Here is a 113,529-nt window from a genome sequence, read left to right as displayed (position 1 = left end):
GGTGCAGACGATCGTCGTGCCAGATCCAGGCCCCGGAGAGGTGCTCGTCTCCGTACGGGCCTGCGGGGTCTGCCACACGGATCTGCACTACCGGGAAGGCGCGATCAACGACGACTTCCCGTTCCTGCTCGGTCACGAGGCGGCCGGGACGGTGGAGGCCGTCGGCGCGGACGTCGCCGGTCTCGTCCCGGGCGACTGCGTCGTGATCGCCTGGCGCGCGCCATGCGGAGGCTGCCGTTCCTGCCTGCGCGGCAGGCCCTGGTACTGCTTCGACTCGCGCAACGCCGCCCGGCCCATGACGCTCCTGGACGGCACGCCGCTGAGCGCCGCGCTCGGCATCGGTGCCTTCGCCGAGAAGACGCTGGTCGCCGCCGGGCAGGCCGTGAAGGTCGACCCGGCGGCCCGTCCCGAGGCGGTGGCCCTGATCGGTTGCGGTGTGATGGCCGGGTACGGGGCCGCGGTGAACACCGGCGGGGTGGGCCGCGGTGACACCGTCGCCGTCATCGGCTGCGGCGGCGTCGGCAACGCCGCCATCGCCGGGGCGTCCCTGGCCGGGGCCCGCCGGGTCATCGCCGTCGACATCGACGACGCGAAACTGGACGGAGCGACCCGGTTCGGCGCCACGCACACCGTCAACTCCCGCGGCACGGACGCGGTCGCGGCGGTGCGCGAGCTGACCGGCGGCCACGGCGTCGACGTCGCGATCGACGCGGTCGGCGTCCCTTCGACGTACACGCAGGCCTTCTACATGCGCGACCACGCGGGCGTGCTCGTCCAGGTCGGTGTGCCCGATCCGGAGACGGCCGTCGAGCTTCCGCTGATCGATCTGTTCTCGCGCGGCGGCGCCCTCAAGTCGTCCTGGTACGGCGACTGCCTGCCCACCCGGGACTTCCCGATCCTCGTCGACCAGTACCTCAGCCGCCGGCTCGACCTGGGCGGCTTCGTCTCCGAGACGATCGGGCCCGACGAGGTGGAGGAGGCGTTCGCCCGCATGCGCCGGGGCGAGGTCCTCCGGTCGGTGGTGGTCCTGTGAGCCCCGGCCGGCCCGAAGGGCCCCGTGTCGTCGTCATCGGGGCCGGCATAGTCGGCTGCTCGCTGGCCGACGAGCTGACCTCCCGCGGCTGGACCGACGTCACCGTCCTCGACCAGGGACCGCTGCCCGCGCCGGGCGGCTCCACCTCGCACGCGCCGGGCCTGGTCTTCCGGACGAGCCCCTCCCGGACGCTGACCGCGTTCGCCGCGTACACCGTGGAGAAGTTCCACGCCCTCCAGGCGGACGGCCTGCCCTGCTTCGACCCCGTGGGCGGCCTGGAGCTCGCCACCACCCCCGAGCGCTGGGCCGACCTGCACCGCAAGGCCGGTTTCGCCGCGTCCTGGGGCATCGACGCCGAACTCGTCGGACCGGCCCGCTGCAAGGAGCTGTGGCCGCTCGTCGACGAGAGCCGGGTGCACGGCGGTCTGTACACGCCCGACGACGGCCTGGCCCGTGCCGTGCCCGCCTGCCGGGCACAGCTGGAACGGGCACGCGCGCGTGGCGCACGATTTCTCGACCGGCACACCGTGACGGGCATCGAGCGCGCGGGCGGCCGCGTCACCGCCGTCGTCACCGACCGCGGCACCTTTCCCGCCGACCACGTCGTCTCGGCGGCCGGATTCTGGGGACCGGTGATCGGGCGGCTGGCCGGAGTCGACGTGCCCCTGCTGCCGCTGGCGCACCAGTACGTGAAGACAGCGCCGCTGCCCGAGCTCGCCGGACCGGGCGGCCCGCGTCCGGAAGCCTCCCTGCCGATCCTCCGCCACCAGGACCGCGACCTGTACTTTCGCGAGCACCACGACCGCATCGGCATCGGCTCGTACGCCCACCGCCCGCTGCCCGTCGACCCGTTCACCGTCCCCGCGTACGACGACGCCGAGGGCATGCCGTCCTCGTACCCCTTCACCGAGGAAAACTTCGCACCGAGCTGGGAGGACTGCCGGAAGCTGCTTCCGGCGCTGAGGAAGGCGGAGATCGCGGAAGGCTTCAACGGCGTCTTCTCCTTCACGCCCGACGGCATGCCGGTGCTCGGCGAAGCCCCTGGGCTGCGCGGCTTCTGGCTGGCCGAGGCCGTGTGGGTCACGCACTCCGCGGGCGTCGCCAAGGCGGTCGCCGAGTGGATGGTCGACGGGCGGCCCTCGCTCGACCCGCACGACTGCGAGCTGACGCGCTTCGAGGACGCGCAGCGCTCCCCCGCGTACGTGGCCGAGCGCGGCGCCCAGCAGTTCACCGAGGTCTACGACATCATCCACCCGCTCCAGTCGATGGACCGGCCGCGCCCCCTACGGGTCAGCCCCTTCCACGCCCGCCAGCAGGAGCTGGGCGCCGTCTTCCTCGAAGGCGGCGGCTGGGAATGCCCGCACTGGTACGAGGCCAACGCGCCGCTCGCCGAGGACGTCGAGGTGCCGGAGCGCGACGCCTGGTCGGCCCGCCACTGGTCCCCCGTCGCGGCGGCCGAGGCGCGCGCCACCCGCGAGCGGGTCGCCCTCTACGACATGACGCCGCTGCGCCGCCTTGAGGTCACAGGCCGCGGATCCCTCGCCTTCCTCCAGCGGATGACCTCCAACAACCTCGCGAAGAGGCCGGGTTCGGTCACGTACACCCTGCTCCTCGACGAGGCGGGCGGCATCCGTTCCGATCTGACCGTGGCGCGGCTCGCCCCCGACCGCTTCCAGGTGGGCGCCAACTCCCCCGCCGATCTCGACTGGCTGCTCCGCCATGCCCCCGACGACGTCCACCTCAGGGACATCACCTCGGGGACCTGCTGCATCGGCGTCTGGGGTCCGCTGGCCCGCGCGCTCGTGCAGCCGCTCGCCCACGACGACTTCTCGCACGAGGCGTTCGGCTACTTCAGGGCGAAGGAGACGTACATCGGGCATGTCCCGGTGACCGCCATGCGTCTGTCGTACGTCGGTGAACTGGGCTGGGAGCTGTACACCACCGCTGATCTGGGGATGCGCCTCTGGGACACGCTCTGGGCGGCCGGCCGGGAGCACGGCGTGATCGCGGCCGGGCGCTCCGCCTTCAACAGCCTGCGCCTGGAGAAGGGGTACCGCGCCTGGGGCCACGACATGACAACCGAACACCACCCCTACGAGGCGGGCCTCGGCTTCGCCGTCCGGATGGACAAGGGGGACTTCGTGGGGCGTCCGGCGCTCGAAGGGCTTGGGCGGCCTTCGCGCATGCTCACCGCGCTGCTCCTCGACGACCCGGCCGCCGTCGTCCTCGGCAAGGAGCCCGTCTACGTCGACGGCGCCCCGGCCGGGTACGTCACCAGCGCCTCGTACGGGTACACCCTGGGACGCTGCGTCGCGTACGCCTGGCTGCCGCCGCTGGCAGTGGGCACCGGCGTGCACATCGCGTACTTCGGGGAGAAGGTGCCCGCGACGGTCGCCGAGGAACCGCTCCTCGACCCGGAGATGACCCGCATCCGCCGCTAGCCGCCTGGAGGCACCGGTGTCCCCCACCTACGACGTGATCGTGATCGGCCTCGGCGGCATGGGCAGTGCCGCCGCCCACCACCTGTCCGCGCGCGGCGCCCGCGTCCTCGGCCTGGAGAAGTTCGGGCCGGTGCACAACCGCGGCTCCAGTCACGGCGGTTCACGCATCACCCGGCAGTCCTACTTCGAGGACCCCGCGTACGTACCGCTGCTGCTGCGCGCGTACGAGCTCTACGACCGCCTCGAACGCGACACCGGCCGCGACATCGCGACGCTGTGCGGCGGCGTGATGCTGGGCCGGCCCGACAGCCGCACGGTCGCCGGTTCGCGGCTCTCCGCCGAGCGCTGGGGCCTGCCCCACGAGATGCTCGACGCCAAGGAGATCCGCCGCCGCTTCCCCACCCTCACCCCGCGGGACGACGAGGTCGGCCTGTACGAGGCACGGGCCGGTCTCCTGCGCCCCGAGAACACGGTGGCCGCGCACCTCAAGCTGGCCACGCGGCGGGGCGCCGACCTGCACTTCCAGGAGCCGATGACGCGGTGGGGGCCGTACAGGGACGGCGTGCGCGTGCACACCGCCGAGGACACCTACACGGCCGGTCAGCTGGTGATCTGCCCCGGCGCGTGGGCGCCCGGACTCCTCACCGACCTGGGGGTGCCGTTCACGATCGAGCGGCAGGTCATGTACTGGTTCCGGCCGACCGGCGGCGAGGGCCCCTTCACCACGGAGAACCACCCGGTCTACATCTGGGAGGACGCGGAGGGTGTGCAGGTGTACGGCTTTCCCGCCATCGACGGGCCCGGCCTCGGCGCGAAGGTCGCCTTCTTCCGCAAGGGCACGCCCTGCACTCCGGAGACCATCGAACGGACCGTCGACGACCAGGAGGTCGCCGCGATGGCCGACCAGGTGGGGCGGCTGATCCCGGACCTCCCCGGCCGCTTCCTCAAGGCCGCCACCTGCATGTACTCCAACACCCCCGACGAGCACTTCCTCATCGCCCGCCATCCGGCGCACCCCGCGTCGGTCACCGTCGCCGCCGGCTTCTCCGGCCACGGCTTCAAGTTCGTACCCGTGGTCGGGGAAATCCTCGCCGACCTGGCGCTGAACGGCGCCACCAACCACCCCATCGGCCTCTTCGACCCCGCCCGCCTCGCCGCCGCGCCCGCTTGAGCCCCGCCCGCTTGAGGAGTACGAGAACGAGGAGTACGAGAACCGTGACGACGACCCCCTTGCCGCCCAGTCTCATCGCGACCCTCCCCGGCCACTACTACACCGACCCGGAGATCTTCCGGCAGGAGCAGGAACACGTCTTCGAAGCGCTCTGGTTCTGCGCGGTGCGCGCCACCGACCTCGACGTGCCGGGCGCCTTCCGCACCGTGCGGGTCGGCCGCGAAAGCGTCCTCGTCACCCGCTCGCGCGCCGGCGAGCTGCGGGCCTTCCTCAATGTCTGCCGCCACCGCGGCGCCCGCCTGTGCACCGAGGAGTCCGGCCGGGTGCGCCGCGCCCTCCAATGCCCGTATCACGCCTGGACGTACGACCTGGACGGCAGGCTGATCGCCGCGCCCGATCTGGCGAAGCTGCCGGATGTGGACCGCGAGGCGTACGGCCTGGTGAAGGTCGCTCTGCGGGAGTGGCTGGGCTACGCCTGGGCGTGCCTGGCCGACGAACCGCCCTCCTTCGAGGAGACCGTCATGGGCGCCGCGGTCGAACGGCTCGGCGACGCAGCGTCCATCGAGCGCTACGGCACCGAGCGGCTCGCGCTCGGCAGGCGCGTCAGCTACGACGTGCGCGCCAACTGGAAGCTGATCGTCGAGAACTTCATGGAGTGCTACCACTGCGCGACCATCCACCCCGAACTGACCGACGTGGTGCCGGAGTTCGCCGACGGCTTCGCCGCGCAGTACTACGTGGGGCACGGCGCCGCGTTCGGCGAGGAGGTCGGCGGCTTCACGGTCGACGGCAGCGCGGGCTTCGGGCGGCTTCCCGAGGTCGCCGAGGACCAGGACCGGCGCTACTACGCGATCACCGTGAAGCCGACGGTGTTCGTCAACCTCGTCCCCGACCACGTGATCCTGCACCGGATGTTCCCACTGGCCGAGGACCGCACGGTCGTCGAGTGCGACTGGCTGTACGCGCCCGACGTCGTCGCGTCCGGCGCCGACCTGACGCGTTCCGTGGAACTCTTCCACCGGGTCAACACGCAGGACTTCGCGGCCTGCGAGCGCACCCAGCCCGCGATGGCGTCACGCGCCTACCGCGCGGGCGGGGTGCTCGTGCCGACCGAGCACCACATCGGACTCTTCCACGACTGGCTGACCAAACGGCTCGCTACGCAGTGACCGGGTCTCCTTGGGGGGCGGGCCGCTTGTACATCCGGGTCGCGGTGATCTCCCCGTGCACCGTCTCGCCGTCGGGGTCCTCGGGGGCCCGCTGCGGCAGTCCCGGACGCAGGTGCTCCTCGACGCTGATGTACTTCAGGCCCGCCCGCAGGTCCGCGTCGTTCCGCAACCGGATGACCAGCGGGAACTCGGCGAGCGCCGTCGTGTCGAACAGCCCGGTCGTGTAGAGCAGCTGCACACCGAGCGCGTCCGAGACGGCCCGCTGGAGCTCCAGGAGGTACGTCGCGTTGGCGCGGCCGATGGGGTTGTCCAGGAAGAGTGTGCCGGCGTGCCGGTGCTTGTCGCGGCCCCGGTCGTTGCTGCGCAGCGCGGCCATCGTGCAGTACAGGGCGATCGCGGCGGTCAGGAGCTGGCCGCCGGAGAACACGTCGCCCATCTGTCCGACCGGGACGCGCTCGGCGCGCAGCACGGCGTCGGGCTTGAGGATCTCGACGGCGACACCGCGCGGCTCCAGGGCGGCCTGCACCCCGCGCAGCAGCAGGGACATGCCGTCGCGCCGCAGGTCGGAGTTCTTCTTCACGGCGGCGCGGGTGGCGTCGTCGATGACGTCGCCGAGCCGCTCGACGAGCGTGGCCTGGTCGGGCTCCTCGAAGCGGACGCGCAGGAACTCCTGGCCCGACCACTCGCCGAGGCCCTCGGGCAGACGGGAGAGGCGCTGGGCGGACCGCAGCGTCGCGAGCGCGGACTCGACGAGGCCGCGCAGGCGGTCCACGATGCTGTCGCGGTTGCGCTCCAGCTGCTCCAGCTCGTCGGTGAGCACGCGGAGCCGGGGGGCGAAGGCGTCGGCCCACTTCTTGGCGTGGTCGGGCAGCGCGGACGCGGGGAGCTCGCGGATCTGCTGGCGGGCGGGGGTGCGCACCTGCTCGTACCGGGTCGAGTTCGCGTGGCGTACGAGGATGTCGCTCGCCTCACGCACCGCGGATTCGGCGGTCGAGAGGTCGGCGGCGCAGCCGCGCAGGGAGCGGCGGGCCTCGGCGGCGGAGTGGCGGGCCTCTTCGAGGGAGCCGGGGTAGGCCTCGGGGCTCTCCTCGGACTCGTCCTCCTGGTGCTCGCGCAGGAGGTCCCGCAGCAGGGCCGCGGTCTCGTCGAAGCCGCCTGCCGCGTCCTCGGTCACCCGGTGGGTGTGCAGCAGGGCGGCGTGGGCCTCCTTGGCGCGGCTGAGCGCCTCGGTGCGCGCGGCCAGTTCGCCGGTGGCGGTGCGCAGGAGCGTCTGGGCCTGCTCGACGTCGGCGGGGACGAGCTCCTCGGGGAGCTCGGTGTGGGCCTCGCCGTCCTCGGGGGCGTGCCGCTCGGCCTCGCCGCGCAGCCGGCCGAGCTGCTCGCTCGCGGTGGCGGCGCGCGCCTCGATGAGCTGGACCTGGGCCTCCGCGCGCGCGGCGGCGGCCTGCCGGGACGGGCCGTCGGAGCCTTCGGTGCCTTCGAGGAGCAGGGCCGCGCGGGTGCGGACCTTGTTGCTGAGCCGGTCCAGCTCGGCGAGGGCGGCGCTCTCGTCGCTCTCGGCGCGGGCCTGCTCGGCACGGAGGTCGGCGCCGACGCCCACCTTCTCGTAGAGCTGGGAGGCGGCGCGGTAGGCCTCGCGCAGGGCGGGCAGCGACGCCTTGGGGGTGTCGCTCTCCTCCGGTACGTCCTCGGGGGCGCCGGCGATCTCGGCGCGCTCGGCGCGCAGCGCGCGGGCGGTGCGGCGGGCGTCGTCGGCGGCGCGCTGGGCGGCGCGGCGGTCCTCGTCGGCGGCGCGGGCGCGGTCGAGGCAGGTCTGGGCGCGGGCCTCCGACTCGGCGGCGTCGTCGGCGAGTTCGCGCAGTTTGGCCTGCCAGCCGGCCCGCTCCCGCAGCCGGAAGGCGAGGCCTGCGAGGGCGTCGGCGGCACGGCGGGCGCGCTGGGCGGCCTCCTGGCGCTCGTCCCGCACGCGTGCGGCCTCGCTCGCCGCCTCGTCGGCCTCGGCGCGTGCGGTACGGGCCTCGGCGAGCTCGGCCTCGGCCTCCTCGGCGAAGGCGCGCGCCTCGTCGGCCGCGGCGGCGAGCTCGCCGAGGCGGCCGCTCGGGCAGCCGGTGCGCCAGGAGGCGAGGCGGGCGGCGAGCTCGCGGTCCTTGCCGAGCCGGGCGGCGAGCGCCCGGATCTCGTCGTCGCGCTGCGCGGCCCGCGCGCGCAGCGCCTGCCGCTCCTCGTCGGCGGCGTGCTCGTCGTGCATGGCCGGGTTCGGCGGTACGAGGAAGACGCCGCTGTCGGCGGCCTGCTCGCCCGGTGTGGGGGCGAGGAGGGCGGCGGCGGTGCCGACGGCCACGGCGGAGCGGGGCAGCAGGGCGGCGTCGGCGAGGGCTTCGCGGGCGCGTGCGTGCGTGGCCGGGTCGGTGATGACCACGCCGTCGACAAGCTCGGGGCGGGCGGCGAGCACGCGCGCGTGGTCGGCGGGGTCGACGGCCTGCGCGAGGTAGCGCCAGCCGGGCAGTGCGGGGATGCCGTGCTCGCCGAGGAACTCGACGGTGGCGAGGACGTCGGGGCCCGGCGGCAGGAGCCCGCCGTCGCCGAGGGCGCCGAGGATGCGGGAGTCGTCGGCGGCGGCGGTGCGCAGGTCGAACAGCTGTCGCTCGGCGGAGGCGACGCCCTCTTCGAGGAGGGCACGCAGGTCGTCCGCCGAGCGGTCGAGCTCGGCCACGGAGAGCGCGCCGTCCGCGCCGGCGGCCCCGGTGTCGCTGCGGGGCTTCGGCACTCCGCCGCTCGCGGTCGGCAGGCTGAGGAGCTCGGCGAGCCGCTCGTCCCGGGCGATGGCTTCGGCGGCGCGGCGCTCCGCGTCGTGGGCGGCCTCGGCGGCGGTCGCCGCGTCCGCGGCGCGGGCCGCGGTCAGCTCCGCGCGGGCCTCGGCGGCGGCCGTCTCCTTGGCGTGGTCGGCGGCCCGGCGTGCGGCCTCGCGGGCGGTGTCCCAGGCGGCGACGGTGGTCTTCTCGGCGTCGCTCGCGGCGAGGGCGGCGCGGGCCGGGTCGGCGTCGGGGGCGGTGTCGTCGAGCCAGCCCGCGCGGACCGCTTCCGCGGTCTCCTGCTCGACCTCGGTGAGGCGCTGCTTCAGGTGGCCGAGTTCGCTGCGGGCGCGCTGGGCCTCGGTGGCGGCGGCGGTGGCGTCGCGGTGCGCGGTCTCGCCGGTCTCCTGGAGGGCCGCGGAGCGCTCCTCCTCCTCGTTCGCGAGGTTCTCCGCGCCTTCGGCGGCGGTGTGCAGGGCGCGGACGAGATCGGCGGCGGCCTTGGCGCGGGCGGCGAGCGCGGGCGCCGCGTCGCGTTCGGCCTCGCGGATCGCGACGGCCACGCGCGCGGAGCGGTCGGCGGCGGCACGGTGCCGCAGGACGGCTTCGGCGGCCTGCCAGGCGGCGTGCAGGGTGCGCGCGTCGGCGAGCTCGCGGCGCTGTGCGGCGGCGGCCTTCTCGGCGACGGTGAGCGCCAGGGAGGCGTGCCGGTAGGCCAGTTCGGCGGAGATCAGGGCGCTTGTGCCGCGCGCCCGCTCGGCCTCGGTGACGGTGTGGGCCGCGGCGGTGACCTGCTCGGCCAATTCGGCGGCGCGACCGCGCTCCTCGACGGCGCGCGCGGAGAGCCTGCGCGCCAGGATCCGCGTGCGGCGCTCGGCTCCCGCGTGCACGTCACGCGCGCGTGCCCGGGTCCCGGCGGCCTCGACGATGCGTCCGAGGAGGTCGACGGAGCCCGCGGTGAAGTCCCGTTCGGCCATCAGCTCGGCGCGCCGGCCCAGCTTGTTGCCGAAGCCGTGGACGAGGTCGGCGAGGCCGTCCGTGTCGCGTGTGTCGGTGACGGCGCGCAGCAGCAGGTCGGTGAAGTCGGAGTCCTTCTTGACCGCGAAGAGGCCCGCGGCCTCGCCTTCATCGGCGTTCATCTCCCGCTGGTAGCGGAAGAGTTCGGGGTCGAGGCCGAGGTCGGTGAGGTGTTCGTTCCAGCGGTCGTGGATCTCTTCCCAGTGCACTTCGAGGTGGGGGTACGCCTTGACCGCTTCGGTCATGGCGTCGCGGAAGCCCTTCATGGTGCGCCGGCGCCCCTGCGCGCCCGACGCGCCCTCCGCCGAGGGCCGCACGGCGGTGGACTCGGCGACGGGCAGCGAGTCCAGGCTGAGGCCGGGTCCCGGCCGGAAGGAGTACCAGGCCTCGGCGAACTTCCGCGGGTCGTTGGAGACCTGCCTGCCCCGCCATTCGCTGACCTTGCCGACCACGACGCACTCGCCGGTCAGGGTGTGCTGCCACTCCAGGGCCACGTGGCCGCAGTCGTCGGCGAGCAGGAACTTGCGCAGCACGCCGGAGCTGGCGCCGCCGAGCGTGTTCCGGTGGCCGGGGAGCATCACCGAGAAGATCAGCTTGAGCAGGACGGACTTGCCGCCGCCGTTCTCCAGGAAGAGGACGCCCGCGGGCGCGGGGCGGCGCGGCGGGCCGACCGGCTCGTCCTCGAAGAACTCCGCCTGGGTGGGCGCGGGGTTGGGCACCTCCGCGCCGACGCCGCGCAGGTCGAGCACCGTGTCGGCGTAGCGCGCACCGGCCGGACCGATGGAGTAGAGGCGGACCCGGGACAGCTCGTACATGGCGGCGGACTCTCGTCGTAAGTCGTGCGGGACGGCGGGAAGGTGGCAGGGGTGGGGCGGGGCGGGTCAGGAGTGGAACGGCAGCCCCGCGTCGGCGGCCAGCTCCAGGTCGTCGGTGTCTTCGGGCGGCAGCAGTGTCGCCGAACCGTCCGTGACCGGTACGACGCCGAGCTCCAGGAGTTCCGCCATGGCCGCGCTGCCCGCCATGTCGCGGACCTGGAGCTGGTAGCGGGCCGTGGTGCGGTAGGTGCCTCCGGAGTCGTCGCCCGTCCGCTGCAGGAAGCCGGATTCGGTGAGGAAGGCGACGGCCTTGGCGACGATGCCGGTGGTGGAACCGGCGAGGCGGCGGGCGTCCTTGGTGGCGCCGGTCGAGCTGCGGCGCGCCCAGATCCGCCAGGCGGCTTCGAGGCCGGGGGCGTCGGTGGCCGGGTCGGTGTTCTCGCCCTGCTCCTCGGCGCGCTCCTCCAGGCGGTGGCAGGCCTGGCGCACGAACGCGTCGACGCCGTTGACCGTGACCCGGCCGATGTAGCCGTCGTCGGCGAGGTCCTCGGGACGCGGGAAGGCCATGGCGGCGACGGCGAGGTGGGCGAGGCCGTGCAGGAAGCGGTCGGTGGAGTCGGTCGCCGCGCGGCGGGCGTAGTCGCCCATGCGGACGGCGAAGACGGAGTCCTCCTCGGCGGTCACGGCCATCCCCGCGCGCGGGGACACCTCCAGGACGACGAGGCCGAGCCCGGTGGCGACGGCGTCGGCGAGCCGCGCGAAGGGCGGGTCCTCGCGGTAGCGGCGGAGCAGGTCGCCGTACTCCTGGTCGCGGGCGGGCTGGAGCTTGGGCTGCAGGCCGAAGGAGACGAGCCGGGCGGCGTCGGCGGCGTCGGCCGGGGTGACGGGCGCGGGGGCGGAGGGCGCCGCCGCGGAGTCCGGCTCGCCCCACGCGGCGTGCTCTGCGGGGTGGTCGGTCACGGCGTGTGCTCCTTGCGGCGGTGAACGGGTCGTACGTCGTGGTGAGCGGGTCGTATGTCGTGGTGGACTGGGCGTACGCGCTCGGGGGTGCCCGGCGGCGTGGCGTGCTCTGTCGTGGGCATCAGGCCGCCTCCGTCCGTCCTGCCGCCATGCCGGCGGCGTCCAGGAGGGCCGTGCCGACGACGAGGTCGGCGCCGCCGAACTCCTCGTCGTCGAGCTCGGTGCCGTCGTCCACGGCGAAGAGCAGCTTCTCCTCGCCCTGGCGGTAGGCGGTGCCGACCGGCGGGCTTGCCGCGTGGACGGCCAGCAGGGCGACCAGGTAGGGCAGTTCGGGGTCGCGGCGGCGGGCGTCGGCAAGGAGGCCGGAAAGCCTGCGGGGCGCGTCGGCGGGCAGGTCGAGCAGGTCCATGGCGCTCGCGAGCTGCTCCTCGCTGAAGCGGCTGTCGTCCGGGGTGGCGATGAGGTCGGGCTCGGGCATCTCGGCGCCGAGGTGCTCGCGCTCCACGGGCGGCGTGAGCAGTATGTCGACGAGGTCGCCCACGCGGACGGAGACCGGTGTGCGCAGCCCGGTCCCGCGCGCGAAGAAGGCGTCCGTCACACGGGTCGCCTGCTCGGCGGGGAGCGGCAGGAGGGGCGCGAGCAGCTGGCCGTACAGATCGAGGCCCGCGCGCGCGGTGGGGGCGGCGAAGGCCTGCCGGTCCTGCTCGGCGCGGAACAGCGGGCCCGCTTCGAGGAGTCGGGACTGCAGCTGCGTATGGCGGCGGATGCAGTCCTTGACGATGTCGACCAGCTCGGCGGCGCGGCGCTTGTGCTCGCCCGCCTTGGAGTCGGAGGCGGCCTCGGACTCGTCGCGCACCTTGCGGATGTTGGTCAGGATGGCGTTCTCGTGGCGGTAGCGGTCGGCGACGTGGTCGAGGGCTTCCGCGATCATGTCGGGGACGGCCTGGAGCCAGTCCACCGCGCGGACGTTGCGCCGGGTGGCGTCGAGGGCCTTGCGCAGGGATTCCGAGTACTGCACGGTCCGGTAGCGGGCCTGCTCGGCGGCGAGCTGGGCGTCGGCGAGCCGGCCGCGCCTGATCAGGACCTCCAGCTTCACCTCGGCGGCGATCTGGGCGCTGGTGACGTCGGTGTCCAGGGCTCCGACCAGGACGTTGACCGCTTCGTCGGTCGTGCGCAGGAAGACACCGCCGCCGTAGCCGGGGACCTCTTCGAGGAGCTTGAAGTCGTAGTCCCTGCGGACATAGGTGCCGTCGGGGGTGAACGTGCCGTACACGGCGCGGAAGCCGCGGTCGACGCTGCCGACGTTGATCAAGTTCTCCAGGACCCAGCGGGCCACCCGCTCGTGCTCGGCGGCCGGGCGGCGCGGGGCCTGGGCCGCGACGCGCGGCAGCAGCCTGGCGACGATCTGCTCGTGGTCGGCGCCGGTGTCGAAGTCCATGTTCAGCGTGACGAGGTCGATGGCGGCGAGGGCCACCTCCGCCATCGCGTACACCGAGTACTCGCCCGCGAGATTGGCCTTGCGCACGTCGAGGTCGTGCAGCGGAGCGGTGCAGGCGAGCGCGCGCAGGCGGCGCGCCAGGCCCTCGTCGGCGGCCGGGCCCTGAGCGGGCCGCGGCCCCGCGCTGAGCTGGGGCGGAGCAGTGTCCGTAACGGCAGGCGAAGTCACGGTGCACAGACTAGGTCCTCGGTCTGACAACGGTCGAAACGGCGCAGAAGCGACCGGCTCAGCCGGCCGCGCCGACCCGGCGCCCGTACACCTCGACGAGGCCTTCGAGGGAATCCTCCAGGTAGTCGGCGAGCAGTCGTTCGGCCCGTCCGGCGTCTCCCGTCAGCAGGGCGGCGAGGATCTGCTTGTTGCGTTCGAGGTAGGGCTCGTGGAGGCGGCGCGGGTCGTCCACGACGTGGAAGGCCAGGCGGAGTTCGGCCAGGACGCTGCGCATGAGCTCGTCGGTGCGGGCGCTGCCCGCGAGGGCGACGAGCTCCCGGTGGAAGTGGATGTTGGCGGTGGAGACGCTCCTCCACTCCTGTTCCGCCGCCGCGCGTACGCCGTCCGCGACGGCGCCCGCCACCGCGTCGAGGGCGTACGGGGGCTCGCCGAGGCCGCGGACGACCGCGCACTCGACGAGCCGGCGCATGCGGTAGATGTCTTTTACGTCCTCGATCGTGAGGACTCGCACGAAAACGCCCCGGTTGAGCTGGTGCTCAAGGAGCCGTTCGTGCGTGAGCAGCCGGAAGGCCTCCCGCAGGGTGTTGCGGGAGACGCCGAGCGCGCCGCCGATGCTGTCTTCGGAGAGGCGGGTCCCGGGCGGGAAGTAGCCCTCGGCGATGCGGGCCCTGAGGATGTCCGAGACCCGCTCCGCGGTGCTCGTGCGCCCCAGGAGCACACGGTCGTCGGCCAGTCCGCTCACGTCAGCCATCGCCTCAGCCATGCCCGGATTCAATCGCAGAGCGGAGAACGAAACAACACAGGTATTGAGGGATCGTTCAACGATCCTCTACGTTGTCGGGCACGGCTCGTTCCGACGGGCCGCGACCGCAGGCTCCAGCACCCTCCGTCCCCCTCTCCCGCGAGGTGCCCATGAGCACGACCCCACCGCCCCCACCCGCCCGCACCGCTCCGCCCGGGCTCCGCCCCGAGCAGGGTGAACTCCCCGACGACAGCGGCGCCTTCGGCTGGCTGCGCGCCCTCGGGCCGCGCGGTCGGCGCGCCTTCGCCGGCGCCTTCGGGGGCTACGCGCTCGACTCGTACGACTACTTCACACTGCCGCTGAGCATGGTGGCGCTCTCCGCCTACTTCGGCCTCGACAGCGGTCAGACGGGCCTGTTCACCACCGTCACGCTCGTCGTCTCCGCCGTGGGTGGCGCCATCGCGGGTGTGGTCGCCGACCGGATCGGCCGCGTCAAGGCGCTGATGATCACGGTCGTCACGTACGCGGTCTTCACCGTCGCCTGCGGTTTCGCGCCCAACTACGAGACGCTGCTGGTCTTCCGCGCCCTCCAGGGGCTCGGTTTCGGCGGCGAGTGGGCGGTCGGCGCGATCCTCGTCGCCGAGTACGCGACCGCCAGGAACCGCGGACGCACGCTGGGGGCGATCCAGAGCTCCTGGGCCGTGGGCTGGGGGCTCGCGGTGATCGTTTACACCCTGGTGTTCCAGTTCCTGGACGACGACGTCGCCTGGCGCGTGATGTTCTGGACCGGCGCGCTGCCCGCACTGCTCGTGATCTACGTGCGCCGCAACGTGCACGACGCCCCCGAGGCTGCCGAGGAGCGCCGCAAGAGTTCCCACAAGGGGTCGTTCACGGCCATCTTCAAGCCGGGACTGCTGCGCGTCACGTGCTTCGCGGTGCTGCTGTCCACGGGTGTGCAGGGCGGCTACTACACGCTGGCCACCTGGGTGCCCACGTATCTGAAGGAGGACCGGGGCCTGACCGTCGTCGGCACCGGCGGCTATCTGGCCTTCCTGATCTCGGGCGCCTTCATCGGCTATCTGACCGGCGGCTACCTCACCGACAGGCTCGGCCGCAAACGGAACATCACGCTCTTCGCGTTCCTCTCCGCGGCCAGCGTCCTCGCGTACACACACATCCCGGACGGGGCCAACGGCCTGCTCCTCGTGCTCGGTTTCCCGCTGGGCTTCTGCATGTCGGCGATCTTCAGCGGCTTCGGTTCGTTCCTCAGCGAGCTGTACCCGGCCGCCGTGCGCGGTACGGGACAGGGCTTCACGTACAACACGGGCCGCGCGGTCGGCGCCGTCTTCCCGACCATGGTCGGCTTCCTCGCCGACAGCTGGGGCGTCGGCGGGGCGCTGGTCTTCGGAGCGATCGGTTACGGCCTCGCCGTCGTCGCGCTGCTCGGCCTGCCCGAGACCCGGGGGAGGGAGCTCCTGTGACCACCGGGGCGGTCCACAGCGCCAAGGAGGCCCGCGCGGCGTTCCGCTCGGGCGAGACGGGCCCCACCGCGGGCTGGGCGGCGGGCTTCACCCAGGCCAACCTCATCTCCGTCCCCGCCGACTGGGCGTACGAGATGCTGCTCTTCTGCCAGCGCAACCCGAAGCCCTGCCCGGTCCTCGACGTCACGGACGCGGGCTCCTGGTCGACCCCGCTCGCCCCGGGCGCCGACCTCCGCACCGATCTGCCGCTCTACCGCGTCTGGGAGGACGGTGAACTTCTCGACGAGCCCACGGACGTCGTCGGCCGCTGGCGCGAGGACCTGGTGACCTTCCTCATCGGCTGCAGCTTCACCTTCGAGTGGGCGCTCGCCGAGGCCGGCGTCCCGCTGCGCCACATCGAACAGGGCCGCAACGTCCCGATGTACGTGACCGCGCGCCCGTGCCGCCCGGCGGGCCGCCTGCACGGCCCCCTGGTGGTGTCGATGCGTCCCGTGCCGCCCCGGTGTCTCTCCGACGCCATCAGGGAGAGCGCCCTGATGCCCGCGGTGCACGGCAGTCCGGTGCACTGCGGCGACCCCGCCGGGCTCGGCATCGACCATCTGGACCGCCCCGACTTCGGCGACGCGGTGGCCGTCGGCCCCGACGACATCCCGGTGTTCTGGGCGTGCGGCGTGACGCCGCAGGCCGCGGTGATGGCGTCGCGGCCACCGTTCGCGATCACGCACGCGCCGGGCAGGATGTTCCTCACCGACGCCCGCGACGAGCAGTACCGCGTGGTCTGACCACCGGGTCCGACCGTCGAGAACCCCCTGGAGACCTCCGCAGATGAGCACCACATCGATCGACCTCAACGCCGACCTCGGCGAGGGCTTCGGCCGCTGGCACCTGACCGACGACGAGGCGCTCCTGTCCGTCGTCACCAGCGCCAACGTGGCGTGCGGGTTCCACGCCGGGGACCCGGTGACCATGCGCAGGGTCTGCGACCGCGCCGCCGAACGCGGAGTGCGGATCGGCGCGCAGGTCTCCTACCGCGACCTGGCGGGCTTCGGGCGGCGCGCCATGGAGGTGCCGGCCGCGGAGCTGGCCGCCGAAGTGGCGTACCAGATCGGCGCCCTGGCGGTGTTCGCCCGCGCGGCGGGCACGCGCGTGTCGTACGTGAAGCCGCACGGCGCGCTCTACAACCGCGTCGTCCACGACGAGGAGCAGGCCCGCGCGGTCGTCGAAGGGGTGCTCCTCGCCGACGCGTCCCTGCCTCTCCTGGGGCTGCCCGGATCGCGCCTCCTGGCGACCGCGGGGAAGGCCGGGCTCCCGGTCGTCACCGAGGCGTTCGCGGACCGCGCCTACACCGACGAGGGCACTCTGGTGCCACGGTCCAGCGCGGGTGCGGTCGTCACGGACGCGGACGCCGTCGTCGCGCGGTCCGTCGGCATCGCCGGGGCCGGGGTCGTCACCTCCCACGGAGGCCACGAGATCGCGGTCCGCGCACGCTCGCTCTGCCTGCACGGCGACACCCCGGGCGCGGTGGATCTGGCCCGTCGGGTGCGGGCGGCGCTGGAGGGCGCGGGCGTGCGGGTGGAGGCCTTCGCATGAGGGTGCTGCCCGTCGGGGACCGGGCGCTCCTGGTCGAACTCGCCGACGGCACCGAGGCCCAGGCGCTCCACGCCGAGCTGCTGCGCCGCCGCGCGGCGGGCTCCCTGCGGGTAGGGGAGATCGTCCCTGCGGCCCGCACGGTGCTCCTCGACGGCCTCGACGAGCCCGGCCGCGTCGGGGCGGAGCTGCCCGGCTGGGAGATCCCGCCGCTGCCCGCGCGCGCGGGGGACGTCCTGGAACTCCCGGTGCGGTACGACGGGCCGGATCTCGCGGACGTGGCGGCGCACTGGGGCGTGCCCGCGGCCGAGGTGGCGCGGATCCACTCGGCGGCCGCGTTCCGCGTGGCCTTCTGCGGGTTCGCGCCCGGCTTCGGCTACCTGACCGGGCTGCCGGAGCGCTACGCGGTGCCGCGCCGGGCCACGCCCCGCACCTCCGTCCCCGCGGGCAGCGTCGCCCTGGCCGGTCCGTACACGGGCGTCTACCCCCGCGCCTCGCCCGGCGGCTGGCAGCTGATCGGCTCGACAGACGCCGTGCTGTGGGACCACGCGCGCGTGCCCGCCGCGCTCCTCTCCCCCGGCGTCCGCGTCCGCTTCGTACCGCAAGCCCCCTCGGACACACCCAGTACCGCACCGGAGGCTCGATGACCGGCCGTGCCTTCGCCGTCGTGCGGGCCGGGGCGCTGACCACCGTGCAGGACCTCGGGCGCCCCGGCCACGCCCATCTCGGGGTGCCGCGCTCGGGGGCTCTCGACCCGCCCACGGCCCGCCTGGTCAACCGCCTGGTCGGCAATCCGCCCGACGCCGCCGTCCTGGAGACCACTCTCGACGGCTGCGCCGTGCGCCCGCGCCGCCCCGTGACGGTCGCGGTCGGCGGCGCGCCCTGCCCGGTGAGCGTGAACGGCCGTCCCGCGCCCTGGGGGGCGCCGGTACGGGTACCCGCCGGAGCGCTCCTGGAGATCGGACCCGCCCTCTTCGGAGTGCGGTGCTACGTGGCCTTCGACGGCGGCGTGGCCGTGCGCCCTGTGCTCGGCAGCCGCTCCACGGACCTGCTGTCCGGGCTCGGCCCTCCGCCTCTCGCGGCCGGCGTGGTGCTGCCGCTGGGGGACCCGAGCGGCACGCACGCACGCGTGGACACCGTTCCGCAGCCCGCGCCGCCCCAGGAGCTGGTGCTGCGGGTGACGCTCGGGCCGCGGTCCGACTGGTTCACGCCGGCGGCTCTGCGGACGCTCACCACGCGCGCGTACCGGGTGTCCGCGGCGAGCAACCGCATCGGCCTGCGTACCGAGGGCCCCGCCCTGGAGCGGGCGTTCCAGGGCGAACTGCCGAGCGAGGGGATGGTTCTCGGCGCGGTCCAGGTGCCGCCGGACGGCAGGCCCGTCGTCTTCCTGGCCGATCACCCGACCACCGGGGGCTATCCGGTGGTGGCGGTGGTCCGGGAGACCGATCTGGCCGCGGCGGCCCAGGCACGCCCGGGCACGCCATTGCGTTTCGTCGGCACCGGGCGGCGCTGAGCGCCTGTGGCTGACCCCTCGCGCGCCCGACCGCGTCTACACGGCGGGCGCGTCCGGCCCGATCCTGCTGCGTACCGCCGTCTGTACGTCGTCCTCCTCGGCGGGGTCGGAGGCGAGCCTGCGGAGCCGGTTGACCACCCGGGCGTCACCGGTCTCGGCGTGCCGTGCGGCGACCTCGCGGGTGGACTCCTCGCAGTCCCACAGGCACTCGACGGCGAATCCGGCGGCGAACGAGGGGTCGGTGGCGGCCAGCGCGCGGGCGGCGCGGCCGCGGAGGTGGGAGGAAGCGGTCTCTCTGTAGACGTGCCGCAGCACGGGCGCGGCGCAGGCGATGCCGAGGCGTCCCGCGCCGTCGACGAGGGTCCACAGCGTCGGCGCGTCGGGGCCTTCGCCGCGGACGGCCTCACGGAGCGCGGCGAGCACGAGCTTGCTGTCCTGCGCGCCGCCCCGGCAGGCGAGCATCCGCCCGGCGGCGGCGCCCAGGGCGTCGGGGCGGTAGGCCCAGCGCCGGGCGCGCTCCACGGCGGCGACGCTCCGCATCCGCTCGAAGGCGTCGGTCGCGGCGTCGGTCACCGCTTGGGACGGGCCCTGTGCGGCGTACTCGATGAGGTCGAGGACGGCGGGGTCGTGGATGTCGGCGAGGTAGCGCAGGGCGGTGCCACGCGCCCCGTCCGAGCCCGACCGCGCGGCCTCGAGGATCTCGGGCCGGTCGTCGGGGCCCGCGACGGCGGACAGGCAGCGGGCCGCGGGCACGTACAGCACGGCGCCCCGTTCGAGGCCCTCCTGCGCCCAGTCGAAGACGGCCTGGACGCTCCATCCGGGGCGCGGTCCCGCGGGCCGCATCTGGCGCTGCCAGCGGTCGAAGGAGCCCTGTTCCCGCGCGGCGCGCACGCGGGCGCCGATATCGGCGCGGGGGTCCTCCTCCCAGAGGCGCCAGGGCCTCGGTTCGTAGGCGTCGCGGACGGCGGCGGCCAGTTCGGCCTCACCCTCGGCGTCGGGGGCGAACCTGGCGAGCACGGGGGCGGCGAGGGCGCGCAGGCCCCCGTCGTCGTCGCGCAGCGCCAGCTCGTCGAGGGCCCACGCCCAGTTGGAGCCGAACGCCGCGTACCTCCGCAGCAGTTCGAGGGCGTCCTGCCTGCCGTACGAGGCGAGGTGCCCGAGGACGGCCAGGGCGAGGCCGGTGCGCGAGTCGTCCGTGTTCAGGACGTCCTCGGCGGCGAAGAGGTGCCGCTCGATCTCACCGAGCCCGCCGTGCAGGTCGAGGTAGAGCCGGGCGTAGTACAGCGAGCGGTTCTCCACCTGCCAGTCGTGGCGGGGGTCGCTGAGCACGCACTGGTCGAGGGCGGCGAGCGCCTCGGAGCGTGGGGCGGTGAGCGCGTGCAGCGTGCCGTCGCCGCGGCCCCTCTGCAGCAGGCCGAGCAGCGTACCGCTGGGCGCTATGACCGGATCGAACATGGGAAACAGCCTCACATCAAGCGTCGACGCAACCGGGAATCACGCATTACCTGGCCGTGCGCCAACACGTCGGGCCGCCCGCCGTCTCTTGCTTGTCGAAGACCATCTTCCTCTGCCTCTCGTCCATGGCCCAGGGGTCCCGGACGGGAGGTCCGGGGGCGGGCCGCTCACGGTCCACGCGGCGCGGCACCAACCGCCCCGCCGTCGCGTCCGTGAATCACGTCGTCATGATGACCCGGCGGTCAGGTCCGCCGCGACCACATTTCCAGCGCCCCCGTTATTGCTGGTCAGCTACCCCGTTCAGGCAGCTCCGAACAGCTTGAGCAGCTCCGCCTTTTCGAACATGCGGGCGGTGTCGATCGCCGAGGGCGTCCCCGCGGCCGGATCCGCGCCGCCCTCCAGGAGGGCTCGGATCACCGCGTCCGCGCCCTTGAAGACCGCGCCGGCGAGCGGCGTCTGGCCCCGGTCGTTGGCGCGGTTGGTGTCCGCGCCGCGCTCCACCAGGGAGCGGACCGCGTCGGCGTGCCCGTGGTAGGCCGCAAGCATCACCAGCGAGTCCCCGCTGTCGTTGGTGAGGTTCGCGGGGACGCCCGCGTCGACGTAGGCGGCGAGCGCGGCGGCATCACCCTGACGTGCCAGATCGAAGATCTTGGTCGCCAGCTCCACGACCTCGGGGTCGGGGGCTTCGCTCATGGGGGCGTCCGCCTTTCTGGGTGTGCCGCCGGTGCAGCCGTACGAGTGAATCGACAGGGTACTGCCCTCGCGGGCACATGACGCGGCCCGCCCGCGGCAAAGATCACGCCTGGGGCGCGACCGGAGCGGCAGGCCGGCCGGACCCGCTCCCGCACAGCCGCCCGGACTCCGCCATTCAGGTGAAATGGCTGCTAATTAACCCTTTTGCACCTTTTGTCGTATGGATACATGCTGTGAATCTGGAAGAACTCATGGTGACTGTCCCCACCAACCAGGAGAACCGTCATGATTCTTTCCATTTCGGGTGTCGTGCTGCTCGGCATCATCGTCTTCCTCTTCTTCCGCAAGGACGGGCTCAAGGGGTCCCACGCGATGGTCTGCGCGCTCTTCGGCTTCTTCCTCGCGGGCACCGCCATCGCCCCGAGCATCAAGGCCGGCAGCGCGAGCCTGGCGAGCCTCCTCGGCGGGATCAAGTTCTGACGCTTTCGCCTCTCGTACGCACCTCCAGGAGACAGACGTGGCCAGGCGCCCCCTCCCCCGCATTCTGAGCAACGGCACCGCATCCATCGCCAGGAGCCGGGAGCTCGCCCGGTCCGCGGCCGACAGCGCCACCGACGTCCTCCACCCGCTGATCACGATCACGCGCGGGCTGCGCCGGCTGGCGGCCGCCGGCCGGCGCAGATGGACCGAGACCCCCAAGGACAAGCGCAGTCCCCTGCTGTTCCTGGTGGCCTCCGTGGTCCTGGTCGTGGCGCTCGTCCCCTTCGGACCGCTGCTCGCCGCCATCTGCCTGATGGCGGCCGCCGCGTGGACGGGCCGCGAGCGCACCGCTCCGGAGCCGGAGGGCCCGGACGACGCGCAGACACAGCGGCTGCAGTCCCTCTACGAAGCGCTCGTCCCGTACTTCTCGGTCCCCGAGGACCCCGCCCCGCTCTTCGCGCACGGCGGCGAATGGGACAAGGCCTTCACCGAGTACGACTTCGACGACACCGGGCGGATCTCCCGGCTCGTGGTGCGCTACCCCGCGTACTTCACGGACGGCGAGGCCGAGTCCCGCGCGCGGATCGAGCAGTTGCTGCACGCCAAGTCGGGACGCGGGCGCGAGTACCACTTCGCATGGGACGAGGAGGGCAACCAGCTGACCGTCTCGGTGCTCTCCCCGCTGCCCACCGACATCGCCGCCCAGCGCTTCGTCACCGCCCCCGGAGAGGCCGTGCTCGGCTTCACCGACGAGACCGGCGTCCAGCGCACCCTCCCGGTGACCGACGGCGAGGAGCACCGCGACGTGCCCCCCGTCGTGTGGCGCACCGGTTTCCGCTCCACCGAGCCGCACCTGCTCATCGCCGGGCAGCCGGGCAGCGGCACGACGACGCTGCTGCGCTCCATCGCCCTGCAGGCCCTGCAGTACGGCGACGTCCTCATCGTCGAGGGCAGCGGCACCGGCGACTACGCCTGCCTGACAGGGCGCGGCGGCGTCCTCGCCGTCGAGTGCGGGCTCACCGGCGCCCTCGCCAGCCTCGAATGGGCCGCCCATGAGACCGAGCGCCGCCTCATCTCGGCGAACCGCGCACGCCAGGCGGGCCACCCGCCGCCCGAGGACACCAAGCGTCCCCTGTGGATCCTCCTCGACCGCCCGAGCATCCTCGGCCACCTCGCCGCGGCCGACGGGCGCAGGGACCCCCAGTCGCTCCTTCAGGTGCCGTTGCGGCACGGCAGGGCGGCCAACGTGACGGTCGTGGTGGCCGATCAGCTGGACACCCTGGACGCGCTCAGCGAAGCCGTGCACCAGCACACACGCGCGCGCGTGCTGCTCGGGCCCGCCACCGTCGACCAGCTGGAGGAGGTTCTCGGGGCGCCGCCCCACACGACGCCCACGTCGGACGTGCCGCCCGGCCGTGGCTACGCCCGGCTCGGCAGGGGACCCGTGCACCGCCTCCAGGTGCCCGCGACGCCCGATCCCTACGACGACGCGACCAGCGAGGCACACCGCCGTGCGGTCATGGAGCTGCTCCCCGAGCCGATCGCCGAGCCGGACCCGGCGGACACCACCGCGACGGAGCCGCTCCCCGAGGCGGCGGAAGCGACGGAGACGGCCCCACAGACGCCGGAGACGGTCCCGGTCCCCGCACCCGTGGAAGCCGCTCCGGAGGCCGCGGGGGCGCGACCGGTACCCGCGGAGAGCTGACCCGCCGGGCGGGCGTCAGGCGACGAAGGGGTGGGCGGCCTGCGCACCCGCGCCGGCGCCCGTCTCCACGAGCCGGGCCGCCGCGGCCAGCCGCGCCGCCGCCTCCTCGGCCACCGCTCCCCCGACGGTGAAGGGCAGCCGCACATACCCCTCGAAGGCCCCGTCCACCCCAAAGCGCGGCCCCGACGGGACCCGTACGCCCACCCGCTCACCCACTTCGGCGAGCCGGGACCCCGAAAGGCCTCCGGTGCGCACCCACAGCGTCAGACCGCCCCGCGGCACGTCGAACTCCCAGTCGGGCAACTCGCGGCGGACGGCGGCGACCAGCGCGTCGCGGTTCTCCCTGGCCTGCTCCCTGCGCACGTCCACGGCGGCCTGCCAGCCCCCGGTGTTGAGGAGCCAGTTCACGGCGAGCTGCTCGAGGACGGGGGTGCCGAGGTCGGCGTAGGCGCGCGCCGCCACGAGGCTGCGGATCACGTCGGGGGCGGCCCGCACCCAGCCGATCCGCATGCCCGCCCAGAAGGCCTTGCTCGCCGAGCCGACGGTGACGACGGTCGAGCCCGCGGGGTCGAACCCGCAGACGGGCCGCGGCATGGCGAGGTCGGCGTCGAGTCCGAGTTCGCTCATCGTCTCGTCGACGACGAGGACTGTGCCCGCGGACCGGGCCGCCTCGACGAGCTGCCTGCGCTGGTCCTCGTCGGCGAGCGCGCCCGTCGGGTTGTGGAAGTCCGCGACGACGTACGCGAGCCGGGGCGCCGCGTCGCGCAGCACCTGGCGCCAGCGGTCCATGTCCCAGCCCCGCAGCCCCTCCGCCATGGCGACGGGGACGAGACGGGCGCCCGCCTCGCGCATCAGCTGCAGGATGTTGGCGTACGAGGGGGACTCCACGGCGATGCGTTCGCCGCGGCCCGCGAAGAGGTGACAGATGGCGTCGATGGCACCCATCGCGCCGGTGGTCACCATGATCTGTTCGGGCATGGTGGGGATCCCGCGCGCGGTGTAGCGCTCGGCGAGCATCTCGCGCAGCGCGGGCAGCCCCGCCGGGTAGTCGCCGTGCGTGTGGGCGTACGGCGGCAGCGCTTCGAGGGCGCCCTGGACGGAGCGGGTGAGCCAGGGCTCGGGCGCGGGCAGCGCGGCGCAGCCCAGGTCGATCATGGAGCCGAGCGCCTCGGGCGGCAGCGGTTCGAGCCCGCGCGCGGGGAGGGGGTTTCCGGCCGGGACGGCCGTCCAGCTGCCCGCACCCCTGCGGGACTCCAGGAAGCCCTCGGTGCGCAGCGCCTCGTAGGCGGCGGCCACGGTGGTACGGCTGACGGCGAGCGCGAGGGCGAGTTCGCGCTCGGCGGGCAGGCGCGCGGCGACCGGTACGCGGCCTTCGAGCACGAGGAGCCGGATGCCGTCGGCCAGGGCGCGGTAGGCGGGCGGGCGGCGGGTGCCGGTGCCCGCTGGGCGGTCCTGCTGGGAGGCCAGGAGACGGGCGAGCTGCGTCGAACCCATCGCTGAAGTCCACTGAGCCATGGTTCCCAGTCCACCTTCCTCGAATTGGCCATGGTTGGCCGCACCGTACAAGCCACAGAGTGACACGCACCAGGCCACTATCACTACAGCGGGGGGCATCACATGTCCGGGACGACACCGACGGCGGCACGGCGGCACCTGCCGCGAAGGCTGCTCCAGCTGTACGCGGGCCTCACCCTGTACGGCGTGAGCTCCGCGCTCCTCGTGGTGTCGGGTCTCGGCCTGGAGCCGTGGAACGTGCTGCACCAAGGGCTCGCGGAGCTCAGCGGCCTCTCGATCGGCGTCGTCTCCATCATCGTGGGCGCCGCCGTGCTGCTGCTGTGGATCCCGCTCAGGCAGCGTCCGGGACTCGGCACGGTCTCGAACGTCTTCGTCGTCGGTCTGGCGATGGACGCCGCGCTCTCGCTGCTCCCCGACGCGCACGGCCCGCTCACGCGTGGCCTCCTCATGGTGTCCGGGATCCTCCTGAACGGCGCGGCTACAGGTCTCTACATCGCGGCCGCGTTCGGCCCCGGCCCCCGCGACGGCCTGATGACGGGCCTGCACGGGCGCACCGGACGCTCCATCCGGCTGATGCGGACGCTCGTCGAGGTGGCGGTCGTCGCCACCGGTTTCGCGCTGGGCGGCACCGTGGGCGTCGGCACGGTCGTCTACGCCCTCGCCATCGGTCCGCTGGCCCAGTTCTTCCTGCGGCTCTTCGCCGTCCCCGCGCCCGCCACCGTGCAGACCGTGACCAGCGACGGCCCCTCGGAGCAGGCAATACTGCAGCGGTGACCACGCACGTACGCCACCCCTACCTCGATCATCCGGGGCCGCTCGCGCTCGCCCACCGCGGCGGCGCGGCGGACGGTCTGGAGAACACCGCGGCGGCCTTCCGACGCGCCGTCGACCTCGGCTACCGCTACATCGAGACCGATGTGCACGCCACGGCCGACGGCCGGCTCGTCGCCTTCCACGACACGACGCTGGACCGGGTGACGGACGCGGCGGGGCGCATCATCGACCTCCCCTGGCGGGAGGTGCGCCGGGCGCGCGTGGCGGGCAGCGAGCCGGTGCCCCTCTTCGAAGAGCTTCTGGAGGCGTTCCCCGAGGTGCGCTGGAACGTGGACGTCAAGGCGGAGTCCGCGCTCCTGCCGCTGCTCGAGCTGATGCGCCGCACCTCCTGCTGGGACCGCGTCTGCGTCGGGTCGTTCTCGGAGGCACGCGTGGCCAGGGCCCAGCGCCTGGCGGGCCCGCGCCTGGCCACCTCGCTCGGCACCCGGGGCGTGGCGGCGCTGCGCCTGCAGTCCTACGGCGTGCCCGCCGCCCTGCGCCGCTCCGCGGTCTGCGCCCAGGTGCCCGAGACGCACGGCGGGATCCGGGTGGTCGACCACCGCTTCGTAAAGGCAGCCCACGCGCGCGGGCTGCAGGTCCACGTGTGGACCGTCAACGACGCCGAGCGGATGACCGCCCTGCTCGACCTGGGCGTGGATGGCATAGTTTCCGATCACATCGAGACGCTGCGCGGGGTGCTCAAGGACCGGGGGACCTGGGTCTGACCGCCCGACGGCAGCGTCGCACCACGGGGAACAGCGAGGTCACGGGTGGGCACCGACACCGTGAAGGCACCGGCGCGCGACGCCGGAGCCGCGGCACGACGGCACGAACAGTGGGGCTGGTACTTCTACGACTGGGCGTGCTCGGTCTATTCGACGAGCGTCCTGACCGTGTTCCTCGGGCCCTATCTGACGGAGATCGCCAAGGCCGCCGCGGATCCGGCGGGTTACGTCCATCCGCTGGGCATCCCGGTGCGGGCAGGCTCCTTCTTCGCGTACACGGTGTCCGCGTCCGTGCTCGTGTCGGTGTTCGTGATGCCGCCGGCGGCCGCGGCCGCCGACCGCACCGGGCGCAAGAAGCCGCTCCTCGCCGTGGCCGCGTACCTGGGGGCGGCCGCCACTGCGGGCATGTTCTTCCTGGACGGCGACCGCTACCTGCTCGGCGGCTTCCTGCTGATCGTCGCCAATGCCTCGCTCGCCGTCTCGATGGTGCTCTACAACGCCTATCTGCCGCAGATCGCCCCTCCCGAGGAGCGCGACGCGGTCTCCTCGCGCGGCTGGGCCTTCGGCTACGCGTCGGGGGCGCTCGTCCTGGTGGCGAACCTCGTGCTGTTCCTGGGCCATGAGAGCTTCGGCGTCTCGGAGTCGGCCGCGGTGCGGATCTGCCTGGCGTCGGCGGGCGTGTGGTGGGGCGCCTTCACCCTCGTACCCCTGAAGCGGCTGCGGGACCGCGAGAGTCCGGCGGGCGCGGGCGGTACGGCTGCGCGCGGGGGCCTCGACCAGCTGCGGGAGACGGTGCGGGACATGCGCCGCCACCCCCACACCCTGGCGTTCCTGCTGGCGTACCTCGTCTACAACGACGGCGTGCAGACGGTGATCTCGCAGGCTTCCGTCTACGGGTCGCAGGAGCTCGGCCTCGACCAGTCCACGCTGATCGTCGCGGTGCTGCTCGTCCAGCTGCTCGCGGTCGCCGGTGCACTCGGCATGGGACGGCTCGCCCGTACGTACGGCGCGAAGCGCACCATTCTCGGCTCGCTCGCCGCCTGGACGGCCACGATCGGCGCCGGCTACTTCCTGCCCGCCGGCGCGCCCGGGTGGTTCTTCGTCCTGGCCGCGGGGATCGGCCTGGTCCTCGGCAGCACGCAGGCGCTGTCCCGCTCACTCTTCTCGCACCTGGTGCCGCGCGGGAAGGAGGCCGAGTACTTCTCCGCGTACGAGATCAGCGACCGGGGGATGGCCTGGCTCGGACCGTTGATCTTCGGCCTCACCTATCAGCTCACGGGGAGCTACCGGGACGCGATCGTCTCACTCGTGGCGTTCTTTTTGCTCGGTTTCGTCCTGCTCTCACGGGTACCCGTGCGGCGTGCGGTACGCGACGCGGGCAATCCCGTGCCGCCCCGGATTTAGCAACTGGAGCCAAAGGCCGGTAGTGTACGCGTTTGGCCTGCCAGGCGGACCGTTACTGCGAGCTGACAATTCAGAAACGCTGGGTGACATCTGCTGCCAGATGTGACAAACCGGGCACTGGTGGGTACAACAAGGGGCGGCATACGACGGCGACGCATGACCCTGAACGGGAATCTTTACCGCCGACCGGACGTTGACCGGATGACGACGACAGCGACACCTGTCCTGTGGGCGACAAGCCCGGGAGGCACGATTCATGAGTGAGCGAGCTCTTCGCGGCACGCGTCTCGTGGTGACAAGCTACGAGACCGACCGCGGCATCGACCTGGCTCCGCGCCAGGCCGTGGAGTACGCATGCCAGAACGGACATCGTTTCGAGATGCCGTTCTCGGTTGAGGCGGAGATCCCGCCGGAGTGGGAGTGCAAGGTCTGCGGGGCCCAGGCACTCCTCGTAGACGGCGACGGACCTGAGGAGAAGAAGGGCAAGCCGGCGCGTACGCACTGGGACATGCTCATGGAGCGCCGTACCCGAGAGGAACTCGAAGAGGTCCTGGAGGAGCGCCTCGCGGTCCTCCGGTCGGGCGCCATGAACATCGCGGTGCACCCGCGGGACAGCCGGAAGTCCGCCTGACGGCGGCCTTCCGCGCCTACCGCGCGCCGTAGTACAGCACAGAGGGACGGGGCCACTGCTCAGCAGTGGCCCCGTCCCTTTGCTGTCCGCTCCCGGTTCTTTCCGCCCCCCGAAGTCAGCGCGGCAGCTGCGGATCGTCCGGGTGCGCGCCCCGCGTCCGCGGCTCGTCGTCCCTGATGACCTCACCCTGGACGATGTTGCCGTCGGGGCGGTGCATGCGCGCCTGCTGGAAGGCGTCCCCGAGGCCGCCTGGCGTCGCCTCGCGCACCTTGCGCTCGAAGGTCCGCTCCGCATACCGCCCCAGCGCCTTCTGGACCGGCGGGATCAGCAGGACGAGCCCCAGGGCGTCCGAGATGAGCCCCGGCAGGATGATCAACAGGCCGCCCAGCATCGTCAGGGCGCCGCCGCCCCCGCTCTCCGCGGCGGGCGTCTCACCCCTCTCCTGCCGTTGCACCGCCTCGCTGAGCTTGCGGAACGCCCGGCGCCCCGCACGCTTGATCACCGCGGAGCCGAGCACGAGGCCGCCCACCAGGAGCAGGAAGACCACGAGCCCGTTCGTGGCGCCCGCCACGACGGTGAGCAGCCAGATCTCCAGGACCAGCCACGCGGCGATACCGAGCGGCAGGAACCTGAGGGGCCCGGAGCGCCGGGGCCGGGCGGGTCGGATGGGAGGCGGTGCGCCAGTCGTCATGCTCCCAGTGTGCCTGGCGGCGCCTCAGGCCGGGATAAGGGGATGATCAAGAAGACCGGTCCCCGCCGGTACCGGCCGCCCGGCCGGGGCAGGACACCGGCTCTCAGGACTGCTTGCGGCCCATGACCTTGCCGACGCGCTCCCCCACGCCCCAGGCGGTGACCCGCCACAGCGCCTCGACCACGATGTTCTGGCTCATCTTGCTGTCCCCGAGCTCACGCTCGACGAAAGTGATGGGCACCTCGACGACGTGGTAGCCCGCCTTGACGGCGCGGCGCGCGAGATCGACCTGGAAGCAGTAGCCCTGCGACTCGACCTCGCCGAGGCCGAGCCCTTCGAGGGTCTCGCGGCGGAAGGCGCGGTAGCCGCCCGTCACGTCGCGGATGGGCACGTCGAGCAGCAGACGCGAGTACGTGCTGCCGCCGCGCGAGATGAACTCGCGGTGCTTGGGCCAGTTGACGACCCGGCCGCCCGGCACCCAGCGCGAGCCGAGCACGAGGTCGGCGCCCTTCAGCGCGGTGAGCAGGCGGGGCAGCTCCTCCGGCTGGTGGGAGCCGTCGGCGTCCATCTCGACGAGCACGCCGTAGTCGTTGTCCAGGCCCCAGCGGAAGCCCGCGAGGTAGGCGGCGCCGAGCCCTTCCTTGCCCTTGCGGTGCAGCACGTGGATCCGGTCGTCGTCGGCCGCGAGCTCATCGGCGATCTTGCCGGTGCCGTCGGGGCTGTTGTCGTCGGCGACCAGGATGTGCGCGTCCGGTACGGCGGCGCGCACCCGGCCGACGATGGACTGGATGTTCTCCGCCTCGTTGTAGGTCGGAATGATCACCAAGGCCGTGCCGAGCGAGCCGAACTGCCTCCCCTGGTCCCCTGCTTCGGAGACCCGACCGCCGTCGTTCACTACTGCCCCTTCGTTCGTACGCAGAGGACCACCATAGTGGCCCCGGCCAGGGGCGCAGCGACGGCACGGAGGTCGGGGGCGCGTGCGCCCGCCGGGCGCACGGGACAAGAGCCGCCGAGAGAGGCGGGAAGTACTGCGGATCGGGGCCCGGCGCCCTTCGGGCCGGCCTGGGACCCGCTGGCTGCGGATCGACCGAAAGCCGTTGTCTACTGAGCGTCCGGGCCCCACCCGGGTCACACCTGCCGACCGGCTGATACGTTCCCTCGCCTCCGCGTCGCGGGCGCTGGACCTGGCTCCCAGTGGTGGTGCGCCGGTGCGGCACACCACCCGTGACCCAGCGGCGTTCGACACTTGCGTGAAGGTTCGCCGGTCGGACGTCCTGTGGTGGACCCGGCCGAACCTACCGGCCCACGACTGCTCTCTGTCAATACCCCGCTGATCTGCGGCGACTTCGAAGACCGCCAGGTCAGCGCCGAGGATTCCCAGGTCGTGCGACGGCGTGGCGGGGCGCGATCGGCGGCGCGCACCGCCGGTACATCACTCGTCCGGCCGCACGAACACCGGCTGACCGCCCACCACCGTGCGCAGGCAGACGGGGAGTTCGGCGCCCGGCGACAGGTCGGGCAGGCCGGGCGTGCCGGAGCGGGGGTCGGTCGACCAGCGGGCCACGCGGTCGTCGGGGGCCTGCACCACGAGGTCGTCGGCGCGCCACACGGCGTAGTCCGCGGGCGCGCCCGGCACCAGGACGCCCGCGTCGTCGCGGCCGACGGCCCGCCAGCCGCCCCGAGTGTGGGCGGTGAACGCGGCGCGCACCGAGACGCGGTGCTCGGGCGTCCGGTGGAAGGCGGCGGCGCGGACGGTGCCCCACGGGTCCAGTGGGGTGACGGGGCTGTCGGAGCCGAAGGCGAGGGGCACGCCGGCGCGCAGGAGGGCCGCGAACGGGTTGAGGGTGCGGGCCCGCTCCGCGCCCAGGCGCTGGACATACATGCCGTCCTCGCCGCCCCAGAGCGCGTCGAAGGCGGGCTGCACGGACGCGGTGAGGCCGAACTCGGCGAAGGCGGCGATCGTCTCGGGCGTGAGCATCTCGGCGTGCTCGACACGGTGGCGGGCGGCGCGGACACGGGCCGGGCCGACCTTCTCCGCGGCTGCGCGGATGCCGTCGACCACCGAGGCCACGGCGGCGTCCCCGATGGCGTGGAAGCCCGCCTGGAGGCCCATCTCGGTGCACGCCACGACGTGGGCGGCGACGGCCGCGGCGTCCAGGTAGGCGGTGCCCGTGCCGGCGCCGTGTGCGTCCGCGTACGGCTCGTGCAGGCAGGCGGTGTGCGAGCCGAGGGCGCCGTCGACGAAGAGGTCGCCCGCCGCGCCCGCCGCGCCCAGTTCGCGGGCCCGCCGGACGTCCTGGTCGGCCCAGTAGCCGACGACGCGCGGGCCCGGTTCCTCGGCGGCGAGCCGCAGCAGCCCGGTGAAGTCGTCCTCGTCGGAGATCTCGGGGCCCGCGCACTCGTGCACGGAGCCGATGCCGAGCGAGGCGGCGTGCGCGAGGGCGGCGCGCTGGGCCTGTGTGCGCTGCCGCGGGGTGACGGCGGCGAGGGCCGCGGCGCGCACCCCGTGGTGGGCGTCGCCGGTCAGCGGGGCGTCCGGGCGGTAGCCGGTCCGGTCGGTGACGCCGGGCACGAGGTCGAGCAGTGCGGTGGTGACCACCGCGGAGTGGACGTCGATGCGCGAGAGGTACAGGGGACGGCCGCCGGTCGCCTCGTCGAGTTCCGCGCGCGTGGGCGGCCGTCCGCCGGGCCAGCGCGCGGCGTCCCAGCCGTGGCCCAGGAGGACGGTGTCCTGCGGGTGTGCGGCGGCGTGTTCGCGCACGAGAACGAGTGCGTCGGCCAGCGAGCGGGCGCCCGTCAGGTCGAGGCCCGTCAGCGCGAGTCCGGTGGCGGTGGTGTGCACGTGGGCGTCCGTGAACGCCGGGGTGACCAGGGCCCCCGCCAGATCGACCACCTCGTCGACCCCGTCGACGAAGGCGTCCGCCGCGCCCTCGGAGCCGACCCAGGCGACATGGCCGCGCTCGACGACCATCGCGGTCGCGAACGGGTCGGCGGGGCTGTGGACGTCGCCGCCGCGCAGCAGCACGGTGCGGTGGTGCGAGGGATGCTGGGGATCCGGGAGGTCGTTCCCGGGGGCGGTGCTCTGGCTCATGGGGACCAGTCTCGCCCCTGCGGGCGGGCGGCCGGCGCGCGGGTCACACCTGGGGCGGGCGCGCCTCGTACGGGGTGGAGAGGACGACCGTCGTGCGGGTGGAGACACCGGCGAGCGCCCGCAGGCGGCTGAGCAGGTGCTCCAGCTCCAGCGGGGTGGCGACGCGGACCTTGAGGATGTAGTTCTCGTCGCCGGCGACGCTGTGGCACGCCTCGATCTCCGGGACGCCCGCGAGCCGTTCGGCGATGTCGTCGGGGGCGCTCGGGTCGAACGGCTTCACCGAGATGAACGCGGTGAGCGGCAGCCCGACCGCCTCGGGGTCGACGACCGCGGCGTAACCGCGGATGACGCCCCGCTGCTCCAGGCGGCGCACACGCTGGTGCACGGCCGACGTGGACAGGCCCGTGGCCTTGCCCAGGTCGGTGTAGCTCATCCGCCCGTCCTTGACGAGCAGCTGCACGATCTGTCGGTCCAGCTCCTCCATGCGCCGAACCTACAGGGCTCTTGATCCCCGCGGATACCTGAGCGGCTGAACGCGGCGCACATCGGTGAAGTCCGCGCGAGCGCGGGCCTCGGCGCGAGCGGCCCACTCGTCTCCCCGCGACCTGGCAACTCCACGCGGCATGTGACGAATGCCACAGCCCTGTGACCGTGTCCGCGAAGATGCAACGATTACCTCTACGACGGGACGGGAAGTGCTTGCTGTGGTCGAGGCCGCAGCGCCTTGTCGGCCCACCCGAGGGGGAGATTTCCATGCAGAATTTGAAGCGCCCCGGCCGGTCTGCCCGCGCCAAGCAGCAGCCGGCCGTCGAGCCCGAGCCGGAGGGCGTCGAACCGGCCGACGACTTCCTCGACTCCTACGACACCTTTGAGATGTACCGGGTGCACTGCCCCGACTGCGGGCAGCCCATCGCGCTCCTCGCGGACGAGGACGTGCTGCCCGAGCACGCGCTGTGCCCCACTCCGTGGAACCCGTTCGGCCTGACGGTCTGCGCCGGCACCGGCCGCGCGGCCACCGACGCGGCGCCGGCGGACGAGTCGATGGAGGTTCAGGAGCAGGACACCGCCCTGCTGTTGACGCTCCCTCAGGGGCTCGACTGGCGGACCCAGCCCTTCTCGCACGTGGACGGGCCGGGATCGCGCCCGATCCGGGTGCCGCGACAGGACCGGCCCGCCGCCTGATTCACCAGTAGCTGCCCTGCACCATGGCGGCGAGGCTGCCGTGGTGCAGGATCAGTCTGTCTGCGGCTTCCGCGCTCCCGGGCGCCGCGGCCTCGCCGAAGTGCACTTGGCGGTAGGCGATGCGCAGCATGACGATCGCGTGCCGCAGCGCCGCGTACAGCGTGTAGAAGTCCATGTCGCGCGGCGCGTGCCCGGTGAAGCGGGCGTACGCCTCCTCGACGCGGTCCCTGCGCAGGAACTCGGGCAGCCCCGGCTGGCCGAAACTCACCGTCAAGTCCTGGAAGAAGCGGTGCAGGTAGACGAGCCAGCCGAGGTCGACCTCCCGCGGCGCGAGGGCGGCCATCTCCCAGTCGAGGACGGCGACGGGCTCGAAGCCGTCGTAGATGATGTTCCCGATGCGCGCGTCACCCCAGTTGAGGACGGTCTCGCCGACGGTCCGCGGCCATATGTCCGCCAGCCGGTCGAAGGCACTCTCGATCACGGGTGAGCGCGGCAGACCTGCCACCACCCATTCGTAGTACGCGCGTTGGGCCGCGACATGCCGTCGCAGGGCGTCGCCCTCGCCCGGCAGCGCGAGGAACCGCGCGGCACTGGGCGGCACTTGGTCGTGCAGGCGGGCGACGACGCGGACCGATTCCTCTTCGAGGCGGGCGCGTTCGGCGTCGGTCGCCTCGTACAGCCAGTTGCCCTCGTACGTGTAGGGCATGACGTCCGGCGGGACGCGGCCGTCGACCCGCTCCATGACGAAGAAGGGGGCACCGAGCGGGCCGGGGTCCTCTTCCAGCCACATCACGCGCGGCACCGGCACGTCGGTACGCTCGGCGACGAGCCGCATCGTGCGGTACTGGCGCGGCATGTCGTAGACGGGGAAGACCGTGTACGCCGCCGGGTCGGCCGCCACCCGCAACGCACAGTGCCTGAACGGCGGTTCGGGGTGCTCGACGGTGAAGAGCAGTGTCTCGCTGGACATGCCGTTGGACTCGGGCACGCTCACGTCGACGGCCTCGGCGCCGGGCAGCCGGGCGCCGAGCCAGGCGGTGAGGCGGCGGGCGAGGTCTGCCGGTTCGCGGGTGGTGGTGCGGGGGCGGGGTGCCGTTGCCACGTGCGTCCTCCTTCCTGCAGGACGTGCCTCAGGGCGCCACGGAGTCGAAGCCCGTGAAGCCGCTCGGGTCGTGGCGGCCGAAGCTGCCGTGCTCGAAGATGCCGTATCCGGTACGCCCGTCGAGGGTGAAGCGCGCGGCGTGGTCGATGACTCCGTACGCGGCGAGCGGGTGGGCCGCGGGGTCCGACAGGTCGTAGGCGCGACGGTCGGTCCAGTCGCGGCCGCGCCAGGTGCCGTGCTGCCAGTCGTCGGCGGGCGGGTAGCCTGCGCCGACGGCCAGGGGCAGCGAGCCCAGGACCGTCACGCCGAGTTCCAGGGGCTTGCGGCCCTCGGGATCGGTGAGGTGGATGACGGCGCTCTCGGGGTGGCGGGTGCCGGAACGGTAGGCGATGTCGGCCTGGGGCCAGCCGAGTTGGCGGTCGCGCAGGCCGGGGCGGACGAGGGTGGCGTCGTTGAGGGTGCGGTAGCCGTCCGCGTCCTCCTGCGCGATGACCATGAGGAAGCGGTCGTCGAAGCGCACCGGGCACCAGATCCAGTGGAAGCCCTCGGTGGCGAACTCCTCCTCCAACAGGCCGCGTTCCTCGCCGGGAATGGGCCGCACGCCCCAGCTGCGGTCACGGGTCGCGGTCCACTCCCCCGCCGTCACGGCCGTCTCTTCGCCCCCCGCCCGGATCATCCCCGAGGGCCGCCCCGCCTGCACGAAGCGGCGCCCTTCGAGGGTGAGCCGGTCGCCGCGGCGCTGGATGTGGTGCGGCTCCCACAGGGCGGGGAAGTCGGCGGTCCAGGTGAGGTCGTAGGAGAGGGACGCGGGGTCGTCGGGGTCGGCGGCGCACTCCAGGCGGATGCGGCGCAGCGGCTCCTCGACGGTGATGCGCAGCGGGCCGACACGGAGGTTCATCCGGTCCTCGCCGAGCGCGTCGCTCGCGCGTACGGCGTGGAGGGTGTTCCCGGTACGCAGCGTGGCGTACGCGTCGATGACACCGGTGTTCGGATAGACGCCGAGGCCGAGGATGAGCAGGGCGCGGCCCTGATGGTCGAAGAGGTGGAAGATGCATCGGTCGTAGGCGTTGCGGTCTCCTGTCGCGACGTGCTTCATCGACAGGGGAACCTGGTGCACGGGGTATTCGTCGAGCGGGACCGGACGGTCGTCTGCCACGTCAGACCTCCCTGGTAGCACGGCAGTTCAGGGCGGCGGGAGCGGTGCGGACCGCCGACGCGGAGTTGACGGTACGTCAGTTCGCGGGACGGAGCCAGAGAGGCGGCAGGCCGTTCGCGGATCGCGCGGCGCGTCCCGCGCCGGGCGCGCGGCATGCCGTACGTGCGCCTCCCGCACCGCCACCGCGCCGCCCGGGCAGCCCATGCACAGACGCTCGATTCCCCGGGGCGGTGACTTCCGCCCGGCACCGGGCGTTGGCCGTGTATGACCCCCACGGACATGGGCACGGACACGGGCATCGACACGGGCCCGGCGCACCTCCCCAACGGCCGCCGGCGGCGCACTCTGGTGGCGTTGCCCGCCTCCGCAGAATCGGTTCCCCGGCGGTCGCAGGACCCGTCGGCGCACCAGGCGCAGTACCCGCCGCAGCACCAGGCACCACAGCAGTCGGCGCACCAGTCGGTGCGTCCGCCCCAGCCGCACCAGCACGTGCACCAGCACGTGCACCAGCAGCCGAACCCGAACCCGTACATGTACCAGCACCCGAGCCGGCCCTACCAGCAGGCGTATCAGCAGACATATCAGCAGCCGTACCAGCAGATGCAGCCGCAGCCACAGGCTCAGCAGGCTCAGCAGGCTCAGGCTCAGGATCCGCCGATCTACGGCGCGCTGGTCCGCCACTGGGCCGACCGCGGCCGGACGCTGCCGGGGCGCCACGACCCCGAGTGGGCGCGGCTCGTGGCTTCGCCGGTGCGCCTCGGCCAGTTCAGCGCCGCGAGTCGGGACCCGCGAGGTGACGCGCGATGACCATGCGCTGGATCTGATTGGTGCCCTCGACGATCTGCAGCACCTTGGCCTCGCGCATGAGGCGCTCCACGGGGAAGTCCGCGGTGTAGCCGTACCCCCCGAGGACCTGCACGGCGTCCGTGGTCACCTTCATCGCGGCGTCCGTGCACAGCAGCTTGGCCATGGCCGCCTGCTTGGCGAACGGCCGTCCCGCGTCCCGGAGCCTCGCCGCGGCCAGATAGAGCGCCCGGCCCGCCTCGATCTGGGTCGCCATGTCCGCGAGCATGAAGCGCAGGCCCTGGAAGTCGGCGATGGGCCGGCCGAACTGCTTGCGTTCGGTGGCGTAGGCGACGGCCTCGTCGAGCGCCGCCTGGGCCACGCCGATCGCGCAGGCCGCGATGCCGAGCCGCCCCGAGTCCAGCGCGGAGAGCGCGATGGCGAAGCCCTGCCCCTCGTCGCCGATGCGGCGTGAGTCGGGAACGCGGACGCCGTCGAAGTGGATCTGGGCGGTGGGCGAGCCCTTCATGCCCATCTTCTTCTCGGGCACCGCGGCGCTCAGGCCCTCGGCGTCGCCAGGGACCAGGAAGGCCGTGACGCCGCGCGGGCCGTCGACGCCGGTCCTGGCCATGACGGTGTAGAAGTCGGCGATGCCGCCGTGGGTGATCCACGCCTTGGTGCCGGTGACGGTCCAGTCGCCGTCGTCCGCGACGGCCTTCGTGCGCAGCGACGCGGCGTCGGATCCCGCCGCGGGCTCGGACAGGCAGTACGCCCCGAGGAGGCCGCCGCCGAGCATGTCCGGCAGGTGCTCGGCCTGCTGCTCCTTGGTGCCGTAACCGGCGAGCGCGTGGCAGGAGAGGGTGTGGACGCTGACGCCGAGACCGACGGTCAGGCGCGCGGCGGCGAGCTCCTCCAGAACCTGCAGATAGACCTCGTACGGCTGGTCGCCGCCGCCGAACTCCTCCGCGTACGGCAGTCCGAGGAGGCCGGATTCGGAGAGCAGCGTGAAGATCTCGCGGGGGAAGCGCCCGGCGTCCTCTTCCTCGGCCGCCTTCGGGGCGATCTCGCGCTGGGCGATGTCCCGGACCAGCGAGAGCAGATCCCTGGCCTCGTCCGTGGGCAGCTGACGCTCCACCGACGGCGCGATGTGGTCGGGCATGACGCTCTCCTCCCTGTGGGGCTGCGGCGGACGCCCGCGCTGGGTGGGGCGGCGCCGCCGGGAAACGTTGCCCAGCCAGGGTCTCCCTCCGGGTCACGGAAGCAGCTGACCAGCGGCTGTGGCGCGTTGAGTATGCCCGATCGATGGCGGCCAGTCACTAGTTAACGACCGCTTACTCGAAAGACAGCTGAAGATCGCCGTCGGCGGTCCGATTGGTACGAACCATTGACGCACTGGTCTAGTCCTCCTACTGTTCCCCCGAACGACTTAACGCGTTCATGCCAAGCCTTACCAGCAGGTCCACAGCACCACTTCCCCCTCCCTGGTTCCCCCCACAAGGAGACACGATGCTCAGACCGCACACCCCCCGCGCCTCCCTGCGGGCGCTCCTCGCCACCACCTGTTGCGCCGTTCTCGGCGCCGGTCTGCTGGCCGGCGCGGGCAGCGCCGCCGCCGAGCAGGACAAGGGCGCCCCGGCGAAGGCGACGGCCGATTCGAAGGTCTCCGCCGGCTCCAAGGTCGTCGGCTACTTCACCGAATGGGGCGTCTACGACCGGAATTACCACGTCAAGAACATCGAGACGTCCGGTTCGGCCAACAAGCTCACGCACATCAACTACTCCTTCGGCAACGTCCAGGGCGGCAAGTGCGCGATGGGCGACGCCTACGCGGCGACCGACAAGGCGTACACCGCCGACCAGTCCGTGGACGGCGTCGCCGACACCTGGGACCAGCCCCTGCGCGGCAACTTCAACCAGCTGCGCAAGCTGAAGAAGAAGCACCCCGACCTCAAGGTCCTCTGGTCCTTCGGGGGCTGGACCTGGTCGGGCGGCTTCACCGAGGCGGCGAAGAACCCCGCCGCCTTCGCCCAGTCCTGCTACGACCTGGTCGAGAACTCCAAGTGGGCCGATGTCTTCGACGGCATCGACATCGACTGGGAGTACCCCAACGCCTGCGGCCTGACGTGCGACACGAGCGGGCGCGCGGCGTACAAGAACCTGATGTCCGCGGTCCGTTCGAAATTCGGGAGCAAGAACCTGGTGACCGCGGCGATCCCCGCGGACGCCTCGGACGGCGGCAAGATCGACGCCGCCGACTACGCGGGCGCGGCCCAGTACGTCGACTGGTACAACCCGATGACGTACGACTTCTTCGGCGCCTGGGACGCGAAGGGCCCGACGGCCCCGCACTCGCCGCTCACCTCGTACAGCGGCATCCCCAAGGCGTCCTGGAACTCCGACGCGACGATCAAGAAGCTGAAGGCGCTCGGCATTCCGTCCCAGAAGCTGCTGCTCGGCATCGGCTTCTACGGCCGCGGCTGGACCGGCGTCACGCAGAAGGAGCCGGGCGGCACCGCGACGGGCCCGGCGGCGGGCAAGTACGAGCAGGGCATCGAGGACTACAAGATCCTCAAGACCAAGTGCCCGGCCAACGGCACGGTCGGCGGAACGGCGTACGCGTACTGCGGCAACAACTGGTGGAGCTACGACACCCCGGCGACCATCGCGGGAAAGATGGGCTACAAGAACCAGCAGGGCCTCGGCGGCACCTTCTTCTGGGAGCTGAGCGGGGACACGTCCAACGGTGAGCTGATCAAGGCGATCAACTGACGTCGCGTACACGCTGAACGGGGGGGGCGGGAGCCGGCGGGCTCCCGCCCTTCCGCTTGCGGTCGGGGCGTACTGCCGCTCGGATACGCCCCCTCAGGGCCGCGCCGGCGCCGGATACGACGGCTCGAAGTCCTCAATGACCCGCATCGTGTCGCCGAGCGTGCGCACCAGGAGTGCGCCGACGCTCTCTCGGGTGAGCCCCCTGCGGCCGATCCAGTCGAGCGTGATGCCCTCCACGCTGCACAGCCAGCCGAGCAGCGCGGTGCGGGCCAGCTGCGGTATGTCCGTGCGGCCGTACGCGCCCTCGGCGATCGCCGCGATCAGCGCCTCGCGCACGCCGTCGCGTATGGCGTGCACCTCGGCGTCGAAGCCGACGCCGCCGCTGATGATCGTGCGGTACGCAGCCTGGTGGTGCTCGGCGTAGCGCAGGTAGCCGTCGATGGTGCGCTGCACCCGCTCCACGGGCGGCAGGTTGTCGTGCCGCCCCGCACGCGCCACCAGTTCGGTCACGGACTCCTCGATGATCGCGAGGTAGTAGCCGCGCTTGGACTTGAAGTAGTAGTAGATCAGCCCTTTGGCGACGCCCGCCTGCTTCGCGATGTCGTCCATCGAGAGGGCGTCGTAGGACGTGTCGGCGAACAGCTTGCGGCCGATGGCGATGAGTTCGGCGCGGCGCGCCACGGAGCGGCCGGTACCGCGCTGTTGACTATTATTCAATTTCGGCCCTAGTCTCCAACTGCCTCGGGAAGTCCGCAGTATGGCAGACCGGCACCACCCGTCGGCCGCCTCCCGAAGGCGCTTCACGCACTCCCCTTACGCACGCTCGACGACGCGAAACGACGTACGGGAGGAAGAACAGTGGGCGCAGCACGCAGCGCGTTACGCGAGGGCAGGACTTCCTGGAAGAAGACGGCCGTGGTGGCCCTGCCCGCGGTCCTGGCCGTCGGCGTGATGGCCTCCGTGATGGCCGAGGGCGCGCTCGCCGCGTCCTTCGCGGTCTCGGGCACCAGCTTCCAGGTGTCGTCCGGCAAACTGACCAGTGAAGGGCTGTCCTCCTACGTCCAGACGGACCGGGACGCCGACGGCAAGGGGCACCCCGTGGCGCTCCTCGGGATCGGCGACGCGACCCTCACCGACATCTGCCAGGCCGCCGCGGTGAAGACACCGGTCGGGACCGTCGTGTTCAAGCTGACCGCGGGCGGCGACGCCGGCAATGTCACAGCCAGCAATCTCGTCATCGACGGCGAGGACCTGGTCGGCGACGCCCGCTTCGGCACCGCGGAGATCGGCCGGGACGCCTCCACGCTCGACGAGGTGTCCGGGGTCAAGGGTCCGAAGGGCAAGTTCGGGCTGCAGGCCGGGGACATCGAGGTCGCCGGGGTGAAGTCGCACGCCTGGTCGGCGACGGGCGGCAACTTCCGGCTCAAGGGCATGCGGGTGGACGTCAGCCTCGGCGGCAAGAAGTGCTTCTGACCGGCGGCGGCAGGGGCGGGGTCAGACCCTTCCGCGCGGACGGCGGCGGCTGGCTCGACCGCCGCCTCCCGTGGCCCGGCCCGCGCCGGATCATGCGCAGGTGGCGGCGGACCCGGCCGTTCTGGGGCGGCCTGCTGCTGATCCTCGGCGGCGCCGAGCTGATCCTGACCCCGCTCTCGCCGCTGAGCGTGCTCGTCAGCCTGGGGCTCGGCGGGATCGCGGCGCTCGGCATCGGGATCGCGCTGATCGTGGCGGGGCTCTTCCTCTGGCTGCTGCCGCACACGCACCACTATGTGAGCGTCAACGCCCTGATCCTTTCGGTGCTGTCGTTCGCGGCCACCAACCTGGGCGGGTTCCTGGTCGGCATGCTGCTGGGGATCGTGGGAAGCGCCATGGGGTTCGGCTGGACGCCGGTGCCCCAGGACGCCGAGGAGGATCCGGCGCGCCCCAGGGTGCGCGACGGACAGGGCACCCGGACGCTCGGCGTGCTGCTTCCGGTGGCGATCGTCGCCGGGCTCGTGGTGCACGGGAGTCCGGCGCGGGCGGCCCCGGGCGAGCCGGCCGCGGCCGAGGCGGTCGTGGCGACGCGCGTGCCGCCGACCATCACCACGACGCTCTTCGCCCCGCAGGGCTTCATCGTGGCGGGCGTCCGCGAGATCCCCACCGCGGACGGTCCTTTGAAGGTCATGGTGCTGCGGATGAAGGCGGCCTCGCTCACGGACTACGCGCTCACGACGCGCGACGGCGCCGGCGGTGAACTCGCCCTGGGCGCCGACACGTTGGACCTGAGCGGTTCGGTCACGCTCTATCTGACCAAGTTCAAGGGGTGCCTGGAGGGCATCCTCTGCCTCACCTTCACGCCCGACAGGCTGCCGGTGCCGCCCCTGGTGCCGCCGTTCGTCTTCATGACGGACGTGAGCGCCGAGCAGGCCCTGGTCACCTCGGACTCGATCGTGGCGGGCGGGCTCAGTCTCAAGGCCTCGGCGTGAGGGGCTCGGCGTGAGGGGCTCGGCGTGAGGGGCTCGGCATGAGGGGCTCGGCATGATCCAGATTCAGGCAGCGCTCTTCTGGGCGTACGCGATCGGCGCGACCTTCGCCCTCTCGGCCGGGCGGCAGCTCCAGGTGTGGGAGCGGATCAACGCGGGCGAGGGGCCGCGCACCCGCAGCCGGGCCGCCAACCCCTACCTGTCGCTCACCGCGCTCTTCGCCGCCGTCCTGCTGGTGCCCACCGGACTCTTCCAGCTCTGGCAGAACCCGTCCTGGGCGACCATGCACGTGGCCGGCGGCCACGAAGACGTGTGGGCGGGGTTCGTGCTGTTCTACGCGGGCGGGATCCCGGTGGCCGCGATCATCGGCTTCCTGGTGGCGCAGGCCCTGGTGCTCGTGGGCGCGGGCTACTGGGCGTACCTGAGTTGCGTCGGCGGGTACTTCCTGCTGTTCGGGACGTTGATCCACGGCTGGGACGGCAGCGGGTACGAGCGCTTCCTCTCCCCGGGCGCGCAGGATTTCGCCGACTGGCCGCGGGACAGCGTCGTCAATCACGTACTGGACTTCCTGACGTCCGGGACGTTCCTCGCGCTGCTGCTCTTCGGGGCCGCGGTGATCGGCACCATGCTGGTGACCGAGATCGGCTGGCTCATGGAGGGCTGGGCACTGCCGGGCGCCGACGAGGAGCGCAAGGTGCCGAGGCTGCTCGGCATCGCCATCGCGGGGGCCGGGATCTACGGGCTGCCGTTCGTGGGCGCACTCGTCGCGAGCGTCCTCGTGCGGCTCGTCGGCGGCCCGCTCGGCCTGCCGCTGTTCGCCGTGGTGGCGGGCGTGACGCTGCTGCACGGACGCTCACCGGTGCGGTGGCTGTACGGCCTCGTGGGCGTGCCGGGGCGGCACTGGCGGGCGGGCCTCGACGAGCCCGCGCCACCCACGGGCCACGGCGTCGGCGCCGACGGTCAGGAGAGCGACGTCACAGCAGACCGGCCTGGGTGACGAGCATCGCGAGGACCACGACGAGGGTCCAGCCCGCGAGGTGCTCAAGGATCCTCGAGCCGTCCTCCTCGGGGCCGCCGGTGCGGGCCTTCGCGGGGAGGACGGTGGCAGAGGTGGCAGTCATGGTGTTCTCGCTGACTTCGTGCGGCAGGTGACTTCCCCCAGGGCGGTCCCCTCGCGTCCGGGACGCGGGGCGGGACCGCTCTCCACCATGCCAGCCGATCGCGCTTTCGCGGGAGAGACCTTCATCACGCCACAACTACGACGCGGTGGCGCGCGTCTAACCACTCACGACGGGGCGACCTCCCCGCCCGTTCGCCCGCGCACCGCACGACCGAGAGGTTCCCGATGAGCACGAAACGGACGACGCCCCGCCCACGCCGCAGAGGGCGGCTCGTCCTCGCCGCCGCGGTCACCGCGGCGGCCGCCCTCACCGCACCGGTCTCGCAGGCCGCACCGGCCACCACCGAGAAGCCGTCGCCGGGCGCGCCCGGCCTCGGCGACCCGATGTTCCCGCTGGACGGGAACGGCGGGTACCGGGTGGACCACTACTACCTGGACTTCGACTGGCAGGCGCCGAAGACCCCGTTCGAGGCGACGACGACGATCAGGGCACACTCGACGCAGGCGCTCTCCCGCTTCAATCTCGATTTCGGCGGCAACACCCTGCACGCCGTCACCGTGAACGGCTCGGCGGCGGGCGCCGCACGCGAGGGCGACGAGCTGACGGTCACACCCAAGTCCCCCATAGCCAGGGGGAGTTCGTTCACGGTCAAGGTCACCTACACCGCCGACCCGACACAGACACGCCACCGCGACGACGCGATCGAGGACTACGGCTGGATCCCCACGCCCGACGGCACGGTGGTCTACCCGCAGCCGAACGGCGCCCGGCTGATCTTCCCGGCCGACGACCACCCGAGCCGGCGCGCGCCGATCACCTTCCGCATCACGACGCCCGCCGACCGCACGGCCGTCGCCAACGGCAGGCTGGTCTCGCGCGCCGAGCGCCCCGACGGCCGGGTCCGCTGGACGTACGACTCCGAACAGCCGCTCTCCACGCAGCTCGTGCAGCTGGCCGTCGGCAAGTTCCGGCTGATCGACGGCGAGGGCCCCGGCGGCCTCCCGCTGCGCGACGTCGTCCCGGACGCGCTGGTCGAACCGACGGCCGCGTACCGGGGACTCACCCCGGACCATCTGACGTGGCTGGAGAAGAAGCTCGGCCCCTACCCCTTCGACCGCTACGGCCTCCTGGTCGGCGACACGGACCTCGGCGTGGCCCTGGAGACGCAGACGCTGTCACTCGTCCCGAAGGCGGATCTGCTCGGCACGCGGGTCGACGCCGAGCGGAACATGGTGCACGAGCTGACCCACCAGTGGTTCGGCGACAGCGTGGCCCTCAAGAGCTGGTCCGACCTGTGGCTGAGCGAGGGGCACGCCCGCTTCTACGAGCGCGAGTACTCCGAGCAGCACGGCGGGGACAGCTTCGAGGCCGCCATGAAGACGGCCTATCAGGCCCACGACCAGTGGCGCAGGGACTACGGCGCCCCCGCCGAGCCGACCGAGCCGAACCTCTTCAAGCGCATGCGGTACGACGGCTCGGCCCTGGTCCTTTACGCGCTGCGCGAGCGGGTCGGCGACGCGGCGTTCCAGCGGATCGAGCGGGCCTGGCTGACCGGCTTCAAGGGCCGCGCGGCGGGCACGGAGGACTTCGTCGGTCTGGCGTCGAAGGTCGCGGGCGAGGACCTGGAGGGCTTCCTGCACCCCTGGCTGTACGGTTCCACGACCCCGCCGATGCCGGGGCACCCGGACTGGGTGGTGACCCCGCCCGTGTGATCCGCGGCGCCGCCGCGCCCGACATGCGCTCTTCGTGCACACCTCATAGCGTGGTGGCATCCCCGACCAGAGGAGCCGTCATGGGCGACAGCGCCATGGACAAGGCAAAAGGCAAGGCCAAAGAGATGATGGGCAAGGCCTCGGGCAACGACCGCATGGCCGCCGAGGGCAAGACCGACAAGACCAAGGGCAAGGCCAAGGGCGCCGCGGACGACATGCGCGACAAGGCCGAGGGCGTCCGCGACTCGCTCCGCGAGAACCGCGACGACCGCTGACCCGACGCGGGTGCCCGCTCTTCCGCAGGGAAGGGCGGGCACCCGTGTGCCCTCAGCGCCTGTCTTCGAACCCCTCACCGGCCGCCCGCGTCATCCCCGTGTCCCGGCGCGCGGGCAGACGACGTGGAGGCGGACCGTGGCACCACCCGCCGACGCGCCGTGGATGTCATGGGTGGTGTACGGCTGGCCCGGCAGGATGGCGCGGTCACAGCGGGCGCAGATCATCACGGGCCTCCCGCACCTGCTGCCGCAGCCGTCTGCCCTTGGGGCAGTACTTGAGACGCCGGCAGGGATCGCACCGGTCGAGATGGTCGAGAAGCTTTCCCTGCCTCTCGGCGACTGTCGCGAGCGTCATGCCCCGCCCCCCGCGGCACAGGACGGGCAGGCGCGGGGAAACACGTCGGCGCGGTGGTCGACGCCCGCGTCCGGGCGGCTGCCCAGGTCGACGGCGGTGGCATTGTCGAGCGTGACGCCGCACGAGACGCACGCGCGGCCTCGGCGCTGCAGTTCGCTCAGCGCCGACAGGGCAGGGGGGTGCTGCACATCCATAAGGTTCCCGCATTCCTCGATCAGGTATGACGTGACCGTAGAACGCGGCGCCGCCGGGTTGGGTGCGCGAAATGCGTGTGTTGCTCCCGGAAGGCGTACGAGTCGGAGCGCGGGGCCGCGGGCCGGGGCGGCCGTGCGCCCCGGCCCTCCCCTCCCCGCTCAGCGCACCCCGACCGCGGCCAGCGCGGACCGTTGCCGCGCGGACAGCCTGGTCGGGAAGTACAGGTAGCAGACGCCGCCGGTACCCGAGACGACCTTGCCCGCGGCGTTGTAGCGCTTCGTACGCAGCCACACGTTCTCGAACTCACGCCGCTTGTAGACGCGGCGCACCGCCGCATCGCTCGGCGACGCCGGATCGTTGGCGATCACATCGCCGTCCGCCGTGAAGCCGATGACGGTCATCAGGTGGCCCGCCGTGCCGTACCCCGCGCCCGTCAGCTCCCCTTTGAGGAAGGACTGGGACGTTATGGCCGGGATGCCCGCGGCGATCAGCGACTCCAGCTCCGTGAGCGAGGCGAGCCGGGTGACGACTCCCTGGAGGCCCTTGTACGTCGAGGCGTACGCGGCGTTGAAGGGCCAGTTGCCGCAGCCGTCGTACTGGTAGTCGAAGGTGAAGCGGGCCGCGTGGCACACCTGGGGGTCGGCGTACGAGGGATCGACCCAGGCCAGCTGCTCGGGCGTCGGCCTGCGTCCCCAGTACTCGATGATCATCTGCGAGGAGGTCGGGCTGCACCAGGCCTCGCCTCCGTTGTCGTACTCCGGGTACTGGCCCGCGTGGATCTCCTGCGAGTAGCGCGGGACCCTCAGCTCCTTGGCGAGGCCCGGCTTCGATGCGGGCACCGTGAAGCGGTCGGGAACCGCCGAGGCCATCGCGCCGAGCCGCCACACCGTGGGGGTCACGAAGGCACCGGGCCTGCGGTACAGCGTCAGGCGCAGCCGGTACGCGACGATCCGCGGGCCCGCGGCGGCGTCGTCCACGGAGAGCGTGTCGGTCCAGACCGTGGACCTGCCGTCGGTCTGGTCGTCGACGGAGGTCCGCCGGATGTCGGTCTCCTTGTCGTCGCCCGAGGTCCAGCGGCCCATTACGTACCAGGGGGTGTCCGTACCGTCGGCGTACGTGCCGAGCAGCTCGACCTGGAGCCAGGTGCCGGCCGGGGTGTCGGCGTTCCAGGACGCGATGAGCTCCGTCGCCGGGACGGTGGAGCGGTGCGTGGGCGAGGTCCAGCGGGCGTACTCCCAGGTGGCCTTCTTGCCGGTGTGCGGGTCGGTGTAGTCGGTGCTGCCCGCGGGCCGCTCGATCCGCAGGCCGGCGCGGGCTCCGGGGACGGGCACGGCGCCCTCGGCGGTGCCGGTGTGCCAGTCCTTGAGCGAGACCCAGAAGCGGTTGTCCACCGGGCGCTCCGCGCGCGGGGCCCGGCCCCGGTCAGCGGCGGCCCCGAGGGCCAGGGCGGGAGCGGCGGTCGCCGCGAGAGCGGTCACGGCGGCGGCCGTGGCGAGGACGGATCTGCGGGACATGCCGTCGGTGCGATCGGTGCGGTGGCCGCCGCCGGTGCTACAGGTGCTGTCGGTGCTGTCGGTGCTGTCGGTTCTGCCAGCTCGGTCCATGAGGGACCCCCAGTCGACGTGGTTTCCGGCAAGAGCCGGAAGGTCGGGTCAGGTGCACGGAAGTGGGCCAACTATGGCGGTTCCCGGCCGACTTCTGCCAGCGGTCCGGCCGCTGTCGCGCACACCAATATTGGCCTCAACCAATGGCATGACCTGCGACGGCGCGCGGAACACATCCTTCCGCGGTCGTACCCTTACCGATGATGACCGGACAGCGCCCGCCCACCCCGCTCCCCCGCCTCGCCGACACCCTGCGCCGACTGCCGCCCTCCTGCGGGCCCGTGCGGCTGCTCGCCGTGGACGGCCACGCGGGTTCGGGCAAGTCGACGTTCGCCCGGCGGCTGGCCGAGGCGTTCGGCGACGCGCCCGTCCTGCGGCTGGACGACATCGCGAGCCACGAGGAACTGTTCGACTGGACGGAGCGGCTGCGGCGGCAGGTCGTGGTGCCGCTCTCCCACGGCGAGAGCGCGCACTACGCGATGTACGACTGGACCGAGCGCCGCTTCGGCCCCGCCCGCACCCCGCTGCCGCCCGCGCCCGTGGTGATCGTCGAGGGGGTCGGCGCGGGCCGCCGGGCGCTGCGCCCGCACCTCGCCGCGGTGCTGTGGATGGACGTGCCGCGGGAGGAGGCGTGGCAGCGGGGACGCCGACGGGACGGGGCGGTCCAGAGTGACTTCTGGGACGGCTGGGAGCCGGCGGAGCTCCGGCATTTCACCCGCGACCCCTCCCGCCCCTTCGCCCACCTTCTGGTACGTCAGCGCCCAGAGGGATATGAGGTGTTTCCCGGGCCGGGTGGGGCACTCACGGGCGGCCAGAATGTCACACAGAGTGAAGGACCATCGGCGGTCCGCTGAACCTGCGGGAAACCGCTTCCGCGCGGCCCCACAAGTTTGCGCGAGTGCCCCAACTCCGCTTGACCCAGGGCCCTTACAGGACTTACGTTCTGATTGTGCGGTCGTTCGAGACCGCCCGCAGACGCGAAGCCCCCGGTTGTTCCCCCGTGATCGGGGGCTTCGTTCTGCCCTGCGCGTCCGATTTCCGACCGCTGCGAGCCGCCGTTCGCTCACAGTCGGTCACCATCGGACCGGCCCCCTGCCGGTGCTTTCCGGCCGATCTCCCGGTGCGGCACCCTACGGCCGACCGCTCCTTCGCAGGTACGATGCGTATCGGTGCGCCTTTTCGGACGGCTGCTCTGCGCATCGAGGCAACTCCCGTCCGCAGCACAGTGGTTCAGCGCAGTGGTTCAGCGCAGTCGCCGGCGGGCACCGGTCCGGCGGTACGCAAACGGGGGCACGGTTTGTGGGGGACCTGATGGACTTCGACGCGGTGGGTTCACCCGCCCCGGCCGACCTCGCCTGGCTGCGGGGCGTCGACGCCTACACCATGGGCGCCTATCCGCAGGCGGAGGACGAGTTCCGGACGGCGGTGCGGATGGATCCCGGGATGGCCGACGGCTGGCTCGGGCTGCACGCGCTGCGCATCGACACGACGACGGCGCTGCTGCGGATGTTCCAGCACCGGGACCGCTTCGGCGAGCAGCGCACCCGGCACGCGCGCGCCCTCAACTCCTGGTACTGGCTGGGCTGGTGGGTACAGCCCGTCCTGGAGAGCACCCGCGATCTGCTGCTCGCGCACGCCTCGCACTGGCTGGACGGCCGTCATGTCCCCGAGCTGGACCGGGCGTTGGCGGGCCTGCCGCCGGTCGACGCCGATCCGCAGGTGCGCTTCCTGCACGCCTGCCGCTCCTACCTGGTCAAGGACTGGGAGCAGTTGGTGCGGCACACGGACCCGCTGATCGACGATCCGATGCTGGGCATCGAGGCCGGGCTCTTCGGCGGCATGGCACGGGTGCGCCTGGAGACGTACGGCCAGGCCGAGCCGCTCCTGTCCGCCGCCCTGATGCGCTGCCGCAGCGAGCAGCCGCAGCGCAAGGAGCTGCGCTACTGGCTGGCCCGCGCGCACGAGGGCACAGGACGCTCGGCGGCGGCCCTGCCGCTGTACCGCGCGGTGCACCGGGTCGACGCCTCCTTCATGGACACCTCGGCGCGGCTCGCGGCCATCGCCGAGGGCGACGGGTACGACGAGGCGGCCGATCTCGCCGCCGCGATCAGTCTGACCGGGGCGGGCCAGGACATGCTGGAGGGGCCCGACGGCATCGACACGCTGTTCGGCACGGAGGGGCGCGACGTACGGGTCACCGGACCCGAAACGCCCTCCGCCGGCGGCCCTTCGGCGCCCGGCGGCCCCGGTGCTCCAGGTACCCCGGGGGCTCCCGGCGCCTCCGGCCCCTCCGAGACCGACGCCGTGCGCGAGAAGGCGATCATCCCGGTCAAGCCGGGCCCCGCGCAGCTGCCGCCGGGCCCCACCGATCCCGCGCTCCTTGAGGCCGCGCTCTCCGAGCTGGAGGGCATGGTGGGCATGGAGCCGGTGAAGCGCCAGGTCAAGGCGCTCTCCGCGCAGCTGAACATGGCGCGCCTGCGCGCCGCCCGGGGCCTTCCCGTGCAGCCGCCGAAACGACACTTCGTCTTCTCGGGCCCCTCGGGCACCGGCAAGACGACCGTGGCCCGCATCCTCGGCCGCGTCTTCTACGCGCTCGGCCTGCTCGGCGGCGACCACCTGGTCGAGGCGCAACGCGCCGATCTGGTCGGTGAGTACCTGGGCCAGACCGCCGTGAAGGCCAACGAGCTGATCGACTCGGCGATCGGCGGCGTCCTCTTCGTCGACGAGGCGTACTCGCTCTCCAACTCCGGCTACGGCAAGGGCGACGCGTACGGCGACGAGGCCCTGCAGGTCCTCCTCAAGCGCGCCGAGGACAACCGCGACCACCTCGTCGTGATCCTCGCGGGCTACCCCGAGGGCATGGACCGGCTGCTCGCCGCCAACCCCGGGCTCTCCTCGCGCTTCACGACCCGCGTCGACTTCCCCTCGTACCGCCCGCTCGAACTGACCGCCATCGGCGAGGTCCTGGCGGCCGACAACGGCGACGTGTGGGACGAGGAGGCCCTTGAGGAACTGCGCTCCATCAGCGGGCACGTCGTCGACCAGGCCTGGATCGACGAGCTCGGCAACGGCCGCTTCCTGCGCACGCTGTACGAGAAGAGCTGCGCCTACCGCGATCTGCGGCTCTCCGGCTACCCCGGCGAGCCGAGCCGCACCGATCTGTCGACGCTGCGGCTGCCCGACCTGATGCAGGCGTACGGGGAGGTGCTGTCGGGGCGGGGGCCGGACACCCCGGGCCTCTGACCCGTGCGGCCCGGCCTCCGACCCGCGCGGCGCCGCCCCGCACCCGACACACGTACCGCTCCCCGCTCAGGCTCTCAGAGCCTGTCTTCGAACCCCCGCCTGCGCCCCGACGCCCGGCACGCACGCTCGGCGCACGGAGCCCCAGGATAGGTGGCTCCGCCACATGACCTGGAACTCCGCACTCCGATCGCACGCTTCCCCAAGCTCTCGGCTCCGCTCGAGCAGGGGAGGCCCCAATCCACCGCTGCGCCCGCGCTTCGCGCGGACGACGGGGGTTCAAAGACAGGCTCTCAGCCCACCGGGCTGGCTGCCAGCGAGGCGCCCCGGCTCTCCTCCGGTGGGGTCCGCTGCACCGTGATCCGGTGCGCCGGGTCGCGGACCTCGCCGACCAGGAGCTCCAGGACGTCCTCCAGGGCGACCAGGCCGAGCACCCTGCCGGACGCGTCGGCGACCTGCGCCAGATGCGTCGCGGCGTGCCGCATCACGGTCAGGGCGTCGTCCAGCGGGAGCTCCGACCGCAGCGTGGTCATCGGCCGCCACACCTGCTGCGGCACGGCGCGGTCGGTGTCCTCCAGGTCCAGTACGTCCTTGACGTGGAGGTAGCCCATGAAGGCGCCGTTCTCCGCGCGGACCGGGAAGCGGGAGTAGCCGGTGCGGCCGGTGAGCTCGATGACGCGGGCCGGGGTCACCGAGGGACCCACGGTCACCAGGGACGCCCGGTCGAGCAGGACGTCGGTGACCGGGCGCGAGCCGAGCTCCAGGGCGTCCTCCAGGCGCTCCTGCTCGACGGGGTCGAGCAGTCCCGCCTGGCCGGAGTCCTCGACGAGGCGGCCCAGCTGCACGCTGGTGAACACCGCCTCGACCTCGTCCTTGGGCTCCACCTTGAAGAGCCGCAGGACGACCCGGGCGCACGCCCCGAGCGCCACGGTCACCGGACGGCACAGCCGCGCGAAGGCGACCAGGCCGGGGCTGAACCAGAGAGCGGTCTTCTCGGGGGCCGCCATCGCGAGGTTCTTCGGGACCATCTCGCCGATCACGAGGTGGAGGGAGACGACGACGGCGAGCGCGATCACGTAGCCGAGCGGGTGGATCATGCCCTCGGGCAGGCGGGCCGTCTCGAAGACCGGCTCCAGGAGATGGGCGACGGTCGGTTCGGCGACGGCGCCGAGCGTCAGCGAGCAGACGGTGATGCCGAACTGGGCCGCCGCCATCATCTGCGGCAGGTGCTCAAGACCGTAGAGGACCTGGCGGGCCCGCTTGGTCTCCAGGGGCTCGATCTGGCTGCGGCGCACGGAGACGAGCGCGAACTCCGCGCCCACGAAGAAGCCGTTGGCGAGCACCAGCAGGAGAGCGAAGAGGAGTTGCAGCAGGCTCATCGCACGGCCTCCGCGGCCGTCGCGCCCGCGGCCCGGACGGCACCGGCCTCCTGGACGCGTACGAGACGCACCCGCTCCGCGCGGTAGTGCCCGACCTGGCGCACCGAGAGCCGCCAGCCCGGGAGTTCGGCCCGGTCGCCGGGGGCCGGGATGCGGCCGAGCAGATCGGCGACGAGTCCCGCCACGGTCTCGTACGGGCCCTCGGGCACGTCGAGGCCGATGCGCTGGAGTGTGTCGACCCGGCAGCTGCCGTCGGCGTCCCACGCGGGGCCGCCGTCCTCGGCCGGCGCCGCGCAGAGCTCGGGCAGGTCGAAGCGGTCGTGCTCGTCGCGGACCTCGCCGACGAGTTCCTCGACGATGTCCTCCAGGGTGACGACGCCCGCCGTGCCGCCGTACTCGTCGACGACCACGGCTATCGGCTGCTCGCTGCGCAGCCGCTCCAGGAGAGGCTGCACGGGCAGCGTCTCGGGGACGAGCAGGGGGGAGCGCGCGATGCGGCGCACGGGCGTCCTGAGCCGCTCGTGGGCGGCCACCGCGAGGGCGTCCTTGAGGTGCACCATGCCGACGATTTCGTCGATCCGCTCGTTGTAGACCGGGAAGCGGGACAGGCCGGTGGCGCGGGTCAGGTTCACCACGTCCTCGGCGGTCGCCGAGGACTGCAGCGCGCTGACCTTCACGCGCGGCGTCATGACGTGCTGCGCGGTCAGCTCGCCCAGCGAGAGGGTGCGCACGAACAGGTCGGCGGTGTCCTGCTCCAGGGCGCCGGCCTGGGCCGAGTGCCGGGCAAGGGAGACCAGTTCGCCGGGGGTGCGGGCCGAGGCGAGCTCCTCCGCGGGTTCGACGCCGAGGGTGCGCACCAGCCGGTTGGCCACGGCGTTCAGGAGGGCGATCACGGGCCGGAAGAGCCGCGCGAAGGCGTGCTGCGGGCCCGCGACGAACCGCGCGACCTGCAGCGGCCTCGACACCGCCCAGTTCTTGGGCACGAGCTCGCCGATCACCATCTGCACGGCGGACGCGAGCAGCATGCCGACCACCACGGAGACACCGCCGACGCCGCCCTCGGGGACGCCGGCCGCCTCGAAGGGGCCCGCGAGCAGGCGCGCGAGGGCCGGTTCGGCGAGCATGCCGACGACGAGCGAGGTGATGGTGATGCCGAGCTGGGTGCCGGAGAGCTGGAAGGACAGCTCCTTGAGGGCGCTGACGACCGTACGGGCCCGTCGGTCGCCGTCGGCCGCGGCCTTCTCCGCCTCCGGCCGCTCGACGGTGACGAGACCGAACTCGGCCGCCACGAAGAAGCCGTTGGCGAGAATCAGCAGGAATGCCGCCCCGAGAAGCAGCAGGGGCACTGTCATGCCGCCGCCTCTCCGGTCGTGCCGGTCCCGGTGTGCCGGGAGGGGGCGGCGCAGGTACTACAGGACGATCCGTCCATCGCCGGAGGGAGTCACTCCTCGGGTAGCAGGAGCCCCGGGCCGGGCGGGCCCGTAGGGGGCGGGGCGGCGCACCGTGCGCGTCCCGCAACCAGATTAATCAAGACCGGCGGCGGAACGTCCAGGGCCTACTTCTCCTGGGCCGTACGGGCGTCGGCGAGCGCGCTCAGGGCGCGGGCGTCGGCGACGGCCTGCCGCTTGGCGATGCCGGGCTGGATGCCCATGGCGGGCAGGCTGGTGCCGTCGCTGAGGTTCAGGAACACCCAGGGGTCGCCGGGGCGGAGGTTGACCTGCACGATCTCGGCCCAGGCGAGGCGGCGGCTGGTCGCGATGTTGACGACGGTGACGCCGGACTCGTCGGCGACGACCTTGGGCCTGCTGAGCAGCACGAGGACGCCGAGGAGCAGCGCGCCGGTGAAGACGAAGCTGGACCGCTCCCCCGGGCTGAGCGCGGGCAGCAGGAACGCGATCGCCGTGATCACCACGAAGATCGCGACGCCCGCGGTGAGCAGGACGGCCCGGGTCCGCGTCGGCCGGAAGGTGACGGGCAGGGCGGGGAGAGCGGGAACGTCAGACATGAGGCGGGGGCTCCGGCCGGGTCAGAGGCGGCAGGCGTGGATGGCCGTGGTCAGGATGGCCCGCGCGCCGATGGCGTACAGGTCGTCCATGATCCGCTGGGCCTCCTTGGCGGGGACCATGGAGCGGACGGCGACCCAGCCCTCGTTGTGCAGCGGGGAGATCGTCGGCGACTCGAGGCCGGGGGTGAGGGCGACGGCCTGCTCCAGGTGCTCGGCGCGGCAGTCGTAGTCCATCATCACGTACGCCCTGGCGACCAGGACGCCCTGGAGGCGGCGCAGGAACTGCTGGACCTTCGGGTCGTCGCCGTCCGCGCCGGTGCGCCGGATGACGACCGCCTCGGAGCGCATGATCGGCTCGCCGAAGACTTCGAGACCGGCGTTGCGCAGGGAGGTGCCGGTCTCCACGACGTCCGCGATGACCTGGGCGACGCCCAGCTCGATGGCGGTCTCGACGGCGCCGTCCAGGTGCACGACGGCGGCGTCGACGCCCTTCTCGGCGAGGTGCTTGGCGACGATGCCCTCGTAGGAGGTGGCGACGGTCTTGCCCGACAGGTCCTCGATGCCGCTCGCCGTGCCCGGCTTCGCGGCGAAGCGGAAGGTGGAGCGGGCGAAGCCGAGCGGCAGGATCGTCTCGGCGTCGGCGCCGGAGTCGATCAGCAGGTCCTGGCCGGTGATGCCGATGTCGAGGCGGCCGGTCGCGACGTAGATCGCGATGTCCTTGGGCCGCAGGTAGAAGAACTCGACCTCGTTCACGGGGTCGACGAGGACGAGCTCCTTGGACTCCTTGCGCTGCTGGTATCCGGCCTCATGGAGCATCGCCGACGCAGGTCCGGACAGTGAACCCTTGTTGGGGACGGCGATGCGCAGCATGAGGTCAGCTTCCTTAACTGGTGGGTTACGGGGACGAGTCGAGCGTACGGCTCAGAGGTGGGCGTAGACGTCGTCGAGGGAGATGCCGCGGGCGACCATCATCACCTGCACGTGGTAGAGCAGCTGCGAGATCTCCTCGGCGGCGGCTTCCTTGCCCTCGTACTCGGCGGCCATCCAGACCTCGGCGGCCTCCTCGACGACCTTCTTGCCGATGGCATGGACGCCCTTGCCGACCAGCTCGGCGGTGCGGGAGGACGCGGGGTCGCCGTTGGCGGCCTTGTGCTGGAGCTCGGTGAAGAGCTCCTCGAAAGTCTTCTTGGACATGATGGTCGCCACTCTACGCGGCAGGACGGTCCCCCTCAGCGCCAGGGTTCGGAGACGGACCGCAGCGTGGTGGCGGTGGCCACGGCCGCGGTGACCGCCTCGTGGCCCTTGTCCTCGCGGGAGCCCTCGATGCCCGCGCGGTCCAGTGCCTGGTCCTCGGTGTCGCAGGTCAGCACGCCGAAGCCGATCGGGACCCCGGTGTCGACGGAGACCTGGGTGAGGCCCTGCGTGACGCCCTGGCACACGTACTCGAAGTGCGGGGTGCCGCCGCGGATGACGACGCCGAGCGCGACGATCGCGTCGTAGCCGCGGCCCGCGAGGACCTTGGCGACTACGGGCAGCTCGAAGCTGCCGGGCACGCGGAGCACGGTGGGCTCGCTGATGCCGAGTTCGGTCAGGGCGCGCAGGGCGCCGTCGACCAGGCCGTCCATGACCTTCTCGTGCCACTGTGCGGCGATCACCGCGACCCGCAGGTCGCCGCAGTTCTTCACGCTCAGTTCGGGTGCACCCTTGCCGCTCACGCGCTTCTCCTTCAGATCCTCTGGCCGTGTCGGTGTTACTGGTTGCCGCAGGCGGACACTTCGGTGGCGTCCAGCCAGGGCAGGTCGTGCCCCATCCGGTCCCGCTTGGTGCGCAGGTACCGGAGATTGTGTTCGCCGGCCTCGACGGGCATGGGCTCGCGCCCGGTGACCTTCAGGCCGTGCCGCAGGACCGCGTCGGTCTTGTCGGGGTTGTTGGTCATCAGCCGTACGCCGCGTACGCCGAGGTCGCGCAGGATCTGCGCGCCCGCGCCATAGTCCCGGGAGTCGGCGGGCAGGCCGAGCTCCAGGTTGGCGTCGAGGGTGTCGCTGCCGCGCTCCTGGAGTTCGTACGCGCGCAGCTTGGAGAGCAGGCCGATGCCGCGTCCCTCGTGGCCGCGCAGGTAGACCACGACGCCGCGCCCCTCGTCGGTGATGCGCCGCATGGACGCCTCCAGCTGCGGGCCGCAGTCGCAGCGCAGGGAGTGGAAGACGTCGCCGGTCAGGCATTCGGAGTGGAGGCGGGCGAGGACGTCCTCGCCGTCGCCGAGGTCGCCGTGGACGAGCGCGACGTGCTCGACGCCGTCGACGGTGGAGCGGTAGCCGTAGGCGGTGAAGTCGCCGAAGGCGGTCGGAAGGCGGACCTCCGCCTCGCGGCGGACGGTGGGCTCCGAGGAGCGGCGGTAGGCGATCAGGTCCTCGATGGAGATGATCGTCAGGCCGTGCTTGCGGGCGAAGGGGACCAGCTCGGGCAGGCGGAGCATCTTCCCGTCCTCGCCGGCGATCTCCACGATGGCACCGGCGGGGCGCAGGCCCGCGAGGCGGGCGAGGTCGACGGCGGCCTCGGTGTGGCCGTTGCGCGCAAGGACGCCGCCGGGCTTGGCGCGCAGCGGGAAGATGTGGCCGGGGCGCACGAAGTCGTCGGCTTCGGCGCCGCCCGAGGCGAGTAGCTGGAGGGTGGTGGCGCGGTCGGCGGCGGAGATGCCGGTGCTGACGCCGTGCGCGGCGGTCGCGTCGACGGAGACGGTGAAGGCGGTGCTCATCGACTCGGTGTTGTGCTCGACCATCTGCGGGAGGCGGAGCCGGTCGAGTTCGAGGGGCTCCATCGGCGCGCAGATCAGGCCGCGGCACTCGCTCATCATGAACGCGACGATCTCGGGGGTCGCCTTCTCGGCGGCGATGACGAGGTCGCCCTCGTTCTCGCGGTCCTCGTCGTCGACGACCACGACGGGGCGGCCTGCCGCGATGTCGCGGATGGCCAGCTCCACCGGGTCGAGGGAGAGGTCTTCGGTCGGGTCGGTGGTGTACCAGATCGGTGCCGCGCTCATGCCGGGGCTCCTTCCATGACGGGCCGCGAGGCCGCCGCGCGGGAGCGCAGCCACCAGTCGCGCATGCCCCAGAGGACGAGGGCGAGGTAGACGACGTACACGAGGCCGGAGAAGGCCAGGCCGCTGCTGAAGGCGAGCGGTACGCCCACCACGTCGACGAGCAGCCAGGCGAACCAGAACTCGACGAGCCCGCGGGCCTGGGCGACCATCGCGGCGAGCGTGCCGACGAAGATGTAGGCGTCCGGCCAGGGGTTCCAGGACAGGTCGGGGACGGCGCTGAACAGCGCGCCGACCGCGAGCGTGCCGACGGCGGTGCCCGCGAGCAGGACGCCCCGCTCCTTCCAGGTGGCGAAGCGGATGGCGATGGAGCCGTCCTGCGCCTGCTGCCTGCCGCGCGTCCACTGCCGCCAGCCCCACACCGCGACGCCGATGACGAGGAGCTGCTTGCCGACACCGCCGGACAGCTGGGCGGACGCGTACGCGGCGACGAGGATGACACCGGAGAGGAACTGGGCGGGCCAGGTCCATATCGAGCGCCGCCAGCCGAGCGCGAGGGCGATCAGGCCGACGGTGTTGCCGATCATGTCGGACCACAGGATGTGCTGGTCGAAGGCCGTGAAGGCTTCGGCGTTGAGCCAGTTCACTTGGCGGCCTCCTGAGCCGGGACCCGGTCGCCGAGCAGGCGCTCGACGTACTTGGCAATGATGTCGACCTCGAGGTTGACCGGGTCGCCGGGCTGCTTGATGCCGAGCGTGGTCAGCGCGAGGGTGGTGGGGATGAGGCTGATGGTGAAGTAGTCGGGGCCCGCGTCGACGACGGTGAGGCTGACGCCGTCGACGGTGATGGAACCCTTCTCGACGACGTAGCGGGACAGGTCGGCGGGGAGCGAGATCTTGACGATCTCCCAGTTCTCGGAAGGTTTGCGCTCGACGATCTCGCTCGTTCCGTCGACGTGGCCCTGCACGATGTGGCCGCCGAGGCGCGCGCCGACCGAGGTGGGTCGCTCCAGGTTGACGCGGGAGCCGACGGTGAGCGCGCCGAGGCTGGAGCGGTTCAGGGTCTCGGCCATCACGTCGGCGGTGAACTCCTCGCCCTCGTGCTCCACGACGGTCAGGCAGACGCCGTTGACGGCGATGGAGTCGCCGTGCCGCGCGCCCTCGGTGACGACGGGGCCGCGCAGCCGGAAGCGGGAGGCGTCGGGGAGGTTCTCGACGGCGGTGATCTCGCCCAGCTCTTCGACGATTCCGGTGAACACTTCAGTGCTCCTTCGTTGCGGGGGTCGCGGTGATGCGCAGGTCGGGGCCGAGGCGGACGGTGTCGCGCACGTCGAGCCGCAACGCTTCGGTGATGGTGGTGATTCCGCCGCCGGTCAGGGCGGCGGGGCCCGCGCCGAGCAGGACGGGGGCGAGGTAGCCGACGACGCGGTCGACGGCGCCCGCGGCGACGAAGGCCCCGGCGAGCGTCGGGCCGCCTTCGAGGAGGACGGAGCGCACGCCGCGCGCGTGGAGCGCGTCGAGGAGGGCCGGGATCGCCAACCCTCCCTCGGCGCGGGGCAGCCGGACGGTCTGCGCCTCTTCGTACGCGGGAGTGACGTCCTCGGCGACGGCGATCAGCGTGGGCGCCGCGTCGTCCAGGACGCGGGCGCCGGGCGCGACGGCCGTGCCGTTGGTGTCGACGACGACCCGCAGCGGCTGTACGGCGCCGTCGACGCCCCGCGCGGCGAGGTGCGGGTCGTCGGCGTGCTGGGTGCCGGAGCCGACGACGACGGCGTCGCACTCGGCGCGCAGCCGGTGCACGTCGGCGCGGGCCTCTGCGGAGGTGATCCAGCGGCTCGTGCCGTCGGCGGCGGCGGTGCGGCCGTCGAGCGTGGCGGCGTACTTCCAGGTGACGTGGGGACGGCCGAGCCGTACGGAGGTCAGCCAGGCGGCGTTCCCCTCGGCGGCCTCGGCCTCCAGGAGGCCCTGCTCCACGGAGATCCCGGCCGCCCGCAGGGTCTGCGCGCCGCCGGTCGCGGCGGGGTTCGGATCGGCGACGGCGTAGCGGACGCGGGCGATTCCGGCGTCGATGAGGGCCTGCGCGCAGGGACCGGTGCGGCCGGTGTGGTTGCAGGGTTCGAGGGTGACGAGTGCGGTGCCGCCGCGGGCCCGTTCGCCGGCCGCGCGCAGCGCGTTCACCTCGGCGTGCGGGCCGCCCGCGCGCTGGTGCCAGCCCTCGCCGACGGGTTCGCCCGCGGCGTCGAGGACGACACAGCCGACGACGGGGTTGGGGCTGGTGGAGCCGAGTCCGTGCGCGGCCAGCGTGATGGCACGCTGCATCGCGGCTGTTTCGGCTGCGGCGGTCGCCACCGGGTCCTCCTGCCTCTTCGGGCACGGACTCCGGGGCCTGTCGATGACGACAGAACGTACGGGCGACGACACCTGTGGCAACGCCGACGCCGAATGGACACGTGTCCCGGGAAAATCCGGGAACCGTTCCTGGCAACGCCAGGAACGAGCCAACTACGACGGCGTGCAAAGATGCCCGCCCGCCGCGCACTGCCTCCCATCCGGACTTTCACCGTCGGTCCAGGAATTTCACCTGGTCAACCGGCCGCTGGAGGCGGCCGGGTCGCGGACTGTAACCGCCGGTTCGGAATTACACCGACCCCGGAGTGCGCTGCTTCTGGTACGAGGCCAGTGTGCCATGGCCGGTAGCGGGCCATACGGGCGACCGCCTGTGGCCTGGATCACAGATCCATCATTCAACCAACTTGGTCCAGACCTATTGACGCACTGGTCTAGTCCTCTTAATCTCTGCGTCACCTCAGAGGGAGCCGGAGCCAACGGTGTGCGCACACCGGGCCCCGGAACGATTCACATCTTTGCCAGTTGTGTTGTTCCGCCCCGTTCGCACTCCGCACCGTCTCAGGAGGCCCCCTTGCCGTCCCCCAACCGCGCGAGACCCACGTTGCTCGCGTCCGGCGCCGCCGTCGCCGGGATGCTGCTCGGGCTGGTCTCCGGCGGCGCCTCGCCCGCCTCCGCCGCCGACGACGCGTCCTGCCGCCCCGACGGCCTCTACCGGACGCCCGGCGTGAACGTCCCCTACTGCTCCGTCTACGACGGCGAAGGACGCGAGAAGATGGGCGCCGACCACCAGCGGCGCGTCATCGGCTACTTCACCGGCTGGCGCACCGGCAAGAACGGCGAGCCCGCCTACCTCGCCTCCGACATCCCGTGGGACAAGGTCACCCACGTCAACTACGCCTTCGGCCACGTCGACAAGGACAACAAGCTCTCCGTCGGCTCCGACAGCGCCACGAACGCCGCCACCGGCATGACCTGGCCCGGCGTCGCGGGCGCCGAGATGGACCCGGCGCTGCCCTACAAGGGCCACTTCAACCTGCTCAACAAGTTCAAGAAGCAGCACCCGAACGTCAAGACGCTGATATCCGTGGGCGGCTGGGCCGAGACCGGCGGGTACTTCGGCGACGACGGCAAGCGGGTGAACTCCGGCGGCTTCTACTCGATGGCCACCAACGCCGACGGCTCGGTGAACCAGGCGGGCATCGACACCTTCGCCGACTCGGCGGTCTCCTTCATCAAGAAGTACGGCTTCAACGGCGTCGACATCGACTACGAGTACCCCACCTCGATGAAGGACGCGGGCAACCCGCTCGACTACTCCCTCTCCAACGCCCGCCGCGGTGGGCTCGTCAAGGGCTACGCGGCGCTCATGAAGTCCCTGCGCCAGAAGCTCGACAGCGCGGGCGCGGCCGACGGCAAGCACTACATGCTGACCGTCGCGGCCCCCTCGTCCGGCTATCTGCTGCGCGGCATGGAGACCTTCCAGGTCCAGAAGTATCTGGACTACGTCAACATCATGTCCTACGACCTGCACGGCGCCTGGAACGAGTACGTCGGCCCCAACGCCTCGCTCTTCGACGACGGCGAGGACGCCGAGCTCGCGGCCGCGAACGTGTACGGCTCCCAGCAGTACGGCGGCATCGGGTACCTCAACACCGACTGGGCGTACCACTACTTCCGCGGCTCGATGCCCGCGGGACGCATCAACATCGGCCTGCCGTACTACACCCGCGGCTTCAAGAACGTGCAGGGCGGTACCGACGGGCTGTGGGGCAAGGCCGCCGCGACGAGCTGTCCCGCGGGATCGGGCCTGACCAAGTGCGGTGACGGCGCGGTCGGCATCGACAACCTCTGGCACGACAAGGACGACAACGGCAAGGAGTCCCCGGCGGGCTCCAACCCGATGTGGCACGCCAAGAACCTGGAGAAGGGGATCGTCGGCGACTACGTCACCAAGTACGGCTTTCCCGCCGACACCAGGCTGACCGGCACCTACGCCCGCAAGTACAGCTCCTCGCTCGTCGCGCCCTGGCTGTGGAACGCCGACAAGAAGGTCTTCCTCTCCACGGAGGACGAGGAGTCGGTGGCGAAGAAGGCCGACTACGTCGTCGACCGGGGCATCGGCGGCACGATGGTCTGGGAGATGGCGGGCGACTACCGGTGGAACGCCGCCAAGGGCCAGTACGAGATGGGTGACACGCTCACCTCGCTGATGCACGACAAGTTCAAGGCCGCGAAGCCGTACGGCGCCAAGGTCTCGAACAAGGAACTGCCCACCAAGGCCGTCGACATCGGGGTGGAGTTCGGGGACTTCAAGCTGGGCGACTCCAACTACCCGATCACGCCCAAGGTGAAGATCACCAACAACACGAAGACCGCGCTGCCCGGCGGCACGGAGTTCCAGTTCGACTACTCCACCTCGGCCCCCGGCAACGCCTCCGACCAGTCGGGCTTCGGCACCAAGGTGATCAGCAGCGACCACACCGGCAGCAACGCGGGCGGGCTGAAGGGCGACTTCCACCGCGTCTCGCTGAAGCTGCCCGCCTGGCAGTCGCTGGCACCCGGCGCCTCCGTGGACCTCTCCTTCAACTACTACCTGCCGACGTCCACGCCGTGGAACTGGACGGTGAACATCAGCGGCACGACGTACGCGCTCGCCGGTGACCTGGCGCGCGGCACCACCCCCGTCGAGCCGGGCGGCACCGGTCCGACCGACCCGCCAGGGCCGACCGACCCGCCGGGTCCTGGCACGTGCACGGCCCCCGCGTGGAGTGCATCGGCCGAGTACGGCAGCGGGACCTCCGTCTCCCACAAGTCGCACACCTGGAAGGCGAAGTGGTGGACGAAGGGCGAGGAGCCCGGGGCCGGCGGCGCCTGGGGCGTCTGGCAGGATCTCGGCGCCTGCTGAGCCTCCTTGAGTCTCGTTGAGTGCTCACGCCGCGGGGATTTGGCACCCTGTGGGCGTGAGCACCGCAACGGCACTGGCCGAGGAGTTTGAATCCCACCGCCCCCGGATGTTCGGCCTCGCCTACCGGATACTCGGCTCCGCGCAGGAGGCGGAGGACGCCGTGCAGGACGCGTACCTGCGCTGGAACGGCGCGCGGCGCGCCGACATCGCGCAGCCGGCCGCCTGGCTCGCCAAGACCGTCACCAACCTCTGCCTGACCAGGCTCACCTCGGCCCGCGCCCGCCGCGAACAGTACGTGGGGACGTGGCTGCCCGAGCCGGTCGTCACCTCCGGCGGCACGCTCGGGCCGCTGGAGTCGGCGGAGCAGCGGGAGGCGGTGTCGATGGCGCTGCTCGTCCTCCTTGAGCGGCTCACGCCCAAGGAACGCGCCGTGTACGTGCTGCGGGAGGCGTTCGGGTACAGCCACCGGGAGATCGCGGACGTCCTGACGACGAGCGAGAGCAACTGCCGTCAGCTGTACCGCAGGGCGGCCCGTGCGGTCGCCGACGCGCGGTCCCGCTTCGAGCCGGGGCACGAGCTGCGGCAGAGATTCGTCGAGTCGTTCATCGCGGCGGCCCGCGAGGGGGATGTCGCGGGCCTGGAGCGGATACTGGCCCGCGACGTGACGTGGTGGGGCGACGGTGGCGGCAAGGCGGCCGCGGCCCGCACGCCGATCCTCGGGCGCGAGAACGTCCTGCGCTTCCTGGTCGGCGTGGTCGGGCGGATCGGCGCCGCCTCGGACATCTCGTACGCGGAGGTCAACGGCGCGCCCGCGCTGGTCATGCGTACGGCGGGGCGGATTACGGCCATCGCCGCGTTCGAAGGCGGCGACGGGGTGGTGACCGGAGTACGTTCGGTGGTCAATCCGGACAAGCTGGTGTTCGTGGAGCGCCAACTGGCCGCCGCGTAGCGCCCGCGGCGCCCGTACTGCGAAGGAGCTGTGAGATGACCACGATCCTGGTGACCGGCGGCACCGGCACCCTCGGCCGCCTCGTGACCGAGCGGTTGCGGACGGACGGCCACGAGGTGCGGGTGCTCAGCAGGAACACCCGGCCGTACGCCGTCGACCTGCGCGACGGCGCGGGTCTCGACGCGGCGGTGGCGGGCGTCGACGTCATCGTGCACTGCGCGACCACTCCGCGCGGCGGCGACGAGCAGGCCGCCCGGAACCTGCTCGCGGCGGCACGGAAGGCCGGTGTCGCGCATCTGGTCTACATCTCGATCGTCGGCATCGACCGGGTACCGCTCGGCTACTACAAGTCGAAGCTCGCGGTGGAGCGGCTGATCGAGGACTCCGGGCTCGGCTGGACGGTGCTGCGGACCACGCAGTTCCACGATCTGGTGCTGAGGATCATGGAGGTCTCGGCGAAGCTCCCCGTCATGCTGCTGCCCGCGGGGGTCAGCGACCAGCCGATCGAGGTCGCCGAAGTGGCGGCCCGCCTCGCGGAGCTGGCCGCGGCGCCGCCGGCCGGGCGGGTCGATGACATGGGAGGCCCCGAGGTCCGCACCTTCCCCGAGCTGGCCCGCGCCTATCTGCGGGCGAGCGGCAAGCGGCGCAGGCTGCTTCCGGTGCGGCTCGCGGGCGCGACGTACCGGGCGGCGCGGGCGGGCGGCCATCTGGCCCCGGACCGGGCCGTGGGCAAGGGCACGTTCGAGGAGTACCTGGCGGTGCGGTCGGGCGGGCGGCGGTAGTCCCGCCAGGAACTCCGCGTCCTCAGAGCGCTCGGCGCGCCCCTGGTCTCACCGCCCCGGGCGCGGTCCGAACAGGTCGTCCTGCGCCGCGTCCCGCGCGGCGAGCAGCGCGCCCCGCAGTACCGCGGCGCCGCCGAGCGTGCTCGCGCGCACCTCGGTGCGCAGGGGCGACATGGCGGTGACCCGGGCGCCCACGCGGGTGGCGAGCGCGGTGCCGCCCGCGCGGCCCAGCTCGCCGCCGAGGACGACGCAGCCGGGGTCGAGGATCGCGGCCACCGCGGCGGCGCCGACGGCGATGCGGTCGGCGACGGCGTCGAGGAAGCCGCCCTCATCGGTCTCCACCGCGTGCCGCAGCAGGTCGGCGGCGGACCTGCCGGGCGGGCACAGGCCGTGCTCCGCGCCGAGTTCGCGGAGCGCGGCGGCGCAGGCCAGCGAGTGGAACCCGCCCTCGCAGCCGGTGGCGGAGGGCAGCGAGCCGGTGCCGGGGACCGGCAGGAAGCCGATCTCGCCCGCGCCTCCGGAGGAGCCCCGGCGCAGCACGCCGTCGAGGACGACGGCCGCGCCGACGCCGTCGCCGAGCCAGAGCAGGACGAAGGTGTCCCGGTCGTGCGCGGCGCCGTCGCGCCGTTCGGCGCGGGCCGCGAGGTTGGTCTCGTTCTCCACGAGGACGCGGGCGCCGAGCCGTTCCGTGAGGGTTCCGGCGAGGCGGCGGTGCCAGGCCGGCAGGGCGGTGGTGTCGTGCAGGTCGCCGGTGGCGGGGTCGATGAGGCCCGGGGCGCCGATGCCGACGGTGTGCAGCCGCTGGACGCCGCCCTCGCGGGCCGTCCGCTCGACGAGGGTGACGGCGCGCTCGACGGCGGGGTCCGTGCCGGTGTCGTCACCGATGGGCGCGGAGGCCTCGGCCAGCACCGCGCCGAGCAGATCGGTCACGACGACGGCGACGCCGTCGGTGCGCACGTCGAGCGCGGCGAGGTGGGCGCGGTCGGCGACTATCCCGTACAGCCGGGCGTTCGGGCCGCGCCGCTGGGCACCCGCCTCCCCGACGACGGTGATGAGTCCGGAGCCCTGGAGGCGCTCGACGAGGTCGGCCACCGAGGGCCGCGAAAGGCCGGTGAGCTGCTTCAACTGGTTGGCCGTGAGGGGCCCTTCGCTCTGCAGGAGACCCAGCGCCAGCCGGTCGTTGATGGCCCGGGCGGTACTCGGTGAGGCAGGCGAGACAGACATGGCCGGATCCTCCCACAGAAACGTTCTATTTATCAGGCAGGGTTCCTGATAGTTTACGTCGCCGTATCGGGGCAGCACTCGCGAGGGGCGGAGCAGGATGAGTGAAGTGGTGTACGACAAGCACCGGTTGAGGCAGGCCAGGATCGCCGTGGCGGCCGTCTTCTGCGTGCACGGAGCGGTGACGGGCTCCTTCGCGACCCGGGTGCCCTGGATCCAGGAGCACGCCTCGGTCAGCGCGGGCATGCTCGGTCTCGCCCTCGCCTTCCCGGCGATCGGCGCCTCCCTCGCGATGCCGCTCGCGAGCCGGATCAGCCACCGCTTCGGCGCTCGCAACGCGCTGCGCGCTCTGCTCGCGATGTGGACGACGGCCCTGATCCTGCCCTCACTCGCGCCGAACCTGCTCACGCTCTGCCTGGCACTGTTCGTGTACGGGGCGACCTCGGGCATGTCGGACGTGACGATGAACGCGATCGGCGTCGAGACCGAGACACTGATGCGGAAGTCGATCATGTCGGGGCTGCACGGCATGTGGAGCGTCGGCGCCCTGATCGGCTCCGCGGCAGGCACCGTCGCCGCGCACCTGGGCTCCGACGCCCGCCTGCACCACGCGCTCGCCGCCCTGGCGCTCACCACGATCGGCTTCGTCGCCTGCCGGCGCGTCCTCGACCTCCAGGCGGAACCGGAGGCGGAGACGCCGCCGCGGTTCTCGCTGCCGCCGAAGTCGGCGCTGCTGATCGGCGCCGTCGGCTTCTGCGCGGTCTTCGCGGAGGGCGCGAGCCTGGACTGGTCGGCGGTCTACCTGCGGGACGTCCTGGATACGTCCGCCGGTGCCGCCGCCGCGTGCACCACCGGCTTCACGCTCACCATGGCCGTCGCGCGGCTCGCGGGCGACGCGGTCGTGAACCGGTTCGGCGCGGTGCGCACGGTGCGGGCGGGTGGGGTGCTCGCGGTACTCGGCGGCCTCCTCGTGGTCGTCGCGTCCCACCCGGCCATGGCGATGGGCGGCTTCGCGCTCCTCGGCCTCGGCATCGCGGTGGTGGTGCCGCTGGCCTTCGCCGCGGCCGGGCGCAGCGGTCCCAACCCGAGCCAGGCCATCGCGGGCGTGGCCACCATCACGTACACCTCCGGCCTGATCGCGCCGTCGGCGATCGGCACGCTCGCGGACGCGACGAGCCTGGTGGCCTCCTTCGGCCTGGTGACGCTGCTCGCCTGCGGCCTCACGGTCTTCGCGGGCGTCCTGCGCACGGACGGCCGCAAGGCGGCGCAGGCCGCCCCCGCGGACGCGGCGGCGCCCGGCCCGCGGACCTGACGCCGCGGGTGCGGGGGCGGCCGTCTCCGCGCCGGAACGAAGCAGCACTGATGTCGCACTAACATGGCGTCGATCATTTCGGGCCACATCACGGCCCTGCTCGGCCCGGCTCGGCGCACAGAAAGCGACACTCACCATGGATCTCGGCGTGCGCTGGAAACTCCACGGGGACGGCCGTACGCCCGCCCCCGGCGCGGTCGTCCGGCCCGACGAGCGGCTCTCGTGGCCGCGGACGTTCGGGCTCGGCGCCCAGCACGTGGTGGCGATGTTCGGGGCGTCCTTCGTCGCGCCCGTCCTCATGGGTCTCGACCCGAATCTGGCCATCATGATGTCGGGCGTCGCGACCGTCATCTTCCTGCTCGCCACGCGCGGCCGGGTGCCCAGCTACCTGGGCTGCTCGCTCTCCTTCGTGGGCGTCGCCGCCGTCATCAGGGCGCAGGGCGGCTCCAGCGCGACGGTGACCGGCGCGGTCCTCGTCGTCGGCGCCGCGCTGTTCGTGGTGGGGCTCGCGGTGCAGAGGTTCGGGGCGCGGATCATCCACGCCGCGATGCCGCCGATCGTGACCGGCGCGGTCGTCATGCTGATCGGGTTCAACCTGGCGCCGGTCACCGCCTCCACGTACTGGCCGCAGGACCAGTGGACCGCGCTGCTGGTCATGCTCTTCACCGGGCTGGCCGTGGTGTGCCTGCGCGGCTTCTTCTCGCGCATCGCGATCTTCCTCGGGCTGATCTTCGGCTACGGCATCTCCTGGGTCTTCGACCAGGTCTTCGGCAAAATCCACTCGGCGGACGGTTCCGGCAAGGTCGTCGACCACCTGCGCCTCGACCTGTCGGCCGTCGGCAAGGCCGACTGGGTCGGCCTGCCCTCCTTCCACGGGCCGAGCTTCGAGTGGTCGGCGATCCTCGTGGCGCTGCCCGTCGTCATCGCGCTGATCGCGGAGAACGCGGGGCACGTGAAGGCCGTGGGCGAGATGACCGGCGACAACCTCGACGACAAGCTCGGCACGGCGATCTCCGCCGACGGCGTGGCCTCCGTGCTGTCCACCGCGGTCGGCGGCCCGCCCAACACGACGTACTCCGAGAACATCGGCGTGATGGCGGCGACCCGCGTCTACTCCACGGCCGCCTACTGGGCGGCGGCGTGCTTCGCCCTGCTCTTCGGGCTCTGCCCCAAGTTCGGCGCGGTCGTCGCGGCGATCCCGGGCGGCGTGCTCGGCGGCATCACCGTCATCCTGTACGGCATGATCGGCCTGCTCGGCGCGCAGATCTGGATCAACGCCAAGGTGGACCTGCGCAACCCGCTGAACCTCGTACCGGCCGCCGCGGGCATCATCATCGGCGTCGGCGGCGTCTCGCTGAAGTTCACCGACACCTTCCAGCTGAGCGGCATCGCGCTCGGCACCATCGTCGTCATCACCGGCTACCACGTGCTGCGCGCCTTCGCCCCCGCGCACCTCAAGTCCCAGGAACCGCTGCTGGACTCGGGCACCTCCACGTACGACGAGGAGAGCGGTCCCGGCGCCAAGGTGTGAGGGCCGTACGGGCACACGGGCGCAACGGGCACACGGCCGGGTCGGGTCAGGACTGCGACCGCCGGGGCTCGCACCGCTGAATCGGCAGCCGCACGGACAGCGTCACCCTGGCGCCGCCGGGCCCCGCACAGACGGTGAGCTCGTCGGTGAGCAGTCCTGCGAGCCGCAGTCCGCGCCCGCCCGGCCTGCCGTCGAGTCCGGGAGCGGTCCCGGTGGCGGCGGGGGCGCTGAACCCGGGGCCCCGGTCGTGGATGTGGCAGGCCAGGTGCCCGGTGCCGCGCTCAAGGACCAGCGTGCCGCCGCCGCCCGCGTGCTCGACGGCGTTCACCGCCACGGCGTCCAGGGCGACGATGAAATCGCCTCGGCGCGGCTCGGGCAGCCCGTGGTGGTCGGCGTACTGCTCGACGAGCATCCGCAGGCGTGGCAGGTCGTCCCGGGTGAAAGGGGTTTCGAGCAGCGTGACGGGCGGGGCCTCGTGGGGCTCTGGTGCCGTCGTCATCGGTGGCCCACCTCACTGATCACCAGGTGCGGTACCTGATCGGCGCCTGCCCGGCGCAGTACGCGGGCCGCGGCCGGTGGACAGTGGACATGGACCGGGCCGCGGTCGTGCGCCAGGACCAGCTGCAACAGGTCCACCGCGCAGGACAGGCCGAGGAAGACGAGCCGGGACAGGTCCACGGTCGGGCGCGGGGCGGCCGCACCGCGTCTGAGTCCCTCGCGCACGGCGCCGATGAACTGCTCCCTGGTGGCCAGGTCCGCCTCGCCGACGAGCCGCACCGTCCCCGCGGCGTGTTCGACGTGCAGCACTCCGAGACCCGAGAGCAGTCGGCAGGGGTGGGCCCGGTGCATGGCGTCCAGCACGCCGGGGTCGAACCAGCGGCTGTCGTAGGCGCAGATCTCGGTGTACGGGCGGCCGGTGAACAGATGCTCTGCGTGGGACTCCCGGTGCATCATCACCTCGACATCGGCGTCCAGGTCGCCCACCCAGTGCATGTCGATGTAGGTGCGCAGTCCGCTGTACCCCTCGGCCAGGGCGCGGTCGGTCTCCTCCGTGATGCGCTGCCACTGCCGGTCGGGGGTGAATCCGGCCTGGGGGCGGATGAGGGCGCGCATGCTGCTGAGCACCAACTGGCCCTGTTCGCGGGCGGACCGCAGCAGCGCTCCCGGTCCCTCAAGCCGGTTCCAGACCTCGTCCTCGGCGAGCTGCGGAGCGGCGAAGACCATCACCTTCTCTTCTCGCACCAGCCCCGCCCACGCGAAGGCGGACACCACGTCCCGGCCCGCGTCGTCGTCGGCGTAGCTGACGAAAGCGTGGTCGCCCGCCCGGAGGTGCTGAACCGGAATCGTGCCGACCGACGCCGGTTCGGCAGCCGCCATCTCTCACCTCCAGGGTCGTGGGCCCGATGGGAACGGGTCGACGTCACGTGCGGGCCATACGCTAGCCGCCGATACCGCACGGTGCGGCGGCCCCGCGGAATGTGGCGGCGGATGGACACACCGACGCCTGATCACGACCGATCCTGCCGGAAAATGCCCGGTTCATAGCGGATCTCCTCCGCTCAAAGCGTTGGACGTGGTGCGTGTCCGCTGATTAGGGTGCGCACCATGTCGAGTCCCGAGTCCGACAGACTCCGGCCACCGGTGCTCCGGTGGCTTCCCGTGCTGTCGCCCTGACGTTCTCCGCCGCCTTCCGCGGCCGTGCGCGAGCGTCGCACCGCCCCGGAGCACCGCACCCGTGTCCTGATCATCCTTGATCCACACTGTGGTTGCGGAGTTTTCGCTGTGCCCTTCTCCCTCTACCTGCTCGGGCTCGCCGTGTTCGCCCAAGGCACCTCCGAGTTCATGCTGTCCGGCCTGGTCCCCGACATCGCGCGCGACCTGGCCGTACCGATTCCCGCCGCGGGCCATCTGACCTCGGCGTTCGCCCTGGGCATGGTCGTCGGCGCGCCGCTGATGGCCGCCGTGAGCCGTCGCTTCGACCGCCGGAGCGCGCTGCTCGTCCTGCTGACCGTCTTCCTGCTCGTCCATGTCGTCGGCGCGCTGACCACGAGCTTCGCGGTGCTGCTCGCGAGCCGGGTCGTCGGCGCCCTGGCCAACGCCGGGTTCCTCGCCGTCGCCCTGGTCACCGCCACGGGCATGGTCGGGCCCGACGCCAAGGGGCGTGCCACGTCGACGCTGCTCGGCGGCGTGACCGTCGCCTGTGTCGCGGGCGTGCCCGCGGGGGCGCTGCTCGGCGAGGTGTGGGGCTGGCGCTCGGCGTTCTGGGCCGTGGCCCTGGTCTCGCTGCCCGCCGTGTTCGCCATCGCGCGTGCGGTGCCCGCCGGTGGGCCGGACCCCGCAGGACCCGGTGTGCTCGGTGAGCTGCGGGCCTTGCGCGCTCCGCGGCTCCAGGTGACACTGCTGCTCGGCGCGTTGGTGAACGGCGCGACGTTCTGCACGTTCACCTACCTCGCGCCACTGGTCACCAACATCACGGGCCTCGGCCCCGGTTGGGTTCCGGTGGTGCTCGCCCTGTTCGGCATCGGCTCCTTCGCCGGCGTCACCGCGGGTGGCCGTATCGCCGACGTACGGCCCGTGCCGCTCCTGGTGTACGGGTCGCTCGCGCTGCTCGCGGGCTGGCTCCTGCTCGCGGCGACCGCGGCGCGGCCGGTGGCGGTGATCGCGCTGGTCCTGGTCCAGGGCGCACTGTCGTTCGGCGTCGGGTCCACGCTCATCTCGCAGGCGCTGTACGCGGCGGCCGACGCGCCCCACCTGGCGGGCGGCCTCGCCACGGCCGCCTTCAACGTGGGCGGCGCGGCCGGGCCCTACCTCGGCGGCCTGGCGATCTCCGCGGGGCTCGGCTACCGCTCGCCGCTCTGGCTCAGCGCGCTTCTGGTGGCGGCGGCCCTGGTCACCGGGGCGGTCGCGGCCGGCCTGCGCCGCGGGGCTCCCGCCGCCGGGCGTTCCCTCGTTTCGGGGAAGCGTCCGGTGCGCTGACGTCCGGGCCCGCCCGGGGCTGGCACCCTGCCCCCATGGCGCAGTTGGAACGGTTCGCGGAGTTCGGGGCCCCGTCGTACGGGGTCGAGGGCGTGGTGGCACGGATGCGTGCGCTCGGCGACGACTGGCCGCCGCGTGACGGCGTCGCCGTCTTCAACCGCGTCTACCTGTCGGTGACCGAGGAGGTGGCCCGGCACCTGGGCCGCGGAGTCTTCCCCGACACCCGCTCCGCGGCCACGCTGGACGTCTGCTTCGCCGAGCGCTATCTCGCGGCCGTCGACGCGGCGGCGGACGGGCGGCGGACGCCCGCCTGCTGGCGTCCGCTGTTCCAGTACCGCCGCCATCCGGGCGTACGGCCCCTGCAGTTCGCGCTCGCGGGCATCAACGCGCACATCGGGCACGATCTGGCGCGGGCCCTGGTGGACGCCTGCCGTCTGCTCGGCTGCGAACCGACCGACCTTGAGGACGAGTTCGAGCGGGTGGGCGATGTCCTCGTGGCGCTGGAGGAGCACATCCGCGAGGAGCTGATGCCCGGCCCCGACCTCCTCCAGGTCGGCGACCCGCTGACGCACCTGGCCGGTTCGTGGAGCCTGGAGCGCGCCAGGGACGGCGCGTGGGCGGCGGCGCGGGCGCTGTGGGCGCTGCGCGGTCTGCCGGGGCTCGCCGAGGAGTTCGGGGAGCGGCTCGACGGGGCGGTGGGCCTGGTGGGGCGGATCCTGCTGACGCCGCTGCCGGACTGAGAGGCCGGGCCCGGCCCCGGCCGCCGGGCCCACCGGCCCCTTCCAGCCACGCCCCACCCCTCTCCCCCACAACTCCCGCACGATCGCTGTACGTTGAAATGACCGTCCGCCTCCGACGCGAAGGAGCAGCACAATGGCCATCCGACTGGGACTGAGCCTGCCGCAGGGCGGGCAGTACGCCATCGGACGCGACGTCCCCGCGGTGGCCCGGGCCGCCGAGGGCATCGGTTACGAGAGCCTGTGGGTCTTCGAGCGCGTCCTGTACCCCGAGCCCGCCACCCAGGGGCTCTACGGAATCCCGGGCCGGCCCTGGCCCGACTCGTACCGCTCGGTCGCCGATCCCCTCGTCACCCTGACACTCGCCGCCGCGGCCACCGACCGCGCCCGCCTCGGCACCAGCGTGCTGGTCGCCCCGCTGCACGTGCCGTTCCAACTCGCGCGCTCACTGGCCTCGTTGGACGCGGCGAGCGGCGGCCGCGTCGTCGCGGGCCTCGGCACGGGCTGGTCCCACGACGAGTACGCCGCCGCGTCGGTCGCCCCCTTCGACAGGCGCGGCAAGGTCCTGGACGAGGTGATCGACGTCTGCCACGCGGTGTGGGGCCCGGACCCGGTGGCGTACGAAGGGGAACTGACGACGATCGCCCCCTCGGTCGTGGGCCCCAAGCCCGCGCACCCCATCCCGATCCTGCTGCCCGCCAACAGTCCGCGGGCCCTGCGCAGGCTGGTGGACCGCGCGGACGGCTGGATGCCGGTGGGCCTGGGCGCCCGGAAGCTGACCGAGCAGGCCCAGGCCCTGAAGGAACTGGCCGCCGGGCGGGGCCGCACCGAGCCGGTCCAGAGCGTCATGCGGGCCAACGCGAGCTACACGGCGAAGCCGTACGAGGGCGAGCGCCGCGCCCCCTTCCAGGGCAACGTCGCCCAGATCACCGAGGACCTCGCGGCGCATGCCGCGACGGGCGCGGTGCAGGAGATCCTCATCGAACTGGCAGGCAGTGCGAGGGACGCGGAGGAACTGAAGGACGTGGCGGCAGAGGTGTACGAGGCGGCACGGGCGGCCGGGGTATAGGACGGGCGCCCCGAAGGGGCGCAGTCCCAGGGGCGCGGGGAACTGCGCGACCAGCCACGGCCGACCGGCAGATCCCTGCGCACCCCGCCCGAATCGCGCTCAGTCCTCAGGCAGCTCGACGGGAGCAATCTCGTCGAACACATCCCCAGGCCCAGGATTGCTCGCATCGGTCGCCCCACCAAAGTGCCGCATCACGCCCCACACCGCGTTCAGAGCGGTCTGCACGGCACCCTCGGCCCACCCCGCCGTCCACGAGATGTCATCCCCCGCGAGGAAGATCCCCCGCTTGTCCGCCGGAAGGCGATCCTGCATGAAGTGGGTGAAGAGCCGCCGCTGATACCGGTAGTGCCCCGGCAGGTTCGCCTTGAAGGCGCCCATGAAGTAGGGCTCGTTCTCCCAGGACACGGTCACCGGGTTACCGATGATGTGCTTCCTGATGTCGACCTTCGGGTAGATCTCGCCGAGCGACTTGAGCATGACCTCCATCCGCTCGTTCGCCGACAGCGGCAGCCACTTCAGGCTGTCGTCGCACCAGGTGTAGGAGAGGCAGATGACGGCGGGCTTGTCCGGCCCGTCGTCGAGCAGGTAGGTGCCGCGCGTCATGCGGTCGGTGAGCGTCATCGACATGACGTCACGCCCGGTCGGGTTCCCCCTGTCGTCGACGGCCTTGTCGAGCCAGAACGGCCGGTCGACCGGCACGAAGAGCTTGGAGGACTCCATGTAGTGGGTCCGCTCCATCGCCGTCCAGTGGTCGATGGGGAAGAGCGAGTCGTCGCACTCGATCTTCGAGAGCAGCATCCACGACTGGGCGGTGAATATCGCGGCCTGGTACGTGCGGATGTCACCGGAGGCGTCGGTGACCGTGACACGGTTCCCCGCGGTCCGGTTGAGGCGCGTCACGGCGGGCTTCGGCACACCGCCCTCGTGCAGCGAGGACAGGGACGTCCCGGCCTCCCAGTGCACGATCTTCTGCGGCTCGCGGTCCCACAGGCGCAGCGGCAGCTGCTGGCTGCCGCCGACGATGCCGCGGTGGTGGTCGTCGGCCTCGGTGTAGACGACGCGCAGGATCTCCAGGATGGAGTTGGGGAAGTCGGTGTCCCAGCCGCCCGTGCCGAAGCCGACCTGGCCGAAGATCTCGCGGTGCCGGAAGGACTTGAACGCCTCGGACTCGCAGAGGAAGCCGTAGAAGGTCTGGTTGTCGAGCTTCTCGACGAGCCTGGACCAGATCTCGCGGATCTTCGGCACGTCGCGCTCGCGCAGGGCGCGGTTCATGTCGGAGAAGTCCGCGCCCTCGTCGAGGCAGTCGGCCCACGCCTTCGCGACGTCGCGGTAGACCTGCGGCAGGTCCTCCACCGTCTCGGCGTAGTGCGACTCGCCCTTGAGGTCCACGACCGTCGAGGGGGTCGCCTCGGCAAGCGGGTTGGGGAACGCGCGGGTCTTCAGGCCCACCAGGTCGATGTAGTGCTGCAGCGCCGTGGAGGACGGCGGGAAGCGCATCGCGCCCATCTCGGCGGTCAGGTCGGCGTCGCAGCCCTCGAAGCCGACGGTACGCAGCCGGCCGCCGATCTGGTCGGCCTCGTAGACGACGGGCTTGAGGCCCATCTTCATCAGTTCGTACGCGGCGATGATGCCGGAGAGGCCGCCGCCGATGACGGCGACCTCGGTGCCGTGCTCGGTCGCGGGTATCTGGCCGAGGCCCGCGGGGTGCGCGAGGAAATCGTCGTACGCGTAGGGGAAGTCCGGGCCGAACATGGTGATCGGGGGCTGCGCGTCGGTGTGCTGGACGGCGGTGGGCACCGTGGACGTCATGGGGTACGGACTCCTTGCACGGAACTGAAAGACAGGTGAGGGGGGCTTGGCGGGGTCAGCCGAGGGACGCGTACAGGCCGGGGCGGCGGTCGCGCAGGTACGGGTTGCGCTCGCGGGACGCGGCGAGGAACTCCGGGTCGACATCGCCGATGACCAGTTCCTCGCCGCGGCCCGCGCGGGCGCGCGCCACGCCGTCGGGGCCGGCCAGGGTGGAGAGCCCGACGAACTCGAACTCGCCCTCGGGGCCGACCCGGTTGACGTACGCGACGTACATCTGGTTCTCGAAGGCGCGCACCGGCACGACGGACTCGGCGACGAACTGGAAGGGGTGCATCTGCGCGGTGGGGACCACGAGCAGGTCGGTGCCAGCGAGGGCGTGGGCCCGGACGTTCTCCGGGAACTCCACGTCGTAGCAGATCATGAGGCCGATCCGGACGCCGCCCAGCTCGGCCTGGACGACGGTCTGTTCACCGGAGGTGAAGGAGTCGCGCTCGAAGCCGCCGAAGAGGTGGGTCTTGCGGTAGTTCGCGAGGCGGGCGCCGTCGGGTCCGATCAGCTGGACGGAGTTGTGGACGACGTCTCCCTCGCGCTCCGGATAGCCGTACGCCACGCCGACCCCGTGCCGCGAGGCGATCCCGGCGACGGCCTTCGCGGAGTCACCGTCGACGGTCTCGGCGAGCCGGGCGATGTCGTCGCCGATCGCGTACCCGGTGAGGTAGAGCTCGGGTGCGACGAGCAGCCCCGCGCCCGCGGCGGCGGCACGCTCGGCGGCATTGTCGAGCGCCGAGAGGTTCTCGGCGATGGATCCGAGCTGCCCGGAACTCTGGAGCAGGGCGGTGCGCAGCGCAGGCATGGCGGAACCTCGGGGCGTACGGAGGGGCAGGTGGGGTCCGTTAGACCGTACGGTCGGCTGCCCTGCGCGGACAAGGCACGAGCGTTGCGGGCAGCCGCTTGATCCGTTGCGCACTGAGGGGCCGGGGCGGCGATTCGTTGCGTGGTGGCGGTGGGACCGGGGTCGTAGTGGTGTCCACCGGTGGGCGCAGGGGGCGCGGGGGCGTTCTCCGCCGCGCGGCGGAGGCCGATTGCCGCCCGTGGCCGGACGTGCCGGTACCCCCTGCCGCGAGACGGTGATCTCGCCCGGAAGGACCGGGTGAACGGCACTTCGGACGGAGGCTCCCCGTGAGCCGCGACACAGACACCCGGATCGCTGACAGCCACTCGGCCGCCACTGGCAGCCGCCCGACCGGCACCCCCGACCGCCCGACCCGCACCCATCGGCGCGTGATCGCCGTCGGCGCCGCCCTGCTGCTCACCGCCGGGGCGGTGGGAGCGGCCGTGGCGGCGGACGGCGGCGGGCCCCGCGAGGCCGCGCCGAAGGCCGCCCACGCCCGGGAAGCCGCGGCCCTCACCGGCACCGCGAAGCTCTACCGCAAGACCACGGAAGACGTGACGTTCACCTTCGACGCCCATCTGGCCGAGCGCGACACCAGACGCCCGGACAGGGCGACCGGCACCTTCCGCTTCGTCCACCTCGACAAGCCGGGCGGCAGGGGCGGCTGGGCGAAGGGCCGTATCGACTGCCTGATGACGGGCGGCAAGGTCGCCACGGCCACCGGCATCATCACGGACTCGAACCTCAAGGGCATCAAGGGCGGCCGCGTCGGCTTCAGCGTCCACGACCGCAGCGGGCAGGACCGGGTGGGGTACAGCTGGGCGGCGGTGGGCCGCCCCGACGGGACGAAGAAGCTGACCAAGTGCACCAGCTCAGCCCCCTTCGAGAAGGTCAGGAAGGGCACCGGCGACTTCCGCGTCAAGCCCTGGCACGTCACGTACCCGACCGGGTGACGGCGGCGGGGCCCGCCCGTACGGGGGTCGGGCGGGCCCCGCGTCTCCGCCTCACGAACCACCCGTACCCCGCCGCACGGCGGAGCCGGTCACCCCCTGGAGCACGATGCGCCGCGCACCGGCCCGCGGAATTGTGGATCACGCCCGGGGAGAACCGGGCGTACCGCAGACCGCAGACCGCAGACCGCAGACCGCAGCCAGCCGGGGGGCTCCCCATGAACATGAACCGCCGCTCCACCCTCGTCCGCGTCGTCGCCGTGGGCGCCGTGCTCCTCGCGCTCGCCGGGGCCTCGGGGCCCGCGACCGCATGGGACGGCCCACGACCCGGGCGCGAGGCCGCCGCCCTGACCGGAACCGCCCAACTGGACCGCGGCCCCGGAGACGAAGGAACCGTCGCCTTCGACGCCCATCTGGACGCCCGGGACCGGAACGACCCCGGGGCCGCGCACGGCACCATCAGGTTCAGCCACTACATCGAGCACCCCAAGTTCGGCGGCTCCGCCGAGGCCCGGGTGGACTGCCTGCTGACCGGCGGGAAGGTCGCGACCGTGTCGGCGGTCGTCACGAAGGCGGACGGCGGCCTCAAGGGGGCGGTCGGCAAGCGCATCGGGATGACCGTCCACGATCAGGGCAAGCAGGACCGCTTCGGCTACAGCTGGGCCATGGCCGGGGTTCCGAACGACCTGCCGGACGACATGCCCAAGTGCGTGAGCGCGGCCCCGTTCGACAGGACCAGGCCCGGCAGCGGCGATCTCCGCGTACTGCCGATGACATAGCGCCCCGGCGGCCGGGACGCTACGCGGGCGAGCCCGACGAATAGCGCCGCATCAGGGGCGAGAGCACGAGCACGGACTTCGTCCGCTCGACGAACGGCTCCCCCGCGATCCGTTCGAGCACCCGCTCGAAGTGCCGCATATCGGCGGCGAAGACCTGCACGATCGCGTCCGCGTCCCCCGTCACGGTGGACGCGGACGAGATCTCCGGATACCGCTCCAGCCCCCGCTGGATCGCCTCGGGCGAGGTGTTCCTGCGACAGTAGATCTCGATGAACCCCTCGGTCTCCCAGCCGAGCGCCGCCGGATCCACCCGCACGGTGAACCCGGTGATCGCTCCGGTGGCCCGCAGCCGGTCCACGCGCCGCTTCACGGCGGGCGCGGAGAGTCCGACCAGCTGGCCGATGTCGGCGTAGGAACGGCGGGCGTCCTCGGCGAGGGCGTGCACGATGCGTTCGTCGAGATCGTTCAGTCGCACGGGGGGTGGATCACTTCTCTGCTGTGGCCAATCGGGAGCGGCTCACGCCGTACAGGAAGTAGAACACGAGGCCGACGGCCATCCAGACACCGAACACGACCCAGGTGATGGAGTCGAGGCTGAACATGTTGTACGCGCAGAACCCGAAGCCGAGCACCGGGAAGAGCCAGCCGAGCGGCACCCGGAAGGTGCGCGGCATGTCGGGGCGGGTGCGGCGCAGCACGATCACGGCGATGTTGACCAGGCCGAAGGCGAAGAGCGTGCCGATGCTGGTGGCGTCGACGAGCTTGCCGAGCGGGATGACGGAGGCCAGCGCGCCGCAGAACAGCGAGACGATGACCGTGTTCACGCGGGGCGTGCCGGTCTTCCCGCTGACCCTGCCGAACGCCTTGGGGACCAGGCCGTCGCGGGACATGGCGAACAGGACGCGGGTCTGGCCGTAGAGGACGGTCAGGACGACGGAGGCGATGGAGATGACGGCGCCGGCGGCGAGGATCGTGCCCCACATGGTCTGTCCGGTGACGTCGTTCATGATCGCGGCGAGCGTGGCCTCGGAGCCCTCGAAGTCCTTCCAGTTCCAGGCGCCGACGGCGACGGCCGCGACCAGGACGTAGAGCGCGGTGACGATGACCAGCGAGAGCATGATCGCCCGGGGCAGGTCGCGCTGCGGGTTCTTCGCCTCCTCACCCGCGGTGGAGGCGGCGTCGAAGCCGATGTAGGAGAAGAAGAGGCTCGCGGCGGCGGCGCTGACACCTGCCGTGCCGAGCGGCATGAAGTCCGAGTAGTTGCCGGACTTGAAGCCCATGAAGCCGATGGCGCAGAAGAGCGCGAGTGCGACGATCTTCACGATGACCATGATCGTGTTGGCGCGCGCCGACTCCTTGGCGCCGCCGAGCAGGAAGACCATCGCGAGCAGCACGACGACGAGGCCGGGCAGGTTGATGATGGCGCCGTCGACCTCGCCGGGCGCCGCGGAGAGCGCGTCGGGGATGGTGACGCCGATGGTCCCGTCGAGCAGCTCGTTGAGGTACTCGCCCCAGCCGACCGCGACCGCGGCGACCGAGACGCCGTACTCCAGGACCAGACACCAGCCGCAGACCCAGGCGACGAGTTCACCCATCGTTGCGTACGCGTACGAGTACGAGGATCCGGCGACCGGGATGGAGCCGGCCAGCTCGGCGTAGGAGAGCGCGGAGAACAGGGCGGTGAGGCCGGCGAGTACGAAGGAGACCGTGACGGCGGGTCCGGCCTTGGGGACGCTCGCGCCGAGGACGACGAAGATGCCGGTGCCGAGCGTGGCACCGATGCTGATCATGGTCAGCTGCCACATTCCGAGGGAGCGCCGAAGCGAGCCACCCTCACCCTGGCCACCCTCCGCGACCAGGCTTTCGACCGGCTTGCGCCGCATCAGGCGGCTGCCGAGGCCAGGGCTGCCCGGGGGACTGGGGCGGTTCTGCGGGGGTGCGCCTTGTTCGAGCACGCGCTGGCTCCTTCATCGCTGCCGGTCAGGGCGGCGAGGACTCATGGCACCCGCGCTAGGGACGGGAACCACCGAGCAGGCAGTCCCCGCCACACCACGTACAGCGCAGACTCTAAAGTCCACGCCTTCCCGACCGTAATGCAGCAACCTTGCGTATGGACAGTTGATCATTGCGCACTTACGGCATATACGCCTCTTCATTGCGCCGTCCGTTTCGTCCGTTGCGTGACGAGCCTTCCGGCCGGCGGTTGACACTTCGTCAGATCTCCCTCATCGTGCACCCCGGTCGAGAGGGAGGCACAGGCCATGGACCTCGATGTGCTGTACGAGATCGACGTACCGAAGCCCTGGGACGGACCCCATCCGCACGGCCAGCGCGCCGCCGAGCAGCGCGCCTACCGCGAGGCCGTGGAGCAGATCCGGCTCGCGGACCGGGTCGGCTTCCGTACCGTCTGGGCGGTCGAGCACCACTTCCGCGAGGGCCGCTCGCACTGCCCTGCGCCCGAGGTCCTGCTCGGCCACCTCGCGGCGCTGACCGAGCGGATCCGCCTGGGCTTCGGCGTCACCCTCACCCCCTTCGGCTTCACTCCCCCGCAGCGGATCGCCGAGAAGGTGGCGGCCGTGGACGTGCTCTCGGAGGGCCGGGTGGAGTGGGGGACGGGGCGCTCGACGCCCATGGAGCAGACGGCCTTCGGCGTCGACCGCGAGCAGTCGCGGGCGGACTGGCGCGAGGCGATCGAGATCGTCACCGGGATGTGGCGCGAGGAGTACTTCAGCTACGCCTCGGAGCGCTTCACCTTCCCGCGCCGCATGGTCACGCCGAAGCCCGTCCAGGACCCCCACCCGCCGTGCTGGATGGCGGCGACCTCCCCCGGTTCGGCGGAGGTCGCGGGCGCCGCCGGTCTCGGACTGCTCTCCTTCTCGATCATGCAGCCCCTTGAGGCGATGGCCCGGCAGGTCGCCGCCTACCGCGCCGCCGCCCGCACGCCCACTCCGCTCACGGACGTCACCACGGACCGCGTCAGCGCGTACACGCTGGTCCATGTCGCGGACCGGCCCTCGCGGCGGGTCTGGTCCTCGGTCGCCTGGTGGTACCGCAATCTCGCCCGGTTCACGCTGGACTGGGAGCTGCCGCATCTGACGCCCGAGGAGCGCGGGGCGGCGTTCCCGCTGCTCACCCCGATCATCGAAGGCACCGTCCCCGTAAGGGAGTTCGACGACGGTGACATGATCCTGATCGGTGACGCGGAGACGGTGGTCCGCAAGGCCAAGCGCTACGCCGACCTCGGCATCGACCAGCTCATCTGCTACGTCCAGTGGGGCTATCTGGAGCACCGCGAGATCCTGCGCACCATCGAGATCCTCGGCAAGGAAGTCATCCCGGAACTGGCGGCGTACCGGCCCCGGCGGGCGGCGCCGTGAGCGAGCCCCTCGACACCTCCCCCGTCCCCGACTACGCGGCCCTGCACCGCCTGGACGGCCGCGCCTTCGTCGTGCTCGGCGCGGGCAACGGCATCGGCCGCCAGAGCGCGCACGCCCTCACTGCGGCGGGCGCACGGGTGCTCTGCGTGGACCTCGACAAGAACCGCGCGGAGGCCGTCGCCGCCGAGACGGGCGGCCTCGCGTACGTCGCGGACGTCACGCGGCGCGAAGCGGTGCGCGAGCTCTTCGCCGACGCGGAAGGAGAGTTCGGGCGGATCGGCGGCATCGTCGACATCGTGGGCATGGCCCGCTACGAGAGCCTGGAGCGGCTCACCGACGAGTCCTGGGACTGGCACTTCTCCCTGGTCCTGCGGCACGCCTGGTTCGCCGTCCAGTACGGCGGCGAGGCGCTCGCGGCGGCGGGCGGCGGCCCGCTGGTCTTCGTCGCGTCGGTGTCGGGCCTGACGGCGGCGCCCCGGCACGCCGCGTACGGCGCGGCCAAGGCGGGCCTGATCTCCCTGGTCCGCTCGGCGGCGGTGGAGTACGGGCCGCGCGGGGTACGCGTGAACGCGGTGGCACCGGGCGTGGTGTGGACCCCGCGCGTGGCGGGCCTGATCGGCGAGGAGGGCCGCGAACGGAACGCCCGCAACGCGCCGCTCGGCCGGGTCGCCGAGACCTCGGACATCGCGTCCGCCCTGCTCTTCTTCGCCTCGCCGCTCTCCTCCTACGTCACCGGGCAGACGCTCGTCGTGGACGGCGGGGTCGGCGTCAAGTTCCCCTACCCCACGCCCGACGTGGCCGCGTCATAGCGCTCGCGGGCGGCCGCGATGGCCGGGCGGTGGTCGATGGACCAGTCGGCGAGGGCCTTCACGAGGTGGGTGAGGCTGTGGCCGAGATCGGTGAGCTCGTACTCCACCTGCGGCGGGATCGTCGGGTACACCGTGCGCTTGACCAGGCCGTCACGCTCCAGGCGGCGCACGGTGAGGGTGAGCATGCGCTGCGAGATGTCGCCGTGGATCCGGCGCTGCAACTCCTTGAACCTGAGGACGCCCGAGGCCAGTTCGACCACGACGTACACGGACCACTTGTCGCCGAGCCGGTCGAGGACGTCCCGCACCCCGCACTCGTCCTGCGGAGTGTCGCAGCGGATCACCGGCTCGGTGTCCGGGTCCGCCGCGGAAGCCGGTGGGGTGGTTACCGCCGTGTGCCCTGCTGACATGAGAGTGCCTCCTTATGCGGCCGCGCGCCGTGGATCAGAGTAGTGCGCAGCCGGTCACCGACCGGCACCGCTCACCAGGGGGAATCCCATGCTCATGATCACCGGCGCCACGGGCGCACTCGGCACGCTCGTCACCGACCGGCTCACCGGCCATGACGACGTCGTCATCGGCTCCCGCCGCCCCGCTCCCGGCGGGCGCCGCGTCGACTTCGACGACCCGTCGTCCCTGGACTTCACCGGCGTCGACACGCTGCTGGTCATCTCCGCCGGGGCCGCCGAGGACGACATCGTCGTGGCCCGCCACGAGGCCGCGATATCCGCCGCCGAGAAGAGCGGGGTGCGCCACCTCGTCTACACCAGCCTCAGCGGCGACGGCGACCATCTGACGTACGCGCTCGCCCACCGCTGGACCGAGCGCAGGCTGCGCCGCTCCACGCTCGACTGGACGGTGCTGCGCAACGGCCTGTACGCGGAGTTCCTCGCCGCCGTCGCCGCGCCGGGCCCCGACGGGACCATCGCCGCGCCGCTCGGGACGGGCCGCCTCGCCGCCGTGGCACGCGCCGACCTGGCCGACGTCGCGGTACGGGTGGCGAAGGACCCCGCCGCCCACGCGGGCCGCACCTACGAGCTGGTCGGCGAACAAGCCCTGGGCGGCGCCGAGTTGGCCGCCGCGACAGGTTCCTCCTACGAGCCCGCCGCACTCGCCGCGACCCGCGAGGCGATCACCACGGCGGGCCAGGCCCTGCCCTTCCAGGTCCCGATGCTCCTGAGCACGTACTCAGCGATCGCAGCCGGCTTCCTGGACGGCACGGGCATCGAGGACCGCAGCGCACTGCGAACCCTGCTGGGCAGGGAGCCCCGCCCGGCACTCGACGCGTATGTGGCGGCGGTGCGGGGCTGAGGGGGCGGGACGCCCCCTCAGGGGCGCGGGGAACTGCGCGCCCAGCCACGACGGACCCGCAGCGAAAACGGCACCTCCGCCCAGCGCTTGCCCGCACGCGCCGGGGGTGCAGCCCTGACGGCGGGGCCGCCCACCGTCAGGGGCGCGGGACAGCGACACGTACGGCCCCGCCACGCGGGCGCGCCGGGCCACGACAACCCCGCACCCCCACGCGGGAGCCTCTAGCTCCAGCTGGCGTGCAGCGGCTTGCCCTCCGCGTAGCCCGCGGCACTCTGGACGCCGATCGTGGCCCGCTCCGCGAACTCCGCGAGGGAGGCCGCGCCCGCGTACGTGCAGGAGGAGCGGACGCCCGCGATGATCGAGTCGATCAGGTCCTCGACGCCCGGCCGGGTCGGGTCGAGGAACATCCGCGAGGTGGAGATGCCCTCCTCGAAGAGCGCCTTGCGGGCGCGGTCGTACGCCGACTCCTCGCTGGTGCGGTTGCGCACCGCACGCGCCGACGCCATGCCGAACGACTCCTTGTACAGGCGGCCGTCGGCGTCCTGCTGGAGGTCGCCCGGGGACTCGTACGTACCCGCGAACCAAGAACCGATCATGACGTTCGACGCGCCGGCGGCCAGCGCCATGGCGACGTCGCGCGGGTGACGGACACCGCCGTCGGCCCAGACGTGCTTGCCGAACTTCGCGGCCTCGGTGGCGCATTCGAGCACCGCGGAGAACTGCGGGCGGCCGACGCCGGTCATCATGCGCGTGGTGCACATGGCACCGGGACCGACACCCACCTTGATGATGTCCGCGCCGGCCTCGATGAGGTCGCGCACACCCTCGGCGGCGACGATGTTGCCCGCGACGATCGGCACCCGCGGGTCCAGGCCGCGCACGGCCTTGACCGCGGCGATCATCGACTCCTGGTGGCCGTGCGCGGTGTCCACGACGAGCGTGTCGACGCCCGCGTCGAGGAGCTGCTTGGCCTTGCCCGCCACGTCGCCGTTGATGCCGACGGCGGCGGCGATGCGCAAGCCGCCGTTGGCGTCGACGGCCGGGGTGTAGAGCGTCGCGCGCAGGGCGCCCGTGCGGGTGAGGATGCCCGCGAGGCGGCCGTCCTTGTCCACGGCGGGGGCGTACCTGCGGTTGGCGCCGTCCAGCTTGTTGAACGCGTCGCGCGGGTCGATGTCGGCGTCCAGGAGCACCAGGTCCCTGGACATGACCTCGGAGAGCTGCGTGAAGCGGTCGACGCCGCTCAGGTCGGTGTCCGTGACGACGCCGATGGGCTTCTGGTCGTCGTCGACGACGACGCCCGCGTTGTGCGCGCGCTTGGGCAGCAGCGCGAGCGCGTCGGCGACGGTCTGCGTGGGGGCCAGCACGATCGGGGTGTCCAGGACGTGGTGGCGCGTCTTGACCCAGGAGACGACGTCGGTGACGACCTCGATCGGGATGTCCTGGGGGATGACGACGATGCCGCCCCTGCGGGCGACGGTCTCGGCCATGCGGCGGCCGGCGATCGCGGTCATGTTGGCGACGACCAGCGGGATCGTGGTGCCGGTGCCGTCGGGCGAGGCCAGGTCGACGCCCTGGCGGGAGCCGACGGCGGAGCGCCTCGGGACCATGAAGACGTCGTCGTACGTCAGGTCGTACGCAGGCTGGATGTCATTGAGGAAGCGCACGTGCTGCTCATCCCAGTCGATCAGAGGTGGCCCCCGGACAGTTAGCCCGAGGGAAAAGCACGTACTTCATTCTCCCATGCCACCGGGGTTGTGCCGCCTGGGACGATCACCCAGGCGGCCGACGGGGGCGATGGTCGGATCGTCCAAACGCACCCGGAAACGGAACGCACGGTTCACGCCTCGCGACGCTCCGTGCCGGGGTGCCCCGGACCGGCCGGGGCGGGGCCGAGCGCGAGGACGATCTCCAGACCGGTCTCCGCCCCCCGCCAGTGCTCGACGGCCGCCGAGAACACCTCCTGCGCGATCCGCCACTCCCCCGGCGCCCCCCGTGCGTACTCCTGCCAGCCGGAGACGACGAGCAGCCACCCGTTCGCGCGGGGTGCCCACGAGAGGTCGGTGAGGCAGTCGGCGAGGGCGTCCCAATTGCGCCCGAACCAGTCGGGCAGGCCGAGGCCGCGGGCGCAGCGCTCCATGAAAGCGGCCTTGTCCGTCACGCCTGCCAGGGAGAGCGTCGCGGTGGTCCAGCCGGCGCCGCGTGCGGCGTCGAGCACGGGCGCGAGCGGATCAGATGCGCTGTCAGTACCGCCGGGCATTACCTCAGCACCGCCTTGAAGGACGCGTAGTGGTCATCGGTGTAGTAGATCTCGCCACCGCTCCCGGTGACGATGCGGCGCGCCCCGCGGTCGCGCTCACCCGGCGTGCGGACGGTGTACTCGTGGTAGTAGCCGCGTGCGCGCCGCGGCAGTTCCCGCTCGAAGTTCCCGAAGACGGCGCCGTCCTTCCCGTACGGGAAGGGCCCCCCGTCATCGATGCGCTCCAGCGTGCGCCGGGCCTCGGCGGGCAGCCGGCCGGCCTGGACGGTGGCCATGCCGTGGGCCCAGTCGGGGGCGTCTCCTCCGGTGCCGCCCGAGGAGCACCCGGCCACCAGGACCGCGAGACAGAGCAGCAACACCCCCAGCGCGCGGGGAACGAACCGGTTCAGCATGGATCAGACCCTGCCATGGCATCCCTTCGGGCGCGCGGGACAACGACGTGTGCGGCTCCGCGACATGTGCGGCTCCGCCGCGTGGGCGCGATCGGCCCCCACGCCCCACGCTCTCAGCTGCCGTCCGGGTCCGCCCGGTTCAGCGCGGGCCGCGGCGCCGCCCCCGCGACAAGAAGCTGATCAGCCGCAGCCGTGTCCGTCACCAGACTGGTGACGAGCCCCGACCGGAGCACCGCGTCGATCGCGGCGGCCTTGCGCTGCCCGCCGGCGATGGCGACCACCTCGGGAATCCGGCGAAGCCGGTCCGCTTCGACGGTGATGCACCGCTCCCCGAGATCCCGACCCACCCGGCGCCCCTCGGCGTCGAACAGATGGGCGGACATCTCCGCGGCGACTCCCAGCGAGGCGTAATGCGCCCGCTCCTCGTCGCTGAGCATGTCGTGGACGGTGGAGATGCCCGGCTCCCAGGAGCCGATGGAGACACAGGCGACCGTGACCTTGTCGAAGTACTCGAAGGCGCGGGCGATGCCCGTCTGGTTGCGCAGCGCCGCCGCGGTCGCGGGGTCGGGGAGCAGCATCGGCGCGTAGATGGGGTGGGCCTCGCCGCCGGACACCTGGGCGGCGCGGCGGACGGCCTCGACCGAACCGCGCTCGGCGGTCCCGGCGTCGTACACCCCCGTGAGCTGCACGACGGTGCACGGCGGCAGCTGCGCGAGGGCGGCCGCCATGTGGATGGTGGAGCGGCCCCAGGCGAGGCCGAGGACATCGCCCTCGTCGACCAGCTCGCCGAGCAGGTCCGCCGCGACCTCGCCGAGGTTCTCGGGGTCGGGCGACTCGTCGATCTCGTCGGCGGGCGCCGGCGACTCCACGACGACGGCGTGCCGCAGCCCGTAGCGGGCGCGCAGCGCGTCCGAGCGCTCCGCGTCCAGCTCTGCGGGCACCCTGATCTCGATGCGCACGAGATCCCGCTCCAGGGCGGTCTCAAGGACCCGGGCCACCTTGAAGCGGCTGACGCCGAACTCCTCGGCGATCTGGATCTTGGACTTGCCCTCGAGGTAGAAGCGGCGGGCCATGGCCGCCGCCTGCACCAGCTCCGCGGGTCCCATCCGCATGGCTGACCGACCCGCCGACATGGCCGACACGGCGCTCTCCTCACTGCTGTTCACAAACTGGGTACGCCGCTCATCCTTGCAGATCCGGCCTGGTCGATCAGCCCTGAGGGACTGCGTTCACGTTCCCGTGGCTCAGTGGCCGCACGCCCATGCGCTTGACGCGGTCTTTGCCTCGGCTTGGGTGCGCAATGAACGTACCGCGTCCGCCGGATCCTTGGTGCCGTAGACGGCGGAGCCCGCGACGAACACGTCGGCGCCCGCCTCGGCGCAGCGCTCGATGGTCTCGGCCGAGACACCGCCGTCGACCTGCAACCACATCTCCAGGCCGTGCTTGCCGATCAGGTCACGGGTGCGGCGGATCTTGGGCAGCATGATGTCCAGGAACGCCTGGCCGCCGAAGCCCGGCTCGACCGTCATGATCAGCAGCATGTCGAGCTCGGGGAGCAGGTCCTCGTACGGCTCGATGGGCGTCGCAGGCTTGAGCGCCATGGAGGCGCGGGCGCCCTTGGCGCGGATCTCGCGCGCGAGACGGACGGGAGCGGCGGCGGCCTCCGCGTGGAAGGTGACCGATCCGGCGCCCGCCTCGACGTACTGCGGGGCCCAGCGATCGGGGTTCTCGATCATCAGGTGGCAGTCCAGAGGCGTGTCCGTCGCACGGGCGAGCGACTCTACGACCGGCACCCCGAGGGTGAGGTTGGGGACGAAGTGGTTGTCCATCACATCGACATGGAGCCAGTCGGCGTCTTCGACCGCCCGTGCCTCCTCGGCGAGGCGCGAGAAGTCCGCGGACAGGATGCTGGGGTTGATCTGCACGGCCATGCCCCAAGACTGCCATGCCCGGCGCTCGTTGCTGACCGCGGTCCACCGCATGGGCACAGCGGCTCCCGCGACCGCACGCCGGATGCCATGCCGGACGGTCCAGCGGCACCGCACACGGCAAGCGGGGGGGCCACGGCGGATGTACGGGGGCGGGAGCGGCGCGGCGCCGCGTGGCTGGTGTGCGGGTGGCGCACCAAGTGGCTGGTGGTGCTGTTCTGACTGGTGGTGATCCACCGTCGCGGCGCCGCCGGCCCAGAAGCTCACCGACGCCCAGGAGAACGACGCGGAGTACTCGTCCACCTGCTCGCCGTGCACGCGGACCTGACCGTCAACGGCCGGAGCGCGGGCATCCTGACCGTGCTCGTCTTCGGCGCCGGGACCGACTGCGCCCTGCTTCGGGTCGCTCGCTATCGCGAAGAGCGGCGTCCTGACGGGCCTCGCCTTCGGTCCCACGTCCAGGAACGTGTGGTGGCCGCACGCGCTGGCGAGACGGCCGGAGGGTGACCGGGGAGGCCTGAGGAGCCTGTGCCCGTCCCGCGCTGGGCGGGGACGGTCACTCGCCCCCCGCCTCACGCCCCTCAGGCGGTGCGCCGGATCAGCGCCAGGTACATCGCGTCCGTCCCGTGCAGATGCGGCCACAGCTGTACGTCGGGTCCGTCGCCCAGCGCCGGGACGTCCCCGAACATGGGCCGCGCGTCGATGAGTTCGGCCCCGCCGGTCTGCTTGAGCACGTCGTCCACGACGGCCCGCGTCTCGGCCGGGTGCGGCGAGCAGGTCGCGTACCCGACGACGCCGCCGACGCGCACCGACTCCAGCGCCGTGCGCAGCAGCGCGCGTTGCAGCGGTGCGAAGCCCTCCAGGTCCTGCGGGCGGCGGCGCCAGCGGGCCTCCGGGCGGCGGCGCAGGGCGCCGAGTCCGGTGCAGGGCACGTCCATCAGGACGCGGTCGAAGGTGCCGGGCCGCCACGGCGGGCGGGTGCCGTCGGCCGCGATGACCTCGTACGGGCCGGGGTTCCCCGCGAGCGCCTGCGCGACCAGACCGGCGCGGTGCGGCTGCTTCTCGGCGGCGAGCAGCGCGGCGCCGCGCCCGGCGGCGAGCCCGGCGAGCATGGCGGCCTTGCCGCCGGGGCCCGCGCAGCCGTCGAGCCACTTGGTGTCGGAACCCTCGACCGGGGCGTTGGCGAGGGCCAGCGCGACCAGCTGACTGCCCTCGTCCTGCACGCCCGCGCGCCCCTCGCGGACGGCCTCGATGGCGCCCGGCTCGCCGCCCTCGCTGAGCCGCACGGCATACGGCGACCAGCGGCCGGGCAGTGCGGATTCCTCGCCCACGGAGCCCAGGAGTTCACCGGCGGTGGCCCGGCCGGGCCGCGCCACCAGCGTCACCTCGGGCCGCTCGTTGTCGGCCTCGAGGAGGTCCTCGATGCCCGCGCGGCCACCGCCGAGCGCGTCCCACAGCGCCGAGACGACCCAGCGGGGGTGGGAGTGGACGACGGCGAGATGGTCCTCGGGGTCCTCGTCGTACGGTGGGGCGACGCGCTCCACCCAGCCGTCGAGATCGTCCTGGGAGACCTTGCGCAGCACGGCGTTGACGAACTTGGCCCGCCCGTCGCCGAGCACCACGCGCGCCAGCTCCACCGAGGCGGAGACGGCGGCGTGCGTCGGGATGCGGGTGCCGAGCAACTGGTGCACGCCCAGGTTGAGCACGTCGAGGACCGGCGGGTCGACCTCGCGCAGCGGCCGGTCGATGCAGGCCGCGACGATGGCGTCGTACGTGCCCTGGCGGCGCAGCGTCCCGTAGACCAGCTCGGTGGCGAGCGCCGCGTCACGCGCGTCGAAGTTCTCGTCCTTCTCCCGTGCCTTGCGCAGCAGCGGCGGCAGGACGAGGTTCGCGTACGCGTCGCGCTCGTCCACGGCGCGCAGCGCCTGGAAGGCGAGTATGCGAACGGGGTCCTTCTGGGGACGGCGGTAGGGCTTGCCGGGCTTGCCCGACTTGCCCGTCGGCTTCTGGGGACGCCGGTTCGGCTGGTCGTTCACAAGGTGCTCCGCTGCTGGTGTGGGTCGAACCCACCTAGCCTACGTCGGCCGTGCCCAGCCGCTCGCCGGGGGCGATCCGCACCCCGCGCGCCCAGTCCGCGCCGCGCATCGGCTTCTTGCCCTGCGGCTGGACCCAGAGCAGTTCGACGGCGTGCGATCCGGAGCCGACGTACACGTTGTTCTTGGCCGCGGCGAGCTCACCGGGCGCGAGGTCGGTGCGGTCCTGGACGAGCCCGGCCTGGATGATCTTCAGGCGCTCGCCGCGGAAGACGGTCCACGCACCGGGGGCGGGCGTGCAGCCGCGCACCACGCGGTCGACGCGGAGGGCCGGCGCGGCCCAGTCGACCTGGGCGTCCTCGACGGTGATCTTCGGGGCGAGAGTGACGCCGTCGGCCGGCTGCGGCACCGCCCGCAGGCTGCCGTCCTCGATGCCGTCCATCGTCGCGACGAGCAGCCCTGAGCCCGCGAAGGCGAGCCGGGTCAGCAGGTCACCGCTGGTGTCGGTGGGCCGCACCTCCTCCGTCACCGTGCCGTACACCGGCCCGGAGTCCAGCCCCTGCTCGATCAGGAAGGTGGAGGCGCCGGTGATCTCGTCGCCCGCCAGCACGGCGTGCTGCACCGGCGCCGCGCCGCGCCAGGCGGGCAGCAGCGAGAAGTGCAGGTTGACCCAGCCGCGGGCCGGGATCTCCAGGGCGGCCTTGGGCAGCAGCGCGCCGTAGGCGACGACGGGGCAGCAGTCGGGAGCGATCTCCCGCAGCCGCGCCAGGAACTCCTCGTCACGCGGCTTCGCGGGCTTGAGCACCTCGATGCCGGCCTCTTCCGCACGCTCCGCGACCGGGCTCGCGACGAGCCTGCGGCCCCGTCCCGCGGGCGCGTCGGGGCGGGTCACGACGGCGGCCACCTCGTGCCGGCCGGAGGCGATCAGGGCGTCGAGGGCGGGTACGGCGACCTCGGGAGTGCCTGCGAAGACGAGCTTCACCGGTGGGTACCTCGGATCTCTGGTCAAGGTGTGGGGCGACGGCAGCGCACCAGTCTATGGGCCTCCGCGGGGGCCCGCCCGGGCGGTCGTCGCGGGGACGGCGGTTGACGCCGTCGGGGGCGTACGAAACGGCGCGCGCCCTGTGCATATGCACATACGCCCCTGCACCGTGACCCCAAACGAACTAGCGCGTTGGTCAAGAAAGAGTTGACCACAACGGGCCTCGGATGCGGCCCGATCCTTTGAAACGCCGGTTCGAGAGGCTTGTTCATGGCCGACCACGCAACCCACGACGCCCAGGCACGGGCCAGCCTGCACCTCCTGGTGCGGGACATCGAACGGGTCCGCCGGCAGGTGGACGCACTGCGCACCCTCACCGCCCAGCTCGGCAACGTCTACCGCCCGCGCCGTTCCAGCCCCTCCGCAGGCTTCGTCGTGTACGGGCGGGCCCCCGCCCCGACCGTCCGTCTCGCCCAGGAGCTGCGCGACAGCGTCGAGACGCTGGTCACCGCGGCGGTGGACTTCGACCGCTCGCTCGGGTTCTCGTGGGACGCGGTGGGCTCGGCCCTCGGCGTCACCAAGCAGGCGGTCCACCGCAGGTACGGCGCGCGCCGGGCCACCACGCAGGCGGCGGCCGAGGCGGAACGCGCGGCGGAGTCCCCGACACCGGCCGTGCCCTCCACCGCCGCCGCCGCTACGGCCACGGCTGCGGCCACGGCCACAGCGACGCGTCCGCTGCCGGTCGGCGTCCCCCTGCCGTCCGTCCCCGCCGCCCGCGCGATGCCGACCCAGCCCACCGCGGGCAGCCCCGCGCTCCGCGACGAAGCAAGGCCGAGCGCCTTTCCCGGCCCGCGCAACGGCTGACGTCCGCCCCATGGCCGCTGCCCCCTCGCTCCTCCGCCAAGGACGAGGGGGCAGCTTCATGTCCGATGCCGGTCCGTGCGGGGCAGCGGCGACGTGCGAACCGGCAGCGACCGGGCGGGGCAGCAGCGACGTGCAGACCGGCAGCAACCGGGCGGGGCAGCCGCGACGTGCAGACCGGCAAACGACCTTGCGGGACAGCCCGCGACATGCGCACCGGCAGCAACCGGGCGGGACAGCCGCGACATGCTCACCAGCAGCAACCATGCGGGGCAGCCGCGAGGGTCAGCCGATGTCCAGCGGGTCGACCCGGATCCGCACCGCCTCGCCCGCCGCCTCCCTGGCCCCTTTGGCCCCCCGGGCCATCCGCGCGGCCTGCGCCACCTTCAGCGACGCCGCGAGCGCCGCCCCGCTCCCCGGCGGCACCCGGACCAGCACCCGCTCCGCCTGCTCCCCGCCCGGCGCACCCGCACCCCGGCGGGCCGGCGCCGGTCCTGCCTCCCGCACCGGGACGGGTCCCAGTACCACGGCGTCCGACGGCAGTTCGGCGGCTGCCAGGAACTCCGTGAGCGCCTCGGGCGCCCCGGACACCGCCGCCATCCGCGACACCGGCGGGAAGTTCAGCTCGGCGCGGTCCGCGAGCTCACGCACCGCGTGGCCGACGGGGTCCCACCGCACCAGCGCCTGCACGGGCCGCAGCGTCGGTTCGGCCACGATCACGACCGTGCCGCCCGCACCCTGCGGACGGACCAGCGACGCGGCCGCGATCCACCGCCGCAGCGCGTCCTCGCCCGCCCGCAGATCGGGCCGGCCCAGCATGGCCCACCCGTCGAGCAGCAAGGCCGCCGCGTAACCGCCCTCGGCGACGGGCTCGGCCCCCGGTGTGCTCACCACCAGCGCCGGAGTCCCCGGCACCGTGTCGAGCACCTGCTCCCGCCCCGACGTGCGCACCGGCACCGCCGGAAACGCCCGGCCCAGCTCCTCGGCGGTCCGCCGGGCCCCCACCACCTGCGCGCGCAGCCGGAACCCGCCGCAGGACTCGCAGTGCCACTGCGCCTCCTCCACCCCGCACCAGCCGCACCGCAGGGCGGAGCCGCTGTCCTGCGCCTCCAGCGGTCCCGCGCACCGCCGGCAGCGCGCGGGCTCGCGGCACCGCTCGCAGGCCAGCCGCGGCACATACCCGCGCCGCGGCACCTGCACCAGCACGGGCCCGTGCTTCAGCCCTTCCCGCGCGGCCCGCCAGGCCAGCGTCGGCAGCCGCGCGGCCCGCGCCGCCTCGTCCCGGGCGAGGTCCCCGTCGCCCACGGTCCGCACCAGCGGCGCGGCGCCCCGCACCTGTTCGCGATCGGCGACGAGCGGCGCGGCCCAGCCGCTCTCGACGAGCTGCGCGGCCTCCACGGTGCAGCTCCAACTACCCAGCAGGAAGCCGCACTTGTCCCGCGAGGCCCGCAGCTCCAGGACCTCCCGCACATGCGGGAAGGGCGCCCGGTCATCGCTGTGGTTGGAGTCCCCGTCGTCCCAGACGACGACCAGCCCCGGATCCCGTACCGGCGCGAACATGGCGGCCCGGGTGCCGACGACGGCCCGCACGGCCCCGCGCCGCACGGAGAGCCACTCCTGATACCGGCGCTCCTGCCCGGCGTCGGCGGTCAGCAGCGCGTGCTGCCCCTCGCCGAGCAGTTCGGTGAGCGCGGCGTCCACGCGCGCGGCGGGACGCCCGGTCGGTACGACGACGAGTGCGCCGCGTCCCGAGGCGAGCGTGGCCTGGACGGCGCGGGCGATCTCCTCGGCCCACTGCGGTCCCGGCAGCGCCGTCCACACGGCGCGGGGCGCGCCCCCCGCGGCCAGCGCCTCGACGAACTCGGCCCCGTGCCCGTACCGCCGCCAGGTGCCCGGCTCCGGTGGGCGGGGCGGAGCGGGCGGCTCGGGCGACTCGCGCGCCTCGGCCCGCGCGTGGCGGGGCGGGATCGCCAGCTGCAGCACATCGGCGAGGCTGCCCGCATACCGGTCGGCGACCGCCCGCGCCAGATCGAGCAGCCCGCCGTCGAGCACCGGCTCCGGCGACACGACCTGGGCGAGGGCGGCGAGCGGCCCGGTGTACTCGCTCTCGGCGCGCCGTTCGACGATGAACCCGTCGATCAGCCCGCCCCCTTCGCGCCGCCCTTCCCGCACGTTCCGCGACCCGGCCCCGAACCGCACCCGCACCCGCACCCCCGGCTGGGCGACCTCATCGAGCTCCTCGGGCACGGCATAGTCGAAGTACCGGTCGAGATGCAGCACGCCCTTGTCGACGAGCACCCGCGCGACCGGCAGCTCCTTGGCCAGCGCGGCCCCCCGCCACGTCCTCGGCTTGGCCCGCGGCACCTTGGCCCTGCGCACCGACTCCCGGATCAGCGCAAGCTGCTCCGGCTCCTCGGCCTCCCCCGGCCCTTCGTTCTCCCTGCTCACAGCTGCATTCCTACCAGACCGCACTGACAGCGCCCGAAGAACGCCGAGGCCCGGCACCCCCGCAGGGATACCGGGCCTCGGCCGAGCCTCGGAGAACCGGGACTACAGTCCCGCCGCCTCCCGCAGCGCGTCCACGCGGTCCGTGCGCTCCCACGTGAAGTCGGGGATCGCCCGGCCGAAGTGGCCGTACGCGGCGGTCTGCGAGTAGATCGGGCGGAGCAGGTCGAGGTCGCGGATGATCGCGGCCGGGCGGAGGTCGAAGACCTCGCCGATGGCCTTCTCGATCTTCTCCGTGTCGACCGTGGCCGTGCCGAACGTCTCGACGAAGAGACCGACCGGCTCGGCCTTGCCGATGGCGTAGGCGACCTGGACCTCGCAGCGGGCCGCGAGGCCGGCCGCGACGACGTTCTTGGCGACCCAGCGCATGGCGTAGGCGGCCGAGCGGTCGACCTTGGACGGGTCCTTGCCGGAGAAGGCGCCGCCGCCGTGGCGGGCCATGCCGCCGTACGTGTCGATGATGATCTTGCGGCCGGTCAGGCCGGCGTCGCCCATCGGGCCGCCGATCTCGAAGCGTCCTGTGGGGTTGACCAGGAGGCGGTAGCCGTCGGTCTCCAGCTTGATGCCGTCCTCGATGAGCGCCTTGAGCTCCGGCTCGACGACGAACTCGCGGATGTCGGGAGCGAGCAGCGAGTCCAGGTCGATGTCGCTCGCGTGCTGCGAGGAGACCACGACCGTGTCGAGGCGGACGGCCTTGTCGCCGTCGTACTCGATGGTGACCTGGGTCTTGCCGTCGGGGCGCAGGTAGGGAATGGTGCCGTTCTTGCGCACCTCGGAGAGGCGGCGCGAGAGCCGGTGCGCGAGGTGGATCGGGAGCGGCATCAGCTCCGGGGTCTCGTCGCAGGCGTAGCCGAACATCAGGCCCTGGTCGCCCGCGCCCTGCTTGTCGAGCTCGTCCTCATCGCCCTCCACACGCTTCTCGTACGCCGTGTCGACGCCCTGCGCGATGTCGGGGGACTGCGAGCCGATGGACACCGACACGCCACAGGAGGCGCCGTCGAAGCCCTTCTTCGAGGAGTCGTAACCGATCTCGAGGATCTTGTCGCGCACGAGCTGCGCGATCGGCGCGTACGCCTTCGTCGTGACCTCGCCGGCCACATGGACGAGGCCGGTGGTGATCAGCGTCTCCACGGCGACCCGGGAGGTCGGGTCCTCCCGCAGAAGCGCGTCGAGAATGGTGTCGCTGATCTGGTCAGCGATCTTGTCGGGGTGACCCTCGGTCACAGACTCCGAGGTGAAGAGGCGCCGGGACACATCGCTCCCTGTGGTTGCAGCGGCTGCTGGCTGATCATGGGTGGACGGCCGGGGGCTGCGCCCGACGTCGTCCGAGACCAGTTTATCGGTCACACTCGGCCGCAGGTCCACATGTCTCGCAACTTGGGAACCCTGTGACCTGCGGCACTGCCTTGCACGGTACGCCGATCCGTCTCCACCACGGGGCTTCGTACCCCATTTTCCCGGGTTTGAGGCGCCCGATCGGCGAAGGTGACATTGAGCCCTGCCTGCGCGGACGCCGTCAAGAGAACCGCCGGAAAGTGGCCGAGTTCCGCCAGAAGGCGAAAGTTGCGTACGAAACTCGGGGCCGCTTGTCCGGATGGTGAGACCGAGAGGCGAGATGGAGGCAGGATGAGGCCCCCGGGGCCTCAGGCCAGCCGTTGCGCGACCAGGTCCCAGACCGTGTCCGCGAGGGCCTCCTTGGGGCCGTACGGGACCGGCGTCTCGCTGCCGTCGGCGCCGAGCACCACCGCCTCGTTCTCCTCGGAGCCGAAGGTCTTGCGCTCGCCGACCTCATTGACGACCAGCAGGTCGCAGCCCTTGCGTTCGAGCTTGGCGCGGCCGTTGGCCAGGACGTCGTCCGTCTCCGCGGCGAAGCCGACGACAAGCTGCCCCGCGCGCGGCCGCTCCCCCGCGAGCTCGGCAAGGACGTCGGGGTTGCGGACCAGGGCGATCGGCGCCGGATCCTGGCCGTCCTTCTTCTTGATCTTTCCCGTCGCGTACGTCTCGGGGCGGAAGTCGGCGACGGCGGCGGCCATCACGACCGCGTCGGCGTCGGCTGCGGCCTTCAGGACGGCCTCGCGCAGCTGGACCGCGGTACCGACCGGCACGACGTCCACGCCCGCGGGGTCGGGCAGCGTCGTGTTGGCCGCGACGAGCGTGACGCGGGCGCCGCGCGCGGCGGCGGTGCGGGCGAGCGCGTAGCCCTGCTTGCCGGAGGAGCGGTTGCCCAGGAAGCGCACCGGGTCCAGGGGCTCACGGGTGCCGCCCGCGCTGACCACGACATGGCGTCCCGCGAGGTCCCGGGCGAGATCGCCGCGCGCCAGGACCCGGCGTACGACCTCGAAGAGTTCGACGGGGTCGGGGAAGCGGCCCTTGCCGGTGTCGACGCCGGTGAGGCGGCCGACGGCCGGCTCGACGACGAGCGCGCCGCGGCGGCGCAGGGTCGCGACGTTCTCCTGGGTGGCGGGGTGCTCCCACATCTCCGTGTGCATGGCGGGGGCGAAGACCACCGGACAGCGGGCCGTCAGGAGCGTGTTGGTGAGCAGGTCGTCAGCCAGGCCGTGGGCCGCCTTGGCGAGCATGTCGGCGGTGGCGGGGGCGACGATCACGAGGTCGGCGTGCTGCCCGATGCGGACGTGCGGCACCTCGTGGACGTCGGACCAGACCTCGGTGGAGACGGGGTTCCCGGAGAGCGCGGACCACGTCGCGGCGCCGACGAAGTGCAGCGCCGACGCGGTCGGTACGACGCGCACCTCGTGGCCCGACTCGGTAAGGCGACGCAGCAGCTCGCACGCCTTGTAGGCGGCGATGCCACCGCTCACCCCCAGGACTACCTTCGGCTTCTCGGTCACTGCCTCTGTCTCCCCGCGCTCGGATCCGCAGTCGGATGCGTACTGCTCCATGACACACCACAGGCCCGGCAGCCGTGCTGCCGGGCCTGTGGTGAGGGAATGAACCGCTTACTGGGCCGGGCCCTCGATGGCCTCGGACGTCAGCAGACCCGCGTTGATCTCGCGGAGCGCGATCGAGAGCGGCTTCTCGTGGACGTGGGTGTCCACCAGGGGGCCGACGTACTCCAGGAGGCCCTCACCGAGCTGGGAGTAGTACGCGTTGATCTGACGCGCGCGCTTGGCGGCGTAGATCACCAGGCTGTACTTCGAGTCGGTGGCTTCGAGCAGCTCATCAATCGGCGGGTTGATGATGCCCTCGGGCGCGGTGATGGAAGAGGACACTCTTCGCCTTCCGATGGGATCCAATGGGGTCGAGACCAGAAGTCAGGACCAAGGGTAAAGATTAAAGAACCTTCATCAAGGCTAGCAGCTCACGGGCCACGTCCTCGACGGAGGTGTTGACCAGGGTCGTGTCGAACTCGGCCTCGGCGGCGAGCTCCACCTTGGCGGCGACGAGCCTGCGCTCGATCACCTCCGGCGCCTCGGTCCCCCGGCCGGTGAGCCGGCGGACCAGCTCGTCCCAGCTCGGCGGGGCGAGGAAGACCAGCTGTGCCTCGGGCATCGACTCGCGGACCAGGCGCGCGCCCTGCAGATCGATCTCCAGGAGGACGGGCTCGCCCGCCTCCAGGCGATCGAGGACGGCGCGGCGCGGGGTCCCGTAGCGGTTGCCCGCGAACTCGGCCCACTCCAGGAGCTCGCCGTTGGCGATGAGCTTGTCCATCTCGTCGTCGGAGACGAAGAAGTACTGGACACCGTGCTTCTCACCGGGCCGCGGCTTGCGGGTGGTGGCGGAGACCGAGAGCCAGACCTCGGGGTGTTCTTTTCGCATATGGGCGACGACCGTGCTCTTGCCGACCCCGGAGGGGCCGGAGAGCACGGTCAGCCGCGGACGTACGTCCGGGGGTACGGGGGACGTCCCCCGGGGTGTTGCAGCCATGCAGCGATTATCCAGGTTCTCAGGAGTGCCCGAGAACATCAGCCGGCGGCACCGCCACCGAACTCTCGCTCGAGCGACGCGATCTGGTTGGAGCCGAGACCCCGCACACGGCGGCTCTCGGAGATGCCAAGACGCTCCATGATCTGCTTGGCGCGGACCTTGCCCACGCCAGGCAGGGACTCCAGAAGGGCGGAGACCTTCATCTTGCCGATGACATCGTTCTCCTGACCCTGCTTGATGACCTCGTGAAGCGAGGCACCGGAGTGCTTGAGTCGATTCTTGACCTCGGCCCGCTCCCGGCGAGCCGCGGCGGCCTTTTCGAGCGCGGCTGCGCGCTGTTCAGGGGTAAGGGGCGGAAGAGCCACGCCTACGTCACCTCGGATGTCGAACTGTCGGATACGGACCGGTGCGGGACCTGATCGCCCCACACCAGGTGAGCAACGTGCAACGCGCTTGCCCGTTGGCTCTCGTCGGAGACTAGCGGGCATGGCCGCCGGAGTCAGCGAGAACAGACGAAAAGTCCTGGTCAGCCTCTGTCGAGCCGTACATATCAGGCATTTCGCCCCGGATTTGGCCGGGCAATTCGTCAACGGGCCGTCAACGCAGTGCGTGCGGCGGGTCCGTCGCCCCGCTCAGAGCGCTTCGAGGGCCGCCCTGATCTCGTCCGAGAAGCGCGCGGCGGAGTCGCGCAGGCCCGTGACGTCGGGTCCGTGGCGGAGCACGCCGCGGCTGACGCTCGGCACGACATTGCGCACGGCCGCCCCGAAGACGCCGGGAAGGTCCCCGGGCGTCGCTCCCTGCGCGCCGATGCCGGGGGCGAGCAGCGGGCCGTTGATCGCGAGGTCGTACGACGACAGGTCGCCCAGCGTCGCGCCGACGACCGCGCCGAAGGACCCGAGCGGCGTTTGGCCCGCGTTCTCCGCGGCGAGGTGTCCGAGGACGGTGGCCCCGACGGTGCGCCCGTCCTCGCGCACGGCGTGCTGCACCTCGGCGCCCTCGGGGTTGGAGGTGAGGGCGAGGACGAAGAGTCCCGCGCCGTTCTCGCGGGCGAGGTCGACGGCCGGCCGAAGGGAGCCGTAGCCGAGGTAGGGCGAGACCGTGAGGGCGTCGCTGAACAGCGGGGAGTCCTTGTGCAGGAAGGTCTCGGCGTACGCGGCCATCGTCGAACCGATGTCGCCGCGCTTGGCGTCCATGACCACCAGGGCACCGGCCGCCCGCAGCTCCTCGACCGCCTTCTCCAGGACGGCGGTGCCGCGCGAGCCGAACCGCTCGAAGAAGGCGCTCTGCGGCTTGAAGACGGCGACGGTGCCTGCCAGCGCCTCGACCACGGTGCGGGTGAACCGCTCCAGGCCCGCGACGTCGTCGTTCAGGCCCCAGGCGGACAGCAGCGAGGCGTGCGGGTCGATGCCGACGCACAGGGGGCCGCGCTGGTCCATGGCGTGGCGCAGGCGCGTGCCGAAGGGTTCAAGGGCGCTCATGCGGGCTTCCTCACGTCGGCGCCGACGGCGTCGGCGAGGGTGGCGTACGGGCTCGTGCGCAGGCGTGCGGCGAGGCCCTTGTGGATCGCGCGGCCCCAGAAGGGCCCTTCGTAGATGAAGGCGCTGTAGCCCTGGACCAGGGTGGCGCCCGCGAGGATGCGCTGCCAGGCGTCCTCGGCGTTCTCGACGCCGCCGACGCCCACCAGGGTGATCCGGTCGCCCACGCGCGCGTAGAGGCGGCGCAGGACCTCCAGGGAGCGCTTCTTGAGGGGGGCGCCGGACAACCCGCCGGCCTCCGCGATGAGAGCGGGCTCGGACGTCAGGCCCAGGCCCTCGCGCGCGATGGTGGTGTTCGTGGCGATGATGCCGTCCAGACCGAGCTCGACGGCGAGGTCGGCGACCGCGTCGATGTCGTCGTCGGCCAGGTCGGGCGCGATCTTGACGAGCAGCGGGACCCTGCGGCCCTCGACGCTGCGGTCGGCGGCCTCGCGGACGGCCGTCAGGAGGGGCCGCAGCGACTCGGTGGCCTGGAGGTTGCGCAGGCCCGGGGTGTTCGGCGAGGAGACATTGACCACGAGGTAGTCGGCGTGGCGGGCGAGCCGCTCGGTCGACTTCACGTAGTCGGCGGCGGCCTCCTCCTCGGGGACGACCTTGGTCTTGCCGATGTTCACGCCCACGACCGTCCTGAAGACGGGCCTGCGGGACGCGAGGCGCTCGGCCACGGCCGCCGATCCCTCGTTGTTGAAGCCCATGCGGTTGATCAGCGCGCGGTCCTGCACGAGGCGGAACAGCCGCTTCTTGGGGTTGCCGGGCTGCGGCTCGCCCGTGACGGTGCCGATCTCGATGTGGTCGAAGCCGAGCATCGACATGCCGTCGATCGCGACGGCGTTCTTGTCGAAGCCCGCCGCGAGGCCGAAGGGCCCGTGCATCCGCAGCCCGAAGGCCTCGGTGCGCAGTTCCTTGTGGCGCGGCGCGAGGACGGCCGCGACGAAGGTGCGCAGGACGGGGATGCGGGCCGCGAGGCGGATCCAGCGGAAGGCCAGATGGTGGGCCTGCTCCGGGTCCATCCGCTGGAAGACGAGGTGGAAGAACTGCTTGTACATGTTGGGTGTCCTCGGTGTTCTCACCGGAAGTCGGGTGTCCTCACCAGAAGGGGGACACCGTGTTTCCGGTGTCCCCCTTGTGGGCTGCTAGTCGCGGGCCGCTGTCAGGCGTTCCGCGTGTTCCTGGAGCGAACGGACGCCCACGTCACCGCGGCCCAGCGCGTCGATGCCCTGTACGGCGGCGGCGAGCGCCTGCACCGTCGTCAGGCACGGCACGGAGCGCGCCACGGCCGCCGTACGGATCTCGTAGCCGTCGAGGCGGCCGCCGGTGCCGTACGGGGTGTTGACGATGAGGTCGACGCCGCCGTCGTGGATGAGCTGGACGATGGTCTTCTCGCCGTTCGGGCCCTCGCCCTCGGACTGCTTGCGCACCACCGTGGCGTTGAGGCCGTTGCGCTTGAGGACCTCGGCCGTGCCGGACGTGGCGAACAGCTCGAAGCCGTGCGCGACCAGCTCGCGGGCCGGGAAGATCATCGAGCGCTTGTCGCGGTTGGCGACGGAGATGAACGCGCGGCCCGTGGTCGGCAGCGGGCCGTAGGCGCCCGCCTGCGACTTGGCGTACGCGGTGCCGAACACCGAGTCGATGCCCATGACCTCGCCCGTGGAGCGCATCTCCGGGCCGAGGACGGTGTCGACGCCGCGGCCGTGGATGTCGCGGAAGCGCGACCACGGCATGACGGCCTCCTTGACGGAGATCGGCGCGTCCATGGGGAGCGTGCCACCGTCGCCGACGGCCGGGAGCATGCCCTCCGCGCGCAGCTCGGCGACGGTCGCGCCGAGCGAGATGCGCGCGGCGGCCTTGGCCAGCGGCACGGCGGTCGCCTTCGAGGTGAAGGGGACGGTGCGCGACGCGCGCGGGTTGGCCTCAAGGACGTACAGGATGTCGCCGGCCATCGCGAACTGGATGTTGATGAGTCCGCGTACGCCGACGCCCTTGGCGATGCCCTCGGTGGAGGCGCGCAGGCGCTTGATGTCGAAGCCGCCGAGGGTGATCGGGGGCAGCGCGCACGCCGAGTCGCCGGAGTGGATGCCGGCCTCCTCGATGTGCTCCATGACGCCGCCGAGGTAGAGCTCCTCGCCGTCGTAGAGCGCGTCCACGTCGATCTCGATCGCGTCGTCGAGGAAGCGGTCCACGAGGACCGGCCGCGAGGGGCTGATCTCGGTCGACTCCTCGATGTACGCGGCGAGGCGGGTCTCGTCGTAGACGATCTCCATGCCGCGGCCGCCGAGCACGTACGAGGGGCGCACCAGGACCGGGTAGCCGATCTCGTCGGCGATCGCCTTCGCTTCCGCGAACGTCGTCGCGGTGCCGTGCTTCGGCGCGGGAAGCCCGGCCTCGGCGAGGACGCGGCCGAAGGCACCGCGGTCCTCGGCGGCGTGGATGGCCTCGGGCGGGGTGCCGACGACCGGCACGCCGTTGTCCTTGAGCGCCTGCGAGAGGCCGAGCGGGGTCTGGCCGCCGAGCTGGACGATGACGCCCGCGATCGGCCCGGCCTGGGACTCGGCGTGGACGATCTCCAGGACGTCCTCCAGGGTGAGCGGCTCGAAGTAGAGCCGGTCGGAGGTGTCGTAGTCGGTGGAGACGGTCTCGGGGTTGCAGTTGACCATCACGGTCTCGTAGCCCGCGTCGCTCAGCGCGAAGGAGGCGTGGACGCAGGAGTAGTCGAACTCGATGCCCTGGCCGATGCGGTTCGGGCCGGAGCCCAGGATGATCACCGCGGGCTTCTCGCGCTTGGCGACCTCGTTCTCCTCGTCGTAGGAGGAGTAGAAGTACGGGGTCTTCGCGGCGAACTCGGCGGCGCAGGTGTCGACCGTCTTGTAGACCGGGCGCACCCCGAGGGCCTGGCGCACCTCGCGGACGACGTCCTCGCGCAGGCCGCGGATCTCGGCGATCTGGAAGTCGGAGAAGCCGTGCCGCTTGGCGTCGGCGAGCAGCTCGGCGTCGAGGCGCTCGGCGGCGGCGAGGTCGTCGGCGGTCTCCTTGATCAGGAAGAGCTGGTCGACGAACCACGGGTCGATCTTCGTGGCGTCGAAGACCTCCTCGGGCGTCGCGCCGGCGCGGATGGCCTGCATGACGGAGTTGATGCGGCCGTCGGTGGGACGGACCGCCTGCGCCAGCAGCCCGGCCTTGTCGCCGGGCTCGCCCACGAAGGTGAACTGCGAGCCCTTCTTCTCCAGCGAGCGGAGCGCCTTCTGCAGCGCCTCGGTGAAGTTGCGGCCGATCGCCATGGCCTCGCCGACCGACTTCATGGTGGTCGTCAGGGTCGAGTCCGCCGAGGGGAACTTCTCGAAGGCGAAGCGCGGGGCCTTGACGACGACGTAGTCGAGGGTCGGCTCGAAGGAGGCCGGGGTCTTCTCGGTGATGTCGTTCGGGATCTCGTCCAGCGTGTAGCCGACGGCCAGCTTGGCGGCGATCTTCGCGATCGGGAAGCCGGTGGCCTTGGATGCGAGCGCGGAGGACCGCGAGACGCGCGGGTTCATCTCGATGACGATGACCCGGCCGTCCTCGGGGTTCACCGCGAACTGGATGTTGCAGCCGCCGGTGTCGACGCCGACCTCGCGGATGATCGCGATGCCGACGTCCCGCAGGATCTGGTACTCGCGGTCGGTGAGCGTCATCGACGGGGCGACGGTGATCGAGTCGCCGGTGTGGACGCCCATCGGGTCGAAGTTCTCGATGGAGCAGACGACTACGACGTTGTCGTTCTTGTCGCGCATCAGCTCAAGCTCGTACTCCTTCCAGCCGAGGATGGACTCCTCCAGGAGCACCTCGGTGGTCGGCGAGAGGGTGAGGCCCTGGCCCGCGATGCGGCGCAGCTCCTCCTCGTCGTGCGCGAAACCGGAACCGGCGCCGCCCATCGTGAAGGAGGGACGGACGACGACGGGGTAGCCGCCGAGCTCGTCGACGCCCTTGAGGACGTCGTCCATGGAGTGGCAGATGTACGAGCGGGCGGACTCGCCGTGCCCGATCTTCTTCTTGACCTCTTCGACGACGCCCTTGAAGAGGTCGCGGTCCTCGCCCTTGTTGATGGCCTCGACGTTGGCGCCGATGAGCTCGACGCCGTACTTCTTAAGGACGCCCTGCTCGTGCATGGAGATGGCCGTGTTGAGGGCCGTCTGACCGCCGAGGGTGGGAAGGAGCGCGTCGGGGCGCTCCTTGGCGATGATCTTCTCGACGAACTCGGGGGTGATCGGCTCGACGTAGGTCGCGTCGGCGATCTCCGGGTCGGTCATGATCGTCGCCGGGTTGGAGTTGACGAGGATGACGCGCAGGCCCTCGGACTTGAGGACGCGGCACGCCTGGGTGCCTGAGTAGTCGAACTCGGCGGCCTGGCCGATGACGATCGGGCCGGAGCCGATGACCAGGACGGACTGGATATCGGTGCGCTTAGGCACGCTGGGCTCCTTCTGCGGTCATCAGCGATACGAAACGGTCGAAGAGGTACGCGGCGTCGTGCGGGCCCGCGGCGGCTTCGGGGTGGTACTGGACGGAGAAGGCCGGCTGGTCGAGCAGCTGGAGGCCTTCCACCACGTTGTCGTTGAGGCAGACGTGGGAGACCTCGGCGCGGCCGAAGGGGGTGTCGGCGGCCTTGTCGAGCGGCGCGTCCACGGCGAAGCCGTGGTTGTGCGCGGTGACCTCGACCTTGCCGGTGGTGCGGTCCTGCACCGGCTGGTTGATGCCGCGGTGGCCGTACTTCAGCTTGTACGTGCCGAAGCCGAGGGCGCGGCCGAGGATCTGGTTGCCGAAGCAGATGCCGAAGAGCGGCGTCTTCCGCTTGAGGACGGCGGTCATCAGGGCGACCGGTCCTTCGGCGGTGGCGGGGTCACCGGGGCCGTTGGAGAAGAAGACACCGTCGGGGGCGACGGCGTACACGTCCTCCTCGGTGGCGGTGGCGGGCAGCACGTGCACCTCGATGCCGCGCTCGGCCATGCGGTGCGGGGTCATGCCCTTGATGCCGAGGTCGATGGCGGCGACGGTGAACCGCTTCTCGCCGACGGCCGGGACGACGTAGGCCTCCTTGGTGGCGACCTCCTCGTACAGGCTCGCGCCCTTCATGTGGGGCTGTGCCTGGACGCGGGCGACCAGCTCTGCGTCGGTGGCCAGGGCCTCGCCCGAGAAGATGCCGGAGCGCATGGAGCCGCTCTCGCGCAGGCGACGGGTGAGGGCGCGGGTGTCGACGCCGCTGATGCCGACGACGTTCTGGGCGGCCAGCTCGTCGTCGAGCGAACGCTTCGCGCGCCAGTTCGAGGGGATGCGGGCCGGGTCGCGGACCACGTAACCGGAGACCCAGATGCGGCCCGACTCGTCGTCCTCGTCGTTCCAGCCCGTGTTGCCGATCTGCGGGGCGGTGGCGACCACGATCTGGCGGTCGTACGAGGGGTCGGTCAGGGTCTCCTGGTAGCCGGTCATGCCGGTGGAGAACACCGCTTCGCCGAAGGTCTCCCCCACGGCCCCGAAGGCGCGGCCGCGGAAGACGCGGCCGTCCTCCAGGACGAGTACGGCGGGAAGCGCCCCCTTCCTCTGCGAGGCCGTCCCCTGCTTGGAGGTCGTCATCGTGCGGTGCCTTCCGTAGTGCTGTTCTGGTCGATCATGGTGTTGAGCGTCTCGACCCACTCGGCCTGCTCGGCCGCGTGGTCCGAGCGGAAGCCGGAGTCGAGCAGCTTGCCGCCGTGTTCCCACGTGACGATCAGCAGACCGCCCTCCGTGAGGACCTTGCCGGCGATGCCCTTGTCGAGGCGGGCCTCGCGCAGCTGTGCGAGCGGGATGAAGAAGTCGCTCGCGCCGGGGCGTACGACGTCCAGGCCCGCGTCGGTGAGCGTCAGCTCGACGCGGCTGCGGGTGCCGAGGCCGTGCGCCACGATGCGGTCGAGCCACTGCCCCGCCGTGGTGGAGCCGTGGTACCTGCCGCTCAGCTCAAGTCTGGCCGGACCGGGGTCATCCGGCGCGGCAGGCAGCTCGGGCAGGTCGCCCTGGAGCGTGCCGCGCCACTTCCAGCCCTCGTGCATCAGCCAGTAGACGAGCGCGATGAAGAGCAGCAGACCGACGACCCAGCCGATGCGTGCGGCCCAGTCGGTCACTTCCGCCGATTCCTTCTCGGCGGCCAGTTCGAGCAGTGATGTCACGTGAGCTTCCCGTCGACGAGCGTGGCCCGGCCCCTGAGCCACGTGTGCGTGACGCGGCCCGGCAGCTCACGGCCCTCATAGGGAGTGTTGCGGCTGCGCGAGGCGAAGCCCGCGGGGTCCACTGCCCCACGGTAATCGGCGTCGAGCAGGACGAGGTTGGCAGGCTCACCTGCCGAGACGGGACGGCCGTGACCGGTCGCCCGGCCGATGGCGGCGGGCTTGAAGGACATCCGGTCGGCGACGGCCTCCCAGGTCAGCAGGCCCGTCTCGACCATCGTCTGCTGCACCACGGACAGGGCGGTCTCCAGGCCGACCATGCCCATGGCGGCCGCGGCCCACTCGCAGTCCTTGTCCTCGTGCGGGTGCGGGGCGTGGTCGGTGGCGACGATGTCGATCGTGCCGTCGGCGAGGGCCTCGCGCAGCGCCATGACGTCGCGCTCGGTGCGCAGCGGCGGGTTGACCTTGTAGACGGGGTTGTAGGAACGGACCAGCTCGTCGGTGAGGAGGAGGTGGTGCGGGGTGACCTCGGCCGTCACGTCGATGCCGCGCGACTTGGCCCAGCGCACGATCTCCACGGAGCCCGCGGTGGACAGGTGGCAGATGTGGACGCGGGACCCGACGTGCTCGGCGAGCAGGACGTCCCTGGCGATGATCGACTCCTCGGCGACGGCGGGCCAGCCGCCGAGGCCGAGCTCCGCGGAGACGACGCCCTCGTTCATCTGGGCGCCCTCGGTCAGCCGCGGCTCCTGCGCGTGCTGCGCGACGACACCGCCGAAGGCCTTCACGTACTCCAGGGCGCGGCGCATGATCACGGCGTCGTCGACGCACTTGCCGTCGTCGGAGAAGACGGTGACGCCCGCGGCGGACTCGTGCATGGCGCCGAGCTCGGCCAGCTTCTTGCCCTCGAGGCCCACGGTGACGGCGCCGATGGGCTGCACGTCGCAGTAGCCGGACTCCTTGCCGAGCCGGTAGACCTGCTCGACGACGCCGGCGGTGTCGGCGACGGGGAAGGTGTTGGCCATGGCGAAGACGGCGGTGTAGCCACCGGAGGCGGCGGCGCGGGTGCCGGTCAGGACGGTCTCGGAGTCCTCGCGGCCCGGCTCGCGCAGGTGGGTGTGGAGGTCGACGAGGCCCGGCAGGAGGATCTTGCCCCCGGCCTCCACGACCTCGGCGCCCTCGGCGCTCAGCCCGGCGCCGACGGCCTCGATGGTCCCGCCGTCGACGAGGACGTCCCGCGCCTCGCCGCCCAGCACCTTCGCACCGCGGATCAGGATCTTGCTCATGGTTACTTGCTCTCCGAATCGGTGGGCCGGGTGTGGGTGACGGCGGGCTCGTTGCCGCCGAGCAGGAGGTAGAGGACGGCCATGCGGATGGAGACGCCGTTGGCGACCTGCTCGACGACCGTGCAGCGGTCGGAATCGGCGACCTCGGCGGTGATCTCCATGCCGCGGACCATCGGGCCCGGGTGCATGACGATGGCGTGCTCCGGCATCTTCGCCATGCGCTCGCCGTCCAGGCCGTAGCGCCGCGAGTACTCGCGCTCGGTGGGGAAGAACGCCGCGTTCATGCGCTCGCGCTGCACCCGCAGCATCATCACGGCGTCGGACTTCGGCAGCACCCGGTCCAGGTCGTAACTGACCTCGCAGGGCCACTGCTCGACGCCGACCGGCACCAGTGTGGGCGGGGCGACGAGGGTGACCTCGGCGCCGAGGGTGTGCAGCAGGTCGACGTTGGAGCGGGCGACGCGGCTGTGCAGGACGTCGCCGACGAGGGTGATGTGCTTGCCCGCGAGGTCCTGGCCGAGTCCCGCGTCGGGGCCGACGAGGCGGCGTCGCATGGTGAAGGCGTCGAGCAGGGCCTGGGTGGGGTGCTGGTGGGTGCCGTCGCCCGCGTTGATGACGGCGGCGTCGATCCAGCCGGAGGTCGCCAGGCGGTAGGGCGCTCCGGAGGCGCCGTGCCGGATGACGACGGCGTCGACGCCCATCGCCTCCAGGGTCTGCGCGGTGTCCTTCAGGGACTCGCCCTTGGAGACGCTCGATCCCTTGGCGGCGAAGTTGATGACGTCGGCGGAGAGGCGCTTCTCGGCGGCCTCGAAGGAGATCCGGGTCCGGGTCGAGTCCTCGAAGAAGAGGTTGACCACGGTGCGGCCGCGCAGGGCGGGCAGCTTCTTGATCGGCCGGTCGGCGACCCGCGCCATTTCCTCGGCCGTGTCGAGGATGAGGACGGCGTCGTCGCGGGAGAGGTCGGCGGCCGAGATGAGGTGTCGCATCATCTGCGTGTACTCCGGTGTGTGGAGGTCTGCGGGCACGCGGGCGCGCAGGGGTGTGCCCCGGGCCCGTGCGGGGGGAGCGGGGCCTTTAAGCGGTGGCGGGCTTGGCGCCGAGCAGCACGGCGTCGCGGCCGTCCTCCTCGGCGAGCTGCACCTTGACCGTCTCCCGCAGCGACGTGGGCAGGTTCTTGCCCACGTAGTCGGCGCGGATGGGCAGTTCGCGGTGGCCGCGGTCGACGAGGACGGCGAGCTGGACCGCGCGGGGGCGGCCGATGTCGTTCAGCGCGTCCAGGGCGGCGCGGATGGTGCGGCCGGAGAAGAGCACGTCATCGACGAGGACGACCAGGCGGCCGTCGATGCCGTCACCGGGGATCTCGGTGCGGGCGAGCGCGCGCGGCGGATGCATGCGCAGGTCGTCGCGGTACATGGTGATGTCGAGGGAGCCGACCGGGATCGTGCGGCCGGTGATCGCTTCGAGCTTCTCGGCGAGCCGACGGCCGAGGAAGACGCCGCGGGTGGGAATGCCGAGCAGCACCACGTCGTCGGCGCCCTTGGCGCGTTCGACGATCTCGTGGGCGATGCGGGTCAGCACCCGCGCGATGTCCGGGCCCTCGAGTACGGGGCGCGCGACAGCGGAGTCCTGCGGGTCCTGCGTGTCTTGCGTGTCCATATGAAACGGACCTCCTTCTCCGCCTCACAGGACGGACGTTAAAGGACGTCGGAATTGCGCCAGTCAGACTACCAGCAGACAAGACCGGGCACGTCATCGGGCTCCACCGAAGGGGCGGTAAGGACCATTCGGCTTGACGCAAGCAAGTAACGCTGCGTAACCTCACAGTGAGTTACCAGCCACGCGGCGGAGCCGCATGATTGTCGCAGCGTCCGGGGAGCTATATGTCCAGCGAATACGCCAAGCAGCTCGGGGCCAAGCTCCGCGCGATCCGCACCCAGCAGGGCCTTTCCCTCCACGGAGTCGAGGAGAAGTCCCAGGGACGCTGGAAGGCGGTCGTCGTGGGGTCGTACGAGCGCGGCGACCGTGCCGTGACCGTGCAGCGCCTCGCCGAGCTGGCGGACTTCTACGGCGTCCCGGTGCAGGAACTGCTTCCCGGTACCGCTCCCGGCGGCGCCGCCGAGCCGCCGCCGAAGCTCGTCCTCGACCTGGAGCGTCTCGCCCACGTCCCGCAGGAGAAGGCCGGCCCGCTCCAGCGCTATGCCGCCACGATCCAGTCGCAGCGCGGCGACTACAACGGCAAGGTGCTCTCGATCCGCCAGGACGACCTGCGCACCCTCGCCGTCATCTACGACCAGTCCCCCTCGGTCCTGACCGAGCAGCTGATCAGCTGGGGCGTCCTGGACGCGGACGCGCGCCGCGCCGTCGCCCACGAAGAGGTCTGAGCCGCAGCGCGGGAGAACAGCAGAAACGTGCCGCCGGGGCGGCCACAGCCGAAAGGCGCGGCCGCCCCGGCGGTTTTCCGTATGCCCGGGCGCATTCCGGCACGGAGAAGAATCGGCGGCACAGAGAAAATCGGAGGGCCCGCAGCTGTTGGCTGCGGGCCCTCCGATGACGTACGACGACGCCTTATGCCTCGTCCCGGCGCAGGGACGGCTTCAGATCCTTGAAGCGTCCGAGCAGACCGTTGACGAAGGCGGGCGAGTCGTCCGTGGAGAACTCCTTGGCGAGCTGGACCGCCTCGTCGAGCACCACGGCGTCCGGCGTCCCGTCGACCCAGACGAGCTCGTAGGCGCCGAGGCGCAGGATGTTCCGGTCGACGACCGGCATGCGGTCCAGGGTCCATCCGACGGCGTACTGCGCGATGAGTTCGTCGATGCGGCGCTCATGCTCCGCGTATCCCTCGACGAGCTCCATCGTGTACTCGCTCACCGGCGGCTGCCGGGTGTCGGACCGCGAGTGGCGCACCCAGTCGGCGAGCACCGTCAGGACGTCGGTACCGCGCTGGTCTGCCTCGAAGAGGATCTGGAAGGCGCGCTTGCGGGCCGTGTTACGAGCAGCCACGGTTAGCTGTTCACCCGGCCGAGGTAGCCGCTGTCACGGGTGTCGACCTTGATCTTCTCGCCCGTGGTGATGAAGAGCGGCACCTGGATCTGGTGGCCGGTCTCCAGGGTGGCGGGCTTGGTGCCGCCGGTGGAGCGGTCGCCCTGGACGCCCGGCTCGGTCTCCTGGATGGTCAGCTCGACGGCGGCGGGCAGCTCGACGAAGAGCACCTCGCCCTCGTGCTGCGCGACGGTGGCGGTGAAGCCCTCGATCAGGAAGTTGGCGGCGTCGCCGACGGCCTTGCGGTCGACGTGCAGCTGGTCGTAGGTCTCCATGTCCATGAAGACGAAGTAGTCGCCGTCCATGTAGGAGAACTGCATGTCGCGCTTGTCGATCGTGGCCGTTTCGACCTTGACGCCGGCGTTGAACGTCTTGTCGACGACCTTGCCGGAGAGCACGTTCTTGAGCTTGGTGCGCACGAAGGCCGGGCCCTTGCCGGGCTTTACGTGCTGGAACTCGACGACGGACCAGAGCTGGCCGCCTTCGAGCTTGAGCACCAGGCCGTTCTTGAGGTCGTTCGTGGAAGCCACGGTTGCTTCAATCTCCTGCACTGACTGACTGGTGGACGACCCCGGTTCACGCGCGCACGTCAGAGCGCGAGCAATTCCTTGGTCGTGATGGTGAGTAGCTCGGGTCCGCCGTCCGCCTCGGGGCGCACGACTAGCGTGTCATCGATCCGGACACCGCCCCGGCCCGGGAGGTGAACCCCCGGTTCGACGGTGACCGGCACGCAGGCGTCCAGTTTACCCATGGCCGCGGGCGCCAACTGCGGGTCCTCGTCGATTTCGAGCCCCACACCATGTCCAGTCAGTGGAGCAAGCCCTTCCGTATAGCCGCCGGAGCCCAGTACGTGACGTGCCGCCCGGTCCACATCACGGCAGGCGGCGCCGGGCAGAAGGGCCTCGCGCCCGGCCCGCTGCGCCGCGAAGACCAGGTCGTACAGTTCGATCTGCCAGTCGGCGGGCGACGTGCCGATGACGAAGGTACGCCCGATCTCGCAGCGGTATCCGCGGTAGCTCGCCCCCAGGCACACGGAGAGGAAGTCGCCCTCCTCCACCCGCCGGTCCGAGGGCCGGTGGCCGCCCCTGCCGGAGTTCGGGCCGGTGCCGACCGACGTCGGGAACGCCGCCCCGTCCGCCCCGTGGTCGATGAGCCGCCGCTCCAGCTCCAGCGCCAGGTGCCGCTCCGTGCGCCCCACGAGAATGGATTCGAGCAGCTCGCCCAGTGCCTGGTCGGCGATCTCGGCGGCGATCCGCAGGCAGGAGAGTTCCTCCTCGTCCTTGACCAGGCGCAGCTGCTCGACGGCCGTCCCGAGATCCGTCAGGCGCAGCCCGGGCGCGACCGACGCGAGCGCGCGGTGCCTGCCGACGGTCAGATGGTGCTCCTCGACGGCCAGCACGTCGGCGCCCTGGGCGACCGCCAGGCCTGCTCCCGCGACGGCCGGGTCGGCACCCGGCGTGGGCAGCGCCCGCAGCCGCAGCGCCTCGTCGGGCCGCCCTTCGCTCTGCTGGTCGCCGGGCGGGCTCCCGCAGAGCAGTACGTCCTCGTCCTTGCCGACGAGGAGTACGGCTCCGGCGGGAGCGGCACCGGCGAGATAGCGGACGTTGGCGGGCCGGGAGACCAGCGCCGCGGCGCCACCACCGGCGGCACAGCGCTCCCTGACCCGCTCCCTGCGGACCGCGTACACCTCTGACATGGGGCGAGCCTACGAGCGCCGCGCCCGCACGGCCCGGCGGGCGCGTCCGACCGGGCGGCGCCGCTCACCAGTGCTGGTGTCAGCCGTGGCCGACGGCCGGGGCTACCACTGCGGGGGGCTCGCGATGGCGCGGGCCAGGACGTCGTCGAGGATGCGGGCCGTGGCGGGGACGTCGAGTTGGGAATTGTCGATGATGGGCAGGCCCGAGCCGTACCAGCCGGCCATGCGGCCGTGGATGCGGGCCACTTCCTCGTCGGTCAGGCGGCGGTTGCCGCTGCGCTCGGCGTTGCGCTCCAGGACGACCTCCAGGCCGGGGAGCAGGACCACCGGCAGCAGGCCGGGGCCCACATGGCGCTTCCAGCCGCCGAGGCCGACGACCGGGCGGTCGGGGAAGACCGCGTCGTCCAGGACGCAGGAGATGCCGTTGGCCAGGAAGTTGCGGGCGGCGAAGCCGCAGGTGCGGCGGGCCAGGCGGTACTGCGCTTCGGAGTGGTCGTTCCAGCCGGTCTGGGGGTCGGCGAACCCGGAGCGCACCCACTCCCGTACGTCATCGAGGCTGATGTGGGCGGTCGGCACGCGCCGGTGCTCCGCCCAGTACTTGGCGACGCTCGTCTTGCCCGCACCCGCGGGGCCGATGAGCAGCACGGCGAGCGTCGTGGCGCCGGTGTCGGTCGGCGCCGTGCCCTGCGGCGGGCTCGGCATCGCGACGGGGCCGCCCGGCGGCAGCTGGACGTGGCCCGTGCTCTCCGGGGGCACGGGCACCGGGCCGGGGCCGTGCGAAGGGGGCTGGGGCGCGGCCGGGGCGTGCGGCATCGGAGTCTGCCCCTGCGCGTGCGTGGCGTGCGGCAGCTGTCCCGGTGGCTGCGGAGCGGGCCCGCCCGTGAAGCCGGGGGCCATCGCTGCGTGGTCCTGCGCTCCGGGAGGCGGAGCGCTCGGGTGGTGTGCGGCCGGCGACCAGCCGGTGGCCGGTCCGTGCCCCGGCTGGTGGGGCGGCGGCAGCGGAGATCCCACTGCGTGCTGCATCCGGTGCCACTCCGTCTCGTGCGACTGACGCTGGTCGGGCGGCGGCCGGGCCGCCCGTTACCGAACGGTACCGCCCCCGGCCGTCGTTGTGTGAACGGCCGGGGAGGCCGTGAAGTGCCCGTGGCCCGATCCGACGGCCACGTACAGCGGATGCTACTTGGTACTACTGGCCCACTTCGCCGTAGGCGGCGAGCAGTACGGCCGGGTCGGGACCCTCAAGGACGGTCGGCTTGCCCAAGCCGTCGAGGACGATGAAGCGCAGCAGGTCACCGCGGGACTTCTTGTCGACCTTCATGGTCTCGAGCAGCTTGGGCCACTGGTCGTAGCGGTAGGTCAGCGGGAGCCCGACCGATTCGAGGACCGTGCGGTGCCGGTCGGCCGTGGCGTCGTCGAGGCGGCCCGCCAGGCGGCCGAGTTCGGCCGCGAAGTGCATGCCGACGGAGACCGCGGCACCGTGGCGCCACTTGTAGCGCTCGTTCTTCTCGATGGCGTGCGCGAGGGTGTGCCCGTAGTTGAGGATCTCGCGCAGGCCCGCCTCCTTGAGGTCGCCGGAGACGACCTCGGCCTTGACCCTGATGGAGCGCTCGATCAGCTCGGCGGTGTGCGGGCCCTCGGGCGTGCGGGCCGCCTGCGGGTCAGCCTCGATGAGTTCCAGGATCGCCGGGTCGGCGATGAAGCCGGCCTTGATGATCTCCGCGAGTCCGGAGACGTAGTCGTTCACCGGGAGCGAGTCGAGCGCCGCGAGGTCGCAGAGGACGCCGGCCGGCGGGTGGAAGGAGCCGACGAGGTTCTTGCCCTCGGCGGTGTTGATGCCCGTCTTGCCGCCGACGGCCGCGTCCACCATGCCGAGCACCGTGGTCGGTACGGCGATCCACCGCACGCCGCGCAGCCAGGTCGCCGCCACGAACCCGGCGAGGTCCGTGGAGGAGCCGCCGCCCACGCCGACGATGACGTCGCTGCGCGTGAAGCCGGACTGGCCAAGGGCCTTCCAGCAGTACGCGGCGACCTCCGCCGTCTTGGCCTCCTCGGCGTTCGGCACCTGGATGGCGACCGCCTCGTATCCCTGGTCGGCGAGGTCCTGGCGGAGCGCGTCGCCGGTCTCGGCGAGCGCCTCGGGGTGGATCACGGCGACCCGCTTGGCCTGGTCGCCGATGAGGCCGGGCAGCTCGCCGAGGAGCTGCCGACCGACCAGGACCTCGTACGGATCCGTGCCGGCGGTGCCCCCGACGTGGATGCGGGTGGGGGTCTGCTCCGTCGTCATGCTTCCTTCAACTCCAGTGCGTCGAGGACCGCTCGGGCGACCTCATCGGTGGTGCGGCCGTCGGTGGCGACGACCGCGCGGGCGACTTCGGCGTACAGCGGACGGCGGGCGTCCATCAGCTCGCGCCACTGCTTGCGGGGGTTGACCGCGAGGAGCGGGCGGGCCTGGTTGAGGCCGGTGCGCTTGACGGCTTCCTCGACGTCCATCGAGAGACAGACGACGGGGTGTTCGCAGAGCAGCGCACGCGTCGACGCGTCGAGGACGGCACCGCCGCCGAGCGCGAGGACACCGTCGTGCTCGGCGAGGGCCGTGGCGACGGCGGCCTTCTCCAGCTCTCGGAAGTACGCCTCACCCTCGTCGACGAAGATGTCGGAGATCTCCCGGCCCTGGGCGGCCACGATGTCGGCGTCGGTGTCCCGGAACGTGATGCCGAGACGGTCGGCGAGCAGCTCTCCGACCGTCGTCTTGCCCACGCCCATGGGGCCGACGAGAACGATCCGCGGGCCGGTCACCGGATGTGCAGGTTGTCGAGGTAGGACCGCACGTTGCGCCGCGTCTCCGGCACGCTGTCACCACCGAACTTCTCCGCCACCGCATCCGCCAGCACCAACGCGACCATCGCCTCGGCGACAATCCCCGCCGCCGGCACCGCACACACATCCGAACGCTGATGATGCGCCCTGGCCGCCTCACCCGTAACCACATCAACCGTCGCCAACGCACGCGGCACCGTCGCAATCGGCTTCATCGCCGCACGCACCCGCAACAACTCACCCGTGGACAGACCACCCTCCGTACCACCGGAACGCCCCGACGTCCGCCTGATGCCCTCCTCGGTCGTCACGATCTCGTCGTGCGCCTTCGAACCCGGCACCCGCGCCAAGTCGAAACCGTCACCGACCTCGACACCCTTGATCGCCTGAATACCCATCAGCGCAGCCGCGAGCCGAGCATCCAG

General features: G+C 72.3%; 105 protein-coding genes, 1 pseudogene and 1 riboswitch (1 of these 107 only partly in view). Of the genes and pseudogenes, 41 read left to right on the top strand and 65 right to left on the bottom strand.

Translation table 11 applies throughout. The annotated features are described in order from the left end of the window. The 4 genes in view from AC07DI_RS30440 to AC07DI_RS30425 are tightly spaced (at most 44 nt apart) and all read left to right on the top strand, a layout consistent with a single transcriptional unit that may run on beyond the window. On the top strand, positions 1–1,033 hold the 3' portion of the coding sequence (locus AC07DI_RS30440; RefSeq protein ID WP_478907411.1) for an S-(hydroxymethyl)mycothiol dehydrogenase. Its footprint begins 53 nt before the window's first position; the window shows 1,033 of its 1,086 coding nt (coding positions 54–1,086); the start codon falls outside the window, past its left edge; it ends in the stop codon at positions 1,031–1,033. Continuing rightward, on the top strand, positions 1,030–3,474 hold the full coding sequence (locus tag AC07DI_RS30435; RefSeq protein WP_478907409.1) for a GcvT family protein: 2,445 nt from the start codon (positions 1,030–1,032) through the stop codon (positions 3,472–3,474). Before AC07DI_RS30440 ends, AC07DI_RS30435 begins: the two co-directional genes overlap by 4 nt. Before the next feature lie 16 nt (positions 3,475–3,490). Further along, complete coding sequence (gene solA / locus AC07DI_RS30430) at positions 3,491–4,645, top strand: N-methyl-L-tryptophan oxidase (RefSeq protein WP_478907407.1); 1,155 nt, start codon at positions 3,491–3,493, stop codon at positions 4,643–4,645. A gap of 44 nt (positions 4,646–4,689) precedes the next feature. Then, entirely contained in the window at positions 4,690–5,814 is a 1,125-nt protein-coding gene (locus AC07DI_RS30425; RefSeq protein WP_478907405.1) for an aromatic ring-hydroxylating oxygenase subunit alpha, read from the top strand. Here the strand turns inward: AC07DI_RS30425 and AC07DI_RS30420 are convergent. The 4 genes from AC07DI_RS30420 to AC07DI_RS30405 form a co-directional block, all read right to left on the bottom strand. Next, positions 5,804–10,438 carry a hypothetical protein gene (locus AC07DI_RS30420; RefSeq protein WP_478907403.1) on the bottom strand — a complete coding sequence of 1,545 codons (4,635 nt, stop codon included), beginning with the start codon at positions 10,436–10,438 and terminating at the stop codon, positions 5,804–5,806. The two genes, AC07DI_RS30425 and AC07DI_RS30420, sit on opposite strands and share 11 nt — an antisense overlap. A gap of 66 nt (positions 10,439–10,504) precedes the next feature. After that, the gene (locus AC07DI_RS30415; RefSeq protein ID WP_384261361.1) at positions 10,505–11,398 is read right to left on the bottom strand and encodes a hypothetical protein; all 894 of its coding nucleotides are present in this window, start codon (positions 11,396–11,398) and stop codon (positions 10,505–10,507) included. Between the two features lie 121 nt (positions 11,399–11,519). Continuing rightward, positions 11,520–13,064, bottom strand: coding sequence for a hypothetical protein (locus AC07DI_RS30410; protein WP_384261356.1), 1,545 nt, complete (start codon positions 13,062–13,064; stop codon positions 11,520–11,522). A gap of 58 nt (positions 13,065–13,122) precedes the next feature. Next, positions 13,123–13,827, bottom strand: coding sequence for a GntR family transcriptional regulator (locus AC07DI_RS30405; RefSeq protein ID WP_478907400.1), 705 nt, complete (start codon positions 13,825–13,827; stop codon positions 13,123–13,125). A 149-nt stretch (positions 13,828–13,976) separates the two neighbouring features. Between AC07DI_RS30405 and AC07DI_RS30400 the strand changes: the two genes are divergently transcribed. Genes AC07DI_RS30400 through AC07DI_RS30380 form a run of 5 tightly spaced genes read left to right on the top strand, consistent with a single transcriptional unit; the run spans position 13,977 to position 18,387 of the window. Further along, positions 13,977–15,287, top strand: a complete 1,311-nt coding sequence (locus AC07DI_RS30400; RefSeq protein ID WP_384261351.1) for an MFS transporter — start codon at positions 13,977–13,979, stop codon at positions 15,285–15,287. After that, positions 15,284–16,069, top strand: a complete 786-nt coding sequence (locus AC07DI_RS30395) for a putative hydro-lyase (protein ID WP_478907398.1) — start codon at positions 15,284–15,286, stop codon at positions 16,067–16,069. Before AC07DI_RS30400 ends, AC07DI_RS30395 begins: the two co-directional genes overlap by 4 nt. A gap of 43 nt (positions 16,070–16,112) precedes the next feature. Continuing rightward, positions 16,113–16,877, top strand: a complete 765-nt coding sequence (locus AC07DI_RS30390) for a LamB/YcsF family protein (RefSeq protein ID WP_478907396.1) — start codon at positions 16,113–16,115, stop codon at positions 16,875–16,877. Next, on the top strand, positions 16,874–17,521 hold the full coding sequence (locus AC07DI_RS30385; RefSeq protein ID WP_478907394.1) for a 5-oxoprolinase subunit B family protein: 648 nt from the start codon (positions 16,874–16,876) through the stop codon (positions 17,519–17,521). Before AC07DI_RS30390 ends, AC07DI_RS30385 begins: the two co-directional genes overlap by 4 nt. Next, the gene (locus AC07DI_RS30380; RefSeq protein ID WP_478907392.1) at positions 17,518–18,387 is read left to right on the top strand and encodes a 5-oxoprolinase subunit C family protein; all 870 of its coding nucleotides are present in this window, start codon (positions 17,518–17,520) and stop codon (positions 18,385–18,387) included. Before AC07DI_RS30385 ends, AC07DI_RS30380 begins: the two co-directional genes overlap by 4 nt. Positions 18,388–18,423: 36 nt before the next feature. Here AC07DI_RS30380 and AC07DI_RS30375 read toward each other — a convergent pair whose 3' ends face one another. Continuing rightward, positions 18,424–19,842, bottom strand: a complete 1,419-nt coding sequence (locus AC07DI_RS30375) for a HEAT repeat domain-containing protein (RefSeq protein WP_478907390.1) — start codon at positions 19,840–19,842, stop codon at positions 18,424–18,426. Positions 19,843–20,142: 300 nt separating this feature from the next. Next, on the bottom strand, positions 20,143–20,535 hold the full coding sequence (locus tag AC07DI_RS30370; protein WP_384261336.1) for an ankyrin repeat domain-containing protein: 393 nt from the start codon (positions 20,533–20,535) through the stop codon (positions 20,143–20,145). 285 nt (positions 20,536–20,820) lie between these two features. Here AC07DI_RS30370 and AC07DI_RS30365 point away from each other — a divergent pair, with 285 nt between their 5' ends. Further along, a complete protein-coding gene (locus AC07DI_RS30365; protein ID WP_384261334.1) occupies positions 20,821–21,015 on the top strand; it encodes a hypothetical protein in 195 nt (64 codons plus the stop codon). A gap of 37 nt (positions 21,016–21,052) precedes the next feature. Continuing rightward, the gene (locus tag AC07DI_RS30360; RefSeq protein WP_384261331.1) at positions 21,053–22,720 is read left to right on the top strand and encodes an ATP-binding protein; all 1,668 of its coding nucleotides are present in this window, start codon (positions 21,053–21,055) and stop codon (positions 22,718–22,720) included. A 15-nt stretch (positions 22,721–22,735) separates the two neighbouring features. On the opposite strand, the gene AC07DI_RS30355 is transcribed toward AC07DI_RS30360, so the two are convergent. Then, the gene (locus AC07DI_RS30355; protein WP_478907387.1) at positions 22,736–24,235 is read right to left on the bottom strand and encodes an SCO1417 family PLP biosynthesis transcription factor; all 1,500 of its coding nucleotides are present in this window, start codon (positions 24,233–24,235) and stop codon (positions 22,736–22,738) included. Between the two features lie 102 nt (positions 24,236–24,337). On the opposite strand from AC07DI_RS30355, the gene yczE reads away from it, so the two are divergent. The 4 genes from yczE to AC07DI_RS30335 all read left to right on the top strand — a co-directional run bounded on the left by yczE (position 24,338) and on the right by AC07DI_RS30335 (position 27,808). Next, positions 24,338–25,009, top strand: a complete 672-nt coding sequence (gene yczE / locus AC07DI_RS30350) for a membrane protein YczE (protein ID WP_478907386.1) — start codon at positions 24,338–24,340, stop codon at positions 25,007–25,009. Beyond that, complete coding sequence (locus AC07DI_RS30345) at positions 25,006–25,773, top strand: glycerophosphodiester phosphodiesterase family protein (RefSeq protein WP_384261323.1); 768 nt, start codon at positions 25,006–25,008, stop codon at positions 25,771–25,773. The genes yczE and AC07DI_RS30345 overlap by 4 nt, the downstream gene beginning before the upstream one ends. Before the next feature lie 45 nt (positions 25,774–25,818). Then, a complete protein-coding gene (locus AC07DI_RS30340; protein ID WP_478907383.1) occupies positions 25,819–27,177 on the top strand; it encodes an MFS transporter in 1,359 nt (452 codons plus the stop codon). Positions 27,178–27,433: 256 nt separating this feature from the next. Beyond that, positions 27,434–27,808, top strand: a complete 375-nt coding sequence (locus AC07DI_RS30335; protein ID WP_030360404.1) for an RNA polymerase-binding protein RbpA — start codon at positions 27,434–27,436, stop codon at positions 27,806–27,808. A 115-nt stretch (positions 27,809–27,923) separates the two neighbouring features. Here the strand turns inward: AC07DI_RS30335 and fxsA are convergent, their stop codons facing one another. The 4 genes from fxsA to AC07DI_RS30315 form a co-directional block, all read right to left on the bottom strand. Next, complete coding sequence (gene fxsA, locus AC07DI_RS30330; protein ID WP_478907381.1) at positions 27,924–28,499, bottom strand: FxsA family membrane protein; 576 nt, start codon at positions 28,497–28,499, stop codon at positions 27,924–27,926. 103 nt (positions 28,500–28,602) lie between these two features. After that, a complete protein-coding gene (locus AC07DI_RS30325; RefSeq protein WP_478907379.1) occupies positions 28,603–29,394 on the bottom strand; it encodes a polyprenol monophosphomannose synthase in 792 nt (263 codons plus the stop codon). A 537-nt stretch (positions 29,395–29,931) separates the two neighbouring features. Next, positions 29,932–31,590 carry an amidohydrolase gene (locus AC07DI_RS30320; protein WP_478907377.1) on the bottom strand — a complete coding sequence of 553 codons (1,659 nt, stop codon included), beginning with the start codon at positions 31,588–31,590 and terminating at the stop codon, positions 29,932–29,934. A gap of 43 nt (positions 31,591–31,633) precedes the next feature. Then, positions 31,634–32,074 (bottom strand): Lrp/AsnC family transcriptional regulator, encoded by a 441-nt coding sequence (locus AC07DI_RS30315; protein ID WP_030789227.1) that lies wholly within the window; start codon positions 32,072–32,074, stop codon positions 31,634–31,636. Positions 32,075–32,343: 269 nt separating this feature from the next. Here AC07DI_RS30315 and AC07DI_RS30310 point away from each other — a divergent pair, with 269 nt between their 5' ends. Next, positions 32,344–32,772 carry a hypothetical protein gene (locus tag AC07DI_RS30310; protein ID WP_384258090.1) on the top strand — a complete coding sequence of 143 codons (429 nt, stop codon included), beginning with the start codon at positions 32,344–32,346 and terminating at the stop codon, positions 32,770–32,772. Between the two features lies 1 nt (position 32,773). On the opposite strand, the gene AC07DI_RS30305 is transcribed toward AC07DI_RS30310, so the two are convergent. Further along, complete coding sequence (locus AC07DI_RS30305) at positions 32,774–33,874, bottom strand: phosphotransferase family protein (RefSeq protein ID WP_478907374.1); 1,101 nt, start codon at positions 33,872–33,874, stop codon at positions 32,774–32,776. A gap of 28 nt (positions 33,875–33,902) precedes the next feature. Then, positions 33,903–35,030, bottom strand: a complete 1,128-nt coding sequence (locus tag AC07DI_RS30300; protein ID WP_478907372.1) for an Rv3169 family protein — start codon at positions 35,028–35,030, stop codon at positions 33,903–33,905. A gap of 264 nt (positions 35,031–35,294) precedes the next feature. Here AC07DI_RS30300 and AC07DI_RS30295 point away from each other — a divergent pair, with 264 nt between their 5' ends. Then, positions 35,295–35,837, top strand: coding sequence for a hypothetical protein (locus AC07DI_RS30295; protein WP_478907370.1), 543 nt, complete (start codon positions 35,295–35,297; stop codon positions 35,835–35,837). On the opposite strand, the gene AC07DI_RS30290 is transcribed toward AC07DI_RS30295, so the two are convergent. Beyond that, a complete protein-coding gene (locus tag AC07DI_RS30290) occupies positions 35,797–36,972 on the bottom strand; it encodes an acyl-CoA dehydrogenase family protein (RefSeq protein ID WP_478907368.1) in 1,176 nt (391 codons plus the stop codon). The genes AC07DI_RS30295 and AC07DI_RS30290 overlap by 41 nt on opposite strands. Positions 36,973–37,319: 347 nt before the next feature. Here AC07DI_RS30290 and AC07DI_RS30285 point away from each other — a divergent pair, with 347 nt between their 5' ends. After that, on the top strand, positions 37,320–38,582 hold the full coding sequence (locus tag AC07DI_RS30285) for a glycoside hydrolase family 18 protein (RefSeq protein WP_384258079.1): 1,263 nt from the start codon (positions 37,320–37,322) through the stop codon (positions 38,580–38,582). Between the two features lie 93 nt (positions 38,583–38,675). Here AC07DI_RS30285 and AC07DI_RS30280 read toward each other — a convergent pair whose 3' ends face one another. After that, positions 38,676–39,299 carry a TetR/AcrR family transcriptional regulator gene (locus tag AC07DI_RS30280; RefSeq protein ID WP_384258077.1) on the bottom strand — a complete coding sequence of 208 codons (624 nt, stop codon included), beginning with the start codon at positions 39,297–39,299 and terminating at the stop codon, positions 38,676–38,678. 234 nt (positions 39,300–39,533) lie between these two features. Here AC07DI_RS30280 and AC07DI_RS30275 point away from each other — a divergent pair, with 234 nt between their 5' ends. The 3 genes from AC07DI_RS30275 to AC07DI_RS30265 are packed head-to-tail and all read left to right on the top strand — an operon-like array spanning position 39,534 to position 42,038. Continuing rightward, positions 39,534–40,055 carry a DUF6230 family protein gene (locus AC07DI_RS30275; protein ID WP_478907447.1) on the top strand — a complete coding sequence of 174 codons (522 nt, stop codon included), beginning with the start codon at positions 39,534–39,536 and terminating at the stop codon, positions 40,053–40,055. Then, a complete protein-coding gene (locus AC07DI_RS30270) occupies positions 40,046–41,044 on the top strand; it encodes a DUF6114 domain-containing protein (RefSeq protein WP_478907365.1) in 999 nt (332 codons plus the stop codon). The genes AC07DI_RS30275 and AC07DI_RS30270 overlap by 10 nt, the downstream gene beginning before the upstream one ends. Before the next feature lie 52 nt (positions 41,045–41,096). Beyond that, entirely contained in the window at positions 41,097–42,038 is a 942-nt protein-coding gene (locus AC07DI_RS30265; protein ID WP_478907363.1) for a hypothetical protein, read from the top strand. Here AC07DI_RS30265 and AC07DI_RS30260 read toward each other — a convergent pair. Then, a complete protein-coding gene (locus tag AC07DI_RS30260) occupies positions 42,016–42,162 on the bottom strand; it encodes an SCO1431 family membrane protein (protein WP_384258071.1) in 147 nt (48 codons plus the stop codon). The two genes, AC07DI_RS30265 and AC07DI_RS30260, sit on opposite strands and share 23 nt — an antisense overlap. 224 nt (positions 42,163–42,386) lie before the next feature. On the opposite strand from AC07DI_RS30260, the gene AC07DI_RS30255 reads away from it, so the two are divergent. Together AC07DI_RS30255 and AC07DI_RS30250 are read left to right on the top strand one after the other, a co-directional pair. Next, positions 42,387–43,874, top strand: coding sequence for a M1 family metallopeptidase (locus tag AC07DI_RS30255; protein WP_384258069.1), 1,488 nt, complete (start codon positions 42,387–42,389; stop codon positions 43,872–43,874). Positions 43,875–43,954: 80 nt separating this feature from the next. After that, entirely contained in the window at positions 43,955–44,149 is a 195-nt protein-coding gene (locus AC07DI_RS30250) for a CsbD family protein (RefSeq protein WP_478907360.1), read from the top strand. 205 nt (positions 44,150–44,354) lie between these two features. Here AC07DI_RS30250 and AC07DI_RS30245 read toward each other — a convergent pair whose 3' ends face one another. The 3 genes from AC07DI_RS30245 to AC07DI_RS30235 form a co-directional block, all read right to left on the bottom strand. Beyond that, positions 44,355–44,504, bottom strand: a complete 150-nt coding sequence (locus AC07DI_RS30245) for a hypothetical protein (RefSeq protein ID WP_384258063.1) — start codon at positions 44,502–44,504, stop codon at positions 44,355–44,357. Beyond that, positions 44,501–44,692, bottom strand: a complete 192-nt coding sequence (locus AC07DI_RS30240; protein ID WP_384258061.1) for a hypothetical protein — start codon at positions 44,690–44,692, stop codon at positions 44,501–44,503. The genes AC07DI_RS30245 and AC07DI_RS30240 overlap by 4 nt, the downstream gene beginning before the upstream one ends. A gap of 165 nt (positions 44,693–44,857) precedes the next feature. After that, on the bottom strand, positions 44,858–46,213 hold the full coding sequence (locus AC07DI_RS30235) for a peptidase C39 family protein (RefSeq protein ID WP_478907445.1): 1,356 nt from the start codon (positions 46,211–46,213) through the stop codon (positions 44,858–44,860). 290 nt (positions 46,214–46,503) lie between these two features. On the opposite strand from AC07DI_RS30235, the gene AC07DI_RS30230 reads away from it, so the two are divergent. Together AC07DI_RS30230 and AC07DI_RS30225 are read left to right on the top strand one after the other, a co-directional pair. After that, positions 46,504–47,157: a uridine kinase family protein gene (locus AC07DI_RS30230; RefSeq protein ID WP_478907358.1), complete on the top strand. Its 654-nt coding sequence runs from the start codon at positions 46,504–46,506 to the stop codon at positions 47,155–47,157. Positions 47,158–47,614: 457 nt separating this feature from the next. Beyond that, complete coding sequence (locus tag AC07DI_RS30225) at positions 47,615–49,546, top strand: AAA family ATPase (protein WP_384258054.1); 1,932 nt, start codon at positions 47,615–47,617, stop codon at positions 49,544–49,546. Between the two features lie 290 nt (positions 49,547–49,836). Here the strand turns inward: AC07DI_RS30225 and AC07DI_RS30220 are convergent, their stop codons facing one another. The 10 genes from AC07DI_RS30220 to ribD all read right to left on the bottom strand — a co-directional run bounded on the left by AC07DI_RS30220 (position 49,837) and on the right by ribD (position 58,282). Then, positions 49,837–50,922: a hemolysin family protein gene (locus tag AC07DI_RS30220; RefSeq protein WP_478907356.1), complete on the bottom strand. Its 1,086-nt coding sequence runs from the start codon at positions 50,920–50,922 to the stop codon at positions 49,837–49,839. Beyond that, entirely contained in the window at positions 50,919–52,274 is a 1,356-nt protein-coding gene (locus AC07DI_RS30215) for a hemolysin family protein (protein ID WP_384258049.1), read from the bottom strand. Before AC07DI_RS30215 ends, AC07DI_RS30220 begins: the two co-directional genes overlap by 4 nt. Before the next feature lie 203 nt (positions 52,275–52,477). Continuing rightward, positions 52,478–52,927: a PH domain-containing protein gene (locus AC07DI_RS30210; RefSeq protein ID WP_478907354.1), complete on the bottom strand. Its 450-nt coding sequence runs from the start codon at positions 52,925–52,927 to the stop codon at positions 52,478–52,480. Positions 52,928–52,948: 21 nt separating this feature from the next. Then, a complete protein-coding gene (gene hisG, locus AC07DI_RS30205) occupies positions 52,949–53,797 on the bottom strand; it encodes an ATP phosphoribosyltransferase (protein WP_384258045.1) in 849 nt (282 codons plus the stop codon). Positions 53,798–53,848: 51 nt separating this feature from the next. Next, positions 53,849–54,121, bottom strand: coding sequence for a phosphoribosyl-ATP diphosphatase (locus tag AC07DI_RS30200; RefSeq protein WP_165257686.1), 273 nt, complete (start codon positions 54,119–54,121; stop codon positions 53,849–53,851). Between the two features lie 35 nt (positions 54,122–54,156). After that, positions 54,157–54,642, bottom strand: a complete 486-nt coding sequence (ribH, locus tag AC07DI_RS30195) for a 6,7-dimethyl-8-ribityllumazine synthase (protein WP_384258041.1) — start codon at positions 54,640–54,642, stop codon at positions 54,157–54,159. 35 nt (positions 54,643–54,677) lie between these two features. Continuing rightward, positions 54,678–55,967: a bifunctional 3,4-dihydroxy-2-butanone-4-phosphate synthase/GTP cyclohydrolase II gene (locus AC07DI_RS30190; protein ID WP_384258039.1), complete on the bottom strand. Its 1,290-nt coding sequence runs from the start codon at positions 55,965–55,967 to the stop codon at positions 54,678–54,680. After that, a complete protein-coding gene (locus AC07DI_RS30185; RefSeq protein ID WP_384258102.1) occupies positions 55,964–56,551 on the bottom strand; it encodes a nicotinamide mononucleotide transporter family protein in 588 nt (195 codons plus the stop codon). Before AC07DI_RS30185 ends, AC07DI_RS30190 begins: the two co-directional genes overlap by 4 nt. A gap of 56 nt (positions 56,552–56,607) precedes the next feature. Continuing rightward, positions 56,608–57,222, bottom strand: coding sequence for a riboflavin synthase (locus AC07DI_RS30180; protein WP_478907350.1), 615 nt, complete (start codon positions 57,220–57,222; stop codon positions 56,608–56,610). A 1-nt stretch (position 57,223) separates the two neighbouring features. After that, entirely contained in the window at positions 57,224–58,282 is a 1,059-nt protein-coding gene (gene ribD, locus AC07DI_RS30175; RefSeq protein ID WP_478907442.1) for a bifunctional diaminohydroxyphosphoribosylaminopyrimidine deaminase/5-amino-6-(5-phosphoribosylamino)uracil reductase RibD, read from the bottom strand. 212 nt (positions 58,283–58,494) lie between these two features. Next, positions 58,495–58,625: riboswitch (FMN riboswitch) on the bottom strand. Positions 58,626–58,883: 258 nt separating this feature from the next. Between ribD and AC07DI_RS30170 the strand changes: the two genes are divergently transcribed. From AC07DI_RS30170 to AC07DI_RS30160, 3 genes are read left to right on the top strand one after another with little or no spacing between them, the layout of a single operon-like run. Beyond that, entirely contained in the window at positions 58,884–61,217 is a 2,334-nt protein-coding gene (locus AC07DI_RS30170) for a chitinase C-terminal domain-containing protein (RefSeq protein WP_478907348.1), read from the top strand. Positions 61,218–61,272: 55 nt separating this feature from the next. Then, positions 61,273–62,166, top strand: coding sequence for an RNA polymerase sigma-70 factor (locus AC07DI_RS30165; protein ID WP_478907346.1), 894 nt, complete (start codon positions 61,273–61,275; stop codon positions 62,164–62,166). A gap of 35 nt (positions 62,167–62,201) precedes the next feature. Continuing rightward, positions 62,202–62,948, top strand: a complete 747-nt coding sequence (locus AC07DI_RS30160) for an SDR family oxidoreductase (protein WP_384258030.1) — start codon at positions 62,202–62,204, stop codon at positions 62,946–62,948. A gap of 48 nt (positions 62,949–62,996) precedes the next feature. Here the strand turns inward: AC07DI_RS30160 and AC07DI_RS30155 are convergent, their stop codons facing one another. Beyond that, positions 62,997–64,172 (bottom strand): ROK family transcriptional regulator, encoded by a 1,176-nt coding sequence (locus AC07DI_RS30155; protein ID WP_478907344.1) that lies wholly within the window; start codon positions 64,170–64,172, stop codon positions 62,997–62,999. 97 nt (positions 64,173–64,269) lie between these two features. Between AC07DI_RS30155 and AC07DI_RS30150 the strand changes: the two genes are divergently transcribed. Beyond that, positions 64,270–65,481, top strand: a complete 1,212-nt coding sequence (locus AC07DI_RS30150; RefSeq protein ID WP_384258026.1) for an MFS transporter — start codon at positions 64,270–64,272, stop codon at positions 65,479–65,481. Positions 65,482–65,617: 136 nt separating this feature from the next. Beyond that, positions 65,618–67,012: a uracil-xanthine permease family protein gene (locus AC07DI_RS30145; RefSeq protein ID WP_478907341.1), complete on the top strand. Its 1,395-nt coding sequence runs from the start codon at positions 65,618–65,620 to the stop codon at positions 67,010–67,012. A gap of 46 nt (positions 67,013–67,058) precedes the next feature. On the opposite strand, the gene AC07DI_RS30140 is transcribed toward AC07DI_RS30145, so the two are convergent. Beyond that, positions 67,059–67,511 (bottom strand): ATP-binding protein, encoded by a 453-nt coding sequence (locus AC07DI_RS30140; RefSeq protein ID WP_478907339.1) that lies wholly within the window; start codon positions 67,509–67,511, stop codon positions 67,059–67,061. Further along, positions 67,508–68,389: an MEDS domain-containing protein gene (locus AC07DI_RS30135; RefSeq protein WP_478907337.1), complete on the bottom strand. Its 882-nt coding sequence runs from the start codon at positions 68,387–68,389 to the stop codon at positions 67,508–67,510. Before AC07DI_RS30135 ends, AC07DI_RS30140 begins: the two co-directional genes overlap by 4 nt. A 405-nt stretch (positions 68,390–68,794) precedes the next feature. On the opposite strand from AC07DI_RS30135, the gene AC07DI_RS30130 reads away from it, so the two are divergent. From AC07DI_RS30130 to AC07DI_RS30120, 3 genes are all read left to right on the top strand, one after another. Continuing rightward, the gene (locus AC07DI_RS30130; protein ID WP_478907335.1) at positions 68,795–69,988 is read left to right on the top strand and encodes a Cmx/CmrA family chloramphenicol efflux MFS transporter; all 1,194 of its coding nucleotides are present in this window, start codon (positions 68,795–68,797) and stop codon (positions 69,986–69,988) included. Positions 69,989–70,023: 35 nt separating this feature from the next. Next, positions 70,024–70,728, top strand: a complete 705-nt coding sequence (locus AC07DI_RS30125) for a DUF5995 family protein (protein WP_478907333.1) — start codon at positions 70,024–70,026, stop codon at positions 70,726–70,728. A gap of 133 nt (positions 70,729–70,861) precedes the next feature. Then, positions 70,862–71,794 (top strand): LLM class F420-dependent oxidoreductase, encoded by a 933-nt coding sequence (locus AC07DI_RS30120; protein ID WP_478907331.1) that lies wholly within the window; start codon positions 70,862–70,864, stop codon positions 71,792–71,794. A gap of 99 nt (positions 71,795–71,893) precedes the next feature. On the opposite strand, the gene AC07DI_RS30115 is transcribed toward AC07DI_RS30120, so the two are convergent. Both AC07DI_RS30115 and AC07DI_RS30110 read right to left on the bottom strand, forming a co-directional pair. Continuing rightward, positions 71,894–73,603, bottom strand: coding sequence for a flavin monoamine oxidase family protein (locus tag AC07DI_RS30115; RefSeq protein ID WP_384258009.1), 1,710 nt, complete (start codon positions 73,601–73,603; stop codon positions 71,894–71,896). Positions 73,604–73,658: 55 nt separating this feature from the next. Next, positions 73,659–74,456 (bottom strand): carbon-nitrogen hydrolase family protein, encoded by a 798-nt coding sequence (locus AC07DI_RS30110; protein ID WP_478907329.1) that lies wholly within the window; start codon positions 74,454–74,456, stop codon positions 73,659–73,661. A 428-nt stretch (positions 74,457–74,884) separates the two neighbouring features. Between AC07DI_RS30110 and AC07DI_RS30105 the strand changes: the two genes are divergently transcribed. Together AC07DI_RS30105 and AC07DI_RS30100 are read left to right on the top strand one after the other, a co-directional pair. Continuing rightward, entirely contained in the window at positions 74,885–75,448 is a 564-nt protein-coding gene (locus AC07DI_RS30105) for a Repetin (RefSeq protein ID WP_478907440.1), read from the top strand. Positions 75,449–75,663: 215 nt separating this feature from the next. After that, a complete protein-coding gene (locus tag AC07DI_RS30100) occupies positions 75,664–76,224 on the top strand; it encodes a Repetin (protein ID WP_478907327.1) in 561 nt (186 codons plus the stop codon). 19 nt (positions 76,225–76,243) lie between these two features. On the opposite strand, the gene AC07DI_RS30095 is transcribed toward AC07DI_RS30100, so the two are convergent. Further along, entirely contained in the window at positions 76,244–76,699 is a 456-nt protein-coding gene (locus tag AC07DI_RS30095) for an Lrp/AsnC family transcriptional regulator (RefSeq protein ID WP_384258003.1), read from the bottom strand. Between the two features lie 10 nt (positions 76,700–76,709). Continuing rightward, positions 76,710–78,179, bottom strand: a complete 1,470-nt coding sequence (locus tag AC07DI_RS30090; RefSeq protein WP_384258000.1) for an amino acid permease — start codon at positions 78,177–78,179, stop codon at positions 76,710–76,712. A gap of 306 nt (positions 78,180–78,485) precedes the next feature. Here AC07DI_RS30090 and AC07DI_RS30085 point away from each other — a divergent pair, with 306 nt between their 5' ends. Beyond that, on the top strand, positions 78,486–79,601 hold the full coding sequence (locus tag AC07DI_RS30085) for an LLM class flavin-dependent oxidoreductase (RefSeq protein ID WP_478907324.1): 1,116 nt from the start codon (positions 78,486–78,488) through the stop codon (positions 79,599–79,601). After that, complete coding sequence (locus tag AC07DI_RS30080; RefSeq protein ID WP_384257995.1) at positions 79,598–80,410, top strand: SDR family NAD(P)-dependent oxidoreductase; 813 nt, start codon at positions 79,598–79,600, stop codon at positions 80,408–80,410. The genes AC07DI_RS30085 and AC07DI_RS30080 overlap by 4 nt, the downstream gene beginning before the upstream one ends. On the opposite strand, the gene AC07DI_RS30075 is transcribed toward AC07DI_RS30080, so the two are convergent. Next, the gene (locus tag AC07DI_RS30075) at positions 80,380–80,820 is read right to left on the bottom strand and encodes a winged helix-turn-helix transcriptional regulator (RefSeq protein WP_478907321.1); all 441 of its coding nucleotides are present in this window, start codon (positions 80,818–80,820) and stop codon (positions 80,380–80,382) included. The genes AC07DI_RS30080 and AC07DI_RS30075 overlap by 31 nt on opposite strands. A gap of 88 nt (positions 80,821–80,908) precedes the next feature. Between AC07DI_RS30075 and AC07DI_RS30070 the strand changes: the two genes are divergently transcribed. Further along, positions 80,909–81,721 carry an NAD(P)H-binding protein gene (locus tag AC07DI_RS30070; RefSeq protein ID WP_478907319.1) on the top strand — a complete coding sequence of 271 codons (813 nt, stop codon included), beginning with the start codon at positions 80,909–80,911 and terminating at the stop codon, positions 81,719–81,721. Positions 81,722–81,942: 221 nt separating this feature from the next. On the opposite strand, the gene AC07DI_RS30065 is transcribed toward AC07DI_RS30070, so the two are convergent. From AC07DI_RS30065 to rpe, 5 genes are all read right to left on the bottom strand, one after another. Continuing rightward, a complete protein-coding gene (locus tag AC07DI_RS30065) occupies positions 81,943–83,385 on the bottom strand; it encodes a GuaB1 family IMP dehydrogenase-related protein (protein ID WP_478907317.1) in 1,443 nt (480 codons plus the stop codon). A 173-nt stretch (positions 83,386–83,558) separates the two neighbouring features. Continuing rightward, positions 83,559–83,978 carry a barstar family protein gene (locus AC07DI_RS30060; protein WP_478907315.1) on the bottom strand — a complete coding sequence of 140 codons (420 nt, stop codon included), beginning with the start codon at positions 83,976–83,978 and terminating at the stop codon, positions 83,559–83,561. Then, positions 83,978–84,370 (bottom strand): guanyl-specific ribonuclease, encoded by a 393-nt coding sequence (locus AC07DI_RS30055; protein ID WP_478907313.1) that lies wholly within the window; start codon positions 84,368–84,370, stop codon positions 83,978–83,980. Before AC07DI_RS30055 ends, AC07DI_RS30060 begins: the two co-directional genes overlap by 1 nt. 113 nt (positions 84,371–84,483) lie before the next feature. Continuing rightward, the gene (locus AC07DI_RS30050) at positions 84,484–85,536 is read right to left on the bottom strand and encodes a sugar-binding transcriptional regulator (protein ID WP_384257981.1); all 1,053 of its coding nucleotides are present in this window, start codon (positions 85,534–85,536) and stop codon (positions 84,484–84,486) included. A 78-nt stretch (positions 85,537–85,614) separates the two neighbouring features. Next, a complete protein-coding gene (gene rpe / locus AC07DI_RS30045) occupies positions 85,615–86,301 on the bottom strand; it encodes a ribulose-phosphate 3-epimerase (protein ID WP_478907310.1) in 687 nt (228 codons plus the stop codon). A 291-nt stretch (positions 86,302–86,592) separates the two neighbouring features. Between rpe and AC07DI_RS30040 the strand changes: the two are divergent. Continuing rightward, positions 86,593–86,799, top strand: a pseudogene (locus tag AC07DI_RS30040) (MMPL family transporter); the annotation flags it as partial. Between the two features lie 80 nt (positions 86,800–86,879). On the opposite strand, the gene AC07DI_RS30035 reads toward AC07DI_RS30040, so the two are convergent. Next, positions 86,880–88,334 carry an RsmB/NOP family class I SAM-dependent RNA methyltransferase gene (locus AC07DI_RS30035; protein ID WP_478907308.1) on the bottom strand — a complete coding sequence of 485 codons (1,455 nt, stop codon included), beginning with the start codon at positions 88,332–88,334 and terminating at the stop codon, positions 86,880–86,882. Between the two features lie 34 nt (positions 88,335–88,368). After that, entirely contained in the window at positions 88,369–89,313 is a 945-nt protein-coding gene (gene fmt / locus AC07DI_RS30030; RefSeq protein ID WP_478907306.1) for a methionyl-tRNA formyltransferase, read from the bottom strand. Between the two features lie 270 nt (positions 89,314–89,583). On the opposite strand from fmt, the gene AC07DI_RS30025 reads away from it, so the two are divergent. Beyond that, positions 89,584–90,177: a hypothetical protein gene (locus tag AC07DI_RS30025; protein ID WP_478907304.1), complete on the top strand. Its 594-nt coding sequence runs from the start codon at positions 89,584–89,586 to the stop codon at positions 90,175–90,177. Positions 90,178–90,459: 282 nt separating this feature from the next. Here AC07DI_RS30025 and AC07DI_RS30020 read toward each other — a convergent pair whose 3' ends face one another. The 14 genes from AC07DI_RS30020 to pyrR all read right to left on the bottom strand — a co-directional run bounded on the left by AC07DI_RS30020 (position 90,460) and on the right by pyrR (position 107,208). Beyond that, on the bottom strand, positions 90,460–92,622 hold the full coding sequence (locus AC07DI_RS30020) for a primosomal protein N' (protein WP_478907302.1): 2,163 nt from the start codon (positions 92,620–92,622) through the stop codon (positions 90,460–90,462). A gap of 102 nt (positions 92,623–92,724) precedes the next feature. After that, entirely contained in the window at positions 92,725–93,933 is a 1,209-nt protein-coding gene (gene metK, locus AC07DI_RS30015; RefSeq protein WP_478907300.1) for a methionine adenosyltransferase, read from the bottom strand. A gap of 389 nt (positions 93,934–94,322) precedes the next feature. Next, positions 94,323–95,579, bottom strand: a complete 1,257-nt coding sequence (gene coaBC, locus AC07DI_RS30010) for a bifunctional phosphopantothenoylcysteine decarboxylase/phosphopantothenate--cysteine ligase CoaBC (protein ID WP_478907298.1) — start codon at positions 95,577–95,579, stop codon at positions 94,323–94,325. 57 nt (positions 95,580–95,636) lie between these two features. Next, positions 95,637–95,909, bottom strand: coding sequence for a DNA-directed RNA polymerase subunit omega (gene rpoZ, locus AC07DI_RS30005; protein WP_005319902.1), 273 nt, complete (start codon positions 95,907–95,909; stop codon positions 95,637–95,639). Between the two features lie 61 nt (positions 95,910–95,970). Beyond that, on the bottom strand, positions 95,971–96,564 hold the full coding sequence (gene gmk / locus AC07DI_RS30000) for a guanylate kinase (RefSeq protein WP_384257945.1): 594 nt from the start codon (positions 96,562–96,564) through the stop codon (positions 95,971–95,973). 38 nt (positions 96,565–96,602) lie between these two features. Continuing rightward, positions 96,603–96,929: an integration host factor gene (locus AC07DI_RS29995; protein WP_055564204.1), complete on the bottom strand. Its 327-nt coding sequence runs from the start codon at positions 96,927–96,929 to the stop codon at positions 96,603–96,605. Between the two features lie 267 nt (positions 96,930–97,196). Further along, positions 97,197–98,042: an orotidine-5'-phosphate decarboxylase gene (gene pyrF, locus AC07DI_RS29990; protein WP_478907295.1), complete on the bottom strand. Its 846-nt coding sequence runs from the start codon at positions 98,040–98,042 to the stop codon at positions 97,197–97,199. Further along, positions 98,039–99,145: a quinone-dependent dihydroorotate dehydrogenase gene (locus AC07DI_RS29985; RefSeq protein WP_384257940.1), complete on the bottom strand. Its 1,107-nt coding sequence runs from the start codon at positions 99,143–99,145 to the stop codon at positions 98,039–98,041. The genes pyrF and AC07DI_RS29985 overlap by 4 nt, the downstream gene beginning before the upstream one ends. 87 nt (positions 99,146–99,232) lie before the next feature. After that, a complete protein-coding gene (gene carB / locus AC07DI_RS29980; RefSeq protein ID WP_478907293.1) occupies positions 99,233–102,541 on the bottom strand; it encodes a carbamoyl-phosphate synthase large subunit in 3,309 nt (1,102 codons plus the stop codon). Next, entirely contained in the window at positions 102,534–103,700 is a 1,167-nt protein-coding gene (gene carA, locus AC07DI_RS29975; RefSeq protein ID WP_478907291.1) for a glutamine-hydrolyzing carbamoyl-phosphate synthase small subunit, read from the bottom strand. The genes carB and carA overlap by 8 nt, the downstream gene beginning before the upstream one ends. Then, positions 103,697–104,269, bottom strand: coding sequence for a PH-like domain-containing protein (locus AC07DI_RS29970; RefSeq protein ID WP_478907289.1), 573 nt, complete (start codon positions 104,267–104,269; stop codon positions 103,697–103,699). The genes carA and AC07DI_RS29970 overlap by 4 nt, the downstream gene beginning before the upstream one ends. After that, positions 104,266–105,552 (bottom strand): dihydroorotase, encoded by a 1,287-nt coding sequence (locus tag AC07DI_RS29965; RefSeq protein WP_384257931.1) that lies wholly within the window; start codon positions 105,550–105,552, stop codon positions 104,266–104,268. Before AC07DI_RS29965 ends, AC07DI_RS29970 begins: the two co-directional genes overlap by 4 nt. A 2-nt stretch (positions 105,553–105,554) precedes the next feature. Continuing rightward, the gene (locus AC07DI_RS29960; protein ID WP_384258095.1) at positions 105,555–106,541 is read right to left on the bottom strand and encodes an aspartate carbamoyltransferase catalytic subunit; all 987 of its coding nucleotides are present in this window, start codon (positions 106,539–106,541) and stop codon (positions 105,555–105,557) included. A gap of 85 nt (positions 106,542–106,626) precedes the next feature. Next, entirely contained in the window at positions 106,627–107,208 is a 582-nt protein-coding gene (pyrR, locus tag AC07DI_RS29955; RefSeq protein WP_384257928.1) for a bifunctional pyr operon transcriptional regulator/uracil phosphoribosyltransferase PyrR, read from the bottom strand. A 224-nt stretch (positions 107,209–107,432) separates the two neighbouring features. Between pyrR and bldD the strand changes: the two genes are divergently transcribed. Continuing rightward, positions 107,433–107,933 carry a transcriptional regulator BldD gene (gene bldD, locus AC07DI_RS29950; RefSeq protein WP_030787240.1) on the top strand — a complete coding sequence of 167 codons (501 nt, stop codon included), beginning with the start codon at positions 107,433–107,435 and terminating at the stop codon, positions 107,931–107,933. 184 nt (positions 107,934–108,117) lie between these two features. On the opposite strand, the gene nusB is transcribed toward bldD, so the two are convergent. From nusB to AC07DI_RS29915, 7 genes are all read right to left on the bottom strand, one after another. After that, on the bottom strand, positions 108,118–108,552 hold the full coding sequence (nusB, locus tag AC07DI_RS29945) for a transcription antitermination factor NusB (protein ID WP_384263661.1): 435 nt from the start codon (positions 108,550–108,552) through the stop codon (positions 108,118–108,120). A 2-nt stretch (positions 108,553–108,554) separates the two neighbouring features. Beyond that, positions 108,555–109,121, bottom strand: a complete 567-nt coding sequence (gene efp / locus AC07DI_RS29940; RefSeq protein ID WP_365577681.1) for an elongation factor P — start codon at positions 109,119–109,121, stop codon at positions 108,555–108,557. A 59-nt stretch (positions 109,122–109,180) separates the two neighbouring features. Beyond that, a complete protein-coding gene (locus tag AC07DI_RS29935; RefSeq protein WP_384263663.1) occupies positions 109,181–110,287 on the bottom strand; it encodes an aminopeptidase P family protein in 1,107 nt (368 codons plus the stop codon). A gap of 102 nt (positions 110,288–110,389) precedes the next feature. Next, positions 110,390–111,310, bottom strand: coding sequence for a Pro-rich N-terminal domain-containing protein (locus tag AC07DI_RS29930; protein ID WP_478907285.1), 921 nt, complete (start codon positions 111,308–111,310; stop codon positions 110,390–110,392). A gap of 163 nt (positions 111,311–111,473) precedes the next feature. Then, the gene (aroB, locus tag AC07DI_RS29925) at positions 111,474–112,571 is read right to left on the bottom strand and encodes a 3-dehydroquinate synthase (protein WP_384263668.1); all 1,098 of its coding nucleotides are present in this window, start codon (positions 112,569–112,571) and stop codon (positions 111,474–111,476) included. After that, positions 112,568–113,083: a shikimate kinase gene (locus AC07DI_RS29920; RefSeq protein ID WP_384263670.1), complete on the bottom strand. Its 516-nt coding sequence runs from the start codon at positions 113,081–113,083 to the stop codon at positions 112,568–112,570. The genes aroB and AC07DI_RS29920 overlap by 4 nt, the downstream gene beginning before the upstream one ends. Beyond that, positions 113,080–113,529 (bottom strand): chorismate synthase (locus tag AC07DI_RS29915; RefSeq protein ID WP_478907283.1); only part of this gene is annotated, 450 nt, incomplete at its 5' end. The genes AC07DI_RS29915 and AC07DI_RS29920, both read right to left, overlap by 4 nt.

Source organism: Streptomyces sp. NPDC044106 (assembly GCF_056433985.1).
The sequence above is the reverse complement of the archived record's forward strand: the minus strand, read 5'-3'. Positions and strand labels throughout refer to the sequence as shown.

Coding starts and splice junctions, on each gene's coding strand:
- AC07DI_RS30215 (WP_384258049.1), bottom strand. CDS start 52,274: ATGACAGTGCCCCTGCTGCTTCTCGGGGCGGCATTCCTGCTGATTCTC.
- AC07DI_RS30145 (WP_478907341.1), top strand. CDS start 65,618: ATGGATCTCGGCGTGCGCTGGAAACTCCACGGGGACGGCCGTACGCCC.
- AC07DI_RS30225 (WP_384258054.1), top strand. CDS start 47,615: ATGGACTTCGACGCGGTGGGTTCACCCGCCCCGGCCGACCTCGCCTGG.
- AC07DI_RS29930 (WP_478907285.1), bottom strand. CDS start 111,310: ATGCAGCACGCAGTGGGATCTCCGCTGCCGCCGCCCCACCAGCCGGGG.
- fxsA (WP_478907381.1), bottom strand. CDS start 28,499: ATGACGACTGGCGCACCGCCTCCCATCCGACCCGCCCGGCCCCGGCGC.
- AC07DI_RS30335 (WP_030360404.1), top strand. CDS start 27,434: ATGAGTGAGCGAGCTCTTCGCGGCACGCGTCTCGTGGTGACAAGCTAC.
- AC07DI_RS30155 (WP_478907344.1), bottom strand. CDS start 64,172: ATGTCTGTCTCGCCTGCCTCACCGAGTACCGCCCGGGCCATCAACGAC.
- AC07DI_RS30110 (WP_478907329.1), bottom strand. CDS start 74,456: ATGCCTGCGCTGCGCACCGCCCTGCTCCAGAGTTCCGGGCAGCTCGGA.
- aroB (WP_384263668.1), bottom strand. CDS start 112,571: ATGACGACGGAGCAGACCCCCACCCGCATCCACGTCGGGGGCACCGCC.
- AC07DI_RS30275 (WP_478907447.1), top strand. CDS start 39,534: ATGGCCTCCGTGATGGCCGAGGGCGCGCTCGCCGCGTCCTTCGCGGTC.
- AC07DI_RS30220 (WP_478907356.1), bottom strand. CDS start 50,922: ATGAGCCTGCTGCAACTCCTCTTCGCTCTCCTGCTGGTGCTCGCCAAC.
- AC07DI_RS30055 (WP_478907313.1), bottom strand. CDS start 84,370: ATGCTGAACCGGTTCGTTCCCCGCGCGCTGGGGGTGTTGCTGCTCTGT.
- AC07DI_RS30355 (WP_478907387.1), bottom strand. CDS start 24,235: ATGGCTCAGTGGACTTCAGCGATGGGTTCGACGCAGCTCGCCCGTCTC.
- AC07DI_RS29985 (WP_384257940.1), bottom strand. CDS start 99,145: ATGTACAAGCAGTTCTTCCACCTCGTCTTCCAGCGGATGGACCCGGAG.
- AC07DI_RS30290 (WP_478907368.1), bottom strand. CDS start 36,972: ATGCCCGACCACATCGCGCCGTCGGTGGAGCGTCAGCTGCCCACGGAC.
- AC07DI_RS29965 (WP_384257931.1), bottom strand. CDS start 105,552: ATGAGCAAGATCCTGATCCGCGGTGCGAAGGTGCTGGGCGGCGAGGCG.
- AC07DI_RS30135 (WP_478907337.1), bottom strand. CDS start 68,389: ATGGCGGCTGCCGAACCGGCGTCGGTCGGCACGATTCCGGTTCAGCAC.
- AC07DI_RS30405 (WP_478907400.1), bottom strand. CDS start 13,827: ATGGCTGAGGCGATGGCTGACGTGAGCGGACTGGCCGACGACCGTGTG.
- AC07DI_RS30260 (WP_384258071.1), bottom strand. CDS start 42,162: ATGACTGCCACCTCTGCCACCGTCCTCCCCGCGAAGGCCCGCACCGGC.
- AC07DI_RS30370 (WP_384261336.1), bottom strand. CDS start 20,535: ATGAGCGAAGCCCCCGACCCCGAGGTCGTGGAGCTGGCGACCAAGATC.
- AC07DI_RS30125 (WP_478907333.1), top strand. CDS start 70,024: ATGGCGCAGTTGGAACGGTTCGCGGAGTTCGGGGCCCCGTCGTACGGG.
- hisG (WP_384258045.1), bottom strand. CDS start 53,797: ATGCTGCGCATCGCCGTCCCCAACAAGGGTTCACTGTCCGGACCTGCG.
- carA (WP_478907291.1), bottom strand. CDS start 103,700: ATGACGACCTCCAAGCAGGGGACGGCCTCGCAGAGGAAGGGGGCGCTT.
- AC07DI_RS30025 (WP_478907304.1), top strand. CDS start 89,584: ATGGCCGACCACGCAACCCACGACGCCCAGGCACGGGCCAGCCTGCAC.
- ribD (WP_478907442.1), bottom strand. CDS start 58,282: ATGCAGCGTGCCATCACGCTGGCCGCGCACGGACTCGGCTCCACCAGC.
- AC07DI_RS30150 (WP_384258026.1), top strand. CDS start 64,270: ATGAGTGAAGTGGTGTACGACAAGCACCGGTTGAGGCAGGCCAGGATC.
- AC07DI_RS30365 (WP_384261334.1), top strand. CDS start 20,821: ATGATTCTTTCCATTTCGGGTGTCGTGCTGCTCGGCATCATCGTCTTC.
- AC07DI_RS30200 (WP_165257686.1), bottom strand. CDS start 54,121: ATGTCCAAGAAGACTTTCGAGGAGCTCTTCACCGAGCTCCAGCACAAG.
- AC07DI_RS30250 (WP_478907360.1), top strand. CDS start 43,955: ATGGGCGACAGCGCCATGGACAAGGCAAAAGGCAAGGCCAAAGAGATG.
- rpe (WP_478907310.1), bottom strand. CDS start 86,301: ATGGCCGTGCAGATCAACCCCAGCATCCTGTCCGCGGACTTCTCGCGC.
- AC07DI_RS30255 (WP_384258069.1), top strand. CDS start 42,387: ATGAGCACGAAACGGACGACGCCCCGCCCACGCCGCAGAGGGCGGCTC.
- AC07DI_RS30075 (WP_478907321.1), bottom strand. CDS start 80,820: ATGTCAGCAGGGCACACGGCGGTAACCACCCCACCGGCTTCCGCGGCG.
- AC07DI_RS30375 (WP_478907390.1), bottom strand. CDS start 19,842: ATGTTCGATCCGGTCATAGCGCCCAGCGGTACGCTGCTCGGCCTGCTG.
- AC07DI_RS30295 (WP_478907370.1), top strand. CDS start 35,295: ATGACCCCCACGGACATGGGCACGGACACGGGCATCGACACGGGCCCG.
- AC07DI_RS30160 (WP_384258030.1), top strand. CDS start 62,202: ATGACCACGATCCTGGTGACCGGCGGCACCGGCACCCTCGGCCGCCTC.
- AC07DI_RS29960 (WP_384258095.1), bottom strand. CDS start 106,541: ATGATGCGACACCTCATCTCGGCCGCCGACCTCTCCCGCGACGACGCC.
- AC07DI_RS30315 (WP_030789227.1), bottom strand. CDS start 32,074: ATGGAGGAGCTGGACCGACAGATCGTGCAGCTGCTCGTCAAGGACGGG.
- AC07DI_RS30120 (WP_478907331.1), top strand. CDS start 70,862: ATGGCCATCCGACTGGGACTGAGCCTGCCGCAGGGCGGGCAGTACGCC.
- coaBC (WP_478907298.1), bottom strand. CDS start 95,579: ATGGAGCAGTACGCATCCGACTGCGGATCCGAGCGCGGGGAGACAGAG.
- AC07DI_RS30285 (WP_384258079.1), top strand. CDS start 37,320: ATGCTCAGACCGCACACCCCCCGCGCCTCCCTGCGGGCGCTCCTCGCC.
- AC07DI_RS30245 (WP_384258063.1), bottom strand. CDS start 44,504: ATGACGCTCGCGACAGTCGCCGAGAGGCAGGGAAAGCTTCTCGACCAT.
- AC07DI_RS30070 (WP_478907319.1), top strand. CDS start 80,909: ATGCTCATGATCACCGGCGCCACGGGCGCACTCGGCACGCTCGTCACC.
- AC07DI_RS30115 (WP_384258009.1), bottom strand. CDS start 73,603: ATGACGTCCACGGTGCCCACCGCCGTCCAGCACACCGACGCGCAGCCC.
- AC07DI_RS30085 (WP_478907324.1), top strand. CDS start 78,486: ATGGACCTCGATGTGCTGTACGAGATCGACGTACCGAAGCCCTGGGAC.
- bldD (WP_030787240.1), top strand. CDS start 107,433: ATGTCCAGCGAATACGCCAAGCAGCTCGGGGCCAAGCTCCGCGCGATC.
- AC07DI_RS30185 (WP_384258102.1), bottom strand. CDS start 56,551: ATGATCGGCAACACCGTCGGCCTGATCGCCCTCGCGCTCGGCTGGCGG.
- AC07DI_RS30190 (WP_384258039.1), bottom strand. CDS start 55,967: ATGAGCGCGGCACCGATCTGGTACACCACCGACCCGACCGAAGACCTC.
- AC07DI_RS30420 (WP_478907403.1), bottom strand. CDS start 10,438: ATGTACGAGCTGTCCCGGGTCCGCCTCTACTCCATCGGTCCGGCCGGT.
- AC07DI_RS30235 (WP_478907445.1), bottom strand. CDS start 46,213: ATGTCCCGCAGATCCGTCCTCGCCACGGCCGCCGCCGTGACCGCTCTC.
- AC07DI_RS30265 (WP_478907363.1), top strand. CDS start 41,097: ATGATCCAGATTCAGGCAGCGCTCTTCTGGGCGTACGCGATCGGCGCG.
- AC07DI_RS30230 (WP_478907358.1), top strand. CDS start 46,504: ATGATGACCGGACAGCGCCCGCCCACCCCGCTCCCCCGCCTCGCCGAC.
- AC07DI_RS30320 (WP_478907377.1), bottom strand. CDS start 31,590: ATGAGCCAGAGCACCGCCCCCGGGAACGACCTCCCGGATCCCCAGCAT.
- pyrF (WP_478907295.1), bottom strand. CDS start 98,042: ATGAGCGCCCTTGAACCCTTCGGCACGCGCCTGCGCCACGCCATGGAC.
- AC07DI_RS30100 (WP_478907327.1), top strand. CDS start 75,664: ATGAACATGAACCGCCGCTCCACCCTCGTCCGCGTCGTCGCCGTGGGC.
- AC07DI_RS29935 (WP_384263663.1), bottom strand. CDS start 110,287: ATGTCAGAGGTGTACGCGGTCCGCAGGGAGCGGGTCAGGGAGCGCTGT.
- pyrR (WP_384257928.1), bottom strand. CDS start 107,208: ATGGACACGCAAGACACGCAGGACCCGCAGGACTCCGCTGTCGCGCGC.
- AC07DI_RS30140 (WP_478907339.1), bottom strand. CDS start 67,511: ATGACGACGGCACCAGAGCCCCACGAGGCCCCGCCCGTCACGCTGCTC.
- yczE (WP_478907386.1), top strand. CDS start 24,338: ATGTCCGGGACGACACCGACGGCGGCACGGCGGCACCTGCCGCGAAGG.
- AC07DI_RS30390 (WP_478907396.1), top strand. CDS start 16,113: ATGAGCACCACATCGATCGACCTCAACGCCGACCTCGGCGAGGGCTTC.
- AC07DI_RS30210 (WP_478907354.1), bottom strand. CDS start 52,927: ATGTCTGACGTTCCCGCTCTCCCCGCCCTGCCCGTCACCTTCCGGCCG.
- AC07DI_RS30380 (WP_478907392.1), top strand. CDS start 17,518: ATGACCGGCCGTGCCTTCGCCGTCGTGCGGGCCGGGGCGCTGACCACC.
- AC07DI_RS30310 (WP_384258090.1), top strand. CDS start 32,344: ATGCAGAATTTGAAGCGCCCCGGCCGGTCTGCCCGCGCCAAGCAGCAG.
- gmk (WP_384257945.1), bottom strand. CDS start 96,564: ATGGCTGCAACACCCCGGGGGACGTCCCCCGTACCCCCGGACGTACGT.
- AC07DI_RS30400 (WP_384261351.1), top strand. CDS start 13,977: ATGAGCACGACCCCACCGCCCCCACCCGCCCGCACCGCTCCGCCCGGG.
- AC07DI_RS30385 (WP_478907394.1), top strand. CDS start 16,874: ATGAGGGTGCTGCCCGTCGGGGACCGGGCGCTCCTGGTCGAACTCGCC.
- AC07DI_RS30060 (WP_478907315.1), bottom strand. CDS start 83,978: ATGCCCGGCGGTACTGACAGCGCATCTGATCCGCTCGCGCCCGTGCTC.